The sequence below is a fragment of the Gordonia oleivorans genome, from assembly GCF_040044975.1.
In the GTDB taxonomy this organism is placed as follows: domain Bacteria; phylum Actinomycetota; class Actinomycetes; order Mycobacteriales; family Mycobacteriaceae; genus Gordonia; species Gordonia oleivorans.
In genome coordinates this window covers 1-115,343 of sequence record NZ_JBDZDI010000016.1, presented here as the reverse complement: position 1 = coordinate 115,343, position 115,343 = coordinate 1, and the positions used below count along the sequence as shown (strand labels likewise).

Genomic DNA, 115,343 nt, shown 5'->3' with positions numbered 1-115,343 from the left:
TCGTCGCCACCGTCGCCTTGTCGGCCGTCACCGTGCTGCTGGCTTCCCTCGCGGTGGGAGGCGGGCAGCTTCATGCGTCGATCACCGTCGCGTGCCGGACCGTGTGGCTGACCGCAGCGGCGGTCACCGCCCTCGCCGCGGTGGGGTCGAGCCTCCATGGCACCGGCGTGATCGTCGGGATCGCCGGGCTGGGTCTGGTCGTCGCGGTCGCGAGTTGCTTCGGCGAATCGCTGGACGCCCCGATCGCCCTGACGTTGCGCCTCATCGGCTCGCTGTTCACCGGCGCCGCAGTCCTGGCCACCCTGCCGTCGGGTGCCCTGCAGATGCTGTTCGTGTCGTCGATCGGGATCGCGGATCAGGCGATGCTGCTGGCCGCGGCGGTCCTGTCGCTCGTCGCCGTGGGTGTGCTCGTCTGGTCGTGGTCGCAGGGCCGTGCGGCCACCGACCAGCAGATCGTCGCCATTCTCGGTGGCCTGATCGCGCTGTTCCTGGTCACCGAGATCTGTGTCTTCCTCGGGGGTCTGATCAGCGGTGGGAGCACCGGCGGTATCCGCGGTGGACATGCCGCGGCGACCATCGTGTGGGTGCTGGCCGCGGCGGCCGGTCTGCTGTGGGCGCGGCGCCTGCACGGCAACGCTCGCGGGATGACGATCACGGTGAGCCTGGCCGTCATCGCCGCCGCGATCGCCAAGTTGTTCCTGTTCGACCTCGCCGCCCTCGACGGCGTGTTCCGGGTCATCGCGTTCATCGTCGTCGGGCTGCTGTTGCTGTCGCTGGGTGCGGCGTACGCACAGTCGCTGGGTTCGCCGGACAACCGCGGTGTCGGGCCGCAAACGCATGGGCCGCAGATGCACGGGCCCCAGGCGCAGACGCCTCAGCCGCGATCGCCGCAGACCTGGTGATGCGGATGCGGTGACCTCGGCTGACGTGGACGGGCCGGTTCGGAGGATTCCTCCGAACCGGCCCGTCGTTGTGCGGGTCAGCGCTTGTGCGTGTGGGGGTCAGCCGATGATCGTCGCGAGCCGCTGCGCGAGACCGTCGAACTGATGCCCACCCGTGGTGTGGCGGTGCACGGTCGCCGACGGAAGCCGCGCGGCGTTCAGCGTCAGATGCCCGAACTCCACCACCTCGTCGTCGGCGCAGTGATGCAGCGCGAGTTCGACGTCGGGTTCGGGGCCGTCGAAGGCGTACTCGGGGACATCCCATCCGACGGGCTCGAAGTTCGGCATCGCCAGCAACGTGGCGCGCCGCACCGGCACGGAGGTGGCGGTCTCGGCCAGGACCTGGAGCAGCACCGATGCCCCGAACGAGTGGGCGACGAGGACGTCGTCGGGGCCGAGTCGGTGCAGGTGGGTGCGGATCGGGGATGCCCACGCGGCCGGTGACATGTCCTCGTCGGGGAGCAGCGGGTAGGTCAGGTCGGCGTCGAGCAGGCTCGCCAGCCCGTCGGCCAGGGATCGGTCGTCGTCGCCACCCCCGGCCCCGTGGATGAACAACAATCGCCTCGTCATCAGCGGCTCCTCTCTATGGTGAGTACAGACCCGGCCCGGCGACGAAACTCATCGCTGCCGGCGGATCGGGCGAAAAGATTCTCCTGAGACATGTCGAATTCCGTGTGGTGGCTCCGTCTCCTCAGTGAATGCGGAACACATGTCCGCGTCGGACGAAAGGCAGGCCGATGGCCAAGTATCTGATGCTCAAGCACTACCGCGGCGGAAAGACCCCGGTCAACGACGTTCCGACCGATCAGTGGACTCCCGCCGAGTGGGAGGCGCACATCCAGTACATGCAGGATTTCGCCGAGAAACTCGAGTCGTCCGGCGAGTTCGTCTCCGCCGACGCGGTGTCGATGGACGGCGTGTGGGTGCGTTCCGACGGTGAGGGCCGACCGCCGGTCACCGACGGCCCGTTCGCCGAGACCAAGGATCTGATCGCTGGCTGGATGATCATCGACGTCGATTCCTATGACCGCGCCCTGGAACTGGCCGGCGAGTTGTCGGCGGCTCCGGGCGCCGGTGGGCGTCCGCTCGGCGAATGGCTCGAGTTGCGGCCGGTGATGTCCGCGCCACCGACCATCACCGAATGACCACCGGCGACCGCGGGGATCTCGGGGATCTCGGGGATCTGGATGCGTTGGCGATCGGCGCCCAGATCCCCGCGGTCATCGGCATCCTCGTCGGACGCGGGGCCGACTTCGCCTCCGCCGAGGACGCGGTGCAGTCCGCGCTGGTCCGCGCCTGGGAAACCTGGCCGACGCGGCCCCCACAGAACCCGAAGGCCTGGCTCGTCACGACCGCGTGGCGGATCTTTCTCGATCAGGTACGTGCCGACGGATCCCGTGCTGCGCGTGAGCAACTCGTCGCCGCCGAGCCGGCGCCCGGCGACTCGGCAGACACCGACGACACGCTGTGGTTGTACTTTCTGTGTGCCCATCCGCGGTTGACGCCGTCGTCGGCGATCGCGTTGACGCTGCGCGCGGTCGCGGGCTTGACGACCCGACAGATCGCCGAGGCGTACATGGTGCCGGAATCGACCATGGCGCAACGGATCAGCCGGGCCAAGCAACGCATCGCGGGTGTCCGTCTGGACGAGCCGGGTGATGTGGCGACGGTGCTTCACGTGCTGTACCTGTTGTTCAACGAGGGATACTCGGGCGAGATCGATCTCGCCGCCGAGGCGATCCGGGTGACCCGCACGCTCGCAGCACGGCTCGACGATCCGGAGACCGACGGGTTGCTCGCGCTGATGCTGCTACATCATGCTCGTCGTCCGGCGCGGATCGGCGTTGGCGGACAACTCATTCCGCTCTCCGAGCAGGACCGGTCGGCCTGGGATTCCTCGCTCATCGTCGAGGGGGTGGCGATCCTGCAGGCCGCGCTGGCTCGCGATCGGCTCGGCGAGTATCAGGCCCAAGCGGCGATCGCCGCCTTACACGCGGATGCCCAGCGTGTGGAGGAGACCGACTGGGTGCAGATCGTCCAGTGGTATGACGAGCTCGTGGTGTTGACCGATTCTCCTGTCGTGCAACTCAATCGAGCCGTCGCGGTCGGGGAGGCCGACGGTCCGGCCGCCGGGCTCGCCGCGCTGAGTGAGGTCGATCCGACGGTGCCCCGGTTTGTCGCCGCGTCCGCCCATCTACATCTCAACGCCGGCGACTACGCGACGGCCGCAAAGGAATTCGCTGAGGCTGCGCGCCAGGCGACCACGAACGCCGAGCGCGATCATCTGACCCGACAGGCCCTGCACGCCACCACCACGCTCAACACCGGAGACGATCGCCCGACGGACCACTGAGGACGCTGTGCGGATCACTTTGCCCGACGGTACTGCATCTTCCTCACTTGTCAGACAAGTGCTACTCTGCGTTCACACCGCTGGTTCGCACAAGGAGACCCAATATGACGTCCCGCCATCCGTCCGATCACCACCGCGCAGACCGGCCCGGGCTGGGCATAGCGCTCGGCATCGGCGCGACCGGCGGCGTCATCGGGGGACTGCTCGGCGGCGGTAGCGGCGTCTTCTACGTCCCCGCTCTCGAGAAGGTGACCTCGCTGTCGCGGCCGAGCCTGCACGGCACGGCCGGCGCCGCCAACATCGCCGTCACCGGAGTGGGCGCGGCGACCTTCGCCCTGGTCGGTGGCTCTATCGATCTGCACGCCGGCACCGGAATGGTCATCGGCGGAACACTCGGCGCACTCCTCGGCGTGCCATTGATCCTGAAGATCCCGCACCTGGTGCTGCGGTGGTTGTTCGTCGCGATTCTGCTGGCCACGGGCCTCAAACTGATTCTCGATGCCGCCGGAGCCGACCCCCTCCAGGGATCGGCCGTGGTGCCCGCCGGTTGGATTGCCTCCTGGGGATTCACGCTTCCGGTTTCGCTGATTCTCGGGTTCGTCATCGGGGCCTGGGCCGCCGGTATGGGACTGGGTGGTGGTCTTCTCGCCGTGCCCGCACTGATGCTGCTCTTCGGTACTGACCTGCCGACCGCGGAAGGCACTTCGCTGCTGATGTTCTTTCCGAACGCCATCGTCGGGACCATCGCCCATGCCCGCCAGGGCACGGCCGATCTGCGCCTCGGCACCCTACTCAACATCGGCGCGCTGCCAGGCGCCGTCGTCGGGGTCCTGCTGGCGTTGGCACTCGACATCAAGGTCCTCAGCGTGGTGTTCGCCCTCTTCGCCCTCGCAATCGCCGTCCGAGAGATGTACCGCATGTGGCGTGAGGTGAGCGCTGCGGCGCAGCCCACGGCAGCCCGGTCTGACTATCATCGTCAGCGATCGTCGTCACATGGCTAGGGATGCGGGAAACGGGAGAAATGGAAGCACTCACACGGGTGCCGCTGTCGGAGCGGGCGGCCCGGGCATTGCTCGACGACATCCGCGACGGACGTTGGGCGATCGGTGAGCAACTTCCCGGTGAAGTGGCACTCGCGAGCGAACTCTCGGTGGGCCGCTCGACGATACGCGAGGCGATCCGCCGGTTGGCTGCTCGCGGCGTGTTGGTCACCAAACAAGGTGTCGGCGTGTTTCTCGCCGCCGCAGAACCGGCCGAGCCATGGGATCAGCTCGCGCAGATCGCCGAGATCGGCGACGTCTTGCAGGTCCGCATCGCCATCGAGTCGCGGGCTGCCGCACTGGCAGCCCTCGCCCACGACAGCGAAGATGCGACCGCGATTCGGGAGGCCCTCAACGCCCGCAACGATGTCGCCGGCTCCGGGCCCGAAGCACTTGCGACGGCCGACATCCGACTGCACCGGCGAATGGTTCAGGCGTCGCACAGCCCGTTGTTGATCGCGCTGTTCGACAGTCTGCGACCGCGCCTGATCACCGCCATGACCGACATGCTCACGTTGATGGACCTCGACGATCACGACACATCAGATCACGAGAGATTGGTGGCAGCCGTCTTGGACCGTGATCCGGAAACTGCCGAAGCTCTCACTCGCATACACCTTTTGGGCCTCGCAGACCAACTCGGAAAGCGGGATTGAGGGCGGACCGTCGCGCTTGGGCCCCGTCACCTTCCGATGGCGGACGCCACGATGTCGGCCATGGCCCGCCGACCCAGCGGGGTGGGGTGACGGGCCTGAACCGTGAGCGCGTCACTGTTGCCCTGGAACCATCGCAGGGCGTCGGGGGCGCACGCGTCGTGTCCCCGGGCGGGTGTGGCGATGTCGACGAACTCCGCGCCCGATCTGGCGGCCGCGGATCGGAGCACATCGTTGAACCGGTCGAAGAACCGGGTCACGACGGGAACATCGGCGTCGCTGATGTTCGCTTGTCCAGGACAGCCTTTCGCCCCGTAGTAGCCGCCGTGTCCGACGACGAGCACCCGGGCCGATGGGGCCTTGGCGTGCACCGCGCGCAACGTCGTGTCCATCTTCGGTGCCAGTCCGTCCAGTGCGGTGTCGATGGTCGAGGCCATCGACGTGTTCGTTCGGCATCGTGCGTCCATGCCGAAGATCGGTGCGAAGCACGGGGAGATCAGCCCCCACCAGCCGATGTCATTGCCGCCGATCGACAGGGTCACCACCCGTGTCTGTGCCGGCAGCGCCTCGATCTGCGGGCGCATGAAGCCGTGGAGGGTGAGTTGCGGTGTGGTGGTCACGTTGGCAGTGGTCGCGCCGCCGCAGGCCCGCGTGGTCACCGAGACGCCCAGTGTCGTCGCAGCGAGCAGCGGGTAAGAGTCCGGGCCGCGACCACATCCGTCGACGAACGGTGCGGTCCAGGAGGCAACGGTCGCACGCGAATCACCCAGCGCCACATAGTACGCCGAGGCGGCAGCAGGGGCAGCGCCCGCCGGGGCGAGCGTCATGACCGATGTCAGCGCCGACAGACCGACGATGAGCACGAAAACGGCACGACGCCACACGAAGACGTCACGGAGCATGTCCACCTACCCGAGATCAGCCCCGACGACCGGCGATGAGATTAGCATCCCTGCAGGTAGCCGACGACTCGACCGTTGGGACCGGCGAAGAGATCAGACGGGACGTCGGGTGGCCGGGTCCTGGCAGGCGCTGTTGACCGCCGGGATCACCTGGGGACGAAACCCTGCTCCGGAAGAGATTGTGAGCGCCGAGACGAGTCCACCCACCGCGCACATGGCGGACGCGATCAGCATCGCGACGCCGAATCCGTCACCCAGCGGTTCACCCGGTCCGGCCGTGATCCCGGCGACGGCTGGAAGGACCGCGACCGCCAGCAGGCCCGCGATGCGGGCCACGGCGTTGTTGACGCCCGCCGCGGTACCGGCGTGTGCATCGTCGACCGCGCCCAGCGCCACGGCGGTCAACGGGGCCACGGTGACCGTCATACCGATCCCGAAGAGCACCACGGCGGGAAAGGCCGACGTCAGATAGTGCTGTCCGGGAACGACTCTGGCCATCAGACCCAAGCCGACGGCGGCGATCACGGGGCCGATCGTCATCGGTATCCGTGGGCCGGCGCGCTGGGCGATGGCGCCCGCGGCGGGCGACCCGAACAGCATGATGACCGTGCCCGGGAACATCGCGGCTCCGGCCTCGAGGGCCGAGTACCCCATGCTCTGTTGTAATTGCAACGCCAGCAGGAACAGCGCCCCACCGAGGGCCGCGTACACCAGCAGGGTGGTGAGGTTCGCCCCGGAGAACTGGCGGGACCGGAACAGCTCAAGCGGCAACAATGGTGTGCGCAACCGGTTTTCGACGATGAGGAACCCGCAGAGATTGAGGGTTCCGATCGCGGCGGCGACGATCGTACCGGTCCCCCAGCCGCGTGCCGGACCCTCGATCAGGGCATAGATCACCCCGGCCAGTCCGATGGTCATCGCCAGTGCGCCCGCGAGATCCAGCCGGCCGGTTGCCGATCCATCGCGGGACTCCGGGATGTGTTTCAGCGCAATCAGTATCGCTCCGGCAGCGAGCGGAACACTGAGCAGGAAGACCCACCGCCACGACACCGCGTCGACCAGCCAGCCTCCGACGAACGGTCCCAATGCACTTGTTGCTCCGGACATCCCGGCCCAGAGGCCGACCGCCCGGCCACGATCGTCTTCGTCGATGCCGGCATTGATCAGTGCCAGGCTGCCCGGCACCACTGCGGCCGCGGCAATTCCCTGGACGAGCCTGGCCGCCACCAGCCAGCCGATGGTCGGGGCGCATCCGCATCCGATCGATGCCAGGGCGAACAGCACCAGTCCACCGACGAACACGCGGCGGCGGCCGTACCGATCCCCGGCGACCCCGCCGATCAGCAGAAGGGCGCCGAGGGTCAGCAGGTAGCCGTCGAGTACCCACTGCTGGCCCTGCAGTCCGGTGTCGAGGTCGCGCGAGATCGCCGGCAGGGCAACGTTGACGACGGTGCCGTCGAGAAATGCCACACCCGATCCGAGCACCGACGCGGCGATCAGCCAACGTCCTCGCGCGCTCGAGATCGGGGTGGTCATGTGGGGAATGCAGTCGTGATCGCGTTCAGCTCTTCGTTTTTCCGTCGCTGCCTGCCGCGAGGGCCCACAGGACGAGCACGGGCTGACCGAACAACCGCACCAGTCGTTTGGTATCGGAGTCGAGTCCGAAGGCGTCGATGTGGGCGACGTACTGATGGATGTTGCCGGGGAACACCGCGATGAAGAACAGTGCGGCGATTCCCGCGACGATGCGGCGATGCCGTGGCAGTGCGATCAGTGCCGCGCCGAGGCTGATCTCCACGACCCCGGAGGCGAGGACCGTGAAGTCCTTGCCCACCGGCACCCAGTCGGGGACCTGGGCCTGGAACTCGTCACGCTGAAATGTCATGTGCCCGATGCCGGCCAGTGCGAGGACCGCTCCGAGCGCGATGCGGGCTGCGGCTCGCCCTCGGGATTGGGGCGTCGTGGTCGGCGCAAGCGATGCAAGTGACATGGTTGGCCCTCAGTCCTCGGAAATCGTCAGGGTGACATCGACATTGCCGCGAGTCGCGTTGGAGTACGGGCACACCTGATGCGCCTTCTCCGCCAGTTCCTGCGCGGTGGCCTTGTCGACGGCGGGTAGCGTGATCTCCAGGTCGACCGCGATGCCGAAACGCCCTTCCGCGTCGGAGTCCAACGAGACCCGTGCGCCGACAGCAGAATCGGTCACGTCGGCCTTCTCGGCACGCGCAACCACCCGGAGTGCACTGTGGAAGCAGGCCGCGTATCCCACGGCGAACAGCTGCTCGGGGTTGGTGCCCTCACCGGTGCCACCGAGTTCCTTGGGCGTGGCCAGGTCGACGTCGACGCGTCCGTCCGAGGTGCGTCCGTGTCCGTTGCGGCCGTCGCCGGTGGCCAGTGCTTCGGCGGTGTAGAGGTGACTCATGCGGATTCTCCTTGTTGCCGTTGTGATTGTTCTCGTTGTGTCTGAACGGAATTGAGTCGATCGAGTTCGTCGACGAGGTTGTGCAGGACTGCCTTGAGGGGACCGAGGTCGTCGGCCGTCACCGAGGGTTCGTGACCGTCCGCGGTCAACGCCTCGACGGAATCGGCGAGCGCAGCGGTGACGCAATCCGAGCGATCCGACATCGCCGCGCCCTCGTCGGTCAGTTCGACGATGACGGACCGTTCGTCCTCCGGCGAGCGACGACGACGCACGAGACCCGCCGACTCGAGGCGGCGCACCAAGGGCGACACCGTCCCCGAATCCAGGTGCAGTCGTTCACACAATCCGCCGATGGGAACCGATCGTTGCTCCCACAGCGCCATCATCACCAGGTACTGCGGATACGTGAGTCCCAGTTCTCGCAGGCCAGGGCGTTGGGCAGCGATCACGGCCCGCGAGGCCGCATACAACGCGAAACACAACTGGTCATCGAGGCGTGGGCTGTTCACGTCATCGACTGTAGACGTCATTTATATGTTGCGCAACCTAGTTGTGTGGCACAAGGTTGGCGGTCCGGCATCGGCTATCACCTACGAAGGTGGCCTCGACCTCTCCAAGCGCGGCCCGGCAGACACGGGCCTCGACCAGCGGGTAGTCGTCACAACCGTCGGTCGAGCCGGTGCGAGCCCCCAGGGCGAGCGCCGAGTCGAGACCACCGAAAGCCGACAACCCCACGCGAGGACCAGCATCCACCCACCGGGCCTCAACCCGCCGATATCTCGATCCGCACCGCGTCGGGGTAGAACGCCAGATGATCGGCGATCTCGGCGACGGCCGCATACGGCGTGGCGTAGAACCAGGCCTTGTCCTGCAGCACGGTTCCCGTCGCATCACGCAGGCCGTGATAGCCGGCGTCTCCCTTGTAAGGGCAGTAGGTCGAGAGGTCACTGCCGGTCAGCACTTCGGCGACCACGTCGGCGCGTGGTACATATTGCACTGCCGGATAGGTTGATTCACGCAGGGTCTGGGCACGGGTGGTGTCGGCGATCAGGGTGTCGCCCAGCCACACCCGCACCCGCCCCGGGGTCGGTTCGACGGTGATCGGATGGGTGGCGTCGGGTGTGAGGTGCGGTCGGTCGGACATGAGGTTCCTCGCTATGGGGTGGTGGTTGGTGACTTCAGCAGAGCAGCAGCCCTTTTCAGATCGCTGCGCAATGCCGCGGGGGTGATCAGACGCAGAACGTAAAGTGTTGGTGCCGCGACGGTCGGTACGGTCATCACCGCCGTGGCCGTGACACTGGTGCGATCCTCAGCGGGAGAAGCGAATTCGAGGACGAGTTCGGCGTCGACGGGTCCCCAACGGCCGATTTCCGCCCAGCGACGGCAGGGTTCGTTGGTGACCACCTCCATCGCCGGGCGGACCAGCGGAACCCGGGTGATGTCACGCCAACTGCTCCCCACATCACCAGGACGCGAACCCATCGCGACCACGTCGTCGATGCGTGACAGGCTCGATTGCCACTCGGGTCTGTGGTCAGGATCGGTGAGATAGCCGAACGCCACGTCGACGGGCGCATCGATATCCACACGCACCGAGGCGATCTGCGATCGGGCGGTCACAACGACGGCCATCCCGCCGGTCCGGTGCTGCCCGCCGGATACTCATCCATCGCGACCCTGTCGGCTTCCCAGGCGTCGATGACGGGTTGTATGATGCGCCAACACTGTTCGGCCGCGTCACCACGGACGGCGAGTGTGGCGTCACCGTCGAGGATGCCGGACAACACCTCGGCGTAGGCGCGGACCGATCCGCTGCCGAGGTCGGTGTCGAAGTCGATGGTCTTGAGGGTGAACGGATCGGCACCGTCGTGGACATTCAGTTGGACCGACATGGCGTCCGGTCCGAGACGCAGCCGCACCACGTTGGGCGCCACATCGGTGCCGAACTGTGCGGGGATGTGGCGCAGTGGGCGGAACGTCAACGCGATCTCCTTGTCCGCTTCGAGCGCCTTGCCGGATCGCAGGGTGAAGGGAACTCCCTGCCAGCGAGCCGATCTCACCCCGAGTGTCACCTCGGCCAGGGTCTCGGTGTTGCGTGCGGGATCGACACCGTCCTCGTCGACGTACGACGGCATCGACTCACCACCGGACTCGCCCGCGGTGTAGCGGGCACGACGCGAGGACGCCACCGGGTCGTCGTCCCAGATGTGCGTGGCGCGCAACGCCGCACCGGTCGCGTCACGCAGGTCGCGTTCTGCCAGCGAGGCGGGCGGATCCATGGCGACCACCGCGAGCAACTGCAGCAGGTGGCTTTGCACCATGTCCCGCAACGCACCTTCCTTCTCGTAGAAGTCGGCGCGCCCCTCCAATCCGATGCTCTCGTCGTACCGAATGACCACCGACTCGATACTGTCCGCCGACCACACCGGCTCGAACAGCCTGTTGGCGAACCGAATACTCAGGAGATCGAGGAGGACCGACTGACCGAGGAAGTGATCGACGCGGAACACCTGCTCTTCCGGAACGAGTTCGGTGAGCAGGGCATTGAGCTTGCGGGCACTGGCTTCGTCGGTGCCGAAGGGCTTTTCGGGTGCCAGGATGGTGCCGTCGGGAATGTCGACGTCCCGCAACGCCTCACACGACCGTTGCGTCACCGCGGGCGGTACCGCGAAGTAGAGCACCGGGCGGCCCTTGGCCTCGTCGAGCAATCCGGACAGATCGTCCGATTTGGTCAAATCGCCTTGCCGATAGACGGTTTCGTCGGCGAGTTTACGTGAGGTGGGTCCGGCATCGTCACCGAACGCCTCACGCACCTCCGCGCGCCATTGGTCGTCGGGCCGTTCGGAGCGGCCCACACCGATCAGGTGGACCTCGCGGTCCGGCTCACGATCGAGAAGCTGCCCGAGCGCGGGCAGCAGTAGGCGTTTTGTGAGGTCACCGGTGGCGCCGAAGATGATCAGGGTCGTTGCCGTCATATCTACTCCTTCGTCGGAGGGCAGAATCGAATCATGGCCGCCTACATCGAAGACTACGCACTTGTCGGGGACTGCCGGACCGCCGCGCTCATCTCGATCGGCGGTGACATCGATTGGCTGTCGGTTCCCCGCTACGATTCGCCGTCGATCTTCGGTGCACTACTCGGCACCGAGGAACACGGCTCCTGGCGGCTGGCACCCACCGATCGCGACGCGCGCGCCACCCGACGCTACGACGGTGACTCCATGATCCTGGTGACGCGGTGGGAGACGACCGGCGGGATCGCCGAGGTCCACGAGTTCATGCCGATCGACGGTGAACGGGTCGACGTGATTCGTCGCGTCGTCGGTGTCGAGGGGAGTGTGGAATTCGGCACCGAACTGCGGATGCGGTTCGACTACGCGCGCACCGTCCCGTGGGTGTTGCAGGCCGGCGACGACGACGAGCCCGCACTACGCGGCATCGCCGGCCCGGATGCCGTCGTCGTGCGCGGCGTCGCGCTGCACGCCGAGGACCACGTGCACCGCGGGACCCTCACCACCCGCCCGGGCAGTACCGACGACCTGGTGATGACCTGGCAACGTTCCTACCGCCCGGATCCGGACCCACTCGACGTCGACGCCGCGCTGCGTGAGACCCGCGAGTGGTGGTCGCACTGGGCGGGACGGATCGACCACGACGGCCCCTACCGGGACCAGGTGGTGCGCTCGCTCGTCGTGCTGCGTGCCCTCAGCAACCTCGACACCGGTGGCATCGTCGCCGCGGCCACGACGTCCCTGCCCGAACAGATCGGCGGCGGCCGCAACTGGGATTACCGCTACGTGTGGCTGCGCGATGCAGCCCTCACCCTCGATGTCCTGGTGTGCCACGGCTTCCTGCACGTGGCCGAGCATTGGCGGAAGTGGTTGATGCGTGCGATCGCCGGCGACCCGACACAGCTGCAGATCATGTACGGCATTGCCGGAGAACGAGATCTGCCCGAGCGCGAGCTCACCCACCTCCCCGGCTACGAGGGGTCGTCGCCGGTCCGCATCGGCAACGCGGCGGTGTCTCAGTATCAGGCCGACACCATCGGCGAGGTCCTGGTGGCCCTGGAATCGGCTCGCGACTCCGGGCTCGAGGAGACGTCGATGTCGTGGTCGCTGCAGCGAGAATTGCTGTACCAGGTCGAGGCGAACATCGATCGTCTCGATCAGGGCATCTGGGAGATGCGTGGCGAGGCACGACGTTTCACCCACTCCCGGGCGATGGTGTGGGCGGCCCTCGACCGTGGCGTGCGCGCGATCCGGGCCCACGGCCTCGAGGGGCCACTGGATCGGTGGGAGCGGTTGCGCGACAAGGTTGCTCACGAGATCGACACCACCCTGGTCGACCCCGACACCGGCGCCTTCGTGCAGTACGAGGGAACCACCGAGGTCGACGCCGCCCTCCTGCAACTTCCACAGGTGGGATTCTGCGAACCGGACGACCGGCGAATATTGGCCACCGTCAAGCGCATTGAGCAGACACTTATGGTCGGTGGCCTGGTCACGCGGTATCGCACCGACGCCGGCGTCGACGGAATCGACGGTGGCGAACACCCTTTCATGGCGTGTACCTTCTGGCTGGTCGAACAGTATGCCCGCAGTGGACGCATCGAGGACGCGCACGATCTCATGAAACGCGCCTGCGCGACCGCCAACGACGTCGGACTGTTCTCCGAGGAGTACGACACCGATGCCCGACGTCAGACCGGGAACATCCCGCAGGCGTTGTCACACTTGGCTTTTGTGCGTGCCGCGGATGCGTTGGCCGGCACCTCAGCCGACGGGTGAGTTGACGAACCAGACGATCTCCTCCCGCATGCCGATGCTGCGCCAGCCGTCGGCGGTGCGGGTCATGGTGTGGTGGTAGTACCCGCCGCAGGTACTCAACTCGTCGAATCCGGGGATCTGCATCGGGTTGTAGAACTGTGCGATCACGGTCGCGGAGTCGCCGTCGACCGCGATGTCGAGGTTCATCACGTAATGCATGGTCATCGTCAACGACGACAGACCCGGCTCCAACCAGACGATGACCTCGTCGACAGTGCCGACGATCCCGAACGGTGAGGAGCGGTAGTCGATGACGGCGTCGTCGGTGAACACGCGGCGGTACCGATCCCAGTCACGGGTGTCGACCGCGCGACAGTACTCGGTGAGAAGGTGTTGGATCTCGAGGGTGTCGGTCGCCTGTTGCGCATCCACGCACACCGACGCTACCTACCTCCCGATCGTGGGCCGCACGGGGGGATTCTCGCCGTGGGCTGCCTCGTGCATGTAGACGTCCGCCCACTCGACTGAGTACCGCGCACACTCGACGCGAAACAGCGCCCACTCGACGGGTCATGGGGCGAACGCCGGACCGTCGAATCGTTCTCGCGTCACGAACTCCTCGACCGCTTCTCGCCGCAGCCTGGTGAGTTGTTTGACGGGTTTGCCCAGCGGGATCACGGCGGCGAGGGCGAACTGGTCGGGGATGCCGAGGAGTTCACGCACGGCGGGTTCTTCGGCGACGGCCATCGAGGTGATGGTGCCGCCGAATCCCTCGGATCGGGCGGTGGTCAGGATGTTCCACACCAGCGGATAGATCGATGCACCGCTGACGACGCCGATCCGGTCCAGGTCCTGATCCATCGCGGCCACCACGCCGAGATCGACGGTCACCACGAGCAACACCTGCGCGTGGACGAGCGGGGCGACGAAACCGTCGACGGCGTCGTCCACATTGCGCAGGTCGTCGTCGGTGATCGCGGTGGGATGCACTGGGTTCCACGGCTTCTCGCCGATAGACTTCTGCGCGAGGTAGCGGCGGGCGCCGGGCTTGCTCAGTTCGGCCAGCGCACGCTTGGTCGCGTCGTCGCGCACCACGATCACGTGCGCGCCCTGGCGGTTTCCGCCACTCGGGGCAAACCGCGCCGTGTCGAGGATGCGCCACAGGGTCTCGTCGGGGAGCGGATCGTCGGTGTACGTGCGCGCGGCAAAGGTGGTGCGGATGACCTCGTCGAAATCCATGGACTCGCTCCTGCTGGTGGTGCCTCGTGGCCGGCCCCCGATGAACCCTGCACACCCATGCAACCATGCCCGCGCCCGCCACAGCTGTCGGGTCGGTGCCGTTGTCGGTCGGTGCCGTTGCCGGGTCGGGGCCGGCCGTCGGGTCAGTACAGCAGCGGCCCGAGTGCGCTCGCGAGTCCGGCGGCACCGCCGGCCAGCGACCGGATGGCCTCGAGCCGGCTCGACACTCCGCCGATCATCACCGCACCGCGCACGTCACCGTCGATGTCGAGGATCGGGACCGCGACATGCGCATGCTCGGGCACGAGCTCACCGTCGTCGACCGCCACGTCGGTACGTCGGACCGTGGCGATCTCCTCGTTCAAGTGTGCGAGGTCGACGATAGTGGCGGGGGTGAGGGGCGTGAGGGTGGTGCCGACGACCTCCCGCCACTGCGACATCGACGCCAACATGAGTTTGCCGGCCGCCGACGCGTGCGGATACCGCATCAACTCGCCGACTCCGGTCAGCGGATGATCCGGGTCGGGATCGAGGACCCGCAGTGTCGTCCCCGACGTGCCGGTGGGCCGGAAGTAGATCAGGTGAACCGCGAAACGCACCGACCCACGAAAATCGTCGATCAGCTGACGGGCCCGCGCCGGGACCGGCGGTGGGATCACCGCACTCACCAACGACGACAGCCGGGTACCCAACGCGAAGCCACGCAAATCGGCTGTGCGGACCAGGAATTCATCGGCGACAAGGTTGTTGAGCAGCCGGTACGTGCTGGCCGGCGGCAACCCCAGATGCTCGGCGATCTCCTGGCCGGTGGTGCCGATCCCGAGATCGGCCACCGTCTCGATGATCTGCAATGCACGCGACACCGAGTCCGAGCGTCCTAACGCCATCGCGCACCCACCGCACCGCGTCGGCACGCGTCGCCGCGACACGTCATCGCAGCGTCGCCATCGTGAGGACGTCGTCGCGGCTGGTCGCGTCGAACACGCCCACGCCACCGAATCGGTGCGGTGCGCGGGCCGCGACCACCGCGACCAGACCGATGGCCAGCAGCATCGATCCGACGTAGATCCCGCACAGGATGCGTCCGTGTTCGACGTCGGTGGTCAGCCCTGTGATCAGCAGCACGGCGATGACCAGGGCGGTCACCGCACCGAGCACCGCGATGACCCGACTCGGTTCGCCGATCCGGCGCAACAGTGCGGGCGCTGCCAGGCAGGCGGTGAGGTAACTGCCCAGGTATCCCAGCGCCGAGAGGGTCAGGAAGTCGCGGATGCCGGTCTGCGGATCACCGCCGCACCACAGGAACACCAACGGCCCCGCGACGATCACCACCATCGCCACGATCGTCGCGACCGCCGGCGTGTGAAACCGCGGATGCGCCCGACCGAACGCTTGCGGCACCACCCGCTCACGTCCCAGCGTGAACAGCACCCGCACAAGCGCATTCACCGACGCCAGCGCGCACGCGAAGAACGACGTCGCGATGCCGATGTCGAGGACCACCGACGCCACCCGGGTTCCATCGGCCAGGAACAGCGCGGCCAGCGGAGTCGGCGAGTCGCGGACCTGTTGTGGCGCAACGAACATCGCCACCGACTGCGACACCACCGCCAACAGGTAGATCACGCCCGCGGCGATCGGGGTCCACAGGACCGTGCGGGGTACCGTCCGAAACGGCCTGCGCGCCTCCGCCGACAGCGTCGTCGCCGATTCGAATCCCACGAAAGCACTCACGGCCACAACGATGTTCAACCCCATCGACCCGACGTCAAGGTGCGGGGTGAACACCTGCGACCACGACGCGTCACGATGGGAGGCGCCCAGCCAGATCATCAGCGCCACCATGATCACCACGGCAACCACCTCGACGGCGAGAATGGCCGCGGCCGACACCTTGACGCCCCGCACCATGAGCAGGGCCATCACCACGGCCGCGCCGATCACGATGAGACACATCGCGATCAACGACACGCTGGTCGACGCCCCGACACTCACCGCGATGTGGTTGAGATACAGACCGACCGCCAGCAGTCCGGCCATACTCACCGAGCCGTAGCCGACGATCGCCGACCACGCCGTCGGCAACGCCACCCGCGGGCCGAAGCCCTGGGCGACGTAGGAGTACAGGCCACCGACGACGGCGAGTCGCTGCGCCATCGGTCGGATGCAGCAGGCGACCGCGACGATGACCACCATCGCGACGAGAAACGACACCACTCCGCCGGTCCCGCTGATGGCGGCGATGACGAACAACGGGGTGACCGCCGACGTACCGGCCGGGGCGATGGCCGCGACCGACTGGGCGAAGACGGGTACGAATGGGAGTTGCCTGCGGGTCAGTCCCCGGACCGGGGACTCGTCGGAGACCAGTGGCGTCTCGCGAGTGGGCGACTCACGGTGCGGCTGCGGCGTGGAGGACTGCGGAGTGGAGGACTGCGGCGTGGAGGACATGGCGTCTCCACGGTGACCGAGCGCAGATGTCCGCGCATCGCTTTTGTGTTTCATCCGTGTTAACCGGCCTGAGAATCTTTCGGCCCGGCATTCTCAACCGGCCTTACCTCGACGCCACTGTGATGTGACACACAGCCCGTAGCGTCGGTCCTCGTTCATCCCCCTGCGAGAGGCGACGACGCTCTCGCGCTCGACCAACTGAGAGAGATCGCTGCAATGAGCATGACCGAGTCCGCCCGCGACACCGCCGCGGCGACCACCGATTACCTGGACAAACGTCGCCTGAAGACCGGTACCGCCGGATGGGTGCTGCTCGCCGGGCTCGGCGTCAGCTACGTCATCAGCGGCGACTACTCCGGGTGGAACTTCGGCCTCGGTGAGGGCGGTTTCGGCGGTCTGGCCATCGCCGCGGTCATCATCGCCGCGATGTATCTGGCCATGGTGCTCGGTATGGCCGAGATGAGTTCGGCACTGCCCGCCGCGGGCGGCGGATACACCTTCGCCCGCCGCGCGCTGGGGCCGTGGGGCGGCATGGCGACCGGCACCGCCGTTCTCATCGAGTACGCCATCGCCCCGGCCGCCATCGCGACGTTCATCGGTTCCTATGTCGAGTCGCTGCACCTGTTCGGCAACACCGACGGATGGTGGGTCTACCTCGCGGCCTATGTGCTGTTCATCGGTATCCACCTCGCCGGCGTCGGCGAGGCCCTCAAGGTGATGTTCGTGATCACCGCGATCGCGTTGCTGGGTCTGCTGATCTTCGCGGTCGTCGCGATCGGCGACTTCTCCTGGGCCAACCTCACCGACATCGCCCCCACCGACGCCGCCGGTGCGAGCGCGTTCCTGCCGCACGGCTACCTCGGCATCTGGTCGGCGATCCCGTTCGCGATCTGGTTCTTCCTCGCCGTCGAGGGTGTCCCGTTGGCCGCCGAGGAGGCCAAGGATCCGGCCCGCAACGTGCCGCGCGGCATCATCGCCGCGATGTGCGCGCTGATGTTCACGTGCGCGCTGGTGCTGTTCCTGGTCTCCGGTGCCGGCGGCGCCGACGCCATGCAGGATTCGGGTAATCCGCTGGTCGAGGCGCTGGGCGGCGGCGTCGCGCACACCGTGGTCAACTACATCGGCCTGGCCGGCCTCATCGCGAGCTTCTTCTCCATCATCTACGCCTACTCCCGTCAGCTGTTCGCCCTGTCCCGGGCGGGCTACCTGCCGAAGTCGTTGTCGGTGACCAACTCTCGCAAGTCGCCCACCCTTGCCCTGATCGTTCCCGGTGTCATCGGTTTCGTTCTGTCACTGACCGGTGAGGGTGCGATGCTACTCAACATGGCCGTCTTCGGTGCCGCGCTGAGCTACGTGCTGATGATGATCAGCCACATCGTGCTGCGTGTCCGCGAACCCGACATGCCGCGGCCGTACCGCACCCCCGGCGGCATCGTCACCACGTCGTTCGCCCTTGTCATCGCCCTCGCCGCGGTGGTCGCCACCTTCCTCGTCGACATCACCGCCGCCACCGGCTGTCTCATCGTGTTCGCACTGTTCATGGGCTACTTTGGCTTGTACAGCCGCAAGCGGCTGGTCTTCGCCAGCGCCGACGAAGAGTTCGAGGCCATTGCCGACGCCGAAGAGGGACTCTCGTGACCTACAGCCACACCGTGCGCGGGCACACCCATCAGTTCGCCGACCTCGTCGAGGTGATGGCCAAGGCCACACCGGCCCGCTCCGGCGACGAGTTGGCCGGCTGCGCAGCCGAATCCGATGCCGAACGTGCCGCCGCCGCATGGGTGCTCGCCGACCTTCCGTTGACCACCTTCCTCGAGGAGATGGTGGTCCCCTACGAGTCCGACGAGATCACCCGGCTGATCATCGACACCCACGACCGTGCGGCGTTCGCAGCGGTGTCGGATCTGACCGTCGGCGGATTCCGGGACTGGCTGCTCGAGCAGGTCACCGCGCCCGGCGGCGCCGAACGACTGCGCGCGGTGTCCCCCGGCGTGACCCCGGAAATGGTTGCGGCCGTCAGTAAGCTGATGCGCAATCAGGATCTGATCGCGGTCAGCAAACGGATCGAGGTCACCTCAGCGTTTCGCACCACGATCGGATTGCCGGGGCGCCTGGCCACTCGCCTGCAGCCGAATCATCCCACCGACGATCCGCGCGGAATCGCCGCGGGCATGCTCGACGGACTTCTCCTCGGCAGCGGTGACGCCGTCGTCGGGATCAACCCGGCCACCGACTCACCGCAGGCCACCTCGACGTTGCTGGAGTTGCTCGACGAGGTGCGCACCCGCTTCGAGATCCCGATGCAGTCGTGTGTCCTCTCCCACGTCACCACCACCATCGGACTCATCGAGGACGGCGCACCCGTCGACCTGGTGTTCCAGTCGATCGCCGGAACCGAAGGCGCCAACCGGGGTTTCGGCGTCGACCTGGCGATCCTGACCGAGGCCAACGAGGCCGGGCGATCGCTGAAGCGGGGCACCGTCGGCGACAACGTCATGTATCTCGAGACGGGACAGGGGTCGGCGTTGTCGGCGGGCGCACATCTGGGAACGGGTGGTCGTCCGGTGGATCAGCAGACCCTGGAGACCCGTGCCTACGCGGTGGCGCGTGCGCTCGACCCGTTGCTGGTGAACACCGTCGTCGGGTTCATCGGCCCCGAGTACCTGTTCGACGGCAAGCAGATCATCCGCGCGGGACTCGAGGATCACTTCTGCGGCAAGCTCCTCGGGCTGCCGATGGGTGTCGACGTCTGCTACACCAATCACGCCGAAGCCGACCAGAACGACATGGACACACTGCTCAGCCTCCTCGGGTTGGCCGGGGTCTCCTTCGTCATCACCGTCCCCGGTGCCGACGACATCATGCTCGGCTACCAGAGCCTGTCCTTCCACGACGTGCTGTACCTGCGTGAGGTGATGGGACTGCGTGCCGCGCCGGAGTTCGAGGCGTGGATGCAGCGAATCGGCATGGCCGACAACCATGGTCGCGTCGTACCGCTCGATCCGGCATCCTCTCCCCTGCGTGGATTGGCGGCGTCATGAGCACCGGCAACGCCCCCGTCGACCGGTCCGGGGAGTTCGGCGACGATCCGTGGGATCCGATGCGTCGCCTCACTCAGGCCCGTATCGGTTTGCAGCGCAGCGGTTCCGCCCTGTCCACCTCGGACGTGCTGAGGTTCCAGTCCGATCATGCAGCGGCCCGCGATGCCGTCCACACCCCCATGTCCACCGACGCCATCACCGACGGCCTGCGCGGCCTGGGCCTCGGCGAGCCGGTGACGGTGACCAGCCGCGCGACCGATCGGGCCGAGTATCTGCGTCGCCCGGATCTGGGTCGGGTACCCGACGACCCTGCCGCCGTGCAGAATTCGGGTGCAGATATCGGAATCGTGCTGGCCGACGGGCTGTCGGCGACCGCGATCGACGACCACGGCGTGGCCCTGGCAGCGGCGATCGTCGAGGCGGTGTCGCCGGAACGCAGTGTCGCACCGCCGGTAATCGCCACCCAGGCACGTGTCGCCCTGGGCGACCACATCGGTGAGGCCCTGGGCGTGGAGGTCATGATCGTCATCATCGGCGAACGACCCGGACTGTCGGTGGCCGATAGTCTGGGCATCTACCTGACCTACGGTCCACAGCCGGGACGCCGTGACTCCGAACGCAATTGCATCTCCAACATCCACCCGCCCGACGGCCTCGATTACGCGGGGGCCGCGCGCATCGTCGCGGCACTCGTCGACGGAGCCCGCAAGCTGGGTGCGTCGGGAATCGCGTTGAAGGACACGTCGGTCGCCATGCCGATGGTGGAGTAGCAACCCCCCTGGTCGAGTGCGCCCCTACTCCCGCTGGTCGAGTGCACCGCCACTCCCGCTGATCGAGTGCACCGCCACTCCCGCTGGTCGAGTGCGCCGCGCGAGCGAAGCGAGCTCGTCGCGTATCGAGACCTCGTAAGCCGACAACGCAACCCGCCCAACAACTCCCAGCCCCAACCCACCAGGTCTCGACACGGGCTCCGTTTCGACGGAGCTCAACGCGGCGGCTATCGCTCCGCCCGGCTCGACCGGCGAAACGAATGGCCCAACCGAACCCCCGCTGGTCGAGTGCGCCGCGCGAGCGAAGCGAGCTCGTCGCGTACCCCGCCCAGTCGAGCGCACCGCAACCCCCGCCGGTCGAGTGCGCCGCGCGAGCGAAGCGAGCTCGTCGCGTATCGAGACCTCGTAAGCCGACAATGCAACCCGCCCAACAACTCCCAGCCCCAACCCACCAGGTCTCGACACGGGCTCCGTTTCGACGGAGCTCAACGCGGCGGCTATCGCTCCGCCCGGCTCGACCGGCGAAATTGGCGATCCCACCGGCAGAAGAGGCCGGCTCGACCTGCGGAATGAACGGCCCGACCGAACCGCCGCCGGTCGAGTGCGCCGCGCGAGCGAAGCGAGCTCGTCGCGTATCGAGACCTCGTAAGCCGACAACGCAACCCGCCCAGCAACGCCCAGTTCCAACCCACCAGGTCTCGACACGGGCTCCGTTTCGACGGAGCTCAACGCGGCGGCTATCGCTCCGCCCGGCTCGACCGGCGAAACGAATGGCCCAACCGAACCCCCGCTGGTCGAGTGCGCCGCGCGAGCGAAGCGAGCTCGTCGCGTATCGAGACCTCGTAAGCCGACAACGCAACCCGCCCAACAACTCCCAGCCCCAACCCACCAGGTCTCGACACGGGCTCCGCTATCGCTCCGCCCGGCTCGACCGGCGGAATAGGCGATCCCACCGGCAGAAGAGGCCGGCTCGACCGGCGAAACAGGCGATCCCACCGGCAGATCAGGCCGGCTCGACCGGCGGAATACGCGACCTCACCAGCGGATGAGTCCGGCTCGACCGGCGGAATCGGTGGCTCGACCGGCGGATTGGGACATGTGAGATGGCGCCGGCCGCCCCGACCGCGACCGGCGCCATCAGGTCACACGATCGCCGTGAACGCCGCGTCGGCGACCTCCAGGGTTCGGGTGATGTCGTCGTGCGTCAGAGACGCGTTGATGAAGTGATTGTGATGCGAGGTCAGGAAGACGCCTCGCTTGACGCATTCGGCAATCCATCTCTGGTGCAACATGAGTGACGGGTCGTCGGCGATGCGCAGGTAGAACAGTGCCGGTTCCCCCGAGGCGACGAGTGTCAGACCGTGCGATGCGGCGACGTCGACCAGACCGTCGGTCAGGGTGGTGCCCAATTCGCGGAAGAGTTTCGGCGCGTCGAGGGCCTTCAGTTTCTCGATGGTGGCCATTCCGGCTGCGAACGGGATCGCACTCATCCAGTAGCTGCCGGTGTAGGTGATCGAGCTGACCGCCGGGCGCAGACTGTCCTTGCCGCACAGTGCAGAGACGTTGTATCCGTTGGCGATTGCCTTGCAGAAGCAGATGAGGTCGGCTTCGAATCCGTAGAAGTGGTCACTACCGGCCAGATCGAGGCGGAAGCCGGCCCGGACGTCGTCGACGATGAGGACCACTCCGTGGTCGTCGCAGAGCTTGCGGACCTCGGCCCAGTAGCCGGGCTTGGGCAGTTCGTTGTCGGCGAAGTTGCCGTGCTTGTACGGTTGCGCGATCAACGCCGCGATCTCGCCACGGTGCTCGGTGAACACCGCACGCAGAGCGTCGATGTCGTTCCACGCCACCTCGATGTTGCCGCCGACGTCCTGCGCCAGTACGCCCGGGTAGTCGAGTTTCTGCGTCCACGGATGCACGCCGTGGTAGTAGCCGGAGAAGAACACGATGCTTCGTCGCGCGGTCGCGGCTCGCGCCGTCATGATGGCGAGCGTGGTGACGTCGCCACCGTTCTTCGCGAAGAAGGCCCAGTCGGCGCTGGCGACGGTGTCGACCATCAGCTCGGCGAACTCCACCAGCTTGACCGACGGTACCGAAACCGTATCCTCCTTGGCTGCTTGCGCATTGGCGGCCGCAGCCACATCCTGGTCACCGTAGCCCAATACGTTGGGGCCGTACCCGCACATGTAGTCGATGAACTCGTTGCCGTCGAGGTCCCAGAATCGGGTGCCCTCGGCGCGTTCGGAGAACTTCGGGAACGCCGACCGCGGGATGTGCATGCCCTCCGTCGGCGACAGGTGACCGTAGATGCCGCCGGGAATCACCTTGACGGCGCGATCGAAGGCGTCGTTGCTCTTGCGGTAACTGTAGGTATCCGACGAGGATTCGAGGTCGGCGAGGTCTCCGCCGCCGGTGATGGTCGACTCGGTCATTGGTCGTGATCTCCGAGGTAGGCCCCGACGCGGTCGAGGATGCGGTTGAGGTTGTCGATGAGGGGAATGAGGCCGGACATCGAGATCCGGCCGTCGCTGACACACGACAGCGAGCTCTCGCGACCGCTCAGGACGTCGCCGGCGACGGCGAGGTCGGCGAAGCGCAGCACCGCGGTCGGCGCCGACGAGGTGACCGTGGCGCGCCGCATCACCGAGTCAGCGACGGCGAATCGGTAGGTCCGATCCTCGCCGATCTGCATGTCGATTCTGCCGTCGGGCATGTGTGCGGCCGAGAATCGCCCGCTCTCATCGTGATTCGCGACGACCGACAACGCGCCGGCCACCACCTCCAACATCAGCAGGGTGCTGGTCTCCCGGAAGTGCGGATCGCTCAACCGGCTGTCGTCGGGCTGCAGGTACTCCGACAGCAGCTCCGTGAGGGGTGTGAACACCTTGGTGAGGAAGCGGAAACCGCGAGGCCCGGTCACCGGGATCGGCTGCGACGCCCCGTCGACCACCGCGTTCAGGTGCCCGGCGGAGGTGAAGAACAGGCTGGGACCGGATGCACCACCACCGTAACGAATACCCTTGGGGCCGAACGTATACCGTGCTCCTAGCCCTCCCGGTGCCCGCAACGTCAACGTGACGTCGGAGTCCAGTTGCGCCAGAATCGTCCGCGCCTCGACCACCAGGTCGGCGAGTGTCGGCAGCGCGCCGAACACCGCCTCGAGGTTGATCGACGCGCGTACTCGATCGTCGAAGTCGAGCAACATGAGATGTCTGCCTTTCTCTGCCGGCGGCGTCATTCCGCGCGGGTGGTTGAGGTGGCCCCGACCGCCAAGGTCAGTCGACGGGGGGCGAGTTTGGCCGCGAAGGCCTGCAGGCGATTACCCCGTCCGACGGTCACGACGGGATCACCGCCACGGTCGAGGGCCGCGAACGCGGCGTCGAGGACCTCGTCGATCGTGCCGACCCGTCCGACCTTGAACCGATCGGATCCGGCGGCCTCGAAGAATTCGGTGTCGGTGGGCCCGGGGCACAGAGCCAGTACGCGTACTCCGGTGCCGGACAGCTCTTTCCAGATCGCTGCGGTCAGCGAGGTGACATAGGCCTTGCATGCGGCATACACCGCGATGTTCGGCACCGGCTGATGAGATGCGGTGCTCGACACCATGATCAACGCACCTCGCGTACCCGCGGCGACAAGCGACGGCAGGAATCGGCGGGTCAGCAGTGTCGGTGCGACGACGTCGACGGCGATCTCATCGGCCAGCCGGGCCGGATCTTCCTCGATGAACGGGCCTGCAGTACCGAAACCTGCGCAGTTCACCAGGATTCCGACCTCGATGCCCTCGCGGTCGAGGTGCTCGCCGATCGTCTCCGCCGCCGTGGGGTCGGTCAGATCTGCCGATACCACGGTGGCGGTGACCGAATGCGCGTTCTCCAGTTCGGCGGCCAGCGCGTCGAGTCGGTCGGCTCGCCGCGCCACCAGCACGACGTCGTGGCCCTGCCGGGCGTATCGGGTGGCGAAGCCCTTGCCGATTCCGGAGCTCGCTCCGGTGACCAGGACGGTCGGTGGAGTGGACATGGAGATCCCTTCATCGTCGTCGGCCACGGAGGTGGTCCGCATCGTCGGAGACAGTGTGCCATCAAGTCTGGACATTTGCTCAGGAATGAGCGTAGGTCGCCGTCGGCGTCGCCGGGTTTCCGACGTGTAAACACTGTTCAGATGTACTTGCCGTGTTTGTTCCCAGGCCCCCTAATGGAGATAACAGGACATCAGTCCAGAGTTTGTAGCCGAGTTCACACCCCGGCAGAACCGCACAGCAACACACACATTCCGACACGGGTGCACAGGCCGGCACACACGCGCGACAATCAGTCGACGACCACGAAGGATCCTCGAATGCAGATCACTCCCACCGGGTCCGACGCCATCGGACAGCAACCCGCACTGCGGGTTCGCAAGGCCGCCGCCGCGTGCGGATACGCCGCACAGGGCCTCGGCTACGCCGCGGTCATGACCGCGTTGCCGTCGTTCCAGGACACGTGGGACATCAATGACCAAGGTGTCGCCCTGGTCCTGCTGGGAACCTGCGTGATGGCGGGAGTCGGGTCGATCGCCGCGGACCTGATCTCGGTGCGGTGGGGCAGCCGCGTGGCGGTGTGCGCTGCCCTGACGGTTCAGGCGGCGGCCATCGCTTCCATGGCGTTCGCGCCGGCGTTCGCGATCTTCATGGCGTCGGTCGTCATCTACGGCATCGGGCTCGGGACGATGGACGCCGCCCAGAACATCCAGGGCACCATGCTCGAGGCCCGAACCGGCAGTCCGTACCTGGGCCGGCTCTTCGCCGCGTACACCGCTGCCGCGGCGCTGGGCGCCGTCGCGATGAGTGGATTCCTGTCGACGGCCGCGGGTGCGGTCGGGGCGCTGTTGACCGCCGCCGTCGCGCAGATCGCGGTGGCGGCGTTCGGGGTGATGGGGCTCGACCCGTCCCGCGAACAGGCCGCACCCGAACTCCACCCCGACCATCACGGCGCGGCCTCGCCCGCCGAAAACACCGAGAACACCACCGGCGATGAGCCGCGGCGAATCCCGATGCCGCGCCGATCCATCTGGCTGGTGGGAGTGACCCTGATGGCGATCTTCATGCTCGACTCCGCCGTGGCGACCTGGAGCACCGTCTATCTCACCAACGCATTCGACAACCTGGCCAACCTCGCGCCGCTGGGCTACGCGATGTATCAGGTCACCACGCTGGGTTCCCGGCTCGTCACCGACCGTCTCGAGATTCGCTTCGGCGTGACCCGGCTGGCGTGGGTATCGCTGGCCATCGGCATCGCGGGATGCGCGGTGATCGCCGCCGTCCCCGCGTTCGCCGGCGCCATCGTCGGCCTGGCCATCGCGGGTGTCGCCGGCGGCATCCTGATCCCGGTCACCTTCGCGGTGGCCGGGCGCATCCTGCCGGCCCGCCGCGACGAGGTGATCGCGCGGGTCAACCTGTTCAACTATGTGGGCGTGATCCTCGGGGCGGTGACGATCGGTGCCGTCGCGTCCGGATCGGGAATCGGGCTGGCCTTCCTGATCCCCGCCGCCGGACTCGTCGCGGTCATCCCGGCGGTCCGCCGGCTCGAGTCCACCCGGTGGCGGCCGGCGGCCGGAGTACCGGTGAAATGATCTTCAGAGCCCACCTCACCCACCCCACACCCACGGAGAGATCCCACCGAGTGCTCACAACGACGATTCCGCACCGATGAGCGCCAACCCGACCAGCGAACGGGGCGTCCGCGAACGCAGCCGCCAGCGCCGCCAGAAACTCCTCGACGCGACCATCGAGATCATGGCCGAGCAGGGACTCGCGGCGGTGACACACCGCGCGGTGGCCGCCGCCGCGGGCCTGCCCGCCTCGTCGACGAGCTACTTCTTCGAATCCATCGACGAGTTGATGGGTGAGGCGGTGTCGGAGGCGATGGATCGCGAGGTCGCCCGGCTCGGCGCGCTCGAGGGAGCGGTCGGCGAGGGCTCGTCGACGCGGCGGCTGATCGACAGTTTCGTCGACTTCATCCGCAACGAGGACGATCCGCACACCATCGCCCAGTTCGAGATCTACCTCTACGCCTCCCGCAAACCCGAATTGCGCGAACGCGTCGTCGCCATCATCAACGCGACACGCGACGTCGCCGGCCGGGCGCTCAGGGCCGGTGGGGTACACAATCCCCTCGCCGCCCACGCCATGCTCGCGATGATCGACGGATTCTCCCTCCATCGGATCGCCGATCCCGGCGGGGAGGATCTCGAGGGTCTCCTGTTGGGACTACGCGCGCTGATGGTCGGGTTGTCGGCGCTGGAGATCGTCGGGGAGTCCGGTCATCAACGCTGAGGTCGGGGGCCCGTCACCGCTGATCGAGGTAGGCGCGCAGCATCGTCTCGAGTTCGGCGAGCAGCGTGGCGTCGGGTTCGTCGCCGGCGAACGCCTCGTGCATCACCGCATCGGCGGAGGCGAAGACGATCCGCACGACGGCCATGTCGGTCCCGGGCATGCCGCAGCGGACCATCAGTTCGCGCAGCTTGTCCACCATCCGCGCCTTGTGGGCGCGCCCGCCGTCGGCGGCCACCGCACCCATCGCGCGGACCAGGCGAACACTGCGTTCCTCGGTGTAGATCTGCGCGATCCGGCCGATCACCTCGCGCACCGGATCGTCGACTGCGCCCACCTCGACGCGATCGATGATCGCGTCCATCTGCGCCTCGATACGTTCGTGGTAGCGGGCGACGAGCGCAGCGGCGATGGCCTCGCGATCCGGGAGGTATTGGTGCAACGCCCCGACCGACAGTCCGGCCTCCTCGGCGACGCGGGTCAGGGTGAGCGCTTCCACGCCGTCGCGGCGTGCGATCACGTCGGCGGCGACCAGGGCGCGGCTGACCTTTTCCCGCGACCGCGTCTGGGTGGGGACTCGACGCAGCGGCACCGAATCGAGGTCGGTGCCGACGGAGTGATCGGACGGTTGAGACATCTTGGTGATCCTATCCAGCGAGGTGCGCGCCGCGTGAAATCAGACTTGACTTTGATTTCGCAACCCCCGAGGGTGGACGAGTGATATCCGAAACCACCCGCACCCTGTGCGCGCGCGTGGCCGCAGCGTCGCGGCACCTCGGTGACCTCGGCCTTTTCATCGGCTCGGCCGGCAACGTCAGCGCCCGTGACGCCGATCTCGTCGCCATCACCGCATCCGGCACCGTCCTCGGTGAGGCAGGCGTCGACGACATCACCGTGGTGAACCTCACCGGCGACATCGTGGCCGGCAATCACCGACCCTCCTCGGAGATCGAGCTGCATCTCGGCGTCTACCGGCAGCCGCAGTTCACCGGGATCAACGCGGTCGTGCACACCCATTCGCGGTTCGCGACCGCGGTCGCGGTGGTGTGCGACGAGTTGCCGGTCATCCACTATCAGCAGCTCGGACTCGGCGGCTCCCTGCGCGTGGCCCCGTTCGAGACCTTCGGCACCGAGGCACTCGCCACGGCGGTGCACTCCGCACTCGACGGCCGGCTGGGCGCACTGATGGCCAATCACGGCGCCGTCGCTCTGGGCAGCGATCTCGACAAGGCCGTCGACAACGCCGCGCTGCTGGAATGGCTCTGCGAGTTGTATTGGCACGCCCACGCCCTCGGAACCCCCCGCACGCTGAACGACGCGCAGCAACTCGCGGTGATCGAGCACGCCCTGCGCATCCGCTATGGGCAGAAGGACACACCATGAGTCATCAACTGGGCCGTCCGATGGCCACCGGTCGTACCAGCGACATCTATCCCTGGGGAGAAGCCAAGGTACTCAAGGTCTTCCGCGATTCCCGGAACGACACCGCGGTCGCGGCCATCGACAAGGAGGTGCACGATTCGATCGAGGTGCACACCCTCGGGATCACGCCGATCGCCTGCCACGGCAAACTCCTCCTCGACGACGGGCGGGTCGGCATCATCTTCGACCGGGTCGCCGGCGATCCGCTCACCACCGTCGCCGAGCGGCGCCCGTATCGCATCCCGGCCGTCGCGCGGTCGCTGGCCCGCGAGCACGCGCGGATTCATTCCCACCGCAGTACCGCCTTCACCGACATCCGGGAGGTGGCCGTCGATCTGCTGGATTCCGAACCACTCTCGGCGCTGACCGAGCAGGAACGGACCGCGGTGCGCCGCCGGATCAGGGCACTACCCGGAGGGGATTCGGTGCTGCACCTGGATTTTCACCCGCTCAACGTCTTCGAGCACGACGGTGGTCTGGCCACCATCGACTGGCAGTCCACCGCCACGGGCGTGCCCGCCGCCGATGTCGCCGCGACCCGACTGCTGTTCACCGAGGCCGAACTGTTCCCGGGCATCTCCGCCCTGCAACGCGTTGTCTACCAAAGCGTTCGCCGGGTGATGCTGCACTTCTATCTCGCCGAGTACCAGAAACTGTCCGGGATCGATTCCGCCGACATCGACCCGTGGATGATCGCGGTGCGTGTCCTGCGGCTCGGCTGGCTCGACGTCGAGAGCGAACGCGACGATCTCCTGCGGCGAATCCGCGCCGACATCGAGGAGCGCTGACGGTGGCGACCGCGACCCTGCCCCGCACCGAATTCGGTGGCGCCACAACCACAGTCGACGTGCTGGTGATCGGCGGAGGAATCACCGGAGCGGCCGTGGCGTACGAGGCCGCGAGCCGCGGCCTTCAGGTGGCGGTGGTCGAACGCGACGACTTCGGCGGCGCGACGTCGGCGGCCACCGGGAAACTGATCCACGGTGGGCTGCGCTATCTCAAGCAGTTCGACGTGCGCCTGGTGCGGGAGTCGCTGGCCGAGCGGCGCACGCTGATGTCGATCGCCCCCAACCTGGTCGGCCCGATCGGAATGGTGCTCCCGGATCCGGGGCTCATCGAACGCGTCGGGCTGACCGCCTACGACCTGTTGTCGGCGGACCGCAACCGCATCGAGGACCCCACCAAACATATTCCCCGACACCGCATTCTGCGCCACGACGCCCTGGTCGCGCGGGGACTGCCGAACCTGGATTCCGGTGCGCTCTTCCACGACGCGATGATGGCGTTCCCGGAGCGACTCACCCTGGCCTTTCTGCGCAGCGCCGCCGCCCACGGCGCACTCGTGGCCAACGGTGTCGGCGTGGAGACGATCATCGGTGGCGCCGGGCGTGTCGTCGGAGCCCATGTGCGCGATCATCTTTCGGGTCGGGTGGGTGAGATCCGGGCGCGCGTCACGGTCAATGCGACGGGTCCGTGGGCTCGTGACGTGCTGGCCGCGAGCCCGATCACCGAACAACTCGCCGGGCCGGAACCGACGGTGCGATCCGAGGGGATCTACCTGGTCACCCGCGAGTTGTCGCCGACGATGGTGCTGACGGTGTCCGGCCACGGACATTTCAGTTTCGCGCCGTGGCGCGGACTGTCGTTGGTCGGTCCCACCGAGACGCCGTACCACGGCGCGGTCGACGAGTGGCGGCTCACCCGGGCGGCCGTGGAGAAGTTCATCTCGGCCATCAACGAGGCGTCGATGGTGCCGGTGCACCTCGACGTCGACGACGTGATCGCCGCCTACGGTGGGCTGCGCCCGCTGACCGAGCAGGCCGGCGAGGACACCTACAACGCCAGTCGCGCATCCGAACTCGTCGATCACGCCAAGCAGGGGATGGCCGGGATCGTCTCCGCCACCGGCGGGAAGTACACCAATTCCCGCGCCTTCGCGCAGAAGGCGGTCGATTCCTTGGCCCGTGGTGCGGGATTGTCGGTCTCGCCGAGCACCACCGCCACCCGCCTCCTCGTCGGATGCGAGGGCACCCGGCGTTCGGCGTTGACGAGCACCGCCCTGGACGCGACGTCCGTCGCCATCGTCGAGGAGATCTACGGCAGCGACGCGCCCGCGGTGATCGGACTCGCCGACGAGCGGCCCGAGTTGGCCCGCGCGGTGACCCATGACGGCATCCCGCTGGCCGCACTCGTGCATTCCGCCAGGCACGAATCGGCGCGGTCGTTGACCGATCTGCTGATCCGCCGCACCGGCATCGGCACCGCGGCACCGCCCACCGACGACGACCTCGCCGAGATGGCGCGCCTCGCCGGAGCGGAGTTGGGGTGGGACGACGTCCGGGTCGTCGCCGAGGTCACGGCCACACGGCACGCACTCGGTCTTCCCGATGACTGATGTCGTATACCCCACAGGGTATTGGATCAGGGAATATGTCGGCACCACGCATCATTGAACGTCCCATGAGTACACGTGAGATCACCATGGAGAACTTCTCCGAGACCGTCGACGCCGAGGGCATCGTCCTCCTCGACTTCTGGGCCGGCTGGTGCGGCCCGTGCCGCATGTTCGCGCCCGTCTTCGAGAAGGCGGCCGAAGCCCACCCGAGCATCGTGTTCGGCAAGGTCGACACCGAGGCGCAGCAGGAGCTGGCCGGCGGGTTCGGCATTCGCTCGATCCCGACGCTGATGGCCTTCCGCGACGGCGTCATGGTCTTCAACCAGGCCGGCGCCCTGATGGCCCCGCAACTCGAGCAGTTGATCAGCGCCGTCGAGGGACTCGACATGGACGAGGTGCGCGCGCAGGTCGCCGCCGCCGAGTGACCGGCCGATGACCTGCGACGCTCAGGGCCGGTCCGTGCCCGGCGCGTTCGTGGCAGACGGGTCCAGGTAGGCCGCGATCGCGTTGGCCAGTCCTCTGCGGGCGACGTCGAGGTCACTGTAACTGCCGAGCTGCTTTTCCGAGACCAGCCCGCGCACCGCGCCCGGCAGGAACTCGGCCACCTCGTGCACCCGGGCGGGATCGACACCGAGATCACCGAAAAGTCGCTGGCACGCCTCATTCCACGACGGTGACCACGACGCGAACTCCGCTGCCGTCTGCGGGTAGAGCCGTTCGAGTTCGGCCGCATCCCGCGGCAGCGCCGCTCGCAGTGTCTCGATCGCACGGGAATCCGACGCGGTCAGCCCCTCGTACATGAGGTCGACGACGGCGTGCACACGATCGGCGATCGGGGTGCCGGGCGGGACGTCGCGGACCGGGAGGTCGCCGCGGCGTTCGGCGGTGCGACGCAGCACCGCCGCCCACAGGCCGTCGATGTCGCCGAACTGATATTTGATCGCCCCCCAGGTGGCCCCGATGTCCTTGGCGATCCGATTGCCCGACACCGAACCCGGATCCCCCGAGGCCAACGAGGTGACCGCAGCGTCGAGCATCGCGTCGCGCGTCGCCTGCCCCCGCTTGTTGGGGCGTCGGGCGCTCACCTCGGCTTCTGCCATACCGGGCATCGTACCCAGCACCCCCTTTTCATAGAACCCTCTTGTGTTTTTTCGCAGAGGGTTCTACCTTTCTGACCAGAGCGTGCGACATCAGCCCCCGCCGCGGTCATCGAAGGGACACACCACCAGTGACCAAGACACCCCTGTCCATGGAGCCCACCGGATGGTTCCAGGTGGCGTGGTCGAACGAGATCGCGGTCGGCCAGGTCCACCGGATGACCTACTTCGGCCGCGACATGGTGGCGTGGCGATCGGCCTCCGGCCGGTTGTCGGTCTTCGACGCCTACTGCGAACATCTCGGCGCCCACCTCGGCTACGGCGGTACCGTACACGGCGAGAACTTGCAGTGCCCCTTTCACGGATGGCAGTGGAACAGCGAGGGCCGCAACGTCTGCATCCCCTACGAGAAGCGACCCAACAAAGGCCGGCGCATCCGGAGTTATCCGGTGGTCGAACGCAACGAGTCGGTGTGGATCTGGCACGACAAGCCCGGCCGCGCACCGCATTTCGATGTCCCTGACGTGTTCGTCGGTTTCGGCGACGACGCCGAGGCGGCCCGCCTCTACTACCGGCCGGTGCCGGCCGCCATCCGCTGCTGGCGAGGAGTGGAACTACACCCGCAGTACGTTCTCGAGAACGGCGTCGACTTCGCGCACTTCACCTTCGTGCACGGCACCCCGTTCATGCCGGAGTTCACCCGGCACGACTTCGACGGACCGGTCTCCTACGTCGATTTCACCATCGCCTTCGAAGCGGGCAAGACCCTCGAAACCGCCGGTAGCGGAGTGTATTCCATCAACGCCGGCCTCGGCTGCTCGGTCACCAAGTCGTGGGGGATGATCTCCAACCGCACCATGCCCGCGGTCACCCCCGTCGACGATGCGACCTGCGACGTCCGATTCACCGTGTGGATCGGACGCAAACCCGGCGAGGAGGACGCCGGCGACATGACCGACTACGGCCGGGCGATGGCGGATCTGGTGATCGAGCAGTTCGCCGCAGACGTCGAGATCTGGTCACACCAGCGGTACTCCGATCCACCGGCGCTGTCCCGCAGGGAGTTCCGCGGTTTCACCGCACTGCGGGAGTGGGCGCGCCAGTTCTATCCCGACGACGGCGTGCCCATCGATCTCGATCCCGCTTGCCCACACAGTGGGGCGATCGTCCCGCTGCATCCCTCGGCCGTGTCCGCGTCGGCCTGACGCCTTACTCACCGAAGAGAGGTCACACGTCCATGAGCAGCGACACCAAGATTCGGGTATTCCAGGTTGCCACAGGCAATCTCGGCACCGAGACGATCGGTCGGATTCAGCGGCACCCCGATCTCGAACTCGTCGGGTTGCACTGTTACACCGCCGACAAGATCGGCCGGGACGCCGGTGAGATCGTCGGTCTGGACCCGATCGGTGTGACCGCGACGGGGACCGTCGAGGAGATCATCGCCGCCGAACCCGACGTGTTGACCTTCCACGGCGTCTTCCCCGATGAGGCACTCTACGAGCGCGTGCTGGAGGCCGGCATCAACGTCGTCACGACCGCGGACTGGATCACCGGCTATCACCGCGACACCAACTGGTCGCACCCGTCCGGACGGAAGGTCAGCGAGGTCATCCAATCGGCCTGCGAGCGAGGCTGTTCCACGTTCTACGGCACCGGGATGAACCCGGGACTGAATCAGATCCTCGGCATCGTGCACACCGCCGACGTCGCCGAGATCCAGAACGTGACAGTCATCGAGTCGGTGGACGTGTCCTGCCATCACTCGGTGGAGACGTGGAAGGAGGTCGGATACGGACGCTCCGTGGATGATCCGTCGATTCCGGAGTCGCTGCACAAGTACACGGCGGTGTTCGCCGACTCGGTGTACCTGATGGCGGACGCATTCGATCTCGAACTCGACGAGGTGACCTTCAACTACGAACTCGGGGCCTGTACCAAGGACATCGATCTGGGCTGGTACCAACTGCCCAAGGGTTCGCTCGGCGCCAACTACATCTCCTACCGGGGGATGGTCGACGGCGTTGCACGGATCGAGTCACACCTGGAATGGCAGATGACCCCGCACACAGATCCGGCGTGGGACATCAAGTCCTGCTACATCACCCAGGTCACCGGCGATCCCAGCATCTACAGCAAGCACATGATCTTCCCGCGGCCGGGCGTCGATCTGTCCAAACCCGAGAACTTCGCGTCGATCGGCATGACCGTGACGGGCATGCCGGCGCTGAACTCCCTCCGGTCGGTGGTCGCCGCCCGACCCGGCATCATCACCAGCACGGACCTGCCGTTGCGTGCGTTTGCCGGACGTTTCGCTCTCTGACACCTCCGGTTGGAGAAGATGTCCGTGCTCCGGACACGACGACGCCCCGATCTCGCCAGATCGGGGCGTCGTCGGTATCGGACTACTACTTCACGCCACTGAAGATGAACAGCAGGGCGTCGAGCACAGAGTCGTTGGACGCAATGGCATCCCACAGAACGTTGTCGACCATGGTGAGATCCTCCCTCTCTCGGCGGTACCGAATCCGAGCGTACAGGTGTCAGTCCTCGTCGGGTGGGCTCGCCTCCCACACGCCTGGTCGATCTCGCACACCCCGATAAATGCCCCGGCGCACGATGATCGGCCACAGGACGGTCCGCACCGACCATGCCGGGAATCGGAACGCACGGCCGTTCGGGGCGAACACCTGCAGCCCATCGGTCTGGGGTCCGATCACCGATCCCCAGCGACGACGCGGCGGCCGGTAGGAACGCAGCCGGCGTCCGGCCAGATGAGCACGCACATTGCGGGCGACGAGGCGGTCGGCGCGGTTGCGTGCCGACGACCGCAGCGGATCGGTGGCCGCCACGTCGCCGACGGCGAACACCTCCGGATGATCCGGGATCTGTAATCGTGGTGTGACGGTGACGAATCCGCGGTCGTCGAGGATCTCCGCCGGCACCCACCCGGTGTTCGGCGTGGATGCGCCGACCGCCCAGATGATGACGTCGGCCTCGGCGTCGGGTTGTCCGGTGCTCCAGCGGACCCGTCCGGTGCCGATGTCGTCGGTGTCGACGCCGGTGAGTTCGGCCCGGTGACCGGGGTGCAGCCCCACCCCGGCGGTCTCGAGGCGTCGTCGTAACGTGGTCCAGACGCGTCGATGATGCTGCCGCAGCGGTGTTTTTGCGGGGAAGTACAGGTCGACGCGGATGGTCGGGAAGCGCGTCGCGATGTTGCTCGCGGCGCTCACCGCCGAGGCTCCCCCGCCGACGACGATCACCGACGTCGCCTCCGCGATCCGACGGTGGTGCGCGGCCAGGTCATCGCGCACCGTGGCAGTGGACCGGAGGTCGGTGGTGCGCCAGAATCCGTTGCGTACGCCGGTGGCGATCACGAGGGCGTCGTACGGCTCGGTCAGCGTGCCGCCGGCGGCGGTGTCGACGGTGACCGTCCGTCGGTCCAGGTCGGCACCGAGTATGCGGCCCTGGATGATTCGAACCTCATCGAGCTTGCGGTAGTTCCGATACGGCAGCGCGTACTCGCCGGCCCAGACATCCGGCCGGGCCAGTCGCAGACCGAGTTCCTGACCACTGATCAGTGCGTCGGTCGGCGAGATGCCGACGACGTCGACGTGACGCGACAGCGCAATGGCGGTGAGCGTGCCGGTGTCTCCCATCCCCGCGATGACGACCCGAGGTCGTGTCATCGGCCTGCGACGCGTGCCGGCCGCGGCGGGCGCGGAACGAACATCGACACCCGCGCCATCACCTCGGCGTAGGCAGGGCGCCGCTCGAGGCTGCGCTGCTCCATCATCGGGATGCTCGCACCGAGGAACATGGCCAGCATCACCACCGCACCGGCGAACATCCACCATGCGTCGCCGGGAACAGCGGCGATTCCGAAGAGGTCCAACGAGAACCAGAAACCGAACTCACCGAAGTAGTTCGGGTGCCGCGACCACGACCACACGCCTCGATCCATCACCGCGCCGGGCTCCGCGTCCGCGGTGAACACACGCAGTTGCCGATCGGCCAGTGTTTCCAGGGCCACCGCGCCGAGTCCGACCACCGTGGCGACGACGACCAGCCACGGCAGCCGCACGTCGGGCTCCCGGACGGCGACGTACACCGGCATCAGAGCGACGAATACCTGCAGGGTCGGGACCAGATGGATGGCCGTGAGGTCGACGACGAACTCGGCACGACCGGCGCGCCCGCGCAGCATCGGGTACCGCCAGTCCTCGTGATGCAGACCCGGGAACGTCCGAATCCAGTTGATCGTCAGTCGCACCGCCCAGATCGTGACGACACCGACGATCGCCCAGCAATGCCACGCCCCGATTCCGGTGTCACCCCGGACCCACCACCAGATGACCAGCAGAGGTGGGATGACGCTCCAGTACGCGTCGTAGAAGCTCGAATTGTGGTGGAGCCGACTGAAACCGAAGATCACCAGGGTGGCGAGCACATCGGCGATCAGCGAATCCAGCCACAGCATGCCGGTGCCGGGTCCCCAGATCAGCCAGATCAGGCCCACCCCGATCGCCAGGACGTACGCGATCACGATCCGGCCGAAAGCAGCTGTGCGAGTCATTGTCTGTGATGGTAGGGCCTCAACTGCGAGCCGGGTCGGTTCTACGCCGATCAGTCAATGTTTCGCGGCATTCTGAAGGGCTCGACAACGCTTTCGTAGAAGTCGTTGACCAACGTGGTCATGGCAGCGACGAAGCCTTTGTCGGTTGACCTCTTGGATCCCATGGCCGCCTCCACGGTCACCGTGAACTCGCGAATGTCCTTGCCCTGAGGCGGAAGGATGCTGGTGACGTCAGTCCGCAGCACCTCAAGGAGTGCTGAATTCGACTCCGTACGACTTCCCAGCTGATGCGCAGTCACACGGGTCGACGGTGGGGCACCATCGAGTTGCTTGATCAACCAGCCGACCTTTGTTGACGTGCGACCGGAGCGCGGGACGGGGAGCCGCATTGAACAACTGATTCGTTCTCGCGCAAGATTGGCGTGGTAGATGACCGGTGCGGCTGCCCCGGGAATCCGCAAGTTACCGAACAGCTCTCCGGAATCGGCCAACTGCTTGGATCGACTTACTGCGTCAGCTCGAACCGCTGGTCCTCGGGATGTCACCTGTTGTCCGGTAAGCGCACCGAGCTGCAATGCGATGTGCCGCCCCAACTGATCGAACTTGAGACAAATCTCCTGGGTTGCAGCGTCGTTGGCCGAAATGGTGCTGTTCTTGACGCCCTCGCGCACCTTCACCCAGTGCTTTCCCATGTCGTCGAATGTGTTCAATCCGGCCTTTGGGTCGCATCCATATCGCAAGAACTCCGATAGCACACGGTCTCGGGTTCGATCGTCGACACCGGCATGCGCGCTGACGATGGACGCCTCGGCGAGCACCTCCTCCCAGGCCAGATGATGCAACGCGACCGTGCGCAGCTGTCGTGCGTCGACCGCGACCGCCGCATCGTCACGTGTGGGAAGCAGATCGCAACTGATCGTGACCACAGCGTCGAATCCCTTGGCCCGCGCCAGTTTCACATACGACTCCACTTGTTCAGACCTGAGAACTCCTTTCGCCGTCTTGACCTCCACCAAGGCCACCCATTGTTTGGGTCCTCGGGTGATCCGTATCAACCCGTCCGGTCGCAGGTCCTCATTCGCATGCGTGAACCTGACCTCGGTGAACGTCTCGATCCGTCCTCGAGGAGCGCCGAACAACGCTGCCACACGCTTTCCCAGTTCGGGGACGACTTCGAAGACGGCCAATACCACCGAGGTGGCCCGCATCTCTTGTTCCGACGCCGACGAGATGCCGGACGCCGGAAACATTCGCGCCTGCGTCCAGGCGGAAGCAGACTCGTCTCGGGCAAGGTACGGCGACGTTCGGGAACGCCAGTCATCAGCCAGCTTTGCCACCCGCTTGCGACGTTTGATGGCGACACGTGAGTCCTCCGATAGCTCGGATGCGTTGGTGTTGCTCGCTGCCGGAGCAGCGACGGAATCCATTGCGGCCTCGTCGATCTGATGGCCTTCATCGTCTTCCGACGGATCGTCGACCTCGACACCGAAATCCGTGACCAGTGCAGCCAAGCCGTCCGCGTAGCCTTGACCGACTGCACGAAGCTTCCAGTCGCCGGCTCGGCGGTACAACTCTCCGACCACCAGCGCTCGTTCGTCGGTGAACCCGTCGAGTTCACTCGTCACGAATCTCGTGACGCCCTCGATTGGGGCCGCGGCCGACACCACCATCCGTAGCGCGTGCACGCCTCCGAAATCTTCCTCGGAGTCGATATCCACGCTTGCTGCGATGACGATGCGGTCGACGCTCTCCGGCAGACGTGATACATCGACATGCAGGATCCCTCCGGTGTTGTTCGCACCGTTGCGATCCGCAGGCCCGTTGTCATCGGCAACCGACAGTCGCAGAGCACCGTTCATGGCCACGGGTTGGTTGTAGAAGACGAGGTCATCACCGGACTGGACCTGGCCTCCAGATCCCACGATGAGTGCGCTTGTATCGACTGATATCGCTGCGCTGCCTGGGACGACCTGGATACCGACGTCGAGAAGAGGTTCTGGATGACCGAGCGCCGATTCAACCAGAACGTTTCCGCCCTTTACCAAGGTGAACTCTGACACCGGATCAATGTAGCCGTCGTCCGCTGTCCCAGCAGGCGATATGAGTCCAAAGCTCGAATCTCGACGCCTATCGGCGAGACGGCCCGTCTGGCCTGACCGCCTACAACCCGAAATCCACCCCGGTCAGTTTCCCCGCGGTCTCCCAGAGCTGCTGTCCGAGAACGGGATCGGTGGCCTTGTCGGTCAGCGTCACCTGGACGGGCGGACCACTGAACTCGAACGGTCCGCGTGGGCCGTAGTACTGACCGCCCAGAACCGCGGGATCGGTGGCCGCGCGCAGAGAGATCAGGGCACCACCAGGGGTTTCCATGATGAAGGTGCGGCGGACCCACCGCAACGACGGGGTCGTGAACAGCCACTGCAGAACTGCGACCTGATCCCGCATCACACCCGACTGGGTGGCGCCGGGATGGGCGGCCACCGAGATCGGCGACCCCGCACTGCGCGACAGTCGCCGCTGCAACTCCACCGCGAACACCAGTTGCGCGAACTTGGCGCGGGCGTATGCCCGTGCCGCCGAGAACCCGTGCTCCATGGTGAGGTCGTCGAAGTCGATGAGGCCAGCCTTGTACACCTTGGAGCCGACGGTGACGATGCGCGCCGCGGGCGCGCTGCGCAACGCACCGAGGAGGTGGCCGGTGAGCGCGAAGTGACCGAGAAAGTTCGTTCCGAAGTCCATCTCGAAGCCGTCGACGGTGAGTTCCCGACGTTGCCGCATCAGGCCCGCGTTGTTGACCAGGACGTCGATCACCGGGTGGTCGGCGATGAGGGTGTCGGCGCACTCACGCACCGACGACAGGTCACTCAGGTCCAGTCCGACGGTGTCGAGGTGAGCTCCGGGCACGGTCGCCGCGATGTCGTCACGCGCCGCGGCGGCGGACCGCGGATTACGGCAGGCCAAGACGACGTGCGCACCGAGCAGCGCGAACTGCCGAGCGGTTTCCAGTCCGATGCCGGAGTTGGCGCCGGTCACCACCACCACACGCCCGCGTTGCGAGGGTGCGTCGGCAAGCCCCCATCCGTTGCGCGCCATCGTCGGACCTCCTGTGTTCGGCTCGGATCACATCCTCACATGCCGGCGCCCGGTCACGAAGCGTGCTCCGCCAATAGCCCGCACAATGGACGGGTGGCTCCGGTGCGTGCGTCCGTTCGGCGTCGTCGGACCGCGCGGGCTCGGGTGCTGACGGCGGGTGTGCTCGGCGTCGTGGCGCTCACCATGGGAGTGTCCGCCTCGTCGGGACAGACCAGCATGGCCGGACTCCCGGCACCACCGGTGATGGCATCGACGCCGTACATGTCGGTCGATCGCATCGACTATCCGGTGAGCGACGGCGTCGCCGACCCGCAGCAGAACTACATGGACCTCTACCTGCCCACCGCGACGCGCCCCGGACGCCTCCCGCTGGTCATCCTCATCCACGGTGGCGCGTGGAAGAGCCGTGTCGGTGCGGCCAGTTTCACCGCGTTCGCGGTCGCACTCGCCGACCGCGATCTGGCGGTGCTGAACATCGAGTACCGCCGGGTCGGCCGTGGCGGCGGCTGGCCCACCACCTTCAGCGACATCGCTGCCGCCATGGACACGATTCCCGCTCTGGCGCAGCGGTTTCCACGTATCGATCCGCGACGCTCGGTGGTGATCGGGCACTCGGCCGGCGCACAACTCGCCGTGTGGTCGGCAACCCGGCGCCGCCCGCTCCCCGGCGATCCGTCCGGGCCACCGAGATACCGTCCGGCCCTGGCCGTCTCCATCTCCGGACCCTTGGACCTACGGCGCGCGGTGCGGCTGGGTGACCGCAACCCGATCGCCGTTCTCGGCGGTACCGCCGCCCAGGTGCCCACGCATTTCGCTGCGGTCGATCCGATTCAGAACATCGATCCGTCGGTTCCGATCATCGCCGTCGTCGGTTCGCGCGACACCACCGTTCCCGCGCTGCTGACCTACGCGTATGCGTCCGCGGTGCACGCGGACGGTGGCCACGCGGAGGTGGTTGTGCTTGCCGGACAGACACATTCATCGATCGTGCGCACCACCTCGGCCACCTTCCCGCAACTTCTCGACGAGATCGTCGACGCGACAACCGAAGTGGGGACCACGCACCAGGGCCGGCCGGCCCGAACGGCGCCGCCCACCGGAGGGCGCTGACGACACATCGGCCGGCGAGGACACACCCCGCCGGCCGATGCCGCTCATCGCACGGATTCGGGTCAGACCGACACGGACTCCCGGGACGGTGCCGCCGAGAACTGTCCGGCTGGAACGAAACGTGCCAGCACATCGTCGGCGGGTACACCGGCGACGGCCGAGATGAATCCCACCACGTCGTCGCGGGTACGCAGGGACAGAAGCGGATTCGGCTCCGACAGCAACCCGAACAGCGCCGAGGCGATGTCGGTGTTCACCGCGGCCGCCGGGAACGACAGTTCCAGGTGGGTGGCGTAGTCCGGGTCGCCCAGGTACAGGCGCGTCACCTCGACCGAGGCGTGACCGCGACGCTCCCAATGCTTTTCGAACTCGTCGTGCAGCCACTGGGCATCGAATGTCGCATTCGGATCGGCGGCCAGTCGGGCACGTGCCGCCTTGACCAGTTCGGCGACCTGGATCAGGGTGTTCTGCGCACCCTGGCCGGCCACCGGGTCGACGGCGATGGCGGTGTCGCCGATCGCGCCGACCGCATGCCCACTCGCCGTGTGGCCCACGGCATGACGCACGGTCGGGGTGACCGCGCCGGTCAGCCAGGAGTACGGGTCGGAGTCGATGACCCGCAGCGACGACACCACCGGGGCGTCCTTGGGGAAGAACTCGGTGAAGATGTCGACGACGGTCTGACGTGCCGACTGCGCGTCGACCACATTGTCGATCTTCGGCGCCCACGCACCGTCGGTCTTGGCGAACACGATGATCGACCAGGTCGCACCCGCGTCCTTGTGCAGGAACGGACCGACGAAGATCTCACCGTTCTCACTGTCGAGGTTGAACAGCGAGTACGCCCCACCTTCCCGGCTGCGGTAGCCGAAGGTGTCCGGACCGTGGTCGACGCCCTCAAGGGTCACCTGCAGCAGCCGACGTTGCGGCTGGTGATAGTGCGTCCGGGACTCGTCCACCCCGAACAGCGCCGACAGACCACCCTTGCCGGTGGCCACCAGGGTCAGGTCGTGTGATCCGGCGATCTCGTCGAGACGAGCGGTGTCGACATGCCCGACGTCGAACCGGCCGCCGCGGTCCAGGAAGCGGCCGAGCCGGTCGTCGGCGCGCAGACGCAGATCCACCGCCTGCGCGACATAGCCGTAGTCGGGATTGAACTCGAGGACGTCGGCGCGCTCGTCACCACTGCCGGAGTGCAGGCGCACGCTGATGCCGGTCGTGTTGCCCACCTGGTAGAGATCGTCGATGATCTCGGCGTCCCACTCGCGGGACTTGCCGAACAGCACGCCGACGCCGGTCGGCGGGACCTTGTCGCGCAGTGACGCGCGATCCCGGTCCGAATAGAGGGTGACGTCGAATCCGGCGTCGAGAAAGCCGAGTGCGGCACTCGTGCCGGCCAGTCCGGCTCCGACGATTGCCACCGACTTCGTGGGTTGTTCGGCCATGGTTGTTGTCCTCTCCTGCGACGGGCGTCGCGCTGGTCGTGTGTGGTGCCCGGAGTACGAACTCGCACGAGTGGGCGGTGCGAGTCAGGGTGCCGGGTTGCCGATCGAGGCGACAGGATTACGTTCACCGAAGTTGCATCGTCGACATACAGCACCGTCGACACACAGCACCGTCGACATACAGCACCGTCGACATACAGCACCGTCGACATGGGGCCGCCGCGGCGGGCATCGGCCCGACGAATGTCCGGATCGTGTCGATTGTGACGTTTTTCACGACTGGGACGGTCTGGCAGATACGTCCCAGGGAACGCCAAGGTTGCGCTGCTAGTCTGACGTCAGATCACGGATAGATCACGGCTGCGGATGGATCACCGCCCTGCCGATCGCGACGACGCGACCGATCTTCCGCTGACGCCGGGTCCGGTGCGGGGAGCGCCGCACACCGGCGATCGACGGGCCAGCCGCCCGCACCGTTGTCCGAGAGTAGGGGTATGACGACCGCAGTCACGCGCGCGACCGATACCGGGGTGCAGCCATCAGCTCCACAATCGACGGTCGGCTCCGGCGTCGCCGGCCGCACCCGGCGGGCCTACCTGCATCACGTCGACCTGATCCGCGCGACCACGTTCTCGCTGGTGATCTTCGTCCACTGCCTCACCCAGACCACCAACGAATTCACCAGCCTGCCGGTCAACACGACCTCGCTGCTGCTGCACTTCACCCGTAACACCTTCTTCGCGCTCACCGGCTTCGTGCTGATGTACCAGAACTTCGACAAGGCCGAGTTCTCCACACTCGATTTCTGGCGTCGCCGGATCAAGCTGGTGATCTTCCCGTACCTGATCTGGTCGTTCATCTACTGGGTGGTCCAGGCGATGTGGGCCAACGGCCGGCTGTCGGACGTGCCGACCAGCCTCAACGAGTTCGGCAAGCTCGTCGTGTGGGGGCTGTCCGGGTTCCAGATGTACTTCCTGTTCGTGATGCTGCAGGTCTACCTGCTGTTCCCGCTCGTGTTGTGGCTGGTGCGGGCCACCGTCGGCCGGCATCGCCTGCTTCTCGCCGGCAGCCTCGCCGTGCAGGTCGCGATCACGCTGATCATCACCTATTGGGAACCGCCCGCGTCGGTCGCACCGTACTGGTGGCATCACTACGCGACGTTCATCCCGTATCAGTTCTTCATCTTCTACGGCGCGATCGCCGCGGTTCACCGCGAGGAGATCGCGGCGTGGCTGTCGGGGAAGGCCTGGTGGCTCGTCGGCGCCCTCCTACTGACCGGCGGATTCGCGGTCGGTGTCTACCTGTACGGCGTGAAGGTGCAGGGGCATCCGGTCCACGACAACGACTCGGCGTTCTTCCCGACGCTGATCCCGTTCCTGATCGTGGCGATGACGTGCCTGTATGCCGCTGCCGCCCACTGGGCCGAGCATTGGCGTGAGTTCACCCCGCGGTTCGCCCGGGCGGTCTCGTTCGCATCGAACCGCTCATTCAGTGTGTTCCTGTGCCACGTGCTGGTGCTGTTCTTCCTCCTCTATCCGAAGGTCGACGGACGCCCGGCCATCCTGGCGGCGCTGGGCCAGCCCTGGGGTACCGCGGTCGTCTACCTCGCGACCCTGGCGGGTTCGCTGCTGCTGGTCGAGGTGCTGCGTCACCTGCCCGGTTCGCTCTATCTGACCGGTCGTCCGCGACTGCCATTGCGGCGCCGGTAGCGACCGGCCAACACCACGTCAGCCGGTCACCGCGGTCAGCAATGCCCGCGGCCGGGCGAGCACGGCCTCGCGAATGTGGTTGCGCAGCACGGTCGGCCACGAGCAGTCGCAGTGCGCCGCCACCCCGGTCGCATCGACTCCGAGGCTGCGGCACAACGCCACGGCCCGCGAGACATGAAAGTCCTGGGTGACGATCACCGGATCGTCGACGTCGAACTCGTCCCGCAGCCGCCGGCAGCTCGCCGCGGTGTCGAAACCCGCGGGGTCGTCGACGATGACCCGCGGCGGGACCCCACGCTGTTGGAGGTAGGCCCGCATCACCGCCGGTTCATCACCGGCGTGAGCACTTCCGTTGCCGGAGTTGATGATTCGATCCGCCCGTCCCGATCGGTACAGCTCCAGCGCGGTGTCGAGACGGCCCCGCACGTAGTCGCCGGGTTCCCCGTCGTCGACCAGTGACCCGAGGACGACGATGGTGGCGCCGGCGGCGACGTCGCGCTCGGCGACCACCCTCCCGTACGCGGAGACATAGACCCAGGTCGCCGCCACGGTGATGACGAGTTCGACGGCGATCAGCGCGATCACCACCGCTCGTCCGGCCACCGCTCGCAGTCCCACAGGGCACCACGGTAGAGGCCACCACGGACCGGTACGCGCCGGCATCTACCCGGCTGTACTGTGATGGGACCCACATCAGCAATCGGAGAGGCTGCCATGCCATACATGCCGGTCACGGAATCGATGTTCCTCATCGCCGAGACACGTGAACAACCGATGCATGTGGGTGGGCTGCAGCTGTTCGTGCCCCGGGAGGGCCAGTCGGGCAGCGAACTCGCCGAGGAGATGATCGAGCGCTTCGCCGCGTGCACCGAGGTGCGCTCCCTGTTCCGTAAACGTCCCGCGACGCCCGTCGCGCTGATGGGGTTGTTGGCCTGGTCCTACGACGACGAGATCGATTTCGACTATCACGTGCGCCGGACCGTGCTCCCCCGACCGGGTCGTATCCGTGAGTTGCTCCGTTATGTGTCGCTGCACCACAGCGCACTGCTCGACCGCAACCGGCCCATGTGGGAATTGCATATCGTCGAGGGTCTCGAGGACGGCCGGGTCGCGCTCTACACCAAGATCCACCACTCCCTCCTCGACGGCGTCTCCGCACTGCGCATGCTGGAGCGAACCCTGTCGCCCGATCCGGCCGACCGCAATGGCACGTCACCGTGGGATCCGTCCGTCTCGTCGCGTCAACGCAAGCCCGCCGGCGCATCGCCGCTGAGCGTCTCCGGCGTCCTCGGCGCCGCCGGTGCAGCCCTCGACGTCGCGGGACAGATCGCCGGAATCGCGCCGGCCGCGGCGAAGATCGCCTGGAACACCGTGTCCAACGACAACTTCACCTCCCCGGTGAGTCCCGCGCCCCGCACGATGCTCGATGTCTCGATCGGCAGCGCCCGACGGTTCGCGGCGCAGCAGTGGGAGACCGCTCGCCTGCGGGCCATCGCCGACGAGCTGGAGATCACCATCAACGACGTGGTGGCCGCCATGTGCGCGGGGGCATTGCGGTCCTACCTCATCGATCGCGACGAACTCCCGGCCGCGCCGCTGATCGCAGCCGTGCCGGTGTCCACCCGGATCGGAGGCGACGACCACGAGGGCAATGCCGTCACCGCGATCCTGGCCAATCTGGCGACCGATCAGCCGGACCCCGAACGCCGCCTGGCCACGTTGGTCGGGTCGATACGCGAGTCGAAGAAGGTCATCCGTGGACTCTCCCCGTTGCAGGCCCTGGCGTACGGGGCGGCCGCGGTGGCGCCTCTGGCGCTGACGATCGTCCCCGGCCTCGCCGGCCACATACCGTCGAACTTCAACATCATCATCAGCAACGTCCCCGGACCCACCAGGAATCTGTACTGGAACGGCGCCCGGCTCGACGGGGTCTATCCGGTGTCGGTTGCGATGGAGGGGTTGGCGCTGAACATCACCGTGACCTCGACCGCCGAGCACATCAATTTCGGGCTCATCGGCGCCCGCAAGGAGCTGCCCAGCCTGCAGCGGCTGCTCACGCATCTCGATACCGCGCTCGACGAGCTGGAGAAGGTCGCGCGCGTCACACCACCCACTATCTGACTGGACAGTAAGTTACTGACAAGTATCATCTGTCTGACACCACCGGTAACCGACCGAGCGTTACTTAGGTCAGCCTTGGCAGCGCTGCCTCACCCCCAGCAATTACGGTTACCTGTAGTAGACGTCTGACCCCGCGCCCGTCAGCCAGCGCCGGAGGGTCTGAAGACAACCAGAGAGGGGCCGGACGCCGTGAATGCCACGACGATCACCATCGGCACGATTGCCGCGGTCATCAGCCTGTTCTGTTGGGCGCTGTTCCTGCGCGGAGTCTGGCGCATGGTGCGTGCCATCGCCCAGGGCCAGCGCATCGACAGCGGCCGGTATTTTCCGGTGCTCCCCCGCCTGTGGACGATGCTCAAGGAGTTCGTCGCCCACACCCGCATGGTCAAGTTCCGAACTGTCGGCTGGGCGCACTGGCTGGTGATGTTCGGCTTCCTGATCGGCGCGATCTTCTGGTTCGAGGCCTACGGTCAGATCTTCGACCCGCACTTCCACTGGCCGATCATCGGTTCCTGGAACATCTACATTTTCGCCGACGAGGTCCTCGGGCTCGGCACGGTCATCGGCATCGTCACGCTGATGATCATTCGCCAGCTCAACCATCCCCGTGTGCCCGAGCGGATCTCCCGTTTCTCGGGTTCGCGGTTCGGCGCCGCCTACTTCGTCGAATGGGTCGTGCTGCTCGAGGGCCTGGGCATGGTCTTCGTCAAGACCTTCAAGATCTCGGCGGGCCTGGAAGACCCGCCGATCTGGACGTCGTTCTTCACCCACTACTTCGCGCAGCTGTTCGAGGGGTCGTCGGAGTACTGGGTCACCGGGGCCGCGGTCATCAAGCTGATGAGCGGCATGGTGTGGCTCGCGGTGGTCGGCTCGCACATCGACTGGGGCGTGGCCTGGCACCGCTTTGCCGCCTTCTTCAACATCTATCTCAAGCGTCAGCCCGACGGCGGCGTCGCCCTCGGTGCGGCCAAGCCGATGATGAGCCGCGGCAAGGTCCTCGACATGGAGACCGCCGATCCCGACGTCGACGCGTTCGGTGCGGGCAAGGCCGAGGACTTCTCGTGGAAGGCCTGGCTGGACTTCACCACGTGCACCGAATGTGGTCGCTGCCAGTCGCAGTGCCCGGCGTGGAACACCGGTAAGCCGTTGTCGCCCAAGCTGCTCATCATGTCGCTCCGCGACCACGCGCAGGCCAAGGCGCCCTATCTGATCGCCGGTGGGCGTACCGACATGGGCGGCGACGAGGTCGGCCTGGTCGACGCCGACGGAAACGTCGACGAGGCCAAGCTGGCAAAGATCCCGGAGGCCGCGCGTGCCGAGGCCGCCCGCAAGCTGGTCGGCGAGTCCAAGGGGCTCATGGGGGGCGGCGACGGCATCACCTCCGATGACGGCGCGTTCGACCCGGAGCAGCTCGGTGCGGTCATCGACACCGAGACGCTGTGGAGCTGCACCACCTGCGGCGCCTGCGTCGAGCAGTGCCCCGTCGACATCGAGCACGTCGACCACATCATCGACATGCGCCGCTACCAGGTGCTCATCGAGTCGGACTTCCCGACCGAGCTGGCCGGCATGTTCAAGAACCTCGAGAACAAGGGCAACCCGTGGGGTCAAAACTCCTCGGCGCGGACCAACTGGATCGACGAGATGGACATCGAGATCCCGGTGTTCGGTAAGGACGTCGAGTCCTTCGAGGGCTTCGAGTACCTCTTCTGGGTCGGCTGCGCCGGCGCGTACGAGGACCGCGCGAAGAAGACCACCAAGGCCGTCGCCGAACTGCTCGACATCGCCGCGGTGAACTTCCTGGTCCTCGGCGAGGGCGAGACCTGTACCGGAGACTCGGCTCGCCGCGCGGGCAACGAGTTCCTCTTCCAGATGCTCGCCCAGCAGAACATCGAGATGATGAACGAGGTCTTCTCGACGGCGCCGCAGCAGCGCAAGAAGATCGTCGTCACCTGTGCCCACTGCTTCAACGCCCTGGGCAACGAGTACCCGCAGTTGGGTGCGAAATACGAAGTGGTGCACCACACCCAGCTTCTCAACCGAATGGTGCGGGAGAAGCGTCTGGTGCCGGTCGCCCCGCTCGGCGAGGGCGTCACCTATCACGACCCGTGCTATCTGGGTCGCCACAACCAGGTCTACGACGCGCCGCGTGAGCTGATGGCCGCATCCGGGTCGAACCTGCGGGAGATGCCGCGTCACGGCGAACGATCCATGTGCTGTGGCGCCGGTGGTGCCCGGATGTGGATGGAAGAGCAGATCGGTAAGCGCATCAACATCGACCGGGTGGACGAGGCGCTGGACACGCTCGGCAGTGATATTGGCGGCGACGTACCGCAGAAGGTCGCCACCGGTTGCCCGTTCTGCCGCGTGATGCTCACCGACGGCGTGACCGCCCGGACGTCCGGAACCGAGAACGAGGGCAAGGTCGAGGTCGTCGACGTCGCACAGCTGCTGCTGGAGTCGGTCAAGCGCGGCGCCCCCGAGGTGACCCGCGGCGGCCGCTTCCTCGGCCCGATCGGCAAGCCCGCCCCCGAGCCGGAACCCGAACCCGAGAAGGAGAAGGTTCCCGCGGCGGCCGCTGCTTCGGCGACGACCGATGCCGGTTCGAAGCCGAAGCCGAAGGTCGGTCTGGGCATGAAGGGCGGCAAGAAGCCCGGCGCCGCTGCCAAGGCCGCTCCGGCCGAGGCACCCGCCGAGTCGGCGCCTGCCGAAAAGAAGCCCGCCGCAAAGGGATTCGGCATGAAGGGCGGCAAGAAGCCGGGTGCCGCCGCGAAGGCCGCACCGGCGGAGGCGGCGTCGGCCGGGGCCGCGGAGGCCACCGCTGAGGCGCCCGCGGCCGAGAAGAAGCCCGCCGCAAAGGGATTCGGCATGGGCGGGGCCAAGCGCCCAGGCGCCAAGAAGCCCGCCGCGTCGGCGCCGGCGCCGGCGGAGGAAGCCGCAGCACCTGCCGAGGCGTCGACCGAGTCGGCCGGCAGTGCCGCACTGACCGAGGAGAAGCCGGCCAAGGCCAAGGGCTTCGGTATGTCTGCGGGCAAGAAGCGACCGGGCGCAAAGCCCGGTGCTGCGGCTGCAGCCGCGCCGGCGACGCCCGCCGAGGCGTCGAGTGAGCCGGCCGAGGTGGTCAGCGAACCGGCCGCCGCGTCGACCGAGACCGCGGGTGCGGCGACGGTGACCGAGGACAAGCCGGCCAAGGCCAAGGGCTTCGGCATGTCCGCGGGCAAGAAACGCCCCGGCGGCATCGGCAAGGCAGCACCCAAGCCTGCCGCTGCCGCGCCGGCCGAGGATTCCGTCCAGGAGTCCGCGGCGCCCGCCGAGGCACCGACCGAGTCTGTGGCCGAGACCGTGAGTGAGTCCGCCGAGTCGGCGACAGCGCCCGCGGAAGGTGCACTCACCGAGGACAAGCCCGCGAAGGCGAAGGGCTTCGGCATGTCCGCGGGCAAGAAACGCCCCGGCGGCATCGGCAAGGCAGCGGCCAAGCCTGCCGCGGCCACGCCTACCGAGGAGTCCACGGCGCCGGCCGAGACGCCGAGTGAGCCGGCCGAGGAACCGAGAGAGCCCGTCGAGGAACCGGCAGCCGTGACTGAGCCCGTCGACGATGCTCCGGCACCGTCGAGCAATGGTTCGGCCCCCGACGAGCGCACCCTCGGCGAGACCGGTGCGTCGAAGGCCAAGGGCTTCGGGATCGCCGCCGGCAAGAAACGGCCCGGCCACAAGGCCTGAGCGCACGGGATCGGCCATCGGGCCCGTCTGATTCGCACGAATCGGACGGGCCCGATTTCGTTGACAGCGCTCTCGTCACCGTTGACAGCGCTCGACTCCTCGTTGACAGCGCTTGCTCAAGCGCTGTCAGTGCGAGACAAAGCGCTGTCAGTGCGAGACCGAGCGCTGTCAGTGCGAGAGAAGGCGCTGCCAACGTCAGGGAGAGCGCTGTGAACGTCGACGTCGACGCCCGAAAAAACCGATTTGCCTGCGGCTGCGACAATTGAACTCGTGAGTAGGCCTTATGTATCCCACCTGAATCAGAACCTCAAGCCGCTGGAGCAGTCGCAGAAGCTGCAGAACGTGTGCTACGAGATCAGGGGCCCGGTACACGCGCATGCCGCGCGTCTGGAATCCGAGGGCCACCGCATCATGAAGCTCAACATCGGCAACCCGGCGCTGTTCGGGTTCGAGGCGCCCGACGTCATCATGCGCGACATGATCCACGCCCTGCCGTACTCGCAGGGCTACTCCGAATCCGCCGGCGTCCTGTCCGCGCGTCGTGCCGTGGTCACGCGCTACGAACTCATCCCCGACTTCCCGTACTTCGACGTCGACGACGTCATCCTCGGCAATGGTGTGTCCGAGCTGATCACCATGACGATGCAGGCGCTGCTCAACGACGGCGACGAGGTGCTGATCCCGGCGCCGGATTACCCGTTGTGGACGGCGATGACCGCACTCTCCGGCGGCTCGGCGGTGCACTATCGCTGCGACGAGGACAACGGCTGGAATCCGGACATCGCCGACATCGAGGCCAAGATCACGCCGCGCACCAAGGCCATCGTGATCATCAACCCGAACAACCCGACCGGTGCGGTCTACTCGCGCGAGGTTCTCGAGCAACTCGCCGACGTCGCCCGCCGCAATTCCCTGCTCATCCTGGCCGACGAGATCTACGACAAGATCCTCTACGACGACGCGGTGCACACCAACATCGCCTCGCTCGCCCCCGATCTGCTGTGCCTGACCTTCAACGGACTGTCCAAGGCGTATCGCGTGTGCGGCTATCGGGCCGGCTGGGTGGTCATCACCGGACCCAAGGACCACGCCAAGGGATTCATCGAGGGCATGGGCATCCTCGCGTCCACCCGCCTGTGCGCCAACGTGCCCGGCCAACACGCCATCCAGGTGGCGCTCGGTGGGTATCAGAGCATCGAGGCCCTGGTGCACCCCGGTGGTCGGCTCTACGAGCAGCGCAACGTGACGTGGGAGAAACTCAACGAGATCCCCGGCGTGAGCTGCGTGAAGCCATCCGGCGCGCTCTACGCCTTCCCCCGCCTCGATCCCGAGGTCCACGAGATCCACAACGACGAACTGTTCGTTCAGGACCTCCTCCTGCAGGAGAAGATCCTGGTGGTCCAGGGCACCGGATTCAACCTCGACGACCACAACCACTTCCGGATCGTCACGCTGCCCTGGGCCCGAGAGCTCGGTGAGGCGATCGAACGGATCGGCAACTTCTTGGCGTCGTATCGGCAGTGACACCCGCCTGACCACCGGTTTTCCGGGGTTGATCAGCGCAAACCCCGGATTCGTTGGCTTTTGATGTAACCGTTGGTAACGTCTACCTCCATTGGTTGAGAGGCCGACGGGAGTTCGACGGTGGAATGGAAACGCAGCACGGTTCGCAGCGGTGAGGTCAACCTCGCCGTCTTCGAGGCGGTCGTGGACGGCGCACGCGACGAATCGGCGATGCCGACGATCGTGCTGGTGCACGGGTGGCCCGACACCCACCGGGTGTGGGACGACGTCGCCGCCGACCTCGCCCGTGATGCGCGGGTCTTCGCCTACGACACTCGCGGCATCGGCGACAGCGACCGCCCGGACGGCGTCTCCGCCTACCGCATCGAGAATCTCGCCGACGATCTGTTCGCCGTCGCTGAGGCCGTCGCACCGAACGACAAGATCCATGTGGTCGCGCACGACTGGGGTTCCATCCAAACGTGGGAGGCGGTGTCGCGCAGCGACGCCTCGATGGCCATCGCGTCGTTCACCTCGATCTCGGGCCCGAGTCTCGATCAGGTGGGTGCGCTGTTGCGCCACAACATCACCCACCCGACGCCACGCAACATCCGCAACTCGATCGCACAGGCCATCAGCTCCACCTACATCGGCCTGTTCCACCTGCCGGTGGCTCCGCGGCTGTTCCTCGGGGTCCTCGGAAACCCGCGGGCCTGGCGGGAGTTCCTGCACCTCATGGACGGCACCCCGCGCGACGCGGTGCACACCGGGCCCACCCTGCGCCGCGACATGAACTCCGGTGTGCGCTACTACCGCGCGAACATCGGTCGGCGACTATTCTTCCCGGCCCCGCGTACGGTGTCCGTTCCGGTGCTCGAACTCCTCAACACACGTGACTTCGCCATCCGCCCACCGACATTCGCGACCACGCACAAGTACGTGGCCAAGCTGTGGCGGCGGCCGTCGACCACCGGGCATTGGCTTCCGTCGACGCATCCGGAGTATGTGGCCGACAACGTGCGCGAGTTCATCTCCTACCTCAACGGCTCACCCCGGACTCCCGACACCCTCACCCGCGCCCGGCGATTCGGACCGGATCAGGCGCTGTCGGGTCGTCTGGCCGTCGTCACCGGCGCCGGCAGCGGCATCGGTCGCGAAACCGCGCGTGCCCTGGCCGAACTCGGCTGTGACGTCGTTCTCGCCGACATCAATCCGGCCGGGGCGGAGGAGACCGCCCGGATGTGCAAGGAGAGCGGCGCGGCCACCGCGGTGTACACCCTCGACGTGTCCGACACCGCGGCGTTCGCCGAGTTCGCGACGAATGTCGCAGCAGCGCAGGGCATTCCGGACATCGTCGTGAACAATGCGGGCATCGGCCTGTCCGGGGCATCCTTGGACGCCACCGACGAACAGATCGATCGACTCCTCGACATCAACCTGCGCGGCGTGATCACCGGATGCCGCGAGTTCGGCCGTCAGATGGTCCGTCGCGGCACCGGCGGTCACATCGTGAACCTGGCCTCCGCCGCCGCGTTCACCCCACAGCGGGGCCTCGGAGTCTATTCGGCCAGCAAGGCCGGCGTGCTGCTCTACTCGGAATCCCTGCGGGGCGAACTCGCCGATCACCACATCGGGGTGAGCGCCATCTGCCCCGGACTCATCGACACCCCGATCGTGGCGACCTCGGCCATCGCCGGACTCGACGACGATGCCCAGGCCGCCGAACAGCGGCGACTCACCGAGCTGTATCGGCGACGAGGCTTCACCCCCGACAAGGTGGCGGCGCGCATCGTCGCGGCGATCCTCGACGACAAGGCGGTGGTACCGGTCGCTCCGGAAGCCCAGATCGGTTACCGCATTTATCGTTTCGCTCCCTGGATCTCACATTTCGCCGCCCGTCGTCCCGTCGTCGCCGGCAAGGAGGCCCACCGATGACCGCCCACGCCCACGCCCACTCGATCAGCGATTCCCGCGAACCGCTCGACGCCGACGGCTCCGACCCGGGACCGGTCGAACTCCACGCCCGCTACGTCGCCTTCGACTGGTCACAGGTCCCGCTGCACTGGATTCCGGGCCACCCCGTCGCGTCGAACTTCGTTAGCGTGCTCAATCTCCTTCTGCCCGAGGGGGAACGCTGGTTCGTGCAGACCTACAACGAAGCCCTTCCGCTGGTGCATGACGAGGAGCTGATCGCCACCATGCGTGGCTTCATCGGGCAGGAGGCGATGCATGCCGAGGCCCACGATCACGTCCTGTGGGAGTTCCTCGATCATCACGGCATCGATCCCCGTCCGTTCTGTCGTCAGATGGAGTGGATCTTCCGAAAGTTGTTGGGGCCACTGAGCAAGGGCAGTCCGCAGGCCCGGCAGAAGCATCTCATCGAGCGCCTGTGGCTGATCGCGGCGCTCGAGCACTACACGGCGATCCTCGGCGATTTCGCGCTCAACAACACCTGGGTGGAGCACGGCGCCGATCCGACGATGTCGGACCTGTTCATGTGGCACGGTGCCGAGGAGGTCGAGCACCGGGCGGTCGCCCATGAGGTGGCCGTCTACTTCGGCGACGGATATCTGCGACGTGGCCGCGCGATGCTGGTGGCGTTGCCGGTGCTGCTGCTGCTGGTCAACCGCGGCTTCCGATTCATCATGACCAGCGATCCGACCCTGCACTACAACTTCTTCCAGCGCGAGTACCACTACTTCCGCGGTGTCCGCGCCGGCGTCCTACCCAAAATGTGGAAGGTCATCCTGGCCACCACCAGCTACTTCCGCCCGGGTTTCCATCCCAACGAGATCGGTTCCACCGCACAGGCGGTCGCCTACCTCGCGGCGTCGCCGGCGGCCCGTCGGGCGGGATGAGGTCTTCATGAATCAGCGCGCACATCCGCACACCACGGCGATGACCGCACCCCCGCCTCATCTGTACGGTCGGTGGCGCCACGACCCGCTGCTCACCTTCGGTACCGCGCTGTCGAAGATCTGGTGGCCGCTGTGGCGGCCCCTGTCGCCGCTGCACGACACCACCGCCGATACCGGGATCACCGTGGTACGGATCGTGCATCGCGAGGTGGTCGCCGAGGACGAGAACGTGGTCGCACTCACCTTCGCCGACCCCGACGGTGGCATCCTGCACCGCTGGCACGCCGGAGCACACCTCGATCTGCTGCTGCCGTCGGGCCGGATGCGTGAGTACTCGTTGTGCGGCGACCCCGCCGACCGACACACCTACCGCATCGCGGTCCGACGCATCCCGGACGGAGGCGGCGGATCGGTCGAGGTGCACGACACCCTGGCGGTCGGTGATCTCGTCTCGATCAAGGGTCCGCGCAACGCTTTTCCGATCTCGCTGCCCGGCCACGGGTCCACCGCGCGACAACTGCGTTTCATCGCCGCCGGTATCGGCATCACCCCGATCCTGCCGATGCTGAGTGCCGCGGAGAAGTTCGGCCTGGACTGGTCGATGATCTACACCGGTCGCACACTCGACTCGATTCCGTTCCGGGAAGAGGTGGCCCGCTTCGGTGAGAAGGTCACCATCCGCACCGACGACGAGGGCGGCCTACCCACCATGGAGGAACTCGTCGGCGAGGTCGACCCCGATACCGGCAGTGCGCCTTCGGGTCTGGCGGTGTACTGCTGCGGGCCGGTGCCGATGCTGGAGAATCTGCGCCGCCACCTGGTCGATCGCCCGGACATCGAGTTGCATTACGAGCGCTTCACCCCACCTCCGGTGGAGAACGGCCGCGAGTTCACCGCGACCATCGCCTCCACCGGGCAGGAGATCACCGTCGGCGCCGACGAGACACTGCTCGCCGCGCTGCGCGCCGAGATCCCGTCGGTGCCGTATTCGTGCCGCCAAGGCTTCTGCGGCACATGCAAGATCAGGACGTTGTCGGGTGGCATCGACCACCGCGACAACATCCTGACCGAGCCGGAACGTGCCGACGGGCAGATCCTGACGTGCGTGTCACGGGCGAGTGGCGAGAGCCTCACGCTCGATCTCTGACGTCGACGACGATCCGTCGTCCGCGGCGTCGTCCGTCACCGATCTTTCCGCTCCCCGCGGGGCTCCGCGCAGCGCCACCGCGGCCACCACGGCCGCCGATGCGGTGACCGCCACGGCGACCCACACCGCCGAGTGCAGTCCGTCGACGAAGACCTGTTGCACCGCAACGCGAATCGAATCGGCGGCGACCGCCGGTGCGTGCTGCGCCACCGCGACACCGGCCATCACCGATTCGCCTGCGGTGTCGGCCGCACCGCGCGGAACACCGAGTGCCGCAAGCCTGTCGGTCACACCGGCGGCGTAGACGGAGGTGAGCACCGAGCCGAGCACCGCCACGCCGAGCGTGCCGCCGACCTCACGGGTGGTGTCGTTCACGGCGCTACCGGCACCGGCCTGCTCGGGCCGCAGGGCATCCATGATCAGCTGGGTGCAGGGCCCGGAGATGAACGCGAGCCCGATCGCCATCAGCGACATCGACCAGACGATGAGTTCCCAGTATCCCGATGTCCGCGAGGAGGTTTCGACGAGCGCGAAGCCCACCGACATCAGCAACGCACCGGCGACGGCCACCGGCCGGGGCGAGAACCGGTGCGACAGTGCCATCGCCACCGGCGAGAACACCGCCATCACCACCGCGAACGGAAGGGTCCGGATGCCGGCGTCGAGTGGTCCGTATCCCTTGACCGCCTGGAAGTACTGGGTGATCAGGAAGATGAATCCGAAGAGCGCGAAGAAGGCCACGCTGATCAGTGCGGCCGCGGCGGCGAAGTGGCGATTGGCGAACAGCCGGACGTCGAGGATCGGATGGGCGAGGACGAGTTGCCGCCAGACGAACAGCGCCAGGATCGCCACGGCGCCACCGAGTCCGACGATGGTGCGGGCGGCGGACCAACCGACGTTCGGGCCCTCGATGACCGAGTAGACGAGCAGTCCGAGGCCGAGGATCGACAGCACCAGTCCGACGATGTCGAAGCGCGACACGGTCTCCGGACGTGTGCCGGGAACGACGGCGACGATGGCGGCGGCGGCCAACGCCCCGACGGGCAGGTTCACCCAGAACACCGACGACCACGCGAAGTGCTCGAGCAGCCACCCACCCAGAACGGGCCCGATCGCGACGGCGATACCCGACGTCGCCGCCCAGATACCGACCGCGGCCGCGCGCTGCCGGGGTTCGGTGAAGATCGTCGTGATCAGGGCCAACGTCGCCGGAAAGACCAGCGCCGCAAAGAGTCCCAGACCACCACGGGCTGCGACGAGTTGTCCCAGGGTCTGCGACGACGCCGCGAGAGCCGAGACCGCCACGAATCCTGCGATGCCGGTGAGCAGCATGCGTCGGTGACCGAAGCGGTCACCGAGGTAGCCGCCGGTCAGCAGCAGTCCGGCGAACACCAGGGTGTAGGCGTCGACGATCCATTGCAAGCCGGAGATCCCGGCGTCGAGGTCACGCGCCATCGTCGGCAGGGCGACGTTGACGATCGTGTTGTCGATCATCACGAGCAGTTCGGCAAAGCACAGGGCGCCGAGCGCCCACCAACGAGTGCGCATGATGCGCCCCTCTCGAGTTGGAAGCAGGTTATAGAACGTTGACCCAACGTTGTAGTACAACGTTCCACACAAGAAGAACACTGTTCTAGTACGTTGTCAATATGCCGAGCGCTTCACCATCACGTCGCACGCCCGCCACCGAGGTCCGCACCAACCTCATTCGCGCCGGGCGTCGCATCCTCGAACGCGACGGGGCCGCCGGGCTCACCATCCGGGCGGTCGCCAAGGAGGCCGGGGTGGCGCCGATGGGTGTCTACAACCACTTCGACGGCAAGGAGGGACTGCTCGATGCCCTGGTCAGCGACGCCTTCTCCGAGTTCGGCCACGCGATCCGGGGCGCGACCCACAGTGATGCCGCAGCGCGTCTGGCCCACAGCGGGCGCGCCTACCGCGAGTTCGCCCTCGCCTATCCCGTCGTCTACGGCCTGATGTTCTCCTCGCAGTGCCGACCCGATGTGGCGACCGCGGAAACCGCCTTCGCCGCCCTGGCCGATATCGTCCGCTACGGTCAGGCCGCCGGCGTGGTGCGCCCGGGCGACGCCCTCGAACTCGCGATGCAGGTGTGGTCCTGCGTACATGGGGCGATCAGTCTCGAACTGGCCGGGGCGGGGCCGGAGTTCAGTGATCCGGTACGTAATTACGACGGCGTCCTCGCGCTGATCGCCAACGGGCTGCGACCGTGACGGCGCCCGGAGTCACCGACTGTGAACCATCGGGGACTCCCGATCTGCGAGAATGTCTCTCCGTGACCGAATACCGGATTGACGATCTGGCCCGCGCGGCCGGGACGACCACCCGGAACGTGCGCGGATATCAGGACCGGGGACTGTTGCCGCGACCGCTCCGGCGCGGCCGCATTGCCATCTACACCGACGAGCACCTCGCCCGCCTCAAGGTGATCAACGACCTGCTCGGGCGGGGCTTCACCATCCGCCACATCGGTGACTTCCTGTCCGGCATGCAACGTGGCGACGACCTTGCCGAGGTCCTCGGCCTGCGCGAAGTGGTGACCGAACGGTGGTCACGCATCACGCCCACCACTGTCACCGCCGACGAACTCGAGCAGATCCTGCGCACCGCGGATCCCAAGCAGTGGCAACGTCTTTCCGACTTCCGGTTGATCCGTGCCGAATCCGCAGATGTCAATGATGAAGGTGCCGACACCGGCGGGAATCCGCCGAACACCTACGCCATCCTCGATCCGGAAACCGTCACCGCCTACGGAGAGCTTGTCGCCCAGGGGATGTCACTGGATGACATTCTCGACGTGCATGCCGCCCTCGATGAGGCGATGGACAGCGTCGCCAACACCCTCATCTCCGCCGGCCGCCGTCGGGTCACCGAAGGCCATGACGACGGCTGGATCCCGACGGACGACGACGAATCCGAAAGAACCACACGCCTGTTGATGGGCCTGCGTCGAGCCGGCCAGGTGTCGGCGCACAATGCGCTCGACCGCGCGCTCGACCGCGAGATGAAACGGCAATTGGCCGACTACCTCACCGTCGCAAGGGAATCCGGGCACGATCCGGATTCGGTGTCCTGATCGGCCCGGTCAGGGGATGACGATCGGCGGCCGCCCGGGGATCGGGATGACGATCCGCGGCTGGGGTCGGGCCTGCCGTCTCGGCGACGACGGATTCTGATTCTGCTGCTGCGTACTCGTCTCCGGCGGCGGTGGGGGCGGCGGAGTGGTGTAGAGCACCGCAGGCCGGCGGGCTTCGACGAGGTCGGAGGGATCGGCGAACTCCTGCGGCGCGCTGCTCGCGGGCGGTGCGGCCACGGCCGGGGCGCTCGGTGCGACACTCGGCGTCGCCGGCTCCGGCGAACCGCCGGTGAAGGCGACGGCGGTGGCGACTCCGAACACCGCCAGGACTCCGGCGACCGCACCGCCGAGCAGCCAGCGTTGTCGGGAGAACCAGCGGCTGTCACCGGCCTCCGGGGTCGGCACCACGGTGGCGGCATCGGTGTCGGCGTCGAGATCGGTGTCGGCGTCGAAATCGGCGTCGGCGAGGTATCCGGGGAGTGCCTCCACCGGGTCGAGTCGGTCCGTGATCGCCTCGAGTTGATCGGTGACGGCATCGTCGACGCCGATCGGCTCCACGGTGGCGAGGCCATCGGAGGGCCGATCATCGTGGGGCCCGAGGTCGGCAGCTTCTGGAGCCACCGACGACGATGCGGTTGCGACCGCGGTCGGAGCATCGGCCGGGGGTTCGACGACCCGGACCTCGGAGGTCTGGTCGTCGGATGGCGTCAGAAAGTCTTCCGTCGTGGCGAACGCGACTCCGTGGGTCGGCTGCGGCTCGTCGGAGATGTCATCGAGCACCATCACCGGCGCGCCGCGGACCTGCGACAGCAGGGTGTCCAGGCCGGGCCACTGGACGTGCGTCGAGGTCAGGAGCTTTGCGGCGTCGGGCGCACCGACCGAGGCGAGGACGTCGTCGATGTATGCCGACAGTTCCGCGGCCTGGGTGGCCGTCGCCACCTCCATGTCGCGGCGGGTGACGCGGAAGAGGCGGACGTGCTCCTCACCCATGATGAACGCGCCCTCGGAGGCGGCCAGTCGGGTGCGGGCGCGCCCGGCGAGCTTGCGGAGTTCGGCGGTGCCGACGTCGGAATCGGGTGCCGGTACCCGGGCCACACCGATCAGGTGGGCGGCGAGTGCCAGATCGAGGGCGCGGGGCGTCACGTCGGTGAGCGGTGCGGGCGCCGCGATGATCTCGTCGTCGGCCGTGATGTCGACGACGATGGCCGAGGCACCCGTGGTGTCGAGGTCGATGAGCGCGACGACCGGCGAGTTTCGGCTGGTCAGCCGCGTGCGGACACGATCGGTGAGCGCAGCGTGGACGACGCTACGCGCGGTGGCCGTATCTGCACTCGTGGACATCGAATTTCCCTACACTCGCCCGGATGCCTCCCCGCATCCGCTGTGTGGTTGTTCAACCTAGCACGTGTCGGCGAATCGCTGCCCGTGATGAGGGGCCGCCGACCTGCGCGGCGGTCGCGGTACCGACCCGCGCGGGGGCGGTGTTGCGGTCCCGGACCGCACCGCCGAGCGCGTGGTACTCCCACCCGGATGCACGCCACTGACCTGCATCAAGGCATCGTCGGCCGTCGACGATCACCTTGTGGCGGACGACGTCGTCGAGTTCCTCGGGTGCCATGTGGACGAATTCGGCCCATTCGGTGGCCAGCGCGACCACGTCGGCGTCGGCGGCCGCGGCGCGAGCACTATCGGTGAAGTGCAGCATCGGGTACATGCGGCGCGCGTTGTCGGTGGCCTTGGGGTCGAAGACCGTCACCGCGGCACCGCGTAGGGCCAGTTGTCCGGCGACACTCAATGCCGGGGAGTCACGAACGTCGTCGCTCTCCGGTTTGAACGCCGCGCCGAGGATGGCGATGTTGGCGCCGATGAGGTCGCCGGGGCAGGTCTGTTCGATGAGGTCGACCATGGCGCTGCGCCGGCGCATGTTGATGGCGTCGACCTCGTGCAGGAAGCCGAGGGTGCGGTGTGCGCCGAGTTCGTCGGCGCGGGCCATGAACGCCCGGATGTCCTTGGGCAGGCAGCCCCCGCCGAATCCGAGTCCGGCGTTGAGGAATCGGCGGCCGATGCGGTTGTCGTAGCCGATGGCGTCGGCGAGGGTGGACACGTCGGCGCCGACGATCTCGCACAGTTCGCTGACCGCGTTGATGAACGAGATCTTGGTCGCGAGAAAGGCATTGGCGGAGGTCTTGACCAATTCGGCTGTCGCCCAGTCGGTGGTGACCAGTGGTACCCCGGTTTCGAGGATCTCCCGGTAGATCTCACCGATCACCGCCACCGCCGCACTGGTGACGGCCTCGGGGTCGGTGCCGACGACGATCCGATCGGGCCGCAGGGTGTCCTCGACGGCGAATCCCTCACGGAGAAACTCTGGGCTCCAGGCCAATTCGACGTCGGCGAGGTCTCCGGTGAGGTGGCCGATGCGTTCGGCGAGTTCGGCGCTGGTGCCCACCGGCACCGTCGACTTCCCGATGATCAGATGCTCACCACGCAGGAGTCCGGCGAGGGTTTCGATGGCGGAGAAGACGTAAGAGGTGTCGGCGCCGTATCCCCGTGCCCGCTGCGGTGTTCCGACGCCGACGAAGTGCACACTGCCGTGGTCGGCGGCCGCCTGCATCGACGTAGTGAACTCGAGACGCCCGGCAGTCAGGTTGCGTCGCAGGATGTCTGACAGTCCGGGCTCGAAGAACGGCACCTCACCGGTACGCAGCCGGGCCACCTTCTCGGCGTCGACGTCCACGCCGAGGACGTCATGCCCGAGTTCGGCCATGCAGGCCGCATGGGTCGCGCCGAGGTATCCACATCCGATGACGGTCAGCTTCATACCAGTAGACGTACGCGGGGCGATGATCGCGGAACCCACCACGACGTGGCGCCGCGTCGACGCGTCGGTGAACAGCGATCATTTCTCGCCGGTCGAGGTCTCCCTCGCCGCAGCCCGACCATCACTCGCCGGTCGAGCCTGCTGCGAGCCCCCAGGGCGAGCCGCGAGTCGAGACCACGCAAGCCGGCAGCCCAACAAGCCCACCAGCTCCGGGCCCAGACTCGCCGCGTGACTACCCCGAAATATCCCGCACAAAGTTGAGGTACGCCTTCGACGGCGTCGGTCCGCGCTGGCCCTGGTACTTGGAGCCGACCGCGGCACTGCCGTACGGGTGCTCGGCGGGGCTGGACAGGCGGAACAGGCACAGCTGGCCGATCTTCATGCCCGGCCACAGCGTGATCGGCAGATTGGCGACGTTGGACAGCTCCAACGTGATGTGCCCGGAGAAGCCGGGGTCGATGAACCCGGCGGTGGAGTGCGTCAGCAGTCCGAGACGTCCGAGTGAGCTCTTGCCTTCGAGTCGTCCGGCGAGGTCGTCGGGCAATGTGCACACCTCGAGCGTCGATCCGAGCACGAATTCGCCGGGATGCAGCACGAACGGCTCGCCCTTGTCCGGTTCGACGAGGCTGGTGAGCTCGTCCTGCCGCTGCGCCGGGTCGATGTGGGTGTAGCGGGTGTTGTTGAACACCCGGAAGAGGCTGTCGAGGCGGACATCGACACTCGACGGTTGCACGAGAGCGGGGTCGTACGGGTCGAGCGCGAGGCGCCCGGTGTCGATGGCGGCGCGGATGTCCCGGTCGGAAAGCAGCACGGTCCGAGGCTATCGGACGGGGGTCACCTCAGTTGCGTGTCCGGTCGTGTTGGTCCATGCGCAACTCGCCGTCGCGGGCGACGCGCCGGACCGGGTAGGGCCTTGACGACGGAACGGCCTGCGGAGTTTGCTAGTCTTTCGTCGCAGGTCGTAGAGACCAGCACGCCGATGTAGTTCAATGGCAGAACATCAGCTTCCCAAGCTGAATACGCGGGTTCGATTCCCGTCATCGGCTCCACGGTGATCATGCAGGTCACAGCGTTACGGTCCGCTCTTGAGGCAACCTCATCAGTCCTCGAAGTCACACCAAATTGCACAACAGGACGACGGAAGCCTCTCGTAAGTGCCGTGGGGTCACTCGTGGCGTAGTGCGGAACAGCGGTTCAGCGCTTAAATGGCGCACCCAAGCCGACGCCGTGGTTATCGGCACACCTTCGGCCAGCATGAGGGATGCACACGTTCATCGGGCCGTGCGGAGTGGCACTCTTCGGACCCCTGCCCGGTGCAGCATCTATACCCAGTACCGGTACAGGCTGGTGGGTGCGTACGGCCGCCCGGACTCCTTGACCACCGCGTAGCGACTCTCGGTGGTCGCGGTGTCGGCGGCGAGCACGAGTTTGCCGCCCAGCACACTGCCTGCCCCGACGGCGGTCCCGAGGATCAGCGCGACGACGCCTGCCACTCCCCGTACCGCCCGGTTGAGGGTTGACTCGTTGCCTTCATCGTCGTCCCCTTTGTGGACCGCACGGCCCTATACCCATAGGGGTATCTGGTACCGTCTTGTCAAATACCCCATGGGGTATAAACCAAACTCCGGAAGGACCCCCGCATGACCATCGACCGCGCCGTCCTGATCATGGCCGGAACCATGATCCTGATTTCCGTGGCGCTCGGCGCCTTCGTTTCCGGATACTGGCTGTGGCTGACGGTGTTCGTCGGCCTCAACCTCCTGCAGTCCTCGTTCACCGGATTCTGTCCTGCGGCTTTTGTGTTCAAGAAGCTCGGACTCAAGCCCGGAGTGGCCTTCACCTGATTCCAGGCGCGGCGGTCGCCTGGAGTCAGGCGACCGCCGCCGAAACGCCGTAAAGACGCCGTCGGCGTGACGCCCGCTGCCACAGTCGAGCGAGAGAAGGGTCGGCCCTTTCGCGAGTGGTGCTCAACACGACGGGTGACCCACAACTCCACGCACCGCCGGTTCAACACCGGCCAGGTCGGCATCGCCATGCTCGCAGCGGGAGTGCTGTTCGCGTTGTATCCACTTGTCCGCGGCTTCGATTCCGAGGAGGGACGTGACGGCGCCGAGGCGTTCGCCATCCCGTCGTGGATGGCGGCCCACCCGTGCGCCATGGCCGGGTTCGTCCTGATCGCCGATTCCTCCCCAGCGCAGGCTCGGCCCTGAAACCGACCACGTGGCCAGCAGCGTCGCTACTGCTGCCCGCTACGGCACCGTCACAGCACCCAGATCCCACCGCACAGGGCCACGCCGAGCGGTGCGGTTTACCGATGATGCGCAACACATTGACATCCAAGGGAGATCTACCTCATAGTAGTGCAATTATTAATCTGTTAACGCACTGAACGTGCAGATGGGGGCAGCCGCCGTGGAAACATCACCCCGGATTCCAGCCAAGAAGTCGGACTTCACCGCCGAGTGGCTCACCGAGGTCTTCGCCTCGAAGTACCCGGGCACGACCGTCACATCGCTACAGGTCGACGAGGTCGATCAGGGGACGTCCACCCGTTTGCGACTCACCGCGGAGTACGCAGACCCGTCGCCCGACCTGCCGACACAACTGTTCGTCAAGACCAACTTCGACAACGTGTTCGGCGAACTGTTCACCGCAGCAGGCATCTACCACGCAGAGGTCAAGTTCTTCAACGACGTCCTCCCGGCGGTCGACATACCGACGCCGCGGTGCCTGCATGCCGAGCTCAGCGACGAGGACGGCTCGTTTGTCCTGGTGCTCGAGGATGTGGTCGCCGCAGACTGGGGCAAGGCCGAGGAACCCATCGATTGGGTTCGCGCAGAAGCGGTCTTGAAGGCGATGGCCCGCTATCACGCGCACTTCTGGAACTCGCCGAAACTCGATGACCTCGAGTGGGTGTGGACACCGAATGAGGGGCCGCAGGCCGATGCGATCAAGATGTTCTCCGACTACGCCAGCGAAAAGCTCGCCGCGGGTACGGTATTCGATCATCCCGTCCCTGAGGCGCTGCGCGATTCCGAGCGGGTCAAGCGCGCGGTCGAGGCATTGCTCCGTTACGACGCGGAGGTCCCCCGCACCCTGCTCCACAGCGACCCACACCTGAAGAACCTGGGTTTCCACCTCAGTGGCGAACCGATCTTCGTTGACTGGCAGGTGCTTCGCAAGGGGTGCTGGGCACTCGACGTGAGTTATTTCCTCTCGACCTCGCTGTCCACCGACGACCGGCGCGCCCATGAACGGGACTTGGTCACTGGGTACCTGAAGGAGTTGGCCGGCTACGGGATTGACGTTCCAGCCGACGAGGCGTGGCTCCAATACCGGGCACAGCCGCTTTATGGCCTCCTGGTGTGGCTCGCAACCCCGGTCGAGATGCAACCCGAGGCGGCAGTACGCGCATTCACCCTGCGGTTCCTCGCCGCGGCCGAAGACCTCGACACGATGGGTGCCATCGATGAGGTCTCGGGCAAGATGACGACCCACTGACCGTTCCGAGGTGCGTGCGGTGGTGTCCGCCGCACGCACCTCACTTCTCGCGCAGCGCCCGCACCAGTTGTCTGCCAAGGTGTTCGGCGTCCGCACGGAACACGAGAGCGGTCGGAACCGTCAGTGCCGGAACAACAGGCACGAACCTGACGCCGAGCTCGTCGGCACGCAGCAACGCTGCCTGCGCCGCGTAGAACACGCTCCACGAGTCGGGCCGTGCACGCACCGCCGACACCGCGCCGGTCTCGGCGCCGACCGTTGCCACTGCCGGGTCGAATCCCGCACTACGACAAGCGCGTAACACCGCGCGGGTGAGGTAGGAGCCGAGTGCATTCTCGGCGAAGATCAGCGGATAGGACACCAGGTCGTCGACCGCGTTTCGGGACCTCTCCGCCAGGGGATGCTGCTGCGACACGACCGCGACGACCCGATCCGGTGGCAGTGGAAGCGAGCGCAGATCGGCACGCACGTCGTCGCCGTGGACGATGGCGGCATCGAGTTCGCCCGCAGCCACCCACGATTGCCGCTGACCGGACGCAACGCTGACAATCTCGACGCCGGCGAGGCCATCCGTCGCGGGGAACAACGCACCCGGCACGCCGAGCCGCAGCGGTCGGGACGCCTCGGGACCGTCGCGGGCGGCGCGCCGGGCTGCGTCCTCCGCGACGATCAACGCACGCGCCGCCGGCAGGAACCGCGTACCCGCGGCGGTGAGCACCGGGGCGCGTCGAGAGCGATCGAACAACGGCGTACCCACCTCGCGTTCCAGTCGCGCGACCTGCTGACTCACGGCCGACTGCACGATGCCGAGGCGATCTGCGGCGGCCGTGAATGTTCCGGTGTCGGCCACCGCCAAGAAGTAGCGGACCTGGCGAAGTTCCATCGGTCAGACCGACACGAGACCGGATCGATTTATCACGAATAGTGATGATACCTATCCGTTTCTGATCGTTGTTGACGATGACGTGTCGCGGTGTGATCGATGTATGCACACGTTCGACACACCAGACGCGCGACTGCACCACACCGAATCGTCGCCGCCCATCTACGCGGCCACGGACAGTTCGAGACCCGGCGACGCCCGCCTGGGCGCGCTGATCACCATGGAGGAGCTGCCGTGAGCCAGTTCCTCGTGTTGTCTCGTCGTCGGCTGGAGCTGTTCTCCGACAACGATTTCGAGCGCGTCCTGCCCGCCGAGACCGAGCGGGTCCGCGAGCTCTACGCCAAGGGCGTGGTGCGGCAGATCTGGCTGCGCGACGACGTTCCCGGCGCCGCATTCGTCATCGAGGCCGACAGCCGTGCGGCCGCCGAGGCCTGCGTGGCCGAACTCCCCATGGCCGCAACCCAACTCAGTAAGTTCACGATCGTCGGCCTGCTGCCGTATCGGGGATTCGTTGGCTGATGGTCACCACGACACCGGAAGCCACACCTCGAACCGGGGGTGCAACCGTCGGCATGCCGCTTCCCGGGGCCCGGTGAGGAGCCGGCGACTGAAGACCTCCCGGCGAGACGCAGACCCAACGCCTCCGACGGAATGTTCCGTGGAACGCTCGTGACGGCGCGCACTACAGCCGGGTCGGGCCCGAGGCGGTCTGCGGCGTCCTGCAGGGTGAGCGTCTGGTCGATGGGTCCCTGTGCGGGTGGGGAGACCGTCCCGTGGCGCTTCATCCGGCACTCCGACACCGTTCCGATGCCCCCCAAAGATGGGGCTTGGCGGCTCCTCGTCGTACTGGAATCGTCGTTGTCGCGGCGCACCGCGCCCAAGGCCCGCAGGGCCTGCCGACATAACTGCGAGGACGCACGATGACCAGAGGCGGATGCAGTGGATCGACGCGTAGGTTCCGAGCAAGTCTGGCGGGCATAGGGATTGGGACTGCGCTCTGGTGGGGTGGCCAGGCCCTCGTCATGTCGACGGCCACCGCAGAACCGGTGGATTCGTCGAGTTCGACGTCAAGCATCCAGAGCGATGATCAGCAGTCAACGACCCCGGATCAGACCGCTGACACCGACCTCACCACAGAGCTCGACACACAACCGTCATCGACAGCCGAGACCGACGTGGCCTCCGACCCGACCGAGCCGACAACTCTCGAGCAGACTCCCACCGAGGAGCCGAGCACAGCAACCACCGCGACCAGCGAGGAACCCACCGCGGATTCCGGGGTGACGGTGGAACCCACTGAGATACAGGATCAAACACCCATCGGTGCCGATGTGCAGGAGACGCCTTCGGTATCACCGTCCGACTCTCCCACGACCCCGACATCGTCGCCGTCATCGGCGGACTCCCCATCAAACACACTGCAGCGCAACTCCGATAATGCGGCGGGCACGGACGCTCCAGCGGAATCCGCGACCCCGTACACGATCACTGCGAGCGATCCCTTGGAGCCGGTGGCCTCGCGGGCCTCGTCGAACGTCGTAGGCGAGGAACCTGCACCGGTGACCACGGATCAAGGGGTCCGCGTGGTGAATGCGCCGACGCACTTCGTGGCGACTCTCCTGAGCGTGCTGGGATTCAATCCGCTTGTCGCTGCCGATCCCACCACGCCGCCTCCGGCTCCTGCACTGGTATTCGTCTGGGCCGCTTGGCAACAGGTCAATCGCAAGTTTTTCAACTCCTATCCGACGATGTCGTCGACGTCGCAACTCGTCGACCCCACCATCGGCGTGGTGACCGGATCGCTCGGTGCCACCGATCCCGACGGTGATGTACTGACCTACACCGTGCTCACCCAACCCGAACACGGGACCGTCGTCGTATACCCGGACGGAACCTATTCCTACGCACCCGATCCCGACTATGTGCTCGGGTTGTCCGACCCGGCGAGCACCGCCTCGACCACGGATTCGTTCGCGGTCACGGCGTCTGATGAGACACCGGTCAACGGCGCGCACTGGCACCTGCTCTCGGCGACACCGTCGTCGGGCCAGACCGCAACCGTGACCGTACCGATCATTGCGCTGCAGGCGGTCAACCACGCCCCGACCATCGCGTCCTCGACCTCGACGAGCAGTCCGGTCAGCGGGCCGACGACGTTCGGCATTGATCAGTCGAACAACAGCCCCGATCGATGGCCGTGGGGTGTCACCCCGCTCAGCGCCGACGGCAAACAGATTGCCATCGTCAATTACGGAGCCAACACCGTGACCTTCCTCGACGTTGCCACCGGCACGAAATCAACTGTCCAGGTGGGCGAAGCGCCGATCCAGCTCGTGATGAGTCCGGACGGATCGCGCGCGTACGTGAACACCCTTGACGGTATCTCCGTGATCGACATGCGTACCGGCGCCGTGACCGAGATCCCGCCGGGAGGCGACACCTCGGATCTGGCGATGACACCGGATGGCGGGCTTCTCTACGTGACCACCGGCTCGGGCAACCAGGTAAGGGTCATCGACACCTCAACCAACACGACGGTCACGACGATTCCGTTGACCTACCCGTTTGGGGTGGCCATCGCCCCGGATGGCGGGTACGCCTACGTCACCAGCGACACCGACCCGGGCACCGTCTCGGTGATCGACACGTCCTCCAACACCATCGTGAAGACCATCGACGTCGGTGCCAACCCGGAGTCCGTCGTGATCTCGCCCGATGGCTCGACCCTCTACGTTGCCAACGACCAGACGGTATCGGTCGTCTCCATCGACACGTCGAACCCCGACAACGACGCAGTGACTGCCACGATTTCAGGCATCGGGAATCCGAACGGACTCGCGGTCAGCCCCGACGGGAAACGTCTCTACGTCGCGACGGAGAATTCGATCACGACCATCGACACCGCTACCGGGGCCGTCGTCGGCACCAACGCGATCACGTACCCACGCGGCGTCGCTGTCAGCCCGAATGGCACCACGCTCTACGCCACCAGCTTCACCGATGGCACCCGGGTGATCCCCATCGGAGTGGCCGGCCAGGTCACCGCCACCGACGAGGATCCCGGCGACACCATCAGCTACCAGATCACCACCCAGCCGACGAATGGCATCGTGACCCTGGACCCGAGCACCGGCCAATGGCTGTGCACGACCAACACGCCCGGCGCGATCACCGCCGACTCATTCGTCGTCACCGCATCCGACGGTCGCGGCCTGTCCACGTCGACGACAATGACCGTCCCGGCCGCCGATCCCGCCGTTACAGCCGAGAACACGGGCGTACAAGGAACCCCCTCGGTGTGACGCCCGCTGCCGCAGCGTGGCGACGCAGCGGTTGACACTTTGTGAGCACTGCTCTCTAATTAAAAGAGCAGTGCTCGCAACAACGACGGGTGAACCCTTGACTCCACACATGCCGCGCACCGCCACTTCGGCACCGGCCATCTCGGGCATCGCGATGATCGCAGCGGGAGTGATGTTCACGTTGTACCCACTGATCCGCGGTTTCGGATCCGAGGAGGGCCGCGCCGGTGCCGAGATGTTCGCCGCACTGTCGTGGATGGCGGCCCACCTGTGCGCCATGGTCGGGTCCGTGCTGATCGCCGTCGCCCTGCGCTTTCTCCCGAGCGCAGGTTCGGCGCTGGAGCTGACCGCATGGCTGGCGGCGTCGTTTCTGCTGCCCTACTACGGCGCCGAGGCCTACGGACTCAACGCGCTCGGACACTGGGCCCGCGACAACGCAAACTACGACGCCCTTCAGATCGCGGACGGGTTTCGCTACGCCCCGGTCCCGATGATCACCTTCGGAATCGGCTGGATCCTGCTGGCCGCAGTGGGAATCGCGCTGATCGTGCAGGCGGCGCGGGATCGCGGCGGACCGGCCATGAACCGGCTGGGCGCGGCGATCTCCGGTTTCGGGCTCACCGTGTTCCTACCGGTGTTCTTTGTGCCCGGCGTCCTCCGGATCGCCCACGGGATCGTTCTCGCCGTCGGCCTGATCATCTGGGGCGTCGCCGTGCTGATCGGGAATCAGCCCACGAGCCGGCTACGGGGCAAGACCGCAGACGAGGCCGACCCGTCTCGGCGCTATCGCCAATCTTCTTCGTTACCATGATCATTCACGGCGCCGACCGTCCACCCCGCGGCGCGGCCAACCCATTCTTGTAGGCGACGACGACGAGTTGCGCACGGTCACGCGCACCGACCTTGTGCATCGCACGCTGGACGTGCGTGCGGACGGTCAGCACACTGAGGTACAACTCTGCGGCGATCTCGTCGTTGGTCTGACCGTCGGCCACCATCCGCACGACCTCCACCTCACGCGCGGTGAGGTCGTCGATACCGGGCGTCGACACCTGCGGTGCAGCAACGGGTCCGGTGACGATCTGATTGATCACCGCCCTGGTCGCCCCCGGCGACAACAGACTGTCACCACCGGCGACCGTGCGGATCGCATCGACGAGAGTCGCTGCGCTGACATCCTTTCCGAGAAATCCGGCGGCGCCCGCGCGCAGTGCCCGCACCACATGGTCGTCGGTCTCGAAGGTCGTCAACACGATGATCCTCGTCGACGCCAAATTCGGCTCGGCGCAGATGTTTTCGGTGGCGGCGAGTCCATCCACCCGCGGCATCCGGATGTCCATCACGACGACGTCCGGGCGCAGTTCCCGCGCCAACCGCACCGCCTCGGCACCATCACCGGCCTCGGCCACCACCTCGAGATCCGGCGTCGAATCGATCAGAATCCGGAAGGTCTCGCGCAGGAGTGCTTGATCGTCGGCCAACAGCACCCGGATCACGGCGTCGTCTCCCGACCCGGCCGCCGTACCGGGGCCATCTGCTCGGGAGTGGTGATCGGCAGGGACGCCACCACGTGAAATCCGTTGTCCGGCAACCGTCCGGCACGCAGCTCCCCACCCACCGACTGTGCGCGTTCCCGCATGCCGACGAGGCCGAAACCCGACGCCCGGGTCGGCGTGCCCACCACCGCGTTGTCGACGGTGATCGTCAAGTGGTCACGTGCATAACGTAATCGGAGCGATGCCTGCGCCGAATCCGCATGCTTGGCGGCGTTGGTCAGGGCCTCCTGAATGATGCGGTACGCCGTCAGGTCGGTTCCCGGGGCCAACTCGATCGGCTCACCCTCGACGGCGAGGTCGACGCGCACACCGGCGTCGGCCGCCGCCGTCAGCAGATCCGGAAGTTGCGCCAATCCGGGCGCCGAGCGCAGATCATCGTCGGGCTCGTCCTCGGGGGTGCGCAGCACGCGGACGATGTCACGCATCTCGACAATCGCTGTGGCCGTAGACTTCTGGAGCTTGCCCAACAGGTCCCGTGCCACATCCGGATTCGCATCGAGCAGGTGAAGAGCGGTTCCGGCCTGCGCGTTGGCGACGGTCATGTGATGGGCGACGACGTCGTGCAGATCGCGGGCGATCCGGACCCGCTCCTCGGCGACCCGGGCGCGCGCCTCACTCTCCCGCGTCAGTTCCGCGGTGTCGGCGCGGGTGTGGACCGCGGCGAGATACATCGCGTTCAGCCGGCTCTGGGTACCGAGCACCACCGGGAGAACCACCCACAGCGCGGGACCGAGCGTGCGGATCACCACGGTGGTGTCGATCTGACCTCCGACCGCCGCGGCGATCACGAGCACCGAGACCACCGCCGCAGTCCACCAGGACACCCGGGCGGCGTGCTCGGCCGCGAACCGGAACAGCGCAACCATCAACGGCGCCAACAGAAGTGGAGTCAGAACGTAACCCAGGATTCCGAGGACCACGATGCACAGGGTGGTGATCGCGACGACCACCGGAGAGAACTTGCGCACGAACGGCAACGACGCCGACGCGATCAACACCAGCGCCTCGGCGGTGAGGAGACTTCCCGGGTGCACCCCGTCCGGGTCGGCGAGGTTCACCCCGACGACGGCTGCCACGAAGACCGCGACCGCGATGGCGGCATCGACGAGCCAGACGTGTGGCGTGGCGCGCCATCGGGATGTCAGTGACCGCCACACCGTCGACTCCCGCATGGCGTCCACCTCCTCGATTTCGTGCCCCCTGGTCTCCATCATGGCCGATCCCGCACCCGGCGCCGGCGGTGGTCGCCTCGCTACGCCCGGCTGTCCGCCGCCGGCGTTCCCGATTCCGGCTCGGGCACCGCGTCGGACTTGTCCAACGCACCACCCTCGATGTCGACCGCAGGCAGGATTCGGCCGAGCCACCGCGGCAACCACCACGCACTGTCCCCGAGCAACGCCATCACGGCGGGGACGATGCACAGGCGCACCACGAAGGCGTCGAACAGCACCGCCGCGGCCAGACTCAACCCGAGCATCTTGATGAACGCATCGGATTCGACGACGAACCCGCCGAAGACGGCCATCATGATCAGCGCCGCCGCGACGACCACCCGTGCGCTCTGCGTCATCCCGCGGGCGATCGCCTCTCGGGCGCCGACGCCGGTGACGTAGGCCTCCCGCATCCGGGAGACCAGGAACACCTCGTAATCCATCGCGAGACCGAAGACGATGCCGATCACGAAGATGGGGACCGCACTCTGGATGGGGCCGGTGACCTCCACGCCGAACACGCTGTCCAGGACGCCTTTCTGGAACACGAGCACGGTGACGCCCAGTGCGGCCAGGACCGAGAGCAGGAATCCCAGCGCCGCAGTGACCGGGATGAGAATCGAGCGGAACACGATGAGCAGGAGCAGCACCGCCAGACCGATCACCGTCGCCAGGTACGGCACCAGCGCACCCTGGATCTTCGACGACAGGTCGATGTTGATCGCGGTGTTGCCGGTCACGGTGAACGTGGCCCCGGTGCCACGGACGAGGTCGCCGCGGATGTCCCGCAGGTGATGCACCAGGGTCTCGGTCTGCGCGTCGGTGGGTGCGGTCGTCGGAATCGCCTGGAACAGTGCGGTGTCGCCCTTCTCGTTCGGCATCGACGGGGACACCGACGCGATGCCGTCGACCGCGGCGATCCGGTCGGCGATCGTGGTGACCGCGGCATGCGGAGCCGGGGCGTTCTGAGCGTCGACGACGATCATCAGCGGGCCGTTGAAGCCCGGGCCGAAGGCCGTTGCCAACTCGTCGTAGGCGCGTCGTTGACTCGTCGACGTCGACTTCGACTCATCGCCGGGCATGCCGAGTCGCAGATCGGCGACCGGGATGGCCAGCAGGCCGAGCGCCAGCACCCCGACCACCACGGACAGGATGGGACGGTGCAGGATGAACCCCGACCAGCGCTGTGCCGCAGAGGGTTTCGTCGAACCCTTGCCTTCGACGACGACAACCCCGTCGCGGCGCGCCTTCCGCGACAGCACCCGTTGCGGGGCCAAGCCGATGATCGCCGGCACCAGGGTGAGTGCCGCGAGGACGGCCACGACGACCGCGCCGGCGGCCGCCAATCCCATCTTGGTGAGCATGGGCATGCCGATCACGGTGAGACCCGCCAGCGCGATGACGACGGTCAGCCCGGCGAACAGCACCGCCGACCCCGCGGTGCCGGCCGTCATCGACACCGCGTCGATCGGGGTGCGTTCCGCAGCCCGTTCCTCGCGGTAGCGGGAGACCACGAACAGTGCGTAGTCGATGCCCACGGCCAGGCCGAGCATCAGCGCCAGCGTCGACGACGTCGACGACAATCCCAGCGTGTCGGCGAGCGCCAGGATGGACAGCATGCTGATCCCGACGCCGACCAGCGCGGTCAGCAACGGCAGGCCGGCCGCGACGATCGAGCCGAGGGTGACCAGCAGGATGACCGCCGCCAACGCGATCGCGATCATCTCGGCGACGCCGGTCGGACCACCCGATTCCAGGGCGTCACCACCGGCATCGACGGTCAGGCCACCGACCCGGGCCCCGGCCACCACGTCGTCGACGGCCGTCCGCGTCGCGGTGGTGACCGACGCGGCGCCGACGTCGAAGGTCACCGATGCATAGGCGGCGGACTTGTCGGCGCTGACCGCATCGGAATCGAAGGGGGCGTCCACCCTGTCGACCTGATCGACCGATCCGAGCTCTGCGACCGCCTCGTCGATGGTGGCGCGGTATCGCGGATCGGTGATCTGCGAACCTTCCGGAGCGACGAAGACCACTGTCGCGCTGCCGGTTTCCGCGTTCACACCGGGAAAGCGTTCGTCCATCAGCTCGAAGGTGCGCTGCGATTCGGTGCCCGGCATGGAGAAGTCGTCGGGTGGGGCGGGAGGCGCGGAGAGCATCGCGATCAGGGTGCCGGCCAGAACCAGCAACCACACGATCGCCACGGTCGCCCGTCGCCGGAAAGCGAAGGCACCCAGACGTGCCGGCATCGAAGCCACAGCGAATCCCATCCTCTGATGAACCGGTCATTCGAATCGACCGGATGAATCGTCGGGTTCGATCCTCCGACGAGGACGACGCGCGGTCATCGCGCGGTGGGAGGCACTTTCGCTACTGATATCGGAGGACACGTGAGCCGAGTGAGTACTGCACCTGCAGTAGAGCCCTCATCTCGGCAGCCCGCGATGCAGATCGGCCTGCCCGACCACGAGCCGCGCGGCACGGTGGACACACAGGCCCGTCCACACCGCCGAGATGAGCGCAATCACCAGCAATTCGCCTGTCACCCATCGTAATCCGGCTCCGGCGATCATGTTCGACGGGTCTTGCACAATCAGCACCGCGGCCCCCACCGACAGCGTCCCGACCACCGCCGACGGCCAGGCGGCGCGAGCCTCGATGTGGTGTTTCGCATCGATGACCTCCGCGGCCCGCCACGGGCCGCGCGACCCCGACCGGTCGTTGAGTTGCGACAGGGCGACGAAGAGATCCGGATTCCGGCGAGGTTGGGTGGAGCGGCGATAGGACAGCACCCACGCGCTCGCCGCGACCACGGCGATGACGACGAGGGAAAGGTAGAGCACAACCCAGCGTAACCCCGCAGAGCGACCTCAATGCGAGACGGCGGTGAACGGGATCGCCGACGTTCCAGGTGGTGTTCGTGTCCACGCCGGCGGGGCGGGGATTGTGCCAGGAACCCGGCGCCCGAGTAGTAGACCAGCTTGGCACACTCCACGATCGCAGGTGGCGGTGCTGCTGACCATCTTCATCATCGCGGCGAATCTGATACTCGGGCGTCCCCTCATCCGATCGATGCTCTTCGCTCACGAGGCGAGCGATGTGAAGGTGCCGGGATGAGGATGGCGACCGCCGCGGACTGGCTTTGGATCAGCGCGGTCAGCAGGAACTGGATGACGGCGAACATGATGATCGGCATCAGGAAGGTCATCGACACGATGTTCACCACGAGCGTTCTGTCTTCCCGGGACACTTCGTAGGTGGGCCGCAGGCTCTGGAAGAGTCCGAGCACCTCACCGACGACGCCGGCCATCGGCAGGTCGGCGGCCGCCGACGACACGATCAGGATGTACCCCCGTCGCTCGATGATCGCCTCGGTACTCGCCTGAACGGTGGTGAACACCCCGATCACATTCACCTCGATCAGCCGGCGGAACGCGACCGGATCGACGTGGCGGACCGTTCCGTCACTGTGAATGCCCGCGTTGGCGATCACGACATCGATTCCAGCCGAACTCGCAGACGCCGACGGCGACCGCCCGACCTCCACAGCCGCGATGTCAGAGACATCCACGACGCGGGGAGATCGCGCGATCGCTATCCAGCTGTCGCGCAACGTCTTTCAGACTGTCGGCGTTGTCGTCGAGGGTCAGCGGCGCACCGTATCGGGGCGACAGTACCGCGGTGGCCGACCGTTACCCGCGAACCCGCCGCAGGTCAGTCCCCCGACTCCGGGGCCCGATCGCCGATCGTGCCGTTGAGGTCGATGGCGTCGTTGCGGATGGTCCGGCCCTTGCCGACGGCCGGGATCAGCTCGTACTCGGCGAGAATTGATCCGACCTCGTTGGATTGGACCTTGCCCAGGATCGCGTCGCGGATCTTGCTCGGTCCGGGCAGGTCGACCACCGCGCCGTCGCGCAGTCGGCTCGTCGCGGCCAGCAGGCTGCGCACGTCGTAGGTGGAGTTGAACACCTCGGGCACCGCACGTTCGATGTCGAGCAGTGTGTAGACCGCTTCCATCGGTGTGCGAACGGAGTACTCCGTGGTGAAGATGCAGTCGCGGCTCGTCTCAGCGAACTGCCCGATGAAGGCGAAGTTGACCGCCCCTGCCGGTACCACGTCTGGTCGGTCACCGGCCTGACGCGGCATGAAGAAGGAGGTCACATACGGCATCATCACCGGCACCGCCTTCGCGGAAGTGGCTGCCATGTCGGCAATTTCGTCATCGGGCACCCCGAGGTGGTACAGCCACTCGGAGACGATCTCTTCTCCGGTGCACTCCGACATCGTCTTCTTGACGTGATCACCGGGGGTGTCGACGAGCAGCGAGTACACCCAGATGACGATCTGGTCCTCGGGTTGCTGTTTGAAATGCGGCTGGCGGTTGACCGTCCAGCTCATCTGCCAGCTGGAGTCCTTGACCGTGACGATGCCGCCGGTGACGACCTTGCCGGAGAACGGATCCCGCTTGGTGATCTTCTGGATGTATTCGGGAATGCGCTTGTCGAGAGTGGTGACCGTGCAGGATTCCCATTTGGTCTTGGCGATGTTGCCACCGAACACGTCGGGTCGTCCGAAGGACGGATCCTTCGCGGCGATGCGGCGCCACAGATCCCACGCCGGGGCGGGCCCTTCGTCGAGGGTGGCCGGAGTGTGATGATCACCGTTGTTCGAGTTCTCGGTCAGCGACCCGATGGTCATGAACAACAGGTCGTCGGCACCGAGTTCGGTCACGCCCTCGCCCGCCTCACCGATCGTGCTGTGCGGGCCAGCGATCCAATGAATTGCGGTGGCCTGCTTGCGATCTGACGACAGATCGAAGTCGGCGTCGGTGATCTCGGTATCGAAGTGGAAGGTGACACCCTGATCGAGCAGCCACGTGTAGAGGGGCAGTACCAGCGATTCGTACTGGTTGTACTTGGTGAACTTGAGGGCGCTGAAGTCCGGCAATCCGCCGATGTGATGAATGAATCGGTGGATGTAGAGCTTCATCTCCAGCGCCGAATGCCAGCGTTCGAAGGCGAACATGGTGGTCCAGTACAACCAGAAGTTGCTGGCGAAGAATTCGTCGCCGAAGACCTCGTCGATGCGCTTGTTCTCCATCTCCTCACGCGTGGCGAGGAAGACCTTGACCATCTCCTTCTGCGCCCGATCACTGAGGGTGAACTTGTTGTCGGTGTGCGCATCCTGACCGCGATTGATGGTGGCGCGCTGCAAGGAATAATTGGGATCATCCTTGTTGAGCCAGTAGAACTCGTCGAGCACGCTGGCGCCCTCGATCTCGATCGACGGGATCGACCGGAACAGATCCCAGAGGCACTCGAAGTGGTTCTCCATCTCGCGGCCACCGCGGACGACGAACCCCTTCTCGGGCTCCTTGATGCCGTCGAGTGCGCCACCCGGCAGCTTCAATCGCTCGAAAACGGTGATCTTGTCGCCGGACATCTGTCCGTCGCGGATCAGGAATGCCGCCCCGGACAGGGACGCGAGGCCTGCCCCGACGAACCAGGCGGTTTTGTCGTCGACACCCTTGGGCTTACGTGGACGTGCGAATGCTTCGTAGTTGCCACTGCTGTAGTACACCGTCTGCCTCTCGCTGGAGATTCTCCGTACCCCCGTCATCCACATCTATCATCCCCCGGTGATCATCGGACCAATTCCGTAGGTGACTTCACCTGCTCTCAGGAATGACGTGTCCGACACATGGTGGCCCGCATGTACAAGAGCGCACCCACCATCCCCGTATCTCGGCATGGATCATTGCTCCGGCACGCCGCATCTTGTCGCTTCCACGGTCTTCGTGCTCGAGCAACCGACGAGTGCTCGGGATGCTGACGATTCCTTCGTCGGCGGCCGCCGACAGTCGGTGAGCAGTGAGCTCACGTCTCGATGTGAAATGGGTGTCGAGATAGGGCAACGTATCCATTCATCACAACGATTGTCAGGCGGACACATCCTCGGCGTCGGCGCGGGACGACGATCGGCGCACGGCGTGCCGGCATCGTGTCGGCGATCGTCATCCTCATCGCGCTGAGCGCACCGCTCATCAGTACACCGACCGCTGCCGCCCTGCCGCCCGGGCTGAACTACGTCGCCCTCGGCGACTCGCGGGCGGCGGGGTCGCTGCCCGCCTTCGAGCCGGCGAACGGATGCTGGCAGAGTTCGGTGTCCTACCCGCGCGTCCTGGCCCGCAGCATCGGACCGCACAGTTTCGTCGACCGCTCATGCGCCGGCGCGTGGGCGGCCAACATCACTCATCTCCCGGAGAACGGACCTTTCGGCCCGATCCCGCCGCAGATCCGGTGGGTTACCCGGTCCACGGATCTCGTCACCATCTCCATCGGCGGCAATGATCTGAACTGGGGCGCCATCGCCGGCCGGTGTACCACACAGGTGCCGGGTGGCGATGCCCGCTGCCGGACCAACGGGGCGCACCTGGCGGCCGCCGACCGATCACTGAATCACATGACGGCGGTGATGGATTCGGCGGTGCGGGCGGTGCGGGCCGCGGCGGCGCCGCACGCCCGGATCGTGATCGTCGGCCACGGTGGCGTCATCGGCACCCGCGGATGTTGGCCGTTCGTCCCGGCGTCGGATGCCGATGCCCGCTGGATGAACTCGTTCATGACGAAAGTCAATGCCGCCCAGGCACGGATCGCGCAACGGTATGACGCCGCGTTCATCGATGTGATGAGACGTTCGGTGGGTCACGACCCGTGCGCCGCGCAGCCGTGGTTCGAGGGGACGGTGCCGCGGTCGCTGGCGGTATCGGGGCATCCGAACGAGATCGGTATGGCCAAGATCGCCGAGTGGATTCGCACGCAGGTGCGCTGACCGGCGGACCTCAGCTCGCGCTCCACCCGCCATCCATGGCGTAGGACGCGCCGGTCACCATGCCGGCATCCGCCGACGACAGCCAGCACACCAACGAGGCCACATTCTCCGGCGTCGCCATCTGCTTGATCGCGGTTTCGGTGAGCAGGACGTTCTCGACGACGTCGGCCTCGGAAATGCCGTGCACGCGAGCCTGATCGGCGATCTGTTTGTCGACGAGTTCGGTGTGGACGTACCCCGGACTCACGCAGTTGCTGGTGACGCCGTGCGACGCCCCCTCCAACGCCGCGACCTTCGACAACCCTTCGAGGGCATGTTTGGCCGAGACGTAGGCCGACTTGTAGGCCGACGCCCGACGGCCGTGCACCGACGAGATGTTGACGATGCGTCCGAAACCGTTGCGGTACATGGCCGGTAGCGCCGCCCGGATCAACAGGAACGGCGCCTCCACCATCAGGGCGTGCATCCGGCGAAACGTGTCGGGTTCGAACTCTTCGATCGGCGCGACCGATTGGATACCGGCATTGTTGACCAGGATGTCGACGTCGAGGTGCAGATCCTCGAGGTCGGCGGTGTCGAGGAGATCGACACCCCAGGCCTGCCCACCGATGTCGGCGGCGAGTTGTTTGGCGGCCACCTCGTCGAGGTCGGCGACGAGCACCTCGGCGCCGCGGTCGGCCAGCGCCCGCGCGCACGCCGCTCCGATTCCCCTGGCGCCACCGGTGATCAGGGCATGACGTCCGGCGAACTCCGCACTCATGCGCTCACCTGCTCACGGCGCGAACCGATTCCGAGGTTGTCGCGGGCGTCGGCGGCGTCGATGGATTCCAGTGTGATGCCCCGGGTTTCGCGGGCGAAGTACACCGCGATCAGGGTGACGACGGCGGCCGCGGCCAGGTAGATCGCGATGGGGACCGAGGAGTGGAATCGGCTGAGCAGTGCCGCGGCGATGATCGGGGCGAGCGACCCGGCGACGATGGAGGTGACCTGATAGCCCAGGGACACACCGGAATACCGCGTCCGCGTCGGGAACATCTCGGCCATGATCGCCGGCTGTCCGGCGTACATGAAGGCGTGGAAGACCAGGCCGATGATGATCGCCAGCATGATGACGGTGTTGTGACCACTGTTCATCATCGGGAAGGCGAAGAATCCCCACAGACCGGCCGTGACGGCGCCGATCGCGTACACCGGCCGACGTCCGACGCGGTCGGAGAGCCTGCCCACCAACGGGATCACACCGAAGTGCACGGCATGGGCGACGAGCATCCACCACAGGATGTGGGCGGTGTCGGCGTGCACGACGATCTTCAGGTAGGTGATGGAGAAGGTGACCACCAGGTAATACATGATGTTCTCGGCGAAGCGCAGGCCCATCGCGGTGAGCACGCCACGCGGGTAGAGCTTGATGACCTCGAGGACGCTGAACGACGACGCCTTGACCTCCTCGACCTCCTCCTGCGCCCGGACGAAGATCGGGGCGTCGGTGACCTTGGTCCGCACGTAGTAGCCGACCAGGACGATCACCGCCGACAGCCAGAAGGCCACGCGCCACCCCCAGCCGAGGAAGGCCTCGTCGCTGAGCACCGACGTCAGGATCAGCAGCACGACGGTCGCGACGAGGTTGCCCATCGGCACGCCCGCCTGCGGCCACGACGCCCAGAAACCCCGTCGACGACTGGGACTGTGTTAGGCGACCAGCAAGACCGCGCCGCCCCACTCACCGCCGACCGCGAATCCCTGGATGAACCGCAACGCCACCAGCAGGGCAGGTGCGAGATACCCGATCGCGGCGTAGGTCGGCAGGCAGCCCATCAGGAAGGTCGACGCACCGACGAGAATCAGGCTGAACTGCAGCAGCTTCTTTCGGCCGAACTTGTCGCCGTAGTGACCGAACACCACACCACCGAGTGGTCGGGCGACGAAGCCGACGGCGTAGGTGACGAAGGCGGCGATGATCGCGTCGAGTTCGTTGCCGCCGGCCGGGAAGAACACCTTGCTGAACACCAGCGTGGCGGCGGTGCCGTACAGGAAGAACTCGTACCACTCGACGATGGTGCCCGCCATGGATGCGGCGACCACACGTCGCAGACCCGATGGGCGGTACGTCTCCGGCTCACCGATCCCCGGACTCGAGACGTTTGACATTGCCACTCCTCTCAGAACACCGCCACTGTGATGGCGCTCACGTTCATTCGGGTATTGGTGCTCATCGATGCGCGTTCAATGGACGATCCGTCGCACCACATCTGCAAGAATGCAGATATGCGCTGGGACAAGGTCAGCTCCGAGGATCTCCGCATCCTGCTGGCGGTCGGCCGGACCGGGCGTTTCACCACCGCCGCCGACGTCACCGGCCTCAATCACACGACCGTCTCGCGCCGCATCGAGCAGTTGGAGAAGGCGCTGGCCGGCCGGGTGCTGGCACGCGGAACCGGCGGATGGGAACTGACCGACCTGGGCCGACGCGCCTTCGCCGCAGCCGAACGCATCGAGGCCGCACTGCATGATCTCGACGACACCGGCCAGGGTGAGCCCGCACTCAGCGGCGTCGTGCGACTGTCGGCCACCGACGGCTTCTCCGCGTTGCTCGCTGCGCCCGCCGCCGTCGACGTGCGCTCCCGACATCCGGGCGTCAGCGTCGAGATCGTGACGGCCACGCGGGTCGCGTCGCACACGCGCACCGGTCTCGACATCGAGATCGTCGTCGGCGAGCCGCACGTCCACCGCGCCGAGGCACTGCGGCTGGCCGATTACCGCCTCGGGCTGTACGCGTCGCGGCAGTACGCGGCCGACCACGTCATGCCCGAGAGCCCGAAAGAGCTCACCGCGCATCCGCTCGTGTACTTCGTCGACTCGATGCTGGCCGTCGACGACCTCGACCTTGCGCGGACGCTGGTACCGCAGATGGCCGAGGGGGTCACGTCGACGAATGTCTTCGTCCACGTGGAGGCCACTCGTGCGCACGCGGGTATCGGGCTGTTGCCGTGCTATCTGGCCGACCGTCATGACGATCTGATCCGCGTCCTGCCCGACGTGAACGCACAACTCACCTATTGGCTGGTCGCCCGCGCGGAGTCCTTCCGACGCCCCGCTGTCGCCGCGGTCATCGACGCCATCCGCCGCGTCGTCGAGGGCCACAGATCCGCCCTGCTGGGTGCGGCATCACCCCGGGAGTAGCCGGGCGATTTCGTCGGTGAGCGATGATTTCTCGCCGCGCACGTGGTCTACCCCCTTGTCGGGTCCACCACGACCATCAGGAGGAGAAATGCGCAAACTCGTTGTCACACAGAACATCACTCTCGACGGATCGATCGAGATGCTCACCACGTGGTTCGATCCCACCGATCAGACCCCCGACCTACTGGCCGAGAGTCACCGCCAGGACGCGCAGGCCGACGCACTTCTGTTGGGGCGTAAGACCTTCGAGGATTTTCGCGGGTACTGGCCGCGACAGGATGACGACGCCACCGGAATCACCGACTACCTCAATACCGTCGAGAAGTACGTCGTGTCGTCGACGCTGACCGATCCGCAGTGGCAGAACACCTCGATCCTTTCCGGAATCGACACCGTCGCAGAGGTTCTGGCGTTGAAGGAACTCCCTGGCAAGGACATCGTCGTCACCGGCAGCATCGCACTCACCCATGCCCTGATCGGTGCCGGCCTGGTGGACGAGTACCGACTGTTCGTCTATCCGGCGGTGCAGGGCCGGGGCCGGCGACTGTTCCCGGACGGGACCGACGTCCCAGCCCTCCACCTCGACGACTGCACGTCGTTCAGCAATGGTGTTGCGTTACTGAGGTATTCGACGAACTGAGGCGCGGATTCAGTGGTGCGAGTGTGCGTGCTCGGTGGTCAATCCCGCCTGATGCACGTGGGCGTGGGTGTGCTCGACGTCGTCGTGCGTGTGGGTGTGGGCGTGCTCCACATGATCGTGACTGTGGGTGGTGTGCGCGTGGACGTGCGCGCCACCATCGTGGGAGTGCTCGTGGGTGTGCACTTCGGGAGTGGGTTCGGACATGTCACTTCTCCTGTCTGTGTTCGTGTTCCGGAATTCGGCTCACGTCTTCGTGCAGATGATGGCGGGGTATCCCCGGACCGGCGTGTTCGGCGTTGAACACCGCGTCGGCCACCAGTTGGCGAACGTGATCGTTCTCCAGGGAGTAGATGACCTGCGTCCCTTCGCGCCGGGTGCGCACCAGGCGTGCCATCCGGAGCTTCGCGAGATGTTGACTCACCGACGGCGCCGGTTTGCCCACGATCTCGGCCAGCTGATTCACCGACCGCTCGCCACGGCACAGCGTCCACAGAACCTGAACGCGGGTGGAATCGGCGAGCATGCGGAACACCTCGACGACCAGGGCGACCTGATCATCGGGGAGTACAGCGTCCGGTAAATCACTATCTGCATTCATACGCAGATAATGTAACCCCGATGGGGTTGTGTGCGCCACCCTCGCATCGTTGACAGCGCTTTGGTGTGCGTTGACGGCGCTCTGGCCTGCGTTGACAGCGCTCTGGTGTGCGTTGATGGCGCTGTGGGTCCTGTCCCAGCGCACCCTGCGGAGGTCTCGACTCGGCGCTCGCCCTGGGGGGCTCGCACCGGCTCGACCGGCGATGAAGGGCTCGGCCCGCGGTTGGATGGGTCGCGTCGGGCACCGGGTCGCGTCGGGCTCGACCGGCGATGAAGGGCTCGACCCGCGGTTGGATGGGTCGCGTCGGGCTCGACCGGCGATAAAAGGCTCGACCGGCGACAAAGGAAGGCGATTGCCTTCGGCGGGTCAGCGACGCAATTCCGACGGTGCCGCGAACTCCGCCGGACGGTCCGACTGCCAGGAATGCCAGCGCTCCCAGTTGGCCACCGACCACGTCTGCAGACGCTCGTCGACGCCCGGGATCAGCCGCCGCAGCACCTCGCCGACGAGGCGCGGCGGCACCTGCGCGAGCAGGATCGCGACGCCGATCCAGCCGCCCGGCAGATCGAAGCGACGACGATTCTGCGGGAGCATGAACAGCCGGGCGTATCCCGACTGGGCCTGCAGGTGATACCAGGCGCGCAGGCGGTCGCGGCGGCTCATGTCGGGCCGCGGCTCGAATCCGGGCACGAACGACTCGACGAGTTCGGCTCCGGCAGAACCGGAGTCGTAGGAACGGGTGGCGTCGAACAGGTACAGCAGGCGCAGGCCGTCGGAGATGGTCTGCGGGTAGATGTCGTCGACGCGGACGCCGAGCAGGTAACCGAGGTAGCGGTTGAACATCAGCGACGCCTCGAGTTCGGCCTTGGAGGTGATGTACCCCAGGCCGTAGAGCCCCATCGCCGGTCCGACGCTGCCGCCGAGAAGCGTCAGCAGCATCTCGCTCTGGCTGATCGGCAGACCCCACTTCTCGTCATCCCACTCGTGGTGACGCCGCACGCCGGCACGCACCGACACGTGCATGACGCGCACCCGCATCGTCGTCGCGCGCCCGAGGCTTCCGGGACGCAGGATCGCCCCCGGCCTCGACACCTCGATCCACCACCGGCTCGTCTCGAGATAGCGATGCAACGCTCGTTCACCCGCATACCCGCCGGCCAGCGACAGGGGTACCGCCAGCGAGCCCTCGGTGTAGGTGTCCATGGTGCCGGCGTTGCCGACCCCGCCCAGCGCGTACGCCCAGCGTCGCCACACCGCGGCGCCCGCCTCGATCGTAGCGGGATCGGCCCACTCGGGAAGCGTGTCGAACTCCGCGAACAGGTCCCGCATCGACTGCGGTGCGTCGTCGATGGCGTCAATGCCCTGGTCGAGGGCCCGATCGAGGAGTTCACGACTCGCCTGCGGACCGAGATCACCGCGGTAGGTCTCGGCGACGAACCGCTCCGCGGTCGGATCGCCGGCGCTGAGCAGTTCGCCGTAGCGCCGCGCGATCCGGTCATCGGGGAGCAGGTCGACCCCGGTCAGCTTCAGCACACGGTTGCGCAGACGTGCGTGCCCCGAGTCACCCAACGGCCAGCGGTAGGCGGTGGGCAGGGCCGCCGCCTCGTCGGCCGGGCTCTCCGACGACGGGTCGAGCGTGGCACTTCCACCACCCGTTGAGATCAATTCGCAATTTCGTCTCACCCAGCGAGGGTAACCCACTCACCGTCTCGAGCAAGGCCGGTGCGCGATCTTCGACGATCAACTGATCGCGAAGTACCCCGCCGCATAGGCCACGGCCGGCGCCATGTTTCCGAGGACCTTCTGGTTGACGTTGGCGTAGGTGTCCTGCGCCGTGTGGTAGTTCTGGTCGAAGATCTCACCGGCGGTGCCACCCCATTTTGCCGCCTGTGCAGGGGTTTTCACCTTGTCGGCACCGGAATCGATTCCCCCGGAGGCGATCCCCGCCTGCGCGAAGGCGTCGTAGTCGGAGCGGCCGTCGAATCCCGACACCTCGGGCTGCACTCCCCGACCGGTGAGGAATCGGGTGAACACCGCCTCGATCGTCCCGGAACCGGCCGGACCCGCATACGAGTCCGGCAGCTTCGACGACCCGTCCCCGTCGTAGACGAAGTACCCACCGTTGTGCGAACCGAGCATGTCGAAGTTCAGGTAGCGCTTGATCTTTGCCTGCTGACTCGCCGGCAGCGACGTGACGTAGTGGGTCGATCCGATGAGACCTTCCTCCTCGGCTCCCCAGAAGGCGAAACGTACCTTGTTCCGCACCGGCGCCACCGCGGTCATGGTGATCGCGGTCTGCAGCACACTCGCCGATCCCGAACCGTTGTCGTTGATCCCCGGCCCCTCTGGGACGCTGTCGAGGTGCGCACCCAGCATCACCACCGAATCCGATGAGCCGAAATGGGTTTCGGCCATCAGGTTCCACGACTTCACCCGTGTGGTCGAGGCGTCGACGGCGAGGGTCAGCGATCCGGCCTGGCGGACCTGCGAACCCTGCGCACGCGCGACACCGAGGACCGGGATCGGGTCGCCGGCATCCTCGCCGAGTGTGCCCTGAATCGAGCCGTCCTCATTGTTGACGATGACGAGGGCCTTGGCGCCGGCTTTCTTGGCGTTGCCGGCCTTGTCGCCGAACGCGCACACACCACGTTCGACGACGACGATGGAACCGCGGGTCGCCGCACCGAAGTCGGACGCCTCGCATCCCGGCGTGGCATCCGATGCCGGCACCTCGGTGACCGGTGCGGTCACCGACGGTGTGGCACCGGAGTAGGCGAGCACCTCCGATTCGATTGCCGCGCCGCCGGCGCTCAGCGAATGGCTGCGCTCCTCGAACTGGGTGGCGGTGAATTCCTGACGCGTCGGCATGTAACCGGCCGCGCGCAGTTTGCCTTCCACATAGTCGAGGCTCTGCAGGTAGCCGGTGGTGCCGAGCGAACGATTGCCCCCGTTGCGTGCCGCGATCGCCTGGAGCGCACGCAGATGAGCCGACACGTTGGTGGCCGTGACGCCGCCCGCGACGAGATTCCCGTAGCGATCGGCGATCGGATCCGCCGCCGACGCCAGCGCACTGCCGGTGATCGTCGTCGCGACCGCGACCGACGTCGCCACGCATGCGGTGACCAGTGATCGGCGTAAGAATCGTCGTGCGCTCACGGTAGCTCCCCGTCTGCAGCCATCAGGACATCCGACACCGGGAGAACTCCGTCCGGGGTTCTGCCGGTTTCACGACACTTGTCGGCGTTTGAGCACGCTACCGCACCACGGTCTCCATGTCGTGGGGTTGGCTCATCGATGACGATCGGGGGATTCGTACGTGTGCCCGGCGTACCGAATCACCGGACTCCTGGGCGCCGGCCGCGATGCCCACAAACGTCCCTGTCAGGCGTTCTCACCGGAAATGCGCAGCGAGAGTGTGTGACGGGGACGTTTGTGGTCACGGAGGCAGTCGACATGGCCGCCATCGGCGCACCGGCGCCCGAGTTCCCGCGAGACGACCGCTGCAACACATCCCTCAACTGATCTGCGGCACAACCTCTTTCGCAACAAGCTCCAGATGATCGAGATCGGCGAGGTCGAGCACCTGCAGGTAGACGCGGCTCGCACCGACGGCACGGTACCGCTCGATGGTCTCCACCACCTCCGCCGGGGTGCCGGCCGCACCGTTGGCGCGCAGTTCGTCGACGTCACGACCGATCGCGTTCGCGCGTCGGGCGATCTCGTCCTCGTTTGCGCCGCAACACAAGACCAGTGCCACCGAGAAGGTCATCGCCGAAGGGTCGCGGCCGGCGTCGACACACGCCGCCCGAACCCGTTCGTACTGCGCGGACACCGCGTCGAGCGGCTGGAAGGGGATGTTGAACTCGTCGGCGAACCGTGCGGCCAGTGCCGGGGTGCGCTTGGGGCCCATCCCGCCGACGATGATCGGCGGGCGCGGTGACTGCACCGGTTTGGGCAGCGCCGGTGAATCTTTCACCGTGAAGTGCGTGCCGTCGTGGTCGAATCGATCACCCACGGGGGTCTGCCAGAGTCCGGTGATGATCTCCAGCGATTCCGACAGCCGTTCGAAGCGTTCCCCCAGCGACGGGAACGGAATCCCGTACGCCAGGTGCTCCTGCTCGAACCATCCGGCTCCGAGACCCAATTCCACACGGCCACCGCTCATCTGATCGACCTGGGCGACCGAGATCGCCAGTGGTCCGGGATATCGGAAGGTGGCCGAGGTGACCAGGGTGCCCAGACGGATGCGGGAGGTCTCACGGGCGAGTCCGGCCAGCGTCGTCCACGCGTCGGTCGGGCCCGGCAGTCCGTCACCGTCGCCCATCGCGAGATAGTGATCGGAGCGGAAGAAAGCGTCGAAGCCGAGATCCTCGGTTGCCTTCGCGACGGCGAGAAGCTGATCGTAGGAGGCGCCCTGCTGCGGTTCGGTGAAGATTCGGAAGTCCACCCCATCCAACCTACGCGGACCGGGGAGGCGCCTCCGTCGTCGCGTCGTCGGTGGCTCCCAATTCGACACCGGGGATGCGCGGCAATCGCTGGGCGATCAGCAGACCCAGGATCGCGAAGGCGATCGCCAGCAACAGCGACGCCTTGATCGCCATGATCTGCGCGTCGACGTAGGCCTGGGCCAACGACGACACCTCGCCCGCCGGAATGCCGTTGGCGACGGCGATCTCATCGAGCTGATCGCGGGCCACGATCTCGACGCCGTCCTCGGTGGCCTCGGCGATCACCGCCTTGGTCTGCGCCGAGATGTCCGGGTCGGTTTGCGCCGCGTCGTTGAATCCCGCGGACAGGGCTCCGATGAGGATCGCGCCGATCATCGCAACACCGATCGACATGCCGATGTTCTGTGCGGTGCCCTGTAGGCCACCGGCCTCACCGCGGTCCCGATCTCCCACCGACGACATGATGACGTTGCCCAGTTGCGAGGCGACGAGACCGAATCCCGCTCCGAAGACCGCCATTCCGACTCCGAACATCGCGTCCCGCAACTCCGGGTCGACGGTGGAGACGAGGATCAAGGCGCCGACGATCACCAGTATCAGACCGGACGACACGATCAGCCGCGGAGACATCCTGCGCGCCAACACCGGTCCGGTGAAGGCGGCGATCAGCATCGCGATCGACATCGGTGCCAGTTTGATTCCGGTCTCGAAGGCGTTCTTCAGCAGGACGTACTGCAGGTAGATGGGGATGACGAAGAACACGCCGCCGATCACCGTCTGCTGGGCGATCAGCATCACCAGTCCGTTGCGCAACTGCAGGCCGCGCAACAGCTCCGGATGCATCAGCGGCGTCTTACCCAAGGCCACCACCCGGTTCTCCCACCAGAGGAATCCGACGAGTACCACGATTCCCGCGCCGATCATGAACGGCACCACCGAGAATCCGAACGGCGTGATCTCGGTGCCGGCGATCGTCAGCGCCCCCGACGGCCGGATCAGTCCCCAGGTTCCCGCCTTGAGCAAACCGAGCACCACCAGACCGAGGCCCAAGGACGACAGAATCGTTCCGCCCCAATCGATCTGGCGTGACGTGGAGACCTTGGAATCGGCGATGAGCTTCAGGCAGGCGACGACGGCGAGACACACCACGGTTTCGGCGGCGAAGACGACTCGCCACGTCAGGGCCTCGGTCACCCACCCACCGATCAGCGGGCCGGCCGCGGCACCGGCGGCCGCGATCCCACCGAGCGCACCGTAGGCGGTGGCACGGTCCTTGCCGGTGTAGTTGGTGGCGGTCAGCGAGATGATCGCCGGCATCACCAGCACCGCGCCGGCACCCTCGACGAACGACCAGCCGAACAGCAACCAGCCGATCGAGGGACTGAATGCGGTGATCAGCGATCCGGCGCCATAGACCAACAGCCCGATCCCGAAGATCCTCTTGCGTCCGAAGATGTCACCGAGGCGCCCGCCGAACAGCATGAACGATCCCATCACCAGCGTGTACAGCGTGATGGCGAGTTGCACCTGGGTGATGGTGGTGTCGAGGTCCTCGACGACGGCGGCCACCGACACGTTCATCACCGTGGTGTCGAGCACCATGATGAACTGCGCAGCGCACAGGATGATCAGCACCAGCCAGCGTTTCACCGGTCACACTCTATCGCCGACGGGTTCGGTCGGCGTCATACGCAACGAATGATCACCGGCCGATCGCGTGGCCGCAGCCTCTGCCGATGCGACCGCAAGCCCCGGCACTGCGGGCTATGTTGAGCAGGCGAGTGCGGTGATCCACGTCGGATCGCCGCAGTGACGAACAGGGGCTCGACACCGTGATCGACAAGCTCATCCCCACCCAGCAACGTCGAACCGTCGATGAACTCGTCGACCGTCTCGACCTGACTTCCGGCGACCGCCCGGCCAAACAGTCGGCGTTCTGGATCATGTTGACGCTCTCGGGAATCATCGCTGTGTCCGGCGTGATCGGCGACAGCACCGCGACCGTGATCGGAGCGATGATCGTCGCACCGTTGTCGACGCCGATCCTCGGGATCGGTCTGGGCATCGTCACCGCCCGTGGGCGGCTGGTCCTGTCGAGTGTGGGATATGTCCTCGCCGGCGTCGTCCTGGTGGTCATCCTCGGCGCGGTGTTCGCCCAACTGTTGCCCAATCCCATCAACGTGTTGACCAACTCGCAGGTCACCGGGCGGACATCACCGACGCTGGCCGATCTCCTGGCCGCCCTGGCCACCGGGCTCGTCGGTGCCGTGGCCATCACCCGGCGCGACGTCGGCGACGTGCTGCCCGGGGTGGCGATCGCGATCAGCCTGGTGCCGCCACTCGGCGTGGTCGGCGTCTGCCTCGGGTCCGGTGCGCCGTCATTGGCGCTGGGCGCGTTCATCCTGTTCGCCTCCAACGTGGTGGCGATGGTGATCACCAGCGTGCTGGTGTTCACCCTCGCCGGAGTCGGACGGGAAGCGGCCGTTGCTGCGGGCGCGGTACATCGACGTGCCCGCGCCTACATCGTGCTGCTGGTCGCCTTCGTGGTCGTCGCGGTACCGATGGTGGTCAACTCGCTGACGTCGCTGTGGGCCAAGCAGGTGGCGACGGCCACCGAGGACTGGTTGGACGCCGGTGGTGTCACGTCGGCGGATGTGACCAGCGTCGGTTGGAGCGGACATACCGTCACCATCAATGTGCTTGCCCCGCAAGATCTCCCACCCATCGGATCGTTGAAGTCCACCGTCGAGGACCTGGTCCCGTGGAGCCCGGAGGTCGTCGTCGTCCATACCACCGGGAGCCGGGAATCCGGCTGAGCCGGATCGCCGAGTCAGCCTTCGCCTCAGGCGAGTTCGGCGATGCCATTGCCGATCAGAACCACGCCGATGATCAGGATCAGCGTCGCCAGGACCGCTGCGGCGTTGTTCTCCAGCCACTTCTCGACGTGGCGCAGGAGGCCGCTGATGGATTCGGTGAAGATCTGATACGCGATCACCGGGATCACCACCGACGAGGATGCGATCGCGGCGAAGATCGCAATCGCCGCAGCGGTGGACCCGGCCGGCACTTCCGCCCCACCTACGAGAACACCGGCGGCAATGCACAACAGCAGATTCTTCGGATTCACCGCTGCGAGGCCCAATCCCAGTGCGGCCGCCGACGGCGGTCGCATTCCGTCCACGGCCGACAGCCACGCCGGAATCCCTTCGGATGTCCTGCGGCGCAACCACTGACGCACACCCTCGCCGAACAGTGCGACACCGAGGACCACCTGGATCCACGCAATGGCGGTGGCGCCGGCGCGGGCGACCTCCCCGACGACGACGAACACGCTCGTCGCCGCAACGATGCCCACCACCCAGCCGAAGGCAAACCCGACACTCGTGGTGCGCGCGTGCCGACCGAGCAGCATGAGGATCACCCCGATGATCGGCACCGGCGACACAGCGACCGCCACTGCCAACGGCAGGACACTGCCGATCACCTCGCCCATGCACACCACTCCTCGGTCGCTCTCGGGACAGGGTCAATCATATGGCGGCTTTCGGCAACACCGAAATCATGAAGGCCTGAACAACTGGCAAGTGTGAGCCACCGAGCATCGTCTGACCCGACGACACAGGTGCGCCGCGACATCACGGCGTCCTGACAGCGCCTTGGACCCCATTGACAGCGCTCGCCTACTCACTGACAGCGCTCTCGTCCTCACCGACGGCGCTCTGCATTCCGTTGACAGCGCTCTCCGCCTCACTGGCAGCGCCCTGTATTCCGTTGACAGCACTCAGATTACGGCTAAGGCAGCCCCATCCCGCCGGTCGAGCCGACCTCCTCCCGCCGGTCGAGCCGGACGGAGCGCTAGCCGCCGCGTTGAGCTCCGTCGAAACGGAGTCCGTGTCGAGACCAGGTGACATGACGCTGGAACCGCCACCACCACAACACCTCCCGCGAACGTGCCGCGCCATACCACACCCCACCGACAAGAAAATCGCGCCGACAACAAGTCATCCACAGACCAAACGTTATGCACAGCAACAGGATTCAGAAAACTAACCCTTGCGCCGACCGCCAACGAGGCGTACTGTGGTGTACATGACATCGGGGGAACTTGACATCACCATCGACTTGTTGTCGGAACTCGACTTCACCACCGGCAGCCTCACCCACGAGGACGCAAAGAGTGCACTGCACGCCATCCTGCTGATCCGCAATCTGGTCGATCACCACGCCAGTGTGCTTGTCGGACTCTGCGATCACCTGAAGGTCGCAGAGAACGAAGGCCGCAAACTTCAAGAGCTCCTACACGAATGGGGTGTCGCGCCGGCTTCCGCGTCCCGCATGATCCGACTGGGCACCACTCCCGACATCGACCGCGTGCACCGCCACACCTCGCTGGGCACACTGTCCGCCGAACACGCCGACGCCATCGTCCGAGGACTGTCACACATCGAGAAGCGTTCCGGTGAGCCTGTCACCGCCGAGGAACGCGACGCTCACATCATTGCCTTGTTGGGGCACGCCACCGCCGGGTTCACTCCGGCCGAGATCCGTGACTATGCCAAGAGCCGCGGGAATCAGCAGGCCGACGACACCGACGGTCTGCCGGCGGGCGAGGATCGCAGTATCAACACGCTGGACCTTCGCGATTCCGACGATGGACGCCTCACTGTCACCGGCGATCTGCACGCCGTGCTCGGTGAGAAGCTTCGGACGGCGATCGAAGTGCTGTCGGCGCCACGACCCCAGCCCGACGGGTCCCGCGATCCACGCACCGCAGGACAAATGCGTGCCGACGCCCTGGAGATCATCCTCGACACCGCCGCCCGTGTCGCCACCGGACAGTACTGCGACGACGACGGACCACGGATGCCCACCGAACTGGTCAACCTCACCATCCCCACCGGCACACCAACACTGGCATCCCTGCAATTCATGGGATCGGTCACCGAAGCCACCGCCCGCAAACTGCGCTGCGACGCCACCGTCGGCGTCATGATCGTCAGCAAAGACGAAGTACCACTATCACTCGGACGCACCATCCGCTTGTTCAACCGGGCCCAAAGACGCGCCCTAACACACCGGGATAAGGGGTGCATCAAGTGCGGTGCACCCGCGTCACGCTGCCGAGCGCACCACATCGTCCACTGGATCGACGGCGGCGAAACCTGTTTGGAGAACGGCGCTTTGCTCTGTTCGGCCTGTCATGACGACGTCCACCATAACGGATGGGACGTCGTCATGGGAGCCGATCACCACCCCTGGTTGATCCCACCGGAAAGTGTTGACCCACAACGCAGGTGGTTGCGGTCCTATCACCGCCGGACCATGACATTGGATGGATTGCCGGGTGCGGCATGACAATTGCGTGCCAGCCTCGGGTTACGTAAGTGGCCTCGACCTCGACAAGCTCGGCCCGGCGGATACACCGACTCGCAAGCTCGTCGGCACTCGGCCAGCGGGGAAAGCGTTCCAGGCTCGGGTTACGAAGGTGGCCTCGGCCCGCGGGGTAAGCGCTCGTCCGGCGGGATAGGGGCTCGACGACAACACAACAACAGTTCCTGAATCGAGAGGTTGTGCACCAGCCTCGCCTCACGTGGTCTCGATAGCCCTCGTTCCTCGGGCTACTCGACCAGCGGGAGGGTACCTTGACAACTCCACAGTGAAATGTGAACGCCCGCAACGACGTGCCACCTGCTCGACGGCCTTCCTGCCGGAATGGTGCGCAGCACACGACACGTCGGCGGGTGATCCGCTCAGCCGAGGGTGATGGCGTCCAACCGCTCCTTGATGAACTCGCCGGCAACCACCGGTGGACGGCCCGAGTCGTGGCCGATCGGTTCTCCGAGCGGGGTGACGACGGCGTCGTGGTCGAGTTCGTAGAAGAAGATCAGCGACACGAGATCTTCTTCGGGTGCGTCGGGCTGTGGCGGCAGTACGCGGTGCCGACCGGCCGGCCAACGGCCGCCCGACCAGTACTCGAGCAGATCACCGATGTTGATGGTCAGCGCATCGGGGTTGTAAGGTGCGTCGGCCCAACCACTCTCGTCGCTGAACACCTGCAGACCACCGGCACCCGGCTCCCGATCCAAGACGGTGACCGTACCGAAATCGGTGTGGGGTCCGATGCGGAACTGTCCCGGTTCGGGTTCACCCACATCCGTCATCGGCGGATAGTGATTGATGTTCGACGTCCACGTGGCATTGGCCGCCAGACCCGCGAACGGATTCTCGTCACCGTCCATCCCCAGCGCAGAGGCCATCAAGGCCAGCAGGTCATCCGACAGCGCCTTCATCTGGGTTGTCCACGCGGTGAACAGTTCTCGCAGTCGAGGAGCTTCCTTCGGCCACACATCCGGGGCGAACCAGTAGTCATCGATCTCCGGAATCCCGACCCGCGTCTGCGCTCCCGAGTTGTAGGTCTCCTTCAGATCCGGCGGCGTCTCGGTACCCTCCGAGTAGCCGTTCGCCTCGAGTCCCGGACCGATCCAGCCCCGGCCGCCGACACCAACCGCGTACTGCTGCTTGATATCTGCCGGCAACGCGAAGAACTCGCGTGCGGCGCTCCGCAATTCGCGTGGTAGCGCCGGGTCGACACCGTGCCCGGTCACCAACAGGAACCCGGCCTTCTGCAACGACTCGTCGACGGCGGCACAGACCTGCTGCGCAGCCGCCCCACCGGATCGCCACATCGACAGATCCACCGTCAGGATCGGACTGTCCACAGGCGTGATCGACGAGGAGGTATCCGGTGCGGCGGTCATCGTTCGTCTCCGTCGTCGTCCCGGTCATCGGCCACTCCGATGTCCTCGTTCCATAGCGCCGGATTCGCGGCGACGAAGTCGGTCATCATCGACACGCACCGATCGTCGTCGACGAGAACGACGTTCACGCCGAGTTCGGCCAGCCACGCCTCGCCACCGGCGAAGGTCCGGTTCTCGCCGATCACCACTGTCCCGATGCCGAACTGCCGGATCAGTCCGCTGCAATACCAACACGGCGCGAGCGTGGTGACCATGATCGTCGACGAATAGTCGCGCTGACGTCCGGCCGCCCGGAAGGCGTCGGTCTCGCCGTGCACCGACGGATCATCGTGCTGGACGCGCCGGTTGCGCCCCTCACCGAGCAGGGTGCCGTCGGCGGAGAACAGGGCGGCCCCGATCGGGATACCACCCTCCGCGAGGCCGGCTCGTGCCTGCCGAAAGGCCACGTCGAGGAGAGTCGCCGGATCGAGTCCCGCGGCGACGGTCGGGGCGGAGGTGGACATGCCCTCGAGACTGCCGTCGACGGCCACCGACCTCAACCGACAATTCGTCCGGTCGCGAACACCCGCAGGAGTGCATATCGTCCTCCCATGCCCGCAACATCCATCACACCGCCGACCCTGCGTCAGGTCATCGACCGGCATCTCGACCGCGCGGACCCCAGGGTTCTCACGGCGCACGATCGCCTCGACACAGCGGTCACCTGGGTGCACTCGAGCGAGATCTTCGAGATCGGGCCCCTGCTGGCCGGTGGTGAACTCCTGCTGACCACCGGCCTGGGCCTCGCCGGGCTCGACGCCGGCACACGTCGACACTATGTCCGCGACCTCGCCGACCGCGGGGTCGCGGGCCTCGCGTTCGAGATCGGCCGCACCTTCGACGCGATCCCCGAGGAGATGATCCGGGAAGGGTCGGCCGCGCACCTGCCCATCGTGGAACTGCGCCACGTGGTGCCTTTCATCGAGGTCTGCCGGACCGCCAACACCGCGATCGTGTCCGACGAGGTGACCGACCTGCGGCTACGCAGCGAACTCGACGCACTGCTGCACGACGACCTCACCGCCCCCGGCGCCACCGCCGCGATGATCGATCACATCGCCGCCGCAGCGCGCTGCCCGATCGTGCTGGTGGGCTCCGGCGGAGCGCTCATCTCCACTCATGGCGTCGACGATGATCGCGCGGCCTGGCGGGCCGTCGACACGGCGGTCGCCTCGACGCCGATCCTGGTGCGCGGCCGCGAGATCGGTCGCCTGTACGCGGGCACCGCCCCGGCCGCATCGTCCGCGGCGCGCATCGACCTGATGCTCCGCACCGGCGCCGGACCATTGGCTGCGATTCTCACCCGATCCGGCGCCAACAGATCATCGCTGGGCGCGCGATTGATCACCGACCTCGTCGGACGCCATCCGCTGCGGCGCGCGGATCTCCTTGCACGCCTACATGGTTCCGGGTTGGCGGTGTCGGATACAACGGTCCTGGTGCCGGTGGCGGCACACTCCCCTGATTCACGGATGGCCGATGCGACTCTCACACGAGCAGCGTCGCGGTTGAGTGGACTGATTCACGCCACCGTGGACGCCACGACCTACGCACTCGTCGCCGCATCGGCCCACACCGCCGATCCCGTCACGCAGGTGCGCGAGGCGCTTGTGGAGGGCGGCTCCCAGGTCGCCCGGATCGAGGCGGTGGTCGGTGACGGGTATCCCGTCCACGGCACCGGACCCGGTTCCGCGCTCGCGTCGACGCTTTCTGACGCACTGCGTACCTGTTCGGAGAGACTGGACATGACAGGCGATCTGCGGCGAATCCACGGGGTGGTGGCAGGTCGTGAACTTCTCGTCGAGGCAACGGCCCGGTCGGTGCCGACCCCCCTGCGTAACGAGCTTCTCGGTCTCATCGCACCACTGACCAGCCACGACGCGGCGACGTCGACGCAACTGGTGACCACACTCGATGTCCACCTGCGGCACGGATGCAGCGCCACCCGCTCCGCGGAGGCACTGCACATCGGCAGGCAGAGTCTGTATCAACGGCTGGACCGCATTCGTGGGCTTCTCGGCTTCGACCCGACCGCACCGGCGATCTGCGGATCGATGTTGTTGGCCATCAGTACGTTTCAAGCCGAGAGCATCCGGCCCTGAGGTGGCCGGGCCCACCGTGAAGCCCACCAAAATGGAACGGGGCCTCCTCGAGCAGCATGCCGGTCATCGAGGAGGCCCCGGGCTCGGATGCCGCGGTCAGGTGTACTGCCGCTGCGAGGCCTCGACGCGAGACCGGGCCAGGATCACATACCCCACGAATGCGATCACGAATCCGACGAATGCGCCGATGTCGCCGAGTTCGGGGACCGCGCGGACGACGTAGCCGACGAAGCGTTCCTGGTTGCAGAACAGCAGCACCGACACGACGAGCGCGATGACGAAGGCGGCGACGCCTCCCCAGTTCGTGTACTTGCGGTCGTACAGCAGCGCCAACGGTGGCGGGTCACGCCGCAGGAAACGGTCGGCGAACACCACACCGAGCCACGGTCCGATCCAGTACGCGACGAGCAGCAGGAACGCCTCATACGATGCGGCCGCATCCGCCAGCGCCCACCAGGCGACCAGGAAGCCGACGATGCCGAAGAACACCGACACCAGGGCACGCTGCGCGTTCATCGGCAGCTTGAAGCCCATCGTCACGAAGGCCATCGCACCGGAGTAGACGTTGATGGCGTTGGCCGCAACGGCACCGACCGCGATGGCCAGGAGCGTCAGATTCGCGATGGCGCCGGGGAAGTGGGAGGTGAAGGCCTCGGTCGGGTTGTCCGAGGTGGGTGCGCCGATGGTCATCGACGCCGCGCCCACCACCATGAGAACGGTGCACGACAGGAACAGACCCGCCGACGCGAACAGTCCGGTCTGGGCCTTGGACACCGTCGGCGGCAGGTACCGGGTGTAGTCAGCGGCGTACGGCGTCCAGCCGGCGGTGTAGCCGAATGCGGCGCCCATCGTCAGGAAGAAACCCGCGATCGAGAATCCGCCGTCGGCCGCCGGTGCCGACAGGTGCGACTTGCTGAAGATGATGACCGCACCGATCAGGAAGATCACCGCGAGCACCGGGGCGGCGAGACGTTCGAAACGCTGCACCAGGTTGTGGCCGAAGAACGCGAACGCGGTCTGCGCCACCACGATGACGATGAGTCCGACCAGCGGGGTCAGGCCGAACAGCGTCGACAGGGCGAAGGCGCCGCTGACACTGTTGGTGGCGAACCAGCCGACACCGCACATGACGGCCATGAAGGTGGCCGGGAGGATGTTGCCGTTGTGACCGAAACTCAAGCGGCCCAACACCATCTGCGGCACCCCGTGCAGCGGCCCCTCGGCCGACAGCAGGAAGTGGGCGACGGCACTGAGCATATTGCCGATCACGATGGCCGCGACCGCCTGCCAGAACGACAACCCGAAGTAGGCGACGGAGATGACACCGACGAAGATCGTCGCGAACTCCAGGTTCGGGGCGGTCCACGTCCAGAACAGGCCGCGCGGCTTGCCGTGGCGGGCCTCGAGCGGGATCGGTTCGTTGCCGCCGGGCTCGACCGCGAGGACCTTGGTGCCGTAGCCGAGGGCGGCCGTGTCGTCGACGGTGTCGGTGGGTGAAGCAGTCATGGCGACACTGTGCTGTGCCCGCCGCCGACCGGCAAGCGACGAAGTGTCAGCTGGGCGGACCCCACGAGGTGACACTTCGCCCATCGCCGGCCGGCGTCGGCCATCGCCATCGGGATCGCAATCGGCTCAGCGAACCGTGACGACCGTGTGCGCCGCCGCGTCGCCGAGGATCTTGTGCAGGTTCCAGATCGGCCGATGCGATTCGAACTGCGTCTCGTAGGGCACCTTCATGGTCGCGACCAGGTCGGACCAGTGGTTGGTCACCATGTTCTGGTAGCGGGGCAGCAGTTCGGTGGTCACGTACTTCCACCGCAGGTCGAACACCGACCAGTCCCAGTTGGCGATGGGCGTCTGCACGCTCAGGGTGCGTCCGTCGGCGAGCTCGGTGGTGTAGGTGAACGGGATGAAGTTGCGCAGCGCCGGCACACCCGCGATGGACGGCGATCCGGCGAGTGTCATCGCGTAGGTCAGGGCGGCGCCGACGCCGTCGGCCTTGCGGTAGTTGCGGACGTTGTCGAACTGCCAGCCGACGACGTTGAACTGTTCCCGACGGAGCAGCGTCGCGTTGCCCTGCGCGACGCGGGATGCGTCACCGGAGTCGATGTCGTTCCACGCGGCGAGAACGGAGTCGTCGATCAGTCCGGCGCGGTGCAGTTCCTCGATGCCGGCGATGCCGTTGCGCACGTACGCCATGTGCAGGGGCATCAGGTCGGTGAAGATCGCCTTCTGCATGACGAGGATCTGCTTGGCGAACCAGTCGAGGTCGGCGGGGGTGATCTTGTCGGCGGAGTAGGCCAGGGTCTGCAACCCCTCCGGGAAGATCCCGAGGAAGCCCGGTCCCGCGACATCGGTTGTCGCCTCGATGATCTGGGCGGCCAGCGGTTGCAGCTGCGAGATCCCGTAGACGTCACCGAGCAGCACCACGTCGGCGATGCCACCGCCGAAGTCGGCGCCGACGAGGCCGGCCATCCCCGACCACTGCAGATTCTTGTGCGCGATCTGCAGGTCCTCGTACAGCCGGTAGGACTTGATCATGTTGCCGCGCATGGCGTGGAAGCCCTTCTGCGGATCCCATGCGGCCAGGTCGATCCCGGCGGTCGACGTGGCCTGCACGAGCCGCCACTGAAAGAGCAACGCGGCGTAGCGCTTCGGGTCGATACCCGACGAACGTGCCTGCGTGATAAGCGAATTCAGGGCTGCGATGTCGGTGGGTAATGCGGGGTTGACGCCACCGGCGGACTTGTCGGCGAACCGATTGGTCAGCGGGAGATCGAGATAGCGGTCGAGGTCGGCGGCGTGCGCCGGACCACTGGCAAGTGGCGCCCCCACCACCGCGATGATGACCGCCAGAATGAGCCCGATGACCGAGCGTCGAGTGATCGACATATGGTTCCCGCCCCTGCTTCGCCCCGGCCGTCGCACGGTCGCGACGTGACGGCGCGAAACTTACCGAGGAGTAGATAACTCGGCAACCGACGACCCGTTCGCACCATCACCGAGATCTGCGCAGGTCAGAGGCCAGAAACCACCATCCTCACCACCTGAGAGCCACATAAGTGTGATGAGACTAACAGAACCATTCGTCTCACGGGGTCGTCCTCGGATCACACCGGCACTTCGCCACCCCGTCGGACGCACTGAACGATGCCGCCTTACGGATTCGCGACGAGAGGTGATCCGGTCACTCCACGATGACCACATGCAGGGTCCGTGGGCCATGCACACCCTCGACCCGGTCCAACTCGATGTCGCTGGTCGCACTCGGCCCGCTGATCCAGGTCTGCGGCCGACCGGCAGCACCGTCGGCAATCAGTCGGGCGACCGCCTCGGGTACGTCGGTGACGGTCTGGGCCGCATCGACGATGCACACATGCACGTCGGGCACCAGCGATACCGCTCTCCGCCCCTGGCCCGCACCGTGATCGAGGACGATGGTGCCGGTGTTGGCGATACCGACGGCGGCGGTGGTCACCACCGCCCCGATCCGATCCAACTCGGCCGGCGAGAGCTCGTCGTCGTCGCGCCACGCGATGTCGATGGCCAGCCGCTCGCGCAGATCGTCATCGGCCAGGACCGATCCACCCACCCCGTCCAGCGCACGAGCCACGGTGGCCGACAACGCATCTGCGGGTACCCGCTCGACGACGGCCCGATAGTCGGCGACCCGCTCGGCGAACCGTTCGACGGAATCGAGATCGCCCGTGGACACCGCCGCGCCGTAGCCCCAGTCGATCTCGTCGCGCCGCTGCTCCTCGTCGACGTCGGCGATCGCGCGCCGCACCCGGCCCAGGATGTCCTCGCGCGCACTCATTCCCGACCCGCCTCGCCGGTGTCACCGGTTCCGTTGGCCTCACCAGTTCCGTTGGCACAGTTCGCTTTCCACCAGTCCCGGAAGGATTCGGCGGGCGGGACGGGTACGTCGCGGGCCGAACTCCAGCCCGACAACGGCCAGGGCAGCGCGCCGATCGAGGTGCGCTTGCCGAAGAACCGGTGACTCGTCGTCGCCGCCTTCTGGGCCGCTTCGAGTCGCCGGTGATCGGCGAAGGTCCACGCCATCGCCTTCATCGCGGCGGCCTCGGCGCTCGGCAGTCCGCCACGCTTCTCGTCGACGACCCGGGTGCGTAAGTGCACCAGGATGTCCGGGATGTCGATGCGGACCGGGCAGACGTCGAAGCAGGCACCGCACAGGCTCGACGCGAAGGGCAGCGACTGATCGACCTTCGACGAGGTGCCACGCAGTTGTGGGGTGAGGATCGCCCCGATCGGCCCCGGGTACACCGACCCGTAGGCGTGTCCACCTGCCCGCTCATACACCGGGCAGACGTTGAGGCATGCCGAACATCGGATGCAGCGCAACGCATCTCGTCCCACCTCGTCGGCCAGGACGTCGGTGCGGTGATTGTCGAGCAGCACGATGTGCACGTTCTGGGGTCCGTCGCCGGGGGTGACACCGGTCCAGATGGAGGTGTAGGGATTCTCCCGCTCACCGGTACTCGAGCGCGGGAGCACCTGGAGGAAGACCTCGAGATCGGCCCAGGTCGGCAGGATCTTCTCGATACCCACCACGGAGATCAGCGTCTCCGGCAGGGTCAGACACATCCGGCCGTTGCCCTCGGATTCGACGACGACGAGGCTGCCGGTGTCGGCGACCGCGAAGTTCGCGCCGCTGATCCCGACCTTGGCGCGCAGGAACTTCTCCCGCAGATGCAGGCGGGCCGCCTCCGCGAGCCGTTTGGGATCGTCGGTGAGGTCGGCCGGGGCCGGCCGCCCGACCTCCTTCATCCGGCGCAGGAAGATCTCACGCACCTCACTGCGGTTGCGATGGATGGCCGGCACCAGGATGTGACTGGGCCAGTCGTCGCCGAGTTGCACGATGAGTTCGGCGAGATCGGTTTCCCACGCGTCGATTCCGGCGTCGGCGAGGGCCTCGTTGAGTTCGATCTCCTGGGTCGCCATGGACTTGACCTTGACCACCTCGTCGGCGCCGGTGTCGCGGACCAGGTCGACGATGATGCGGTTGGCCTCCTCGGCGTCACGGGCCCAGTGCACGACGGCGCCCGCGGCGGTGGCCTTCTCCTCGAATTCGATCAGGTAGGAGTCGAGGTTGCGCAGCGCACGGTTCTTGATCGCCTCGGCGGCCAGCCGCAACTGTTCCCAGTTGTCGAGTTCGCCGACGACGCCCGCCCGCTTCTCGCGGATGATCCCGGTGGCGTGGGCCAGATTTCGGCGCTGCGTGGTGTTGGCGAGTTCGGTGCGCGCCGCCGCCGGGAACTTCGGCATCCCGACGAACGTGCGGGTCACCCCGACATGCGGATGCTGCGCCGGGCGGGTGTGCGGGGTGGTCGTACTCATGCCGGCTCCCGATCGGTCGAGGCGAGCACCTCGGCGAGATGCATCATGCGGATGCCCGCGCGTTCCCGGTTGAGCAGCCCGCCGATGTGGGCGAGGCACGAATTGTCGCCGGCGACAAGCACTTCGGCGTGGGTCTCCTTGACGTGCGCGGACTTGTCCGATCCCATGGCCACCGAGGTGTCGGCGTTCTTCATCGCGAACGTGCCGCCGAAGCCGCAACACTGTTCGGCGGCAGGCAGTTCCACCAGATCGATGCCGCCGACCGCGCGAAGCAGTTGCAGCGGCTTGTCGCCGACCCGCAGCATCCTCAGCGAATGACATGTCGGGTGGTAGGTGACCCGGTGCGGGAAGTAGGCGCCGACGTCGGTGACGCCGAGGACGTCGACGAGGAACTCGCTGAGTTCGTACACCTTCGGCGCGTACTCGGCGACCGCCGAGATCAACTCGGGATCACCCGAGCGCTTGGCGAGATCGGGATGCTGGTGGCGCACCGACCCGATGCACGACGCCGACGGCGCCACCACCGCGTCGTATCCGCCGAAGACGTCGGCGAACTGCCGGACACCGGGGATGGCCTCGTCGGCGTAGCCGGTGTTGGTGAACATCTGCCCGCAGCAGGTCTGCTCGACGGGGAACTCGACACTCACCCCGAGTCGCTCGAGCAGCAGGACCGTGGCACGCGGCGTGCCCGGCCACATCGTGTCGTTGAAGCAGGTGGCCAGCAGCGCGACCCTCATGGGGCGGGCACCGGCGTCATGAGGCGGATCGGGCACGGCGACTGGTGACCGTACGGTGCGTCGGGCAGGTTCATGAGAACTCCGTATCGTGGGCCGGCGAACGGGGCTGAGGTGATCGGACCACCCGTGGTCCGATCACCACGACCGTACGCCCGTTGGGGCCCGGCGGCGGCCGTTGCGGAATCGGGAGGGTGACGGCGACCCGGGCGCGACGCCACACGATTCGGCGTGGCCGAGGAGACTTCGCCGTTCGCCGGGACAAACAGCGGCCCCTGATGCATAGTTGACCGAACGATCAGTTGACCGCTCGGTCAACTCGGACGGACAGTGGTCCGCGACGCAGACGCGGACGGCCTGAATCGGGGGGATTCGGATGCGTCGGATGACGTTCGACCAGCGCCGCGCCGAACTGATCGACGCCGCGATCCGGGTGATCGCGCGCGACGGTCTGGCCGCGGCGACGACCCGCGCCATCGTCGGTGAGGCGGGGATGCCGCAGGGCTCGCTGTTCTACATCTTCTCCTCCCGCGACGCGCTGATCAGCGCGGTGATCGAGGAGATCACCACCACCGAACGCCGCGGCGCGTTGCTCGGCGTCGAGATGTCCGGACCCGATCGCGGCCTCCGGGAGGTCCTGGCCGCGGCGATGGACGCCTACCTGCGTCTGCTGGAACGCAACCCGGACCGCGAACTGGCCCTGCTCGAGGTGGCGGCGCACGCGATGCGGCACGATCCGCCGGCCGCACACCGCCAGTGGCAGACCTACCGGGCCACCGTCGCCGAGGCCTTGTCCTTCATCGCCGACACCATGTCGATGCGGTGGACGCTGCCCCTCACCGACCTGGCACACATGGTGACGTCCGCTCTCGACGGACTGACGTTGTCCTGGCTGACCGACCGCGACGGTGACGCAGCGCGGCGTCACATCCATGTGCTGGCCGGTACCTTCGCAGCACTCGCGGTATCCGAGCACGACCCGGTCGAGGCGACCGGCGCATCACCACAGGGGGAAACAGTATGACCGAACAGTTCTCACACGCCGACCGGGACCGTCCCGGCGTCACCCGGCGCGGATTCCTCGGCGGTGCCGCGGCCGCCGGCGCAAGCGCCATCGGGCTGGCCGCCACCTCCGTCACCGGCGCCAGTGCCGCGCACGCCGCACCGTCGGGTGGCGGGTATCTCGTCGGCGCCGGCCGGGGCGACGTCACCGGCGTCATCGCCGGTCAGGGCATGATGGGCTACTCCGACCTCGAGCAGGTGGCAACCGGTCTGCTGCAACGGGTGTGGGCTCGCGCCTACATCATCGCCGACGCGGCAACCGGCAAGCGGGTGGTGTTCGTCAACGCCGACCTCGCCATCATCTTCGAATCCCACCGCGTGGGCGTGATGAAGGAACTGCGCAAGCGGTTCGGCTCCACCTACACCGACGAGAACGTCAACCTCAACGCCACCCACAACCACAACTCGTGTGGCGGAACCGCCTGGGACTACGCGTATGTCCTTGCCGCGCTGGGCCATCGGGAGAACTCGTATCGCGCCGAGATCGACGGGATCGTCGACGCCATCGTCGCCGCACACCACTCACTGGCGCCGGGCACACTCGAGATCGGGCACAGCGAACTGCACAATGCCAGCGCCAACCGCTCGCTGGATGCGTTCACGAACAACCCGGCACCGGACAAGAATCACTTTCCCGAACACATCGACCCGCAGGTGACTGCCCTTCGACTTCGTCAGGGTGGCAACGTCATCGGCGAGATCACCTGGTTCGCCACGCACGGTACGTCCCTGACCGACGCCAACACCCTGATCTCCACCGACAACAAGGGTTACGCCTCCTATCTGGCCGAGAACCGCACTCCCGGTGTGGTGGCGTCCTTCCCGCAGACCAACGCCGGCGACATGACGCCCAACCTGTGGCTGCGCAAGATGAATCCGGGTGGACCGACCAATGATCGACGGGCCAACTGCGCAATCATCGGCGAACGGCAGTTCCAGGCCGGGCAACGCGCCCTCGGTTCGGCCCGAACCCTCAGCGGTGGAATAGATTACGCCTACCGATTCATCAACATGGCCGATGTGCACATCGACGGCCACTACACCCCGGACGGTCGTGCGGCCCGGACGTCGCCGGCGATCATGGGCGCCGGGGCCGCAGCGACCAGCACCGAGGACAACACCCGTAGTCAGCTGAGCTTCCTGCACGAGGGCATGGTGTTGCCGTTCGCGCGGGCACTCGGCATCGACACGAATGTCACGCCACCGGACTGGGCGCAGCAGATCCAGGCACCCAAGTTAGACCTCTTCCCGCTCGGCTATCTGCCGCCGCGACCCTGGATCCAGGAGACCCTGCCGATCCAGCTGATCCGCATCGGCGACCTCGTGCTGGCCGCCGGGCCGGCCGAGTTCACCATCGTTGCCGGTCTGCGCATCCGCCGGATCGTCGCCGACGCCCTGCGCGTCCCCCTGGAAAATGTGCTGCTGCAGGGATATTCGAATGGCTACAGCCAGTATGTGACCACTCCGGAGGAGTACCTCTCCCAGCAGTACGAGGGTGGCGAAACCCTCTTCGGCCGCTTCACCCTGTGCGCCTACATGCAGGAGTTCGACCGGCTCGCCCGCGCGATGGCCGCCGGTCGCACCCTCGGCCCCGGTCCGCGTCCGGCCGACACCAGTGGCCTGCAACCCGACCTGCTCGGCGGCGTACCCGCAGACACCCCGGTGCGCGGCACGGCCTTCGGTGCCGTCACCGCCGCACCGAAGTCGACATATACGGCGGGACAGACGATGTCGGTGACCTTCTCCGGGGCCCATCCCCGCAACAAGGTGCATCGCACCCGCGCCGACGGCAGCCGCCCCACCGACGGGTACTACGTCATCGAGCGCTTCGACGGTGGCCGCTGGGTGACCGCCGAGGACGACAACAACTGGAACAGCGAACTGAACTGGGCCCGGCCGGCCGGGGACGACTCGGCGTCGACCGTGACGATCGTCTGGCGAATCCCGCAGGGTACCAGCGGACGTCACCGTATCCGGTACTTCGGTGATGCGAAAACTGCTGCCGGGCAGATGAAATCGTTCGTGGGAGTCAGTCCGGCCTTCGAGGTGGGCTGAGCAGCTGGTCGACCCGGAAGTCGATGAGGGTGCGCATCCGCAACGCGGTGCTGCTGCGTTGCACACCCTCGATGCCGAGGATGACCCCGGCCACCCGATACAGGTCGTCGGCGTCGCGTGCCACCACCTGGATCAGCAGATCGGTGTCGCCGGTCAGGCCGTGCACTTCGATCACCTCGGGGATCCGGGCGAGCGCGGTGGACACCTGCGCGAGTTGGCGCTGCGTCACCTCGGTGAAGACGTAGGCGCTGATCGGGTATCCGAGGGATTCGGGGTCGATACGCCGATCGAATCCCCGCAGTGCCTCGGCCTCGTCCCATCGCGCCATCCGTGCCTGGACGGTGTTGCGTGAGAGGCCGGTCAGTTCGGCGAGCGCGCTCGTCGTCGCACGCGGCGCCCGGATCAGCGCCCGCAGGATACCCCGATCGGTGCCGTCGAACCGGAATACCTTGGGCACTCTGATCACCTCGCATCACCGCTGACGTCATCCGGTTGGCATTTTGCACAATCCCCCTCGAAACTCTGACACAAAGGCGGCGGCCGACGCCAGACTGTGGATCATTCTGCATCACCGGGAGGAACAGGCGATGACCACCAGTTCGGCGCCGGACACCGACGTCACATGCGAGCGCGACGACGTCCTCGAGGAGATCGCAGCGCGCGTGCTGTGGACCTCGACGGCCATCGTCCATCACGCCAACCGGATTCGGCCCAACCCGTCGGGGCTCAAAGTGGGCGGCCATCAGGCGTCGTGCGCCTCGATGGTGTCGATCATGACCGAACTGTGGTTCGAGCAGCTCCGCTCCGGCGATCGGGTGTCGGTGAAACCGCATGCCGCACCGGTGCTGCACGCCATCAATTACCTGCTGGGCGACCTCGAGGCCGAGTACCTCACCCGGCTGCGGGAGTTCGGTGGTCTGCAGAGCTACCCGAGCCGGACCAAAGATCCAGACACCGTGGACTATTCGACGGGGTCGGTCGGTATCGGTGCCACCGCACCCATCTGGGGTGCCATCGCCCGCCGGTATGTGACGACCGCCTTCGGCACCGGCGGAACAGGCCGGCAGTACTCCCTGGTCGGTGATGCCGAACTCGACGAAGGCGCGGTCTGGGAGGCGATCCTCGACTCGTCGGTGGCCGAACTCGGTGAGATCGTATGGATCGTCGACATGAACCGGCAGTCGCTCGATCGTGTGGTCCCCAACATCGCCGTCCCGCGTCTGGAGGCGATGTTTGCCGCAGCCGGCTGGCAGGTGATCACCGTGCGGTGGGGTCGACTGCTCGAGGACCTCTTCGATCGTCGGGGCGGGGATGCGTTGCGCGCACGGATCACCGCGATGTCCAACCCGGAGTATCAACGCCTGTTGCGGTGTGACGTCGGCGAACTGCGGTCCCGGTTGCCCGGCGACGGGCCCCGCGCGTCCGAGATCGCCGCGCTGATCGCCGATCTCGACGACGCGACCGTCCACGCGGCGATCCGCAACCTCGGCGGTCACGACCTGTCGGCGTTGCGCGCGGCGTTCGCCGCGATCGACGACAGCCGCCCCACCGTCATCATCGCCTACACGGTGAAGGGATATGGCCTTCCCACCCAAGGACATCCGCAGAATCATTCGTCGCTGCTGACCGTCGAACAGTTCGACGAGCTGGGAGCGCGGATGGGTGAGGATCCGGCGCAGCCGTGGCATCGGTTCGCCGCGGACTCCGCCGCGGGCCGGCTCTGCGCGGCGACCGCGGAACACCTGCGCCGGGAACCCATCCCGCGGCCCCCGACGTTCACGGTGCCCGCCGACATCGGCCGCACCCCGCCGGCGGTGTCGACCACCCAGGCGGCGCTGGGGCGCACGTTGTTGGATCTGACCCGGCAGGCCCCCGACGTGGCGAAGCGGGTGATCACCGTCAGCCCCGACGTGAGTTCGTCGACCAACCTCGCCGGCTGGCTGAACAAGGTCGGGGTGTGGTCACCCACCGAGCGTCGCGACTGGTTCGACGACGACCGCGAGACCCTGATGCATTGGCGAGAACGTCCCACCGGCCGGCACATGGAACTCGGCATCGCCGAAACCAACCTCGTCGGGTTGATCGGTGAACTCGGCGCCACCTGGAGCCGGTGGGGTGAGCCACTGCTGCCCATCGGCGTGCTGTACGACCCGTTCGTCGAACGGGCGCTGGAACCGTGGTCGTACGGCATCTACGCGGGCGGCCAGTCGATCCTGGTCGGCACCCCGGCGGGGGTCACGCTGGCACCCGAAGGTGGTGCACACCAATCGATCACGACCCCGTCGATCGGCCTGGAACAACCCGGATGTGTCAGCTACGAACCGGCTTTCGCCGTCGACGTCGAATGGACGCTGCTCGATTGCCTGGCGCACCTGGGCCGTCCGGGCGGACGCTCGGCGTATCTGCGGTTGTCCACCCGGCCGGTGGAGCAGGCCCTCGCCGATGTGCCGGCCGACCCATCCGCCCGCGAACGTCGCAGACGCCAGGTGGTCGCCGGCGGATATACCTTGCGACACAACGAGAATCCAGCGGTGACGCTGGTCGCCGTCGGCGCGATGGTCACCGACGCGCTGACCGCCGCGGATCGCCTGGCGCAGATGGACATCGCCTGCGACGTCGTGGTGATCACCAGTCCGGGAAAGATTTTCGAGGCTCTCCGGTCACGCCGCGGGCAGGGTGACGCACCGACGTGGATTCTCGATCAGATCTTCCCGGCCGACCGCGCGACACCGATGGTGACCGTCCTCGACGGTCATCCGCACACCTTGGCATTCCTTCCCACGATCAATCGGGTCGCCTCGATCGCGTTGGGCGTCAGCCAGTTCGGGCAGTCCGGAGCCCTCGACGACGTCTACCGGCTGCACGGCATCGACGCGGACGCGATGGTGCGGGCGGTGCTGGACCTGATCGCCTGAGCCGCTCAGGCCTGTTCGGGCTCCGTGTCGCGTTCGGTGGCGTACCGTCGCATCGCCTCACGTTCCTTGTGCGCATTCGGATAGAACAGGAACACCACCAGCGCACCGAATCCGACGATCACGATGGCCGCCGCGTAGGCGCGGGTGTCGCCGGTGACGAATGCGTCGCGGGCCGCGGAGATGATCTGCTTCTCGTACTGCGGATAACGTTGCGCCAGATCGGCTGCGCTGGCGAAGGACTTGGTGAGCGCGGTCTGCGTCTGCGAGGTCACCTGCTCGGCGTTCGGTGAGCCCTGGATACTCTCGGTCAGCGCCTTGGCATATCCGGCGGTGAGGATGGCACCGAGGATGGATTGCATGATGGCACCACCGAGGTCGCGTTGCAGGTCGGAGGTGCTCGACGCCATGCCGGCCCGCGACACCGGCACCGAACCGGTCAGCGAATGCGACGCCGGCGTACCCGCGAAACCCACACCGGCCCCGATCAGGACGTAGGCCGCGATCACCGACCACATCGAGGCGGTGTCACCCCACAGGGTCAGCGAGATCAGCAATCCGCCGATGATGAACCCGTAACCGATGAGCAGAGTGAATCGGGATCCGATGGACTCCACCAGCTTCGCCGACTGCGGCGCGACGACGATCATCGCCGCGGCGGCGGGCAGGGCGAGGGCACCGGCCGCCAGCGTCGAGTAGCCGAGGACGTTCTGCAGGTACTGCTGACCGATGAACATCGCACCCATCAGGGTGCCGAAGACGACGATGCCACCGACCGCGGCGACCCAGAATGTCGGGCGTTTGGCGATGCGGAAATCGTAGAGCGGCACCTTGATTCGCAGTTGTCGCCATACGAAGACCAGAGCGGTGATGGCGGCGACTGCCGCGAGGGTCCACACCGCCGTCGTCATGTCGCCCATCGGGGCGAAGTTGATGGCCAGCACGGTGGCGCCGACGAACACGATCGAGAGCACACCACCGAGGTTGTCGACGGCGACGGCCTGATCACCCCCGTCACGGGGCACCAGGAACCACGCCGAGGCGAGGGCCACCACCGCCAGCGGCAGGGTGACGAGGAAGACCGAATGCCAATCGAACTTCTCCAGCAACGCACCGGACAGGACCGGTCCGGTCGCCGAGATCGCCCCACCGAGCGCCGACCAGGCGGCGATGGCCTTGGTGCGGCGGGCCCCGGTCCACAACGCGGTGATGATCGCCAGCGTCGTCGGATAGGCCAGGCCGGCGGAGATGCCGCCGAGGACACGGGCGCAGAACAGGACGTTGGGGTCGGTCGCGAAACCGGCGATCAACGATGCCGGCAAGGTCAGCACCATGCCGTAGATCAGCAGCCGTTTGCGACCGAACCGGTCGCCGAGGACACCGAAGTACAGCACGGATGCGGCCAGACCGAGCGAGTAGCCCACCGCGATCAGGTTCAGCTGGGTGGAACTGGCGTCGAGTGCCTTGCCGATGTCCGGCAACGCCACATTGGCCACCGCCAGATTGATGTTGGCGACACCGGCGACGAGGATCAACGCCGTCAGCACGAGTCCTGCGCGGTCGGGGGCCGTCCCCTCGTCTTTCACGGTCACATCGGTCGAGGTCACTCGTCCACTCTACGATGCCCCGGCGGTCCCGGGGACGCATCACCGCAGGTCGGGCACAAACTCATCCGGGCGGTATGACCGCCGTCGGGTTCTCGCCCGTCGCGTTCTATCGGTGGGTGAACTTCGGCTCACGCTTCTCGACGAAGGCCGCCATTCCCTCGGTCTGATCGTCGGTGGCGAAGGTCGAGTAGAACAATGCCCGCTCGGCGCGGACTCCCTCGGTGAGGCTCGACTCGAAGGCGCGGTTGACCGCATCCTTGGCCAGTGCGGTGGCGATGGCCGACTTGGCGGCGATGGTCGCGGCGACCTCGAGTGCGGTGTCGAGTGCCTCCTCGGTGGGCACGACGCGGCTGACCAGCCCGAGGCGTTCGGCCTCGTCGACCTTCATCTGCCGGCCGGTCAGCACCATGTCCATCGCCTTGGCCTTGCCGACGGCGCGGGTCAGGCGCTGCGAGCCACCGATACCGGGGATGACACCGAGGTTGATCTCCGGTTGCCCGAAGACCGCGTTCTCGCCAGCGATGATGGTGTCGCACAACATCGCCAGTTCGCAACCACCGCCGAGGGCGTATCCGGTGACGGCGGCGATGATCGGGGTGCGCAGCCGCGACAGTTCGTCCCACGCGCCGAAGAAGGATTCGCTCACGACGTCGGCGTAGGTCTTCGACGACATCTCCTTGATGTCGGCGCCGGCGGCGAATGCCTTCGTCGATCCGGTGATCACGATCGCGCCGACGTCCGGGTCCTTGTCGAAAGCGGTTGCGGCGGCGACCACTTCGGTCATCAGTTCGGTGTTGAGCGCGTTGAGCGCCTTGGGCCGGTTCAGGGTGATGATGCCGACGCGGTCGCGGCGCTCGATGAGAATGGTCTGGGGTTCGGGGTTCTGCGTCATGGGGTGGTTCCTCGGTGATCGGGTCGGGTGGCTCGGGGCGGGTGGCTCGGGGCGTCAGGGACGGACGCTTGGGCCGGATGGTGCCGTCAGGCGTCGGCGGTGTCGAAGGTCAATTCCAGGTCGTCGGGCAGCGGCCGCAGGAAGTCGGCGACGAGGGCGTCGGTGACCTGATCGGCCGGTTGCCAGCTCGGGTTGCGGTCCTTGTCGACGACCTGGGCACGGATGCCCTCGGCGAGGTCCTTGTGCAGCAGCGAACGCAGCGACACGCGGTATTCGCGGCGCAGCGAGTCGGCCAGCGTGGACGTGGTTTCCGCGTCGCGCAGCGAGGCGAGGGTGACCGCCAGTGCGAGTGGGCTCTTGCCGGCGATCCGATCGGCGGTCGCGGTGGCGAACTCGGTTCCGACGGCGCGGCAGTTGCCCACGATCTCGGCGACGGAATCGGCGGCGAAGGCGTCGGCGATCCATGCGCGCTGCTCGAGGAGCGGGGCCTCCGGTGGCGTCACCGTGTACTCGGCGAGGGCATCGGCCACCGCCCGGTCGGCGAGTGCCGCGACGAAGTCGTCGAGGCGGTCGGCGGGAATGTAGTGGTCGGCCAGGCCGAGCGCGATGGCTTCGGCGCCATTGACGGGGGCGGCGGTGAGCGCGAGGTAGGTGCCGAGGTGATCGGGCACTCGGGCGAGCAGGTGGGTGCCGCCGACGTCGGGGACGAATCCGATGCCGACCTCGGGCATCGCGAGGCGGGTGCGGTCGGTGACGACGCGGGTGTTGCCGTGGGCGGAGATGCCCACGCCGCCGCCCATCACGATGCCGTCCATCAGTGCGATGTAGGGCTTGGGGTAGTCGGCGATGAGGTCGTTGAGCCGGTACTCGTCGTGCCAGAAGCGCCCTGACGGGCTGTCGGCGGCGTCGTGATCGGTGTGCTCACCGTCGCTGAGGGCGGCGCCGTCGCGGTGGATCGCGATGATGTCGCCGCCGGCACACAGGCCGCGCTCCCCCGCGCCGCGGATGACGACGGCGGTGACCGCGTCGTCGATCTCCCAGTCCCGGAGCGTCGCCTCGACCACCAGGTCCATCTCGTGGTCGAGCGCATTGATCGATTTCGGCCGGTTCAGGGTGATGATCCCCACCTGGCCGCGACGCTCGGTGAGGACCGAGGGTGGCGCCGCCTGCAGGTTCGGCGACTCCTGATTCGCTTCCGTCATGAACAGCCTCCTGGTGCGCGTGGACTCCCGCTTGGGCATCCCATTTAGTTGGATATCCTAGTTTCTTGTTCGGCACAACCCCGCGCCGGGTCCTGGTCGGTATTGCGGGACGTCTCCGTGGACGTCTACAGCCGTTCGGCGAGCCGACGCGCAGCCAATTGGACCGCTTCCCAGACGGTCGCGAACGGCGGTGCGTAGGCGAGGTCCATCTCGGCGAGGTCGTCGACGCTCATCGCGCCCCAGAGCGCGGCCGCGATGGTGTCGATGCGTTTGCCCGAGGCCTGCCCGCCGACGATCTGACCGCCGAGGAGGCGTCCGTTGTGGCGGTCGGCGATGATGTCGATCGCGATCGGTGAGCTCTCGTTCATGTATCCGCTGGCCGTCGACGAGTCGGTGATCAGCGAGACCGGATCGAATCCGGCGGCCGCGGCGTGACGGGTGGACAGTCCGGTGCGGGCGATCTCGAGGTAGGCGCTCCCGGCCCGGAATCGGGTGATCGCGGTACCGAGGGCACCGGCGAAACGTTCATTGCCGCCGACGATGTTGTATCCGCACACCCGTCCCTGCTTGTTGGCGTGCGTACCCAACGGCAGGAATGCCGGCCGTCCCGTCATCCGGTCGGTGACCTCGCTGCAGTCACCGGCCGCCCAGACACCGTGGCCGAGGTATTGGTGATCGTCGGTGCGGTAGCCGCCGAACTCCCCGACCGGCAATCCGGCCTCCGCGCCGAGGGTGGTGGCCGGGCGGACCCCCAATCCCAGCATCACCACGTCGGCGTCGAGTGTCCTGCCGTCGCGGGTGGTGAGTCGTTTGGTGCCGTCGGTCAGCAGCTCGGCGGATGCGATGATGTCGCCGGTGACGAGTTCGACCCCTGCTTCTCGGAGGGTGTCCGCGATGCGATCGCTCATCTCCGGGTCCAATGAGCTCATGACGGTGCTACGTGTGATCAGCGTTGTGGCACAGCCACGTTCGAGGAGTGCTTCGGCCATCTCGATTCCGATGTAGCCGCCACCGACGACGAGGCCACGACGACCTTCCCCGGCAGCCGTCGGGCCGAGGAGATCGAGCCAGTAGCGCGCATCATCGAGTGTCTTGGCGGCCTGCACGCCGGGGAGGAGCTCACCGTCGGCGTCGCGCGCCCAGTCGGGGATGATGGGTTGTGCTCCGGTTGCCAGCACGAGGGTGTCGAAACCGATGCTGTCCGGATGGCTTTCGCCGGTGAGGGCATCACCGATCGAGATGTCGACCTGTCGGGCGGTCAGGTCGATCCGCTCGGCGGTGACACCCATCCGTAGGTCCACACCCATGGCGCGATGCTGCTCGGGGCTGCGTGCACTGAGTTCGTCCTCGGAACCCACCAGTCCGGCAACGAGATACGGTATTCCGCACGCGGAGTAGGAGGTGTCCTGGGTTCGTTCGAGCGCGATCACCTCGATGTCACGGCCCGCTGCCCTGGCACTACGGAGTGCCTGGTGTGCGGCGCTCATGCCGGCGGCATCGGCGCCGATCACCACGATGCGTTCAGTCGTCACTCTGCGTCGCCTTCCGGTTGGTTGCCTTCTTTGTCGGCCGCCGAGGCGGCACTGCCTCGTGGAGACTCCCTGCCCGGGAGACCGGTGACCGCTTCCCGAAGGTGATCCTCGATGGCGGAGACTGCTTTTCGCGGGCGTGGTCGCGTCAGCGATTCGTAGACCCGCGCGGCGCGCACCCCTTTGAGTTCGAGCGGGACGACGCCGGGGTGGCGAGCGGCGAATCGTGGCATCAGGGCGATGCCGTGGTCGGCGGCGACGAGGGCCTCTATCGTGGTGAAGTCGAGCATCCGTTGTGTCACTCGCGGTGCGACACCGGTGAGGGCCGAAATCGACAGCAGGACATCGTCAACGGGGAAACCGCCTTCGACGCTGATCCAGTCGCGGTCGGCGAGGTCGGTCACGTCGATGGTGCGTCGGTGTGCCAAATCCGAACTGCCGGAAACGATCACATCGAGTGGTTCACGCATCAGCTCGGCGACATGGACACGAGGGTCGGTCACCGCGGGCATCCGCTCGTCGCGGTGCGTGACGACGATGTCGAAGTCGGCCAGGGCCGGTGGGGCTTCGGGATATCCGACGTCGAGATGAAACGCGGTGACGTCTATCCCGGACTCGGCGGCCTTGTCGAGCACCGCCGGAAGCAGCAGGGATGCACCGGAGGGGAACATCGCGAGTCGCACCATGGAGTGCCCGGAACTGTAGGAGGCCATCTCCTCCTGGGCGCGGTCGACGGCGGCGATGACCTCGTCGGCCCGCAACACCAGCGCCTGCCCGGCAGGGGTGAGGCGGATGCGCCGTCCGTCGGGCTCGAGGAGCTCCACCCCGGCTTCACCGGCAAGCACCTTGAGCTGCTGGGACACCGCCGACGGCGTCATGTGCATCGCCTCGGCCACCGCCCCGATGGATCCGCGGTCGGCGAACTCACGCAGCAAGCGCAGCCGACGGATCTCCATGGGGCCGATCCTAGTGCGCGCTCGTCGTCTGACGTCGCGCCCCCGGAGGGATGAGGTGTCGATGCGCTGCGCACCACCGAGGAGATGGCCGTCGAGCGTGGCGACACCTGTCGCCGGCATTTCTGATTCTCTATCGAATTGTCAAGGTACCGATGCGGTCCCGGCGGGGCCGGGTGCGGGTTGGTTGGTCTGGTGTCTATCGGTGGGCCAAGGATCGTAGGTCAGTCATTGCCCTCGGAGCAGTTCTCGCGTTGGTCGGTCGAGCACCCATCCGCCGGCCGAGTCCTTACCCCGCGGGCCGAGCCCCTATCTCGTCGGTCGAGCCCCGTTGCCCGCCGGTCGAGCCGGTGAGGAGCGCTAGCGACGAGCCGTGTCGAGACCTCGTTGAAGGCTGGAACCGAATCCTCATGCCGCACCCGGCAATCCATCCAACGTCATGGTCCTGCGGTGATAGGATCGCAACCATCGTCGTTGTGGGTCAACACTTTCCGGTGGGATCAACCAGGGGTGGTGGTCGGCTCCCATGATGACGTCCCATCCGTTATGGTGGACGTCGTCATGACAGGACGAACAGAGCAAAGCGCCGTTCTCCAAACAGGTTTCGCCGCCGTCAATCCAGTGGGCGATGTGGTGGGCCTGGGTCCGTGAGGGCGGTGCGCCGCACTTGATGCAGCCTTTGTCGCGGTGCGCCAGGGCGCGTCGTTGGGCCCGGTTGAAGAGTCGGATGGTGCGTCCGAGTGACAGTGGTACTTCGTCTTTGCTGACGATCATGACGCCGACGGTGGCGTCGCAGCAGAGTTTTCGGGCGGTGGCTTCGGTGACCGATCCCATGAACTGCAGGGATGCCAATGAGGGTGTGCCAGTGGGGATGGTGAGGTTGACCAGTTCGGTGGGCATGCGCGGTCCGTCGTCGCTGTGTTCGCCTGCGGCGGCGCGGGCGGCGGTGTCGAGGATGACCTCGAGGGCGTCGGCACGCATCTGACCT

Annotated in this window: 101 protein-coding genes, 1 tRNA gene and 1 pseudogene (1 of these 103 running past the window's edge); 44 read left to right on the top strand and 59 right to left on the bottom strand. The window is 66.7% G+C overall.

Going from position 1 to position 115,343, the window contains the following annotated elements:
* Positions 1 to 902 carry the end of a DUF2339 domain-containing protein gene (locus ABLE92_RS19535; RefSeq protein ID WP_348806446.1) on the top strand. Its footprint begins 1,225 nt before the window's first position, so only the last 902 of its 2,127 coding nucleotides appear in the window; its start codon lies beyond the left edge, outside the window; the stop codon is at positions 900 to 902.
* A gap of 99 nt (positions 903 to 1,001) precedes the next feature.
* On the opposite strand, the gene ABLE92_RS19530 is transcribed toward ABLE92_RS19535, so the two are convergent.
* Positions 1,002 to 1,511, bottom strand: a complete 510-nt coding sequence (locus tag ABLE92_RS19530; protein WP_348806445.1) for an alpha/beta fold hydrolase — start codon at positions 1,509 to 1,511, stop codon at positions 1,002 to 1,004.
* Positions 1,512 to 1,678: 167 nt separating this feature from the next.
* Here ABLE92_RS19530 and ABLE92_RS19525 point away from each other — a divergent pair, with 167 nt between their 5' ends.
* The 4 genes from ABLE92_RS19525 (at position 1,679) to ABLE92_RS19510 (ending at position 4,990) form a co-directional block, all read left to right on the top strand.
* A complete protein-coding gene (locus ABLE92_RS19525; RefSeq protein WP_348806444.1) occupies positions 1,679 to 2,086 on the top strand; it encodes a YciI family protein in 408 nt (135 codons plus the stop codon).
* Positions 2,083 to 3,294 carry an RNA polymerase sigma factor gene (locus ABLE92_RS19520; protein ID WP_348806443.1) on the top strand — a complete coding sequence of 404 codons (1,212 nt, stop codon included), beginning with the start codon at positions 2,083 to 2,085 and terminating at the stop codon, positions 3,292 to 3,294. Before ABLE92_RS19525 ends, ABLE92_RS19520 begins: the two co-directional genes overlap by 4 nt.
* A 104-nt stretch (positions 3,295 to 3,398) precedes the next feature.
* A complete protein-coding gene (locus ABLE92_RS19515) occupies positions 3,399 to 4,295 on the top strand; it encodes a sulfite exporter TauE/SafE family protein (protein ID WP_348806442.1) in 897 nt (298 codons plus the stop codon).
* A 20-nt stretch (positions 4,296 to 4,315) separates the two neighbouring features.
* Positions 4,316 to 4,990, top strand: coding sequence for a FadR/GntR family transcriptional regulator (locus ABLE92_RS19510; protein WP_348806441.1), 675 nt, complete (start codon positions 4,316 to 4,318; stop codon positions 4,988 to 4,990).
* Positions 4,991 to 5,016: 26 nt separating this feature from the next.
* Here the strand turns inward: ABLE92_RS19510 and ABLE92_RS19505 are convergent, their stop codons facing one another.
* The 8 genes from ABLE92_RS19505 to ABLE92_RS19470 form a co-directional block, all read right to left on the bottom strand.
* Positions 5,017 to 5,889: an SGNH/GDSL hydrolase family protein gene (locus ABLE92_RS19505; protein WP_348806440.1), complete on the bottom strand. Its 873-nt coding sequence runs from the start codon at positions 5,887 to 5,889 to the stop codon at positions 5,017 to 5,019.
* A 93-nt stretch (positions 5,890 to 5,982) separates the two neighbouring features.
* Complete coding sequence (locus tag ABLE92_RS19500; RefSeq protein ID WP_348806439.1) at positions 5,983 to 7,425, bottom strand: DHA2 family efflux MFS transporter permease subunit; 1,443 nt, start codon at positions 7,423 to 7,425, stop codon at positions 5,983 to 5,985.
* A 25-nt stretch (positions 7,426 to 7,450) separates the two neighbouring features.
* Positions 7,451 to 7,879: a DoxX family protein gene (locus ABLE92_RS19495; RefSeq protein WP_348806438.1), complete on the bottom strand. Its 429-nt coding sequence runs from the start codon at positions 7,877 to 7,879 to the stop codon at positions 7,451 to 7,453.
* Between the two features lie 9 nt (positions 7,880 to 7,888).
* Positions 7,889 to 8,311, bottom strand: a complete 423-nt coding sequence (locus ABLE92_RS19490; RefSeq protein ID WP_348806437.1) for an organic hydroperoxide resistance protein — start codon at positions 8,309 to 8,311, stop codon at positions 7,889 to 7,891.
* On the bottom strand, positions 8,308 to 8,820 hold the full coding sequence (locus tag ABLE92_RS19485; RefSeq protein WP_348806436.1) for a MarR family winged helix-turn-helix transcriptional regulator: 513 nt from the start codon (positions 8,818 to 8,820) through the stop codon (positions 8,308 to 8,310). The genes ABLE92_RS19490 and ABLE92_RS19485 overlap by 4 nt, the downstream gene beginning before the upstream one ends.
* Positions 8,821 to 9,074: 254 nt before the next feature.
* On the bottom strand, positions 9,075 to 9,455 hold the full coding sequence (locus tag ABLE92_RS19480) for a DUF427 domain-containing protein (RefSeq protein ID WP_348806435.1): 381 nt from the start codon (positions 9,453 to 9,455) through the stop codon (positions 9,075 to 9,077).
* 11 nt (positions 9,456 to 9,466) lie between these two features.
* The gene (locus ABLE92_RS19475) at positions 9,467 to 9,943 is read right to left on the bottom strand and encodes an SRPBCC family protein (protein WP_348806434.1); all 477 of its coding nucleotides are present in this window, start codon (positions 9,941 to 9,943) and stop codon (positions 9,467 to 9,469) included.
* A complete protein-coding gene (locus ABLE92_RS19470; protein WP_348806433.1) occupies positions 9,928 to 11,286 on the bottom strand; it encodes a glucose-6-phosphate dehydrogenase in 1,359 nt (452 codons plus the stop codon). The genes ABLE92_RS19475 and ABLE92_RS19470 overlap by 16 nt, the downstream gene beginning before the upstream one ends.
* 33 nt (positions 11,287 to 11,319) lie before the next feature.
* Between ABLE92_RS19470 and ABLE92_RS19465 the strand changes: the two genes are divergently transcribed.
* Positions 11,320 to 13,101: a glycoside hydrolase family 15 protein gene (locus tag ABLE92_RS19465; protein WP_348806432.1), complete on the top strand. Its 1,782-nt coding sequence runs from the start codon at positions 11,320 to 11,322 to the stop codon at positions 13,099 to 13,101.
* Here the strand turns inward: ABLE92_RS19465 and ABLE92_RS19460 are convergent.
* The 4 genes from ABLE92_RS19460 to ABLE92_RS19445 form a co-directional block, all read right to left on the bottom strand.
* Complete coding sequence (locus ABLE92_RS19460; protein WP_348806431.1) at positions 13,087 to 13,512, bottom strand: nuclear transport factor 2 family protein; 426 nt, start codon at positions 13,510 to 13,512, stop codon at positions 13,087 to 13,089. The genes ABLE92_RS19465 and ABLE92_RS19460 overlap by 15 nt on opposite strands.
* A 138-nt stretch (positions 13,513 to 13,650) precedes the next feature.
* Positions 13,651 to 14,319: a nitroreductase family protein gene (locus tag ABLE92_RS19455; RefSeq protein WP_348806429.1), complete on the bottom strand. Its 669-nt coding sequence runs from the start codon at positions 14,317 to 14,319 to the stop codon at positions 13,651 to 13,653.
* A 143-nt stretch (positions 14,320 to 14,462) separates the two neighbouring features.
* Positions 14,463 to 15,206: an IclR family transcriptional regulator gene (locus tag ABLE92_RS19450; RefSeq protein ID WP_348806427.1), complete on the bottom strand. Its 744-nt coding sequence runs from the start codon at positions 15,204 to 15,206 to the stop codon at positions 14,463 to 14,465.
* A gap of 43 nt (positions 15,207 to 15,249) precedes the next feature.
* Entirely contained in the window at positions 15,250 to 16,770 is a 1,521-nt protein-coding gene (locus ABLE92_RS19445) for an APC family permease (protein WP_348806425.1), read from the bottom strand.
* 216 nt (positions 16,771 to 16,986) lie between these two features.
* On the opposite strand from ABLE92_RS19445, the gene eat reads away from it, so the two are divergent.
* The 3 genes from eat to eutC are packed head-to-tail and all read left to right on the top strand — an operon-like array spanning position 16,987 to position 20,581.
* Complete coding sequence (gene eat / locus ABLE92_RS19440; RefSeq protein ID WP_496560825.1) at positions 16,987 to 18,408, top strand: ethanolamine permease; 1,422 nt, start codon at positions 16,987 to 16,989, stop codon at positions 18,406 to 18,408.
* The gene (locus ABLE92_RS19435) at positions 18,405 to 19,811 is read left to right on the top strand and encodes an ethanolamine ammonia-lyase subunit EutB (protein ID WP_348806423.1); all 1,407 of its coding nucleotides are present in this window, start codon (positions 18,405 to 18,407) and stop codon (positions 19,809 to 19,811) included. Before eat ends, ABLE92_RS19435 begins: the two co-directional genes overlap by 4 nt.
* Positions 19,808 to 20,581 carry an ethanolamine ammonia-lyase subunit EutC gene (gene eutC, locus ABLE92_RS19430; RefSeq protein ID WP_348806422.1) on the top strand — a complete coding sequence of 258 codons (774 nt, stop codon included), beginning with the start codon at positions 19,808 to 19,810 and terminating at the stop codon, positions 20,579 to 20,581. The genes ABLE92_RS19435 and eutC overlap by 4 nt, the downstream gene beginning before the upstream one ends.
* Positions 20,582 to 21,723: 1,142 nt before the next feature.
* Here eutC and ABLE92_RS19425 read toward each other — a convergent pair.
* From ABLE92_RS19425 to ABLE92_RS19415, 3 genes are read right to left on the bottom strand one after another with little or no spacing between them, the layout of a single operon-like run.
* Positions 21,724 to 23,013, bottom strand: coding sequence for an aminotransferase class III-fold pyridoxal phosphate-dependent enzyme (locus ABLE92_RS19425; RefSeq protein WP_348806420.1), 1,290 nt, complete (start codon positions 23,011 to 23,013; stop codon positions 21,724 to 21,726).
* A complete protein-coding gene (locus ABLE92_RS19420; RefSeq protein WP_348806419.1) occupies positions 23,010 to 23,786 on the bottom strand; it encodes a hypothetical protein in 777 nt (258 codons plus the stop codon). Before ABLE92_RS19420 ends, ABLE92_RS19425 begins: the two co-directional genes overlap by 4 nt.
* 29 nt (positions 23,787 to 23,815) lie before the next feature.
* Complete coding sequence (locus ABLE92_RS19415) at positions 23,816 to 24,643, bottom strand: SDR family NAD(P)-dependent oxidoreductase (RefSeq protein WP_348806418.1); 828 nt, start codon at positions 24,641 to 24,643, stop codon at positions 23,816 to 23,818.
* Positions 24,644 to 24,919: 276 nt separating this feature from the next.
* On the opposite strand from ABLE92_RS19415, the gene ABLE92_RS19410 reads away from it, so the two are divergent.
* Positions 24,920 to 26,191, top strand: a complete 1,272-nt coding sequence (locus ABLE92_RS19410; protein WP_348806417.1) for an MFS transporter — start codon at positions 24,920 to 24,922, stop codon at positions 26,189 to 26,191.
* 76 nt (positions 26,192 to 26,267) lie between these two features.
* Entirely contained in the window at positions 26,268 to 26,894 is a 627-nt protein-coding gene (locus tag ABLE92_RS19405) for a TetR/AcrR family transcriptional regulator (protein ID WP_348806416.1), read from the top strand.
* Between the two features lie 13 nt (positions 26,895 to 26,907).
* Here ABLE92_RS19405 and ABLE92_RS19400 read toward each other — a convergent pair whose 3' ends face one another.
* Positions 26,908 to 27,528: a TetR family transcriptional regulator gene (locus tag ABLE92_RS19400; RefSeq protein ID WP_348806415.1), complete on the bottom strand. Its 621-nt coding sequence runs from the start codon at positions 27,526 to 27,528 to the stop codon at positions 26,908 to 26,910.
* Between the two features lie 116 nt (positions 27,529 to 27,644).
* Here ABLE92_RS19400 and ABLE92_RS19395 point away from each other — a divergent pair, with 116 nt between their 5' ends.
* The 4 genes from ABLE92_RS19395 (at position 27,645) to trxA (ending at position 31,133) form a co-directional block, all read left to right on the top strand.
* Positions 27,645 to 28,274, top strand: a complete 630-nt coding sequence (locus ABLE92_RS19395) for a class II aldolase/adducin family protein (protein ID WP_348806414.1) — start codon at positions 27,645 to 27,647, stop codon at positions 28,272 to 28,274.
* Positions 28,271 to 29,101 carry a phosphotransferase gene (locus ABLE92_RS19390; RefSeq protein WP_348806413.1) on the top strand — a complete coding sequence of 277 codons (831 nt, stop codon included), beginning with the start codon at positions 28,271 to 28,273 and terminating at the stop codon, positions 29,099 to 29,101. The genes ABLE92_RS19395 and ABLE92_RS19390 overlap by 4 nt, the downstream gene beginning before the upstream one ends.
* 2 nt (positions 29,102 to 29,103) lie before the next feature.
* The gene (locus ABLE92_RS19385) at positions 29,104 to 30,708 is read left to right on the top strand and encodes a glycerol-3-phosphate dehydrogenase/oxidase (protein ID WP_348806412.1); all 1,605 of its coding nucleotides are present in this window, start codon (positions 29,104 to 29,106) and stop codon (positions 30,706 to 30,708) included.
* A 65-nt stretch (positions 30,709 to 30,773) separates the two neighbouring features.
* On the top strand, positions 30,774 to 31,133 hold the full coding sequence (gene trxA / locus ABLE92_RS19380) for a thioredoxin (protein WP_348806411.1): 360 nt from the start codon (positions 30,774 to 30,776) through the stop codon (positions 31,131 to 31,133).
* 21 nt (positions 31,134 to 31,154) lie between these two features.
* On the opposite strand, the gene ABLE92_RS19375 is transcribed toward trxA, so the two are convergent.
* The gene (locus ABLE92_RS19375) at positions 31,155 to 31,808 is read right to left on the bottom strand and encodes a TetR/AcrR family transcriptional regulator (protein ID WP_348806409.1); all 654 of its coding nucleotides are present in this window, start codon (positions 31,806 to 31,808) and stop codon (positions 31,155 to 31,157) included.
* A 128-nt stretch (positions 31,809 to 31,936) separates the two neighbouring features.
* On the opposite strand from ABLE92_RS19375, the gene ABLE92_RS19370 reads away from it, so the two are divergent.
* Both ABLE92_RS19370 and ABLE92_RS19365 read left to right on the top strand, forming a co-directional pair.
* Positions 31,937 to 33,010, top strand: coding sequence for a Rieske 2Fe-2S domain-containing protein (locus ABLE92_RS19370; RefSeq protein WP_348806408.1), 1,074 nt, complete (start codon positions 31,937 to 31,939; stop codon positions 33,008 to 33,010).
* 32 nt (positions 33,011 to 33,042) lie between these two features.
* Positions 33,043 to 34,128 (top strand): NAD(P)H-dependent amine dehydrogenase family protein, encoded by a 1,086-nt coding sequence (locus tag ABLE92_RS19365; RefSeq protein ID WP_348806407.1) that lies wholly within the window; start codon positions 33,043 to 33,045, stop codon positions 34,126 to 34,128.
* A 220-nt stretch (positions 34,129 to 34,348) separates the two neighbouring features.
* Here the strand turns inward: ABLE92_RS19365 and ABLE92_RS19360 are convergent, their stop codons facing one another.
* The 4 genes from ABLE92_RS19360 to ABLE92_RS19345 form a co-directional block, all read right to left on the bottom strand.
* Positions 34,349 to 35,494 (bottom strand): NAD(P)/FAD-dependent oxidoreductase, encoded by a 1,146-nt coding sequence (locus tag ABLE92_RS19360; RefSeq protein ID WP_348806406.1) that lies wholly within the window; start codon positions 35,492 to 35,494, stop codon positions 34,349 to 34,351.
* Entirely contained in the window at positions 35,491 to 36,381 is an 891-nt protein-coding gene (locus tag ABLE92_RS19355; protein WP_348806405.1) for a DUF1295 domain-containing protein, read from the bottom strand. Before ABLE92_RS19355 ends, ABLE92_RS19360 begins: the two co-directional genes overlap by 4 nt.
* A gap of 50 nt (positions 36,382 to 36,431) precedes the next feature.
* A complete protein-coding gene (locus ABLE92_RS19350) occupies positions 36,432 to 38,441 on the bottom strand; it encodes a TerD family protein (protein ID WP_348806404.1) in 2,010 nt (669 codons plus the stop codon).
* 100 nt (positions 38,442 to 38,541) lie between these two features.
* Positions 38,542 to 39,474, bottom strand: coding sequence for an oxidoreductase (locus ABLE92_RS19345; RefSeq protein ID WP_348806403.1), 933 nt, complete (start codon positions 39,472 to 39,474; stop codon positions 38,542 to 38,544).
* A gap of 93 nt (positions 39,475 to 39,567) precedes the next feature.
* Here ABLE92_RS19345 and ABLE92_RS19340 point away from each other — a divergent pair, with 93 nt between their 5' ends.
* A complete protein-coding gene (locus ABLE92_RS19340) occupies positions 39,568 to 40,584 on the top strand; it encodes an alpha/beta hydrolase (protein ID WP_348806402.1) in 1,017 nt (338 codons plus the stop codon).
* A 62-nt stretch (positions 40,585 to 40,646) separates the two neighbouring features.
* On the opposite strand, the gene ABLE92_RS19335 is transcribed toward ABLE92_RS19340, so the two are convergent.
* Positions 40,647 to 42,029: a styrene monooxygenase/indole monooxygenase family protein gene (locus ABLE92_RS19335; protein ID WP_348806401.1), complete on the bottom strand. Its 1,383-nt coding sequence runs from the start codon at positions 42,027 to 42,029 to the stop codon at positions 40,647 to 40,649.
* Positions 42,030 to 42,523: 494 nt separating this feature from the next.
* Between ABLE92_RS19335 and ABLE92_RS19330 the strand changes: the two genes are divergently transcribed.
* Positions 42,524 to 43,738, top strand: a complete 1,215-nt coding sequence (locus ABLE92_RS19330; RefSeq protein ID WP_348806399.1) for an acyltransferase — start codon at positions 42,524 to 42,526, stop codon at positions 43,736 to 43,738.
* Positions 43,739 to 43,756: 18 nt separating this feature from the next.
* Here ABLE92_RS19330 and ABLE92_RS19325 read toward each other — a convergent pair whose 3' ends face one another.
* Complete coding sequence (locus ABLE92_RS19325; protein WP_348806398.1) at positions 43,757 to 44,356, bottom strand: SanA/YdcF family protein; 600 nt, start codon at positions 44,354 to 44,356, stop codon at positions 43,757 to 43,759.
* Between the two features lie 96 nt (positions 44,357 to 44,452).
* On the opposite strand from ABLE92_RS19325, the gene ABLE92_RS19320 reads away from it, so the two are divergent.
* The 6 genes from ABLE92_RS19320 to ABLE92_RS19295 all read left to right on the top strand — a co-directional run bounded on the left by ABLE92_RS19320 (position 44,453) and on the right by ABLE92_RS19295 (position 55,087).
* Entirely contained in the window at positions 44,453 to 45,859 is a 1,407-nt protein-coding gene (locus ABLE92_RS19320) for a WS/DGAT/MGAT family O-acyltransferase (RefSeq protein WP_348806397.1), read from the top strand.
* 189 nt (positions 45,860 to 46,048) lie between these two features.
* Positions 46,049 to 49,579: a (Fe-S)-binding protein gene (locus ABLE92_RS19315; RefSeq protein WP_348806396.1), complete on the top strand. Its 3,531-nt coding sequence runs from the start codon at positions 46,049 to 46,051 to the stop codon at positions 49,577 to 49,579.
* Between the two features lie 270 nt (positions 49,580 to 49,849).
* Positions 49,850 to 51,103, top strand: a complete 1,254-nt coding sequence (locus ABLE92_RS19310) for a pyridoxal phosphate-dependent aminotransferase (protein ID WP_348806395.1) — start codon at positions 49,850 to 49,852, stop codon at positions 51,101 to 51,103.
* Positions 51,104 to 51,223: 120 nt separating this feature from the next.
* Positions 51,224 to 53,017: an SDR family oxidoreductase gene (locus tag ABLE92_RS19305; protein ID WP_348806394.1), complete on the top strand. Its 1,794-nt coding sequence runs from the start codon at positions 51,224 to 51,226 to the stop codon at positions 53,015 to 53,017.
* Entirely contained in the window at positions 53,014 to 53,940 is a 927-nt protein-coding gene (locus ABLE92_RS19300; RefSeq protein WP_348806393.1) for a metal-dependent hydrolase, read from the top strand. The genes ABLE92_RS19305 and ABLE92_RS19300 overlap by 4 nt, the downstream gene beginning before the upstream one ends.
* A 7-nt stretch (positions 53,941 to 53,947) precedes the next feature.
* Positions 53,948 to 55,087 (top strand): PDR/VanB family oxidoreductase, encoded by a 1,140-nt coding sequence (locus tag ABLE92_RS19295; protein ID WP_348806392.1) that lies wholly within the window; start codon positions 53,948 to 53,950, stop codon positions 55,085 to 55,087.
* Here ABLE92_RS19295 and ABLE92_RS19290 read toward each other — a convergent pair.
* Positions 55,049 to 56,635: an MFS transporter gene (locus tag ABLE92_RS19290; RefSeq protein WP_348806391.1), complete on the bottom strand. Its 1,587-nt coding sequence runs from the start codon at positions 56,633 to 56,635 to the stop codon at positions 55,049 to 55,051. The two genes, ABLE92_RS19295 and ABLE92_RS19290, sit on opposite strands and share 39 nt — an antisense overlap.
* 101 nt (positions 56,636 to 56,736) lie before the next feature.
* On the opposite strand from ABLE92_RS19290, the gene ABLE92_RS19285 reads away from it, so the two are divergent.
* Positions 56,737 to 57,318, top strand: a complete 582-nt coding sequence (locus tag ABLE92_RS19285; protein WP_348806390.1) for a TetR/AcrR family transcriptional regulator — start codon at positions 56,737 to 56,739, stop codon at positions 57,316 to 57,318.
* Positions 57,319 to 57,380: 62 nt separating this feature from the next.
* Complete coding sequence (locus ABLE92_RS19280) at positions 57,381 to 58,181, top strand: MerR family transcriptional regulator (protein ID WP_348806389.1); 801 nt, start codon at positions 57,381 to 57,383, stop codon at positions 58,179 to 58,181.
* A gap of 9 nt (positions 58,182 to 58,190) precedes the next feature.
* On the opposite strand, the gene ABLE92_RS19275 is transcribed toward ABLE92_RS19280, so the two are convergent.
* The 3 genes from ABLE92_RS19275 to dcd form a co-directional block, all read right to left on the bottom strand.
* Entirely contained in the window at positions 58,191 to 59,522 is a 1,332-nt protein-coding gene (locus ABLE92_RS19275; protein ID WP_348806388.1) for a hypothetical protein, read from the bottom strand.
* Between the two features lie 52 nt (positions 59,523 to 59,574).
* The gene (locus ABLE92_RS19270) at positions 59,575 to 61,002 is read right to left on the bottom strand and encodes a UDP-glucose dehydrogenase family protein (RefSeq protein WP_348806387.1); all 1,428 of its coding nucleotides are present in this window, start codon (positions 61,000 to 61,002) and stop codon (positions 59,575 to 59,577) included.
* Between the two features lie 232 nt (positions 61,003 to 61,234).
* Positions 61,235 to 61,813: a dCTP deaminase gene (dcd, locus tag ABLE92_RS19265; protein WP_348806386.1), complete on the bottom strand. Its 579-nt coding sequence runs from the start codon at positions 61,811 to 61,813 to the stop codon at positions 61,235 to 61,237.
* 164 nt (positions 61,814 to 61,977) lie between these two features.
* Between dcd and ABLE92_RS19260 the strand changes: the two genes are divergently transcribed.
* Positions 61,978 to 62,051 (top strand) — tRNA-Gly (locus ABLE92_RS19260).
* 273 nt (positions 62,052 to 62,324) lie between these two features.
* Here ABLE92_RS19260 and ABLE92_RS19255 read toward each other — a convergent pair.
* On the bottom strand, positions 62,325 to 62,495 hold the full coding sequence (locus ABLE92_RS19255) for a hypothetical protein (RefSeq protein ID WP_348806385.1): 171 nt from the start codon (positions 62,493 to 62,495) through the stop codon (positions 62,325 to 62,327).
* 147 nt (positions 62,496 to 62,642) lie between these two features.
* Here ABLE92_RS19255 and ABLE92_RS19250 point away from each other — a divergent pair, with 147 nt between their 5' ends.
* The 3 genes from ABLE92_RS19250 (at position 62,643) to ABLE92_RS19240 (ending at position 64,503) form a co-directional block, all read left to right on the top strand.
* The gene (locus ABLE92_RS19250; protein WP_348806384.1) at positions 62,643 to 62,846 is read left to right on the top strand and encodes a YgaP family membrane protein; all 204 of its coding nucleotides are present in this window, start codon (positions 62,643 to 62,645) and stop codon (positions 62,844 to 62,846) included.
* 135 nt (positions 62,847 to 62,981) lie between these two features.
* The gene (locus ABLE92_RS19245; protein ID WP_348806383.1) at positions 62,982 to 63,212 is read left to right on the top strand and encodes a hypothetical protein; all 231 of its coding nucleotides are present in this window, start codon (positions 62,982 to 62,984) and stop codon (positions 63,210 to 63,212) included.
* A 187-nt stretch (positions 63,213 to 63,399) separates the two neighbouring features.
* The gene (locus ABLE92_RS19240; RefSeq protein ID WP_348806458.1) at positions 63,400 to 64,503 is read left to right on the top strand and encodes a protein kinase family protein; all 1,104 of its coding nucleotides are present in this window, start codon (positions 63,400 to 63,402) and stop codon (positions 64,501 to 64,503) included.
* A gap of 40 nt (positions 64,504 to 64,543) precedes the next feature.
* On the opposite strand, the gene ABLE92_RS19235 is transcribed toward ABLE92_RS19240, so the two are convergent.
* Positions 64,544 to 65,386 (bottom strand): LysR family transcriptional regulator, encoded by an 843-nt coding sequence (locus ABLE92_RS19235; RefSeq protein ID WP_348806382.1) that lies wholly within the window; start codon positions 65,384 to 65,386, stop codon positions 64,544 to 64,546.
* 103 nt (positions 65,387 to 65,489) lie between these two features.
* Here ABLE92_RS19235 and ABLE92_RS19230 point away from each other — a divergent pair, with 103 nt between their 5' ends.
* From ABLE92_RS19230 to ABLE92_RS19215, 4 genes are all read left to right on the top strand, one after another.
* Positions 65,490 to 65,624, top strand: a complete 135-nt coding sequence (locus ABLE92_RS19230) for a hypothetical protein (RefSeq protein WP_348806381.1) — start codon at positions 65,490 to 65,492, stop codon at positions 65,622 to 65,624.
* Entirely contained in the window at positions 65,621 to 65,905 is a 285-nt protein-coding gene (locus ABLE92_RS19225; RefSeq protein ID WP_348806380.1) for a YciI family protein, read from the top strand. The genes ABLE92_RS19230 and ABLE92_RS19225 overlap by 4 nt, the downstream gene beginning before the upstream one ends.
* Before the next feature lie 1,040 nt (positions 65,906 to 66,945).
* Positions 66,946 to 68,688, top strand: a complete 1,743-nt coding sequence (locus tag ABLE92_RS19220) for a cadherin-like domain-containing protein (protein ID WP_348806379.1) — start codon at positions 66,946 to 66,948, stop codon at positions 68,686 to 68,688.
* 109 nt (positions 68,689 to 68,797) lie between these two features.
* Positions 68,798 to 69,499, top strand: a complete 702-nt coding sequence (locus ABLE92_RS19215; protein WP_348806378.1) for a hypothetical protein — start codon at positions 68,798 to 68,800, stop codon at positions 69,497 to 69,499.
* Positions 69,500 to 69,503: 4 nt separating this feature from the next.
* Here the strand turns inward: ABLE92_RS19215 and ABLE92_RS19210 are convergent, their stop codons facing one another.
* The 6 genes from ABLE92_RS19210 to ABLE92_RS19185 form a co-directional block, all read right to left on the bottom strand.
* The gene (locus tag ABLE92_RS19210; RefSeq protein ID WP_348806377.1) at positions 69,504 to 70,184 is read right to left on the bottom strand and encodes a response regulator transcription factor; all 681 of its coding nucleotides are present in this window, start codon (positions 70,182 to 70,184) and stop codon (positions 69,504 to 69,506) included.
* Entirely contained in the window at positions 70,181 to 71,458 is a 1,278-nt protein-coding gene (locus ABLE92_RS19205) for a sensor histidine kinase (RefSeq protein ID WP_348806376.1), read from the bottom strand. Before ABLE92_RS19205 ends, ABLE92_RS19210 begins: the two co-directional genes overlap by 4 nt.
* A 38-nt stretch (positions 71,459 to 71,496) precedes the next feature.
* Positions 71,497 to 73,704 carry an MMPL family transporter gene (locus ABLE92_RS19200; protein ID WP_348806375.1) on the bottom strand — a complete coding sequence of 736 codons (2,208 nt, stop codon included), beginning with the start codon at positions 73,702 to 73,704 and terminating at the stop codon, positions 71,497 to 71,499.
* Between the two features lie 177 nt (positions 73,705 to 73,881).
* On the bottom strand, positions 73,882 to 74,298 hold the full coding sequence (locus ABLE92_RS19195) for a hypothetical protein (RefSeq protein WP_348806374.1): 417 nt from the start codon (positions 74,296 to 74,298) through the stop codon (positions 73,882 to 73,884).
* Between the two features lie 218 nt (positions 74,299 to 74,516).
* On the bottom strand, positions 74,517 to 75,026 hold the full coding sequence (locus ABLE92_RS19190) for an SDR family NAD(P)-dependent oxidoreductase (RefSeq protein WP_348806373.1): 510 nt from the start codon (positions 75,024 to 75,026) through the stop codon (positions 74,517 to 74,519).
* Between the two features lie 143 nt (positions 75,027 to 75,169).
* A complete protein-coding gene (locus ABLE92_RS19185) occupies positions 75,170 to 77,035 on the bottom strand; it encodes an oleate hydratase (RefSeq protein WP_348806457.1) in 1,866 nt (621 codons plus the stop codon).
* A gap of 420 nt (positions 77,036 to 77,455) precedes the next feature.
* On the opposite strand from ABLE92_RS19185, the gene ABLE92_RS19180 reads away from it, so the two are divergent.
* Positions 77,456 to 78,286 carry an SGNH/GDSL hydrolase family protein gene (locus tag ABLE92_RS19180; protein ID WP_348806372.1) on the top strand — a complete coding sequence of 277 codons (831 nt, stop codon included), beginning with the start codon at positions 77,456 to 77,458 and terminating at the stop codon, positions 78,284 to 78,286.
* A gap of 10 nt (positions 78,287 to 78,296) precedes the next feature.
* Here the strand turns inward: ABLE92_RS19180 and ABLE92_RS19175 are convergent, their stop codons facing one another.
* The gene (locus ABLE92_RS19175) at positions 78,297 to 79,046 is read right to left on the bottom strand and encodes a 3-hydroxybutyrate dehydrogenase (protein WP_348806371.1); all 750 of its coding nucleotides are present in this window, start codon (positions 79,044 to 79,046) and stop codon (positions 78,297 to 78,299) included.
* Positions 79,043 to 80,434, bottom strand: a pseudogene (locus tag ABLE92_RS19170) (MFS transporter). Before ABLE92_RS19170 ends, ABLE92_RS19175 begins: the two are co-directional and overlap by 4 nt.
* 78 nt (positions 80,435 to 80,512) lie before the next feature.
* Between ABLE92_RS19170 and ABLE92_RS19165 the strand changes: the two are divergent.
* Entirely contained in the window at positions 80,513 to 81,466 is a 954-nt protein-coding gene (locus ABLE92_RS19165) for a LysR family transcriptional regulator (protein ID WP_348806456.1), read from the top strand.
* A gap of 88 nt (positions 81,467 to 81,554) precedes the next feature.
* A complete protein-coding gene (locus ABLE92_RS19160) occupies positions 81,555 to 82,106 on the top strand; it encodes a dihydrofolate reductase family protein (RefSeq protein ID WP_348806370.1) in 552 nt (183 codons plus the stop codon).
* Positions 82,107 to 82,115: 9 nt separating this feature from the next.
* Here ABLE92_RS19160 and ABLE92_RS19155 read toward each other — a convergent pair whose 3' ends face one another.
* The 6 genes from ABLE92_RS19155 to ABLE92_RS19130 all read right to left on the bottom strand — a co-directional run bounded on the left by ABLE92_RS19155 (position 82,116) and on the right by ABLE92_RS19130 (position 88,802).
* On the bottom strand, positions 82,116 to 82,310 hold the full coding sequence (locus ABLE92_RS19155; protein ID WP_348806369.1) for a zinc transporter Slc39a7: 195 nt from the start codon (positions 82,308 to 82,310) through the stop codon (positions 82,116 to 82,118).
* Between the two features lies 1 nt (position 82,311).
* On the bottom strand, positions 82,312 to 82,704 hold the full coding sequence (locus ABLE92_RS19150; RefSeq protein ID WP_348806368.1) for an ArsR/SmtB family transcription factor: 393 nt from the start codon (positions 82,702 to 82,704) through the stop codon (positions 82,312 to 82,314).
* 366 nt (positions 82,705 to 83,070) lie between these two features.
* Positions 83,071 to 84,297, bottom strand: coding sequence for an oxygenase MpaB family protein (locus ABLE92_RS19145; RefSeq protein ID WP_348806455.1), 1,227 nt, complete (start codon positions 84,295 to 84,297; stop codon positions 83,071 to 83,073).
* A 147-nt stretch (positions 84,298 to 84,444) separates the two neighbouring features.
* The gene (locus tag ABLE92_RS19140; protein WP_348806367.1) at positions 84,445 to 85,860 is read right to left on the bottom strand and encodes a M28 family peptidase; all 1,416 of its coding nucleotides are present in this window, start codon (positions 85,858 to 85,860) and stop codon (positions 84,445 to 84,447) included.
* 358 nt (positions 85,861 to 86,218) lie between these two features.
* A complete protein-coding gene (locus ABLE92_RS19135; protein WP_348806366.1) occupies positions 86,219 to 87,151 on the bottom strand; it encodes an LLM class F420-dependent oxidoreductase in 933 nt (310 codons plus the stop codon).
* Positions 87,152 to 87,161: 10 nt separating this feature from the next.
* Entirely contained in the window at positions 87,162 to 88,802 is a 1,641-nt protein-coding gene (locus ABLE92_RS19130) for an MFS transporter (protein ID WP_348806365.1), read from the bottom strand.
* A gap of 185 nt (positions 88,803 to 88,987) precedes the next feature.
* Between ABLE92_RS19130 and ABLE92_RS19125 the strand changes: the two genes are divergently transcribed.
* Complete coding sequence (locus tag ABLE92_RS19125; protein WP_449741907.1) at positions 88,988 to 89,968, top strand: TIGR00341 family protein; 981 nt, start codon at positions 88,988 to 88,990, stop codon at positions 89,966 to 89,968.
* Between the two features lie 26 nt (positions 89,969 to 89,994).
* Here the strand turns inward: ABLE92_RS19125 and ABLE92_RS19120 are convergent, their stop codons facing one another.
* Complete coding sequence (locus ABLE92_RS19120) at positions 89,995 to 90,645, bottom strand: GAP family protein (RefSeq protein ID WP_348806363.1); 651 nt, start codon at positions 90,643 to 90,645, stop codon at positions 89,995 to 89,997.
* Positions 90,646 to 91,241: 596 nt separating this feature from the next.
* On the opposite strand from ABLE92_RS19120, the gene ABLE92_RS19115 reads away from it, so the two are divergent.
* Complete coding sequence (locus ABLE92_RS19115; protein WP_348806362.1) at positions 91,242 to 92,507, top strand: HNH endonuclease; 1,266 nt, start codon at positions 91,242 to 91,244, stop codon at positions 92,505 to 92,507.
* A 395-nt stretch (positions 92,508 to 92,902) separates the two neighbouring features.
* Here the strand turns inward: ABLE92_RS19115 and ABLE92_RS19110 are convergent, their stop codons facing one another.
* Together ABLE92_RS19110 and ABLE92_RS19105 are read right to left on the bottom strand one after the other, a co-directional pair.
* A complete protein-coding gene (locus ABLE92_RS19110) occupies positions 92,903 to 93,910 on the bottom strand; it encodes an isopenicillin N synthase family dioxygenase (protein WP_348806361.1) in 1,008 nt (335 codons plus the stop codon).
* Positions 93,907 to 94,413 (bottom strand): nucleoside deaminase, encoded by a 507-nt coding sequence (locus tag ABLE92_RS19105; RefSeq protein WP_348806360.1) that lies wholly within the window; start codon positions 94,411 to 94,413, stop codon positions 93,907 to 93,909. The genes ABLE92_RS19110 and ABLE92_RS19105 overlap by 4 nt, the downstream gene beginning before the upstream one ends.
* Positions 94,414 to 94,500: 87 nt before the next feature.
* On the opposite strand from ABLE92_RS19105, the gene ABLE92_RS19100 reads away from it, so the two are divergent.
* Positions 94,501 to 96,051 (top strand): PucR family transcriptional regulator, encoded by a 1,551-nt coding sequence (locus ABLE92_RS19100; RefSeq protein ID WP_348806358.1) that lies wholly within the window; start codon positions 94,501 to 94,503, stop codon positions 96,049 to 96,051.
* A gap of 96 nt (positions 96,052 to 96,147) precedes the next feature.
* Here the strand turns inward: ABLE92_RS19100 and ABLE92_RS19095 are convergent, their stop codons facing one another.
* From ABLE92_RS19095 to ABLE92_RS19075, 5 genes are all read right to left on the bottom strand, one after another.
* The gene (locus ABLE92_RS19095) at positions 96,148 to 97,557 is read right to left on the bottom strand and encodes a purine-cytosine permease family protein (RefSeq protein WP_348806357.1); all 1,410 of its coding nucleotides are present in this window, start codon (positions 97,555 to 97,557) and stop codon (positions 96,148 to 96,150) included.
* 126 nt (positions 97,558 to 97,683) lie between these two features.
* Positions 97,684 to 98,943 carry a hypothetical protein gene (locus ABLE92_RS19090; protein ID WP_348806356.1) on the bottom strand — a complete coding sequence of 420 codons (1,260 nt, stop codon included), beginning with the start codon at positions 98,941 to 98,943 and terminating at the stop codon, positions 97,684 to 97,686.
* A gap of 295 nt (positions 98,944 to 99,238) precedes the next feature.
* Positions 99,239 to 99,868, bottom strand: a complete 630-nt coding sequence (locus ABLE92_RS19085) for a LutC/YkgG family protein (protein ID WP_348806355.1) — start codon at positions 99,866 to 99,868, stop codon at positions 99,239 to 99,241.
* Entirely contained in the window at positions 99,865 to 101,409 is a 1,545-nt protein-coding gene (locus ABLE92_RS19080) for a LutB/LldF family L-lactate oxidation iron-sulfur protein (protein ID WP_348806354.1), read from the bottom strand. The genes ABLE92_RS19085 and ABLE92_RS19080 overlap by 4 nt, the downstream gene beginning before the upstream one ends.
* Positions 101,406 to 102,146, bottom strand: coding sequence for a (Fe-S)-binding protein (locus ABLE92_RS19075; protein ID WP_348806353.1), 741 nt, complete (start codon positions 102,144 to 102,146; stop codon positions 101,406 to 101,408). The genes ABLE92_RS19080 and ABLE92_RS19075 overlap by 4 nt, the downstream gene beginning before the upstream one ends.
* 382 nt (positions 102,147 to 102,528) lie before the next feature.
* Between ABLE92_RS19075 and ABLE92_RS19070 the strand changes: the two genes are divergently transcribed.
* Positions 102,529 to 103,167, top strand: coding sequence for a TetR/AcrR family transcriptional regulator (locus ABLE92_RS19070; protein WP_348806352.1), 639 nt, complete (start codon positions 102,529 to 102,531; stop codon positions 103,165 to 103,167).
* Positions 103,164 to 105,260, top strand: a complete 2,097-nt coding sequence (locus ABLE92_RS19065) for a neutral/alkaline ceramidase (RefSeq protein WP_348806351.1) — start codon at positions 103,164 to 103,166, stop codon at positions 105,258 to 105,260. The genes ABLE92_RS19070 and ABLE92_RS19065 overlap by 4 nt, the downstream gene beginning before the upstream one ends.
* On the opposite strand, the gene ABLE92_RS19060 is transcribed toward ABLE92_RS19065, so the two are convergent.
* Positions 105,235 to 105,717 carry an Lrp/AsnC family transcriptional regulator gene (locus ABLE92_RS19060; RefSeq protein WP_348806350.1) on the bottom strand — a complete coding sequence of 161 codons (483 nt, stop codon included), beginning with the start codon at positions 105,715 to 105,717 and terminating at the stop codon, positions 105,235 to 105,237. The two genes, ABLE92_RS19065 and ABLE92_RS19060, sit on opposite strands and share 26 nt — an antisense overlap.
* Before the next feature lie 130 nt (positions 105,718 to 105,847).
* On the opposite strand from ABLE92_RS19060, the gene ABLE92_RS19055 reads away from it, so the two are divergent.
* A complete protein-coding gene (locus tag ABLE92_RS19055; protein ID WP_348806348.1) occupies positions 105,848 to 108,175 on the top strand; it encodes a thiamine pyrophosphate-binding protein in 2,328 nt (775 codons plus the stop codon).
* Between the two features lie 5 nt (positions 108,176 to 108,180).
* Here ABLE92_RS19055 and ABLE92_RS19050 read toward each other — a convergent pair whose 3' ends face one another.
* From ABLE92_RS19050 to ABLE92_RS19025, 6 genes are all read right to left on the bottom strand, one after another.
* Complete coding sequence (locus ABLE92_RS19050) at positions 108,181 to 109,764, bottom strand: MFS transporter (protein WP_496560826.1); 1,584 nt, start codon at positions 109,762 to 109,764, stop codon at positions 108,181 to 108,183.
* A 121-nt stretch (positions 109,765 to 109,885) separates the two neighbouring features.
* Entirely contained in the window at positions 109,886 to 110,671 is a 786-nt protein-coding gene (locus ABLE92_RS19045; protein WP_348806346.1) for an enoyl-CoA hydratase, read from the bottom strand.
* Between the two features lie 86 nt (positions 110,672 to 110,757).
* Positions 110,758 to 111,873 (bottom strand): enoyl-CoA hydratase/isomerase family protein, encoded by a 1,116-nt coding sequence (locus ABLE92_RS19040; protein ID WP_348806345.1) that lies wholly within the window; start codon positions 111,871 to 111,873, stop codon positions 110,758 to 110,760.
* Positions 111,874 to 111,998: 125 nt separating this feature from the next.
* On the bottom strand, positions 111,999 to 113,405 hold the full coding sequence (locus ABLE92_RS19035; RefSeq protein ID WP_348806344.1) for an FAD-dependent oxidoreductase: 1,407 nt from the start codon (positions 113,403 to 113,405) through the stop codon (positions 111,999 to 112,001).
* Positions 113,402 to 114,358, bottom strand: coding sequence for a LysR family transcriptional regulator (locus ABLE92_RS19030; protein WP_348806343.1), 957 nt, complete (start codon positions 114,356 to 114,358; stop codon positions 113,402 to 113,404). Before ABLE92_RS19030 ends, ABLE92_RS19035 begins: the two co-directional genes overlap by 4 nt.
* 405 nt (positions 114,359 to 114,763) lie before the next feature.
* Positions 114,764 to 115,343, bottom strand: a 580-nt coding sequence (locus ABLE92_RS19025; RefSeq protein ID WP_348806342.1) for an HNH endonuclease, incomplete at its 5' end; no start/stop codon positions are given.

What these genes read in the sequence shown, in the direction of transcription:
- ABLE92_RS19530 (WP_348806445.1), bottom strand. Translation starts at nt 1,511, where the DNA reads ATGACGAGGCGATTGTTGTTCATCCACGGGGCCGGGGGTGGCGACGAC.
- ABLE92_RS19525 (WP_348806444.1), top strand. Translation starts at nt 1,679, where the DNA reads ATGGCCAAGTATCTGATGCTCAAGCACTACCGCGGCGGAAAGACCCCG.
- ABLE92_RS19520 (WP_348806443.1), top strand. Translation starts at nt 2,083, where the DNA reads ATGACCACCGGCGACCGCGGGGATCTCGGGGATCTCGGGGATCTGGAT.
- ABLE92_RS19515 (WP_348806442.1), top strand. Translation starts at nt 3,399, where the DNA reads ATGACGTCCCGCCATCCGTCCGATCACCACCGCGCAGACCGGCCCGGG.
- ABLE92_RS19510 (WP_348806441.1), top strand. Translation starts at nt 4,316, where the DNA reads ATGGAAGCACTCACACGGGTGCCGCTGTCGGAGCGGGCGGCCCGGGCA.
- ABLE92_RS19505 (WP_348806440.1), bottom strand. Translation starts at nt 5,889, where the DNA reads ATGCTCCGTGACGTCTTCGTGTGGCGTCGTGCCGTTTTCGTGCTCATC.
- ABLE92_RS19500 (WP_348806439.1), bottom strand. Translation starts at nt 7,425, where the DNA reads ATGACCACCCCGATCTCGAGCGCGCGAGGACGTTGGCTGATCGCCGCG.
- ABLE92_RS19495 (WP_348806438.1), bottom strand. Translation starts at nt 7,879, where the DNA reads ATGTCACTTGCATCGCTTGCGCCGACCACGACGCCCCAATCCCGAGGG.
- ABLE92_RS19490 (WP_348806437.1), bottom strand. Translation starts at nt 8,311, where the DNA reads ATGAGTCACCTCTACACCGCCGAAGCACTGGCCACCGGCGACGGCCGC.
- ABLE92_RS19480 (WP_348806435.1), bottom strand. Translation starts at nt 9,455, where the DNA reads ATGTCCGACCGACCGCACCTCACACCCGACGCCACCCATCCGATCACC.
- ABLE92_RS19475 (WP_348806434.1), bottom strand. Translation starts at nt 9,943, where the DNA reads ATGGCCGTCGTTGTGACCGCCCGATCGCAGATCGCCTCGGTGCGTGTG.
- ABLE92_RS19470 (WP_348806433.1), bottom strand. Translation starts at nt 11,286, where the DNA reads ATGACGGCAACGACCCTGATCATCTTCGGCGCCACCGGTGACCTCACA.
- ABLE92_RS19465 (WP_348806432.1), top strand. Translation starts at nt 11,320, where the DNA reads ATGGCCGCCTACATCGAAGACTACGCACTTGTCGGGGACTGCCGGACC.
- ABLE92_RS19455 (WP_348806429.1), bottom strand. Translation starts at nt 14,319, where the DNA reads ATGGATTTCGACGAGGTCATCCGCACCACCTTTGCCGCGCGCACGTAC.
- ABLE92_RS19450 (WP_348806427.1), bottom strand. Translation starts at nt 15,206, where the DNA reads ATGGCGTTAGGACGCTCGGACTCGGTGTCGCGTGCATTGCAGATCATC.
- ABLE92_RS19445 (WP_348806425.1), bottom strand. Translation starts at nt 16,770, where the DNA reads ATGTCCTCCACGCCGCAGTCCTCCACTCCGCAGTCCTCCACGCCGCAG.
- eat (WP_496560825.1), top strand. Translation starts at nt 16,987, where the DNA reads ATGAGCATGACCGAGTCCGCCCGCGACACCGCCGCGGCGACCACCGAT.
- eutC (WP_348806422.1), top strand. Translation starts at nt 19,808, where the DNA reads ATGAGCACCGGCAACGCCCCCGTCGACCGGTCCGGGGAGTTCGGCGAC.
- ABLE92_RS19425 (WP_348806420.1), bottom strand. Translation starts at nt 23,013, where the DNA reads ATGACCGAGTCGACCATCACCGGCGGCGGAGACCTCGCCGACCTCGAA.
- ABLE92_RS19420 (WP_348806419.1), bottom strand. Translation starts at nt 23,786, where the DNA reads ATGTTGCTCGACTTCGACGATCGAGTACGCGCGTCGATCAACCTCGAG.
- ABLE92_RS19415 (WP_348806418.1), bottom strand. Translation starts at nt 24,643, where the DNA reads ATGCGGACCACCTCCGTGGCCGACGACGATGAAGGGATCTCCATGTCC.
- ABLE92_RS19410 (WP_348806417.1), top strand. Translation starts at nt 24,920, where the DNA reads ATGCAGATCACTCCCACCGGGTCCGACGCCATCGGACAGCAACCCGCA.
- ABLE92_RS19405 (WP_348806416.1), top strand. Translation starts at nt 26,268, where the DNA reads ATGAGCGCCAACCCGACCAGCGAACGGGGCGTCCGCGAACGCAGCCGC.
- ABLE92_RS19400 (WP_348806415.1), bottom strand. Translation starts at nt 27,528, where the DNA reads ATGTCTCAACCGTCCGATCACTCCGTCGGCACCGACCTCGATTCGGTG.
- ABLE92_RS19390 (WP_348806413.1), top strand. Translation starts at nt 28,271, where the DNA reads ATGAGTCATCAACTGGGCCGTCCGATGGCCACCGGTCGTACCAGCGAC.
- trxA (WP_348806411.1), top strand. Translation starts at nt 30,774, where the DNA reads ATGAGTACACGTGAGATCACCATGGAGAACTTCTCCGAGACCGTCGAC.
- ABLE92_RS19375 (WP_348806409.1), bottom strand. Translation starts at nt 31,808, where the DNA reads ATGGCAGAAGCCGAGGTGAGCGCCCGACGCCCCAACAAGCGGGGGCAG.
- ABLE92_RS19365 (WP_348806407.1), top strand. Translation starts at nt 33,043, where the DNA reads ATGAGCAGCGACACCAAGATTCGGGTATTCCAGGTTGCCACAGGCAAT.
- ABLE92_RS19360 (WP_348806406.1), bottom strand. Translation starts at nt 35,494, where the DNA reads ATGACACGACCTCGGGTCGTCATCGCGGGGATGGGAGACACCGGCACG.
- ABLE92_RS19355 (WP_348806405.1), bottom strand. Translation starts at nt 36,381, where the DNA reads ATGACTCGCACAGCTGCTTTCGGCCGGATCGTGATCGCGTACGTCCTG.
- ABLE92_RS19345 (WP_348806403.1), bottom strand. Translation starts at nt 39,474, where the DNA reads ATGGCGCGCAACGGATGGGGGCTTGCCGACGCACCCTCGCAACGCGGG.
- ABLE92_RS19335 (WP_348806401.1), bottom strand. Translation starts at nt 42,029, where the DNA reads ATGGCCGAACAACCCACGAAGTCGGTGGCAATCGTCGGAGCCGGACTG.
- ABLE92_RS19330 (WP_348806399.1), top strand. Translation starts at nt 42,524, where the DNA reads ATGACGACCGCAGTCACGCGCGCGACCGATACCGGGGTGCAGCCATCA.
- ABLE92_RS19320 (WP_348806397.1), top strand. Translation starts at nt 44,453, where the DNA reads ATGCCATACATGCCGGTCACGGAATCGATGTTCCTCATCGCCGAGACA.
- ABLE92_RS19300 (WP_348806393.1), top strand. Translation starts at nt 53,014, where the DNA reads ATGACCGCCCACGCCCACGCCCACTCGATCAGCGATTCCCGCGAACCG.
- ABLE92_RS19295 (WP_348806392.1), top strand. Translation starts at nt 53,948, where the DNA reads ATGAATCAGCGCGCACATCCGCACACCACGGCGATGACCGCACCCCCG.
- ABLE92_RS19290 (WP_348806391.1), bottom strand. Translation starts at nt 56,635, where the DNA reads ATGCGCACTCGTTGGTGGGCGCTCGGCGCCCTGTGCTTTGCCGAACTG.
- ABLE92_RS19285 (WP_348806390.1), top strand. Translation starts at nt 56,737, where the DNA reads ATGCCGAGCGCTTCACCATCACGTCGCACGCCCGCCACCGAGGTCCGC.
- ABLE92_RS19275 (WP_348806388.1), bottom strand. Translation starts at nt 59,522, where the DNA reads ATGTCCACGAGTGCAGATACGGCCACCGCGCGTAGCGTCGTCCACGCT.
- ABLE92_RS19270 (WP_348806387.1), bottom strand. Translation starts at nt 61,002, where the DNA reads ATGAAGCTGACCGTCATCGGATGTGGATACCTCGGCGCGACCCATGCG.
- ABLE92_RS19250 (WP_348806384.1), top strand. Translation starts at nt 62,643, where the DNA reads ATGACCATCGACCGCGCCGTCCTGATCATGGCCGGAACCATGATCCTG.
- ABLE92_RS19240 (WP_348806458.1), top strand. Translation starts at nt 63,400, where the DNA reads ATGGGGGCAGCCGCCGTGGAAACATCACCCCGGATTCCAGCCAAGAAG.
- ABLE92_RS19235 (WP_348806382.1), bottom strand. Translation starts at nt 65,386, where the DNA reads ATGGAACTTCGCCAGGTCCGCTACTTCTTGGCGGTGGCCGACACCGGA.
- ABLE92_RS19230 (WP_348806381.1), top strand. Translation starts at nt 65,490, where the DNA reads ATGCACACGTTCGACACACCAGACGCGCGACTGCACCACACCGAATCG.
- ABLE92_RS19215 (WP_348806378.1), top strand. Translation starts at nt 68,798, where the DNA reads ATGCCGCGCACCGCCACTTCGGCACCGGCCATCTCGGGCATCGCGATG.
- ABLE92_RS19205 (WP_348806376.1), bottom strand. Translation starts at nt 71,458, where the DNA reads ATGATGGAGACCAGGGGGCACGAAATCGAGGAGGTGGACGCCATGCGG.
- ABLE92_RS19200 (WP_348806375.1), bottom strand. Translation starts at nt 73,704, where the DNA reads ATGCCGGCACGTCTGGGTGCCTTCGCTTTCCGGCGACGGGCGACCGTG.
- ABLE92_RS19175 (WP_348806371.1), bottom strand. Translation starts at nt 79,046, where the DNA reads ATGAGTGCGGAGTTCGCCGGACGTCATGCCCTGATCACCGGTGGCGCC.
- ABLE92_RS19165 (WP_348806456.1), top strand. Translation starts at nt 80,513, where the DNA reads ATGGACGATCCGTCGCACCACATCTGCAAGAATGCAGATATGCGCTGG.
- ABLE92_RS19160 (WP_348806370.1), top strand. Translation starts at nt 81,555, where the DNA reads ATGCGCAAACTCGTTGTCACACAGAACATCACTCTCGACGGATCGATC.
- ABLE92_RS19155 (WP_348806369.1), bottom strand. Translation starts at nt 82,310, where the DNA reads ATGTCCGAACCCACTCCCGAAGTGCACACCCACGAGCACTCCCACGAT.
- ABLE92_RS19150 (WP_348806368.1), bottom strand. Translation starts at nt 82,704, where the DNA reads ATGAATGCAGATAGTGATTTACCGGACGCTGTACTCCCCGATGATCAG.
- ABLE92_RS19120 (WP_348806363.1), bottom strand. Translation starts at nt 90,645, where the DNA reads ATGGGCGAGGTGATCGGCAGTGTCCTGCCGTTGGCAGTGGCGGTCGCT.
- ABLE92_RS19115 (WP_348806362.1), top strand. Translation starts at nt 91,242, where the DNA reads ATGACATCGGGGGAACTTGACATCACCATCGACTTGTTGTCGGAACTC.
- ABLE92_RS19110 (WP_348806361.1), bottom strand. Translation starts at nt 93,910, where the DNA reads ATGACCGCCGCACCGGATACCTCCTCGTCGATCACGCCTGTGGACAGT.
- ABLE92_RS19105 (WP_348806360.1), bottom strand. Translation starts at nt 94,413, where the DNA reads ATGTCCACCTCCGCCCCGACCGTCGCCGCGGGACTCGATCCGGCGACT.
- ABLE92_RS19100 (WP_348806358.1), top strand. Translation starts at nt 94,501, where the DNA reads ATGCCCGCAACATCCATCACACCGCCGACCCTGCGTCAGGTCATCGAC.
- ABLE92_RS19095 (WP_348806357.1), bottom strand. Translation starts at nt 97,557, where the DNA reads ATGACTGCTTCACCCACCGACACCGTCGACGACACGGCCGCCCTCGGC.
- ABLE92_RS19090 (WP_348806356.1), bottom strand. Translation starts at nt 98,943, where the DNA reads ATGTCGATCACTCGACGCTCGGTCATCGGGCTCATTCTGGCGGTCATC.
- ABLE92_RS19085 (WP_348806355.1), bottom strand. Translation starts at nt 99,868, where the DNA reads ATGAGTGCGCGCGAGGACATCCTGGGCCGGGTGCGGCGCGCGATCGCC.
- ABLE92_RS19080 (WP_348806354.1), bottom strand. Translation starts at nt 101,409, where the DNA reads ATGAGTACGACCACCCCGCACACCCGCCCGGCGCAGCATCCGCATGTC.
- ABLE92_RS19075 (WP_348806353.1), bottom strand. Translation starts at nt 102,146, where the DNA reads ATGAGGGTCGCGCTGCTGGCCACCTGCTTCAACGACACGATGTGGCCG.
- ABLE92_RS19070 (WP_348806352.1), top strand. Translation starts at nt 102,529, where the DNA reads ATGACGTTCGACCAGCGCCGCGCCGAACTGATCGACGCCGCGATCCGG.
- ABLE92_RS19065 (WP_348806351.1), top strand. Translation starts at nt 103,164, where the DNA reads ATGACCGAACAGTTCTCACACGCCGACCGGGACCGTCCCGGCGTCACC.
- ABLE92_RS19055 (WP_348806348.1), top strand. Translation starts at nt 105,848, where the DNA reads ATGACCACCAGTTCGGCGCCGGACACCGACGTCACATGCGAGCGCGAC.
- ABLE92_RS19045 (WP_348806346.1), bottom strand. Translation starts at nt 110,671, where the DNA reads ATGACGCAGAACCCCGAACCCCAGACCATTCTCATCGAGCGCCGCGAC.
- ABLE92_RS19040 (WP_348806345.1), bottom strand. Translation starts at nt 111,873, where the DNA reads ATGACGGAAGCGAATCAGGAGTCGCCGAACCTGCAGGCGGCGCCACCC.
- ABLE92_RS19030 (WP_348806343.1), bottom strand. Translation starts at nt 114,358, where the DNA reads ATGGAGATCCGTCGGCTGCGCTTGCTGCGTGAGTTCGCCGACCGCGGA.